This is a genomic window from Roseateles sp. SL47 (genome assembly GCF_026625885.1).
Taxonomy (GTDB): Bacteria; Pseudomonadota; Gammaproteobacteria; order Burkholderiales; family Burkholderiaceae_C; genus Roseateles.
Window position 1 is genome coordinate 3,879,581 of record NZ_CP113068.1, and the last position, 114,707, is coordinate 3,994,287.

A 114,707-nucleotide genomic window follows, 5' to 3' on the forward strand; every position below is an offset into this window, starting at 1 on the left:
TCGTCGCGGGTCATCGGGCCGGTGGTGTCCTGGGAGCCGACGGTGGTCATCTTGGGCTCGCAGTAGGTGCCCGGGCGGATGCCCGTGCCTTCCGGCAGGCCACAGGCACGGCCGACCATCTTCTGCGCCAGCGTGAAGCCCTTGCCGGAATCCACCGGGGGCTTGGGCAGGCGGAACAGGGTGGAGGCGGGCAGGCCCAGGAATTCACGGGCCTTGCCGGTCAGCGAGCGGCCGATGATCAGGTTGATACGGCCGCCGGCGCGGACTTCGTCCAGCAGCACGTCGCTCTTCAGCGCGAACTCGGCCACCGTGGCGCCGTTCTTCTCGATCTTGCCGTCGTAGGGGTAGACGTCGATGACATCGCCCATTTCCAGGTTGCTGACATCCACTTCGATGGGCAGCGAACCGGAGTCTTCCTGCGTGTTGAAGAAGATCGGAGCGATCTTGCTGCCCAGGGTGACGCCACCAAAGCGCTTGTTCGGCACAAACGGGATGTCCTGGCCGGTGGCCCAGATCACCGAGTTGGTGGCCGACTTGCGGGACGAGCCGGTGCCGACAACGTCACCGACGTAGGCCACCAGGTGGCCCTTTTTCTTCAGGTCCTCGATGAACTGCATCGGGCCGCGCTTGCCGTCTTCTTCCGGCTTGAAGGCCGCGTCAGGCCGCGTGTTCTTCAGCATGGCCAGGTAGTGCAGGGGGATGTCCGGGCGGCTCCAGGCGTCCGGCGCGGGCGACAGGTCGTCGGTATTGGTTTCGCCGGGCACCTTGAAGACGGTGACGGTGATCTTCTTCTCGACTTCCGGACGCGAGGTGAACCATTCGGCATCGGCCCAGCTGTGGATCACGGCGGTGGCCTGGGCATTGCCGGCCTTGGCCTTTTCAGCGACGTCATGGAAGGCGTCGAACATCAGCAGGGTCTTCTTGAGGCCAGCGGCCGCGACCGAGGCGACTTCCTTGTCGTCCAGCAGGTCCACCAGCGGCTTGACGTTGTAGCCGCCCACCATGGTGCCCAGCAGCTCGGTGGCCTTGGTCTTGGAGATCAGCCCGACCGTCAGGTCGCCGTGGGCCACGGCCGCCAGGAAGCTGGCCTTGACCTTGGCGGCGTCGTCCACACCCGGGGGCACGCGGTGCGTCAGCAGGTTCAGCAGGAATTCGCCTTCGCCAGCAGGCGGGTTCTTGATCAGCTCGATCAGCTCGGCGACTTGCTTGGCATCCAGCGGCAGCGGCGGGATGCCCAGCGCGGCGCGCTCGGCTTCATGTTGGCGGTAGGCTTGCAGCATTGCGAACTCCAGTCTCTGTAGTCTCTGGCTTGGGTCAGTGAAGCGGGATCTAGTGGGTCAGGGTGCACTGGGCACGATGACTTTGAGTCCCTTGAAATAGTCGCGGAAGAATCCCTGGTCGCGGGTGATGAGACCGTCACACTGCAGCATGGCATGTGCGCCGACCAGGAAGTCGGCGATAGCGCGGGAGGCGCCGATCGCGTCGGGAGTATTTTTGGTGGCGGTTTTGGTGGCGGTGGTGGCGGTGGCTTTCTCGCCACCTTTGCTGGAAGCCTCCAGCAGCCGCTGCTTGAACTTGCGTTGCATTTCGCCGGCCCGGATGGCGGCGCGCTGGTCGATGGGTGAGAAGCCCAGGCCCATCTCTTCCAGCGCATCCATCACCTCCGAGCCATGGCCCAGGCCGGCCGTCACCTCGGACAGCACCACATCACACAGCACCACGGGGCCGCTGGACAGGGCCAGGCGCAGCGCGGCCTCGGCGGCATCGGCCCCGGGGGCGTCGCCCAGGAGGTCGATGAGGACGGAGCTGTCAACGGCGATCATGGGGATCAGGCCTGGGTAGGGTCAGTGGGGGCGCGGCCCCGCAAGTCACGCATGACATCGTCGGTGGTGGTGCCTGACGGGAGTTTGAAGCGTCCACGAGCGCGGGAGATGGCGTCGTCCACATTTTTGCGGAGGATGATGCGGGCGCCGTCCAGTTCCACGGTCAGCGTGGTGCCCTTGGTCAGCCCCAAAGCATCACGGACGGCCTTGGGCAGGGTGATCTGACCGCGTTCGGCGACGGTGGCTTCCATGAGGGGCTCCGGTGAGGGCTGCGCTGAGGTATGGAACGGAAAGTATGCATAGATTCTACATACTTGCGCCGGAAAAGAAAAAGCGCGCCGAAGGGCGCGCTTGTTGCTAAGGGGCGAACCGGCTGGCAGGACAGCGCTGCAGCGGTTGCCCGATCCCGGCCTGAATGGGCTGGGAGGGACTCGATTCAGTGACCGGCGGGCGCAATGCCCAGGCCGCCAGCAGGGACGGCGGAGGCGGCGCGAGCGGCTTCCATGGCGGCGCGCTGCTGGGGGTGCACGCACTCGTCCACCATGCGGCGGCCGGCGTTGACGTCCAGCAGCATCGACTTGTTGGCGATCTGAACCATCAGCGTGCGGCCGGTGACGTCTTCCAGGCGCAGGGCGCCGGTGGAGGACAGGACCGGCTTCATGGTGAAGACCTGCTTCAGGAAGGCCACGTCGATATAGCCGGGGTGCTTGGCATTGGGCGTGATTTCGACGGACTGCTTGAATTCGCAATCGTAGTGGCCCATGTAGGCCTGCTCGGCGGCGGCCAGCTGTTCGGGCGAGGCGTCAGCCAACGGGGCGGGGCCGGCCGGCTTGGCGGGGGCCTTCTTGGCGGTGGACTTGGCCGTCACGGCCTTCGCCGGAGCCGGCTTGGTGTTGTTACCCTGCACCGACGGTTCGGCACAGACAAGACCGGCGGCCAGCAGCAGAGCGGTGGCAACGGTGCTGGACAGAGCGAAGGAGGTTTTCATGGGGGCGTCTTTGAATCTTTGAGTCTTGAAGGGATGGGCGGTGCTGAAGGTCGTCCCAGGAGCTCAGTAACCTCTGGCGCGACGGCAGGTGAATTCTCGCGCGGGGCAAGCCGCGTGCGCGCAGGGTTTGTTTCAAAGGGTAGGGTTTTCAACGCGGGCTCGTGCTGTTGGCGCCCGCCGCCGGGGTGGACAACCAGGCTTGGGTGACTTCAGCCGGCAAGGGCTGGCCTGTGCGGTATGCACGCTGCAGCAGATGCCAGAAGAGCCGGTAGCTGGCCCGGTCGTGAAGCATGTCACGGTGTTGGATGGGGGCCCACTGGGCGGCCTGGGCGGCCAGCAGGATGTCGATGGCCTCGTCGATCTCGGCGACGCTGGGGGCGAAGGCGTCGATGATGGGTTGAATTTGTTGCGGATGGATACTCCACATGCGGGTGTACCCGAACTCTCGGGCGGCCCGTTCCGCGGCGGACTGGATGGCACGTTCGCTTTTGAACTCGGTGACCACGCAGTGGGATGGGGTTTTCCCGTAGGTATGGGCGGCGGCTGCGATGGCGAGCTTGGCGCGTTGTACCAGTGGATGGCTGAACTGGCCGTCCACCGTCAGCGCGGAGCGTGGAATGGCGCCGCGATGCGCTGACACATAGTCCATCAGCCCGAAAGACAGCGACTCGATGCGGGGCAGCGCGGCGATCTCCATCACATCGCGCAGGGCGCCATGGGTTTCGATCAAGGTATGCAGGGGCAGCGGCTTGCGGATGTGGTGCCGCTGCAGGCTGTCATCAATGAAGCGGATGGCGTCTTGCAGATCGTGCAGGCTTTCCGGCTTGGGGATCATCAGATAGGCCAGCTTCTCGCCGCCGCCGGCGATCACGGCCTCCACATCGGCCTCGAATGCCGGATGTTGAAACGGATGCACCCGCACGCCCACCCGTCCATGCACATTCAGCGGCCCGTTGAGCAGGTGCAGCACCAGCAGCATGTGTTCGGCCTCACCGCCCACGGGGGCGCCGTCTTCGCAATCCAGGGTGATGTCGAACACCGGCCCCATCTGTGTCTGCAGTTCCAGGCTCTTCACCATCCGCGCCTCGACGCCGCAATAGTGGTCGACCACGGGCAGAACGCTGGGCGCCTGGCCTTCTTCAAAAAGTGCTTGTGCGGGATGAAGCAAATGGCTGTTCATGACAACTCTCAGACCCGGCGAAACCGAACGGGGACGGGCAGGCAGGCCCATTCCACCCTTGGCTCCAGCCGAAGGAAGAAGCGGGCAGCCAGCATGCCTGCCCGCCTTAACGACGCCGACCTGCGCAGCCGACCAGCGAGTGTCCCCCATCCCGCCGCTCCCAGCCATTCCGCTGCCCCGCGCCAATAAAAAAAGCCAGCTCAAAGCGCTGGCTTTTCTCCTTGTGCCCTTCGCCCTTCAGCAACGCGGCCCGCGAAGCGCGGCCGCCCCTCCAGCGGAACCCGTGGAACTGGCTCTGCCAGGCCACCGGGTTCGCCCCCTTGAGGGGGCCGCCTAAGGCGGTAGGGGGTGGGCGAAACTCCACCGGGCCGCCGAAGGCGGTAGGGGGTGGGTCAGAGCAAATGCTTCACGCCGTTTTGCTCGTCGGTCAGCTCGCCCAGGGTCTTGTTGATGCACTCTTGCGAGAACGCATCGATTTCCAGACCTTGAACAATCTTGTACTCCCCGTTTTCGGTGGTCACCGGGAAGCCGAACATCACTTCCTTGGGAATGCCATACGAGCCATCCGACGGCACACCCATCGTCACCCACTTGCCGTTGGTGCCCAGGGCCCAGTCGCGCATGTGGTCGATGGCGGCGTTGGCAGCCGAAGCGGCCGACGACAGACCGCGCGCGGCGATGATGGCGGCGCCACGCTTGCCCACGGTCGGCAGGAACACGTTGCGGTTCCATTCCTCGTCATTGATCAGCGGCTTCACGGCCTGGCCATCAATGGTGGCGAAACGGTAGTCGGCGTACATCGTCGGCGAGTGGTTGCCCCACACCGCCAGCTTCTCGATGCTGCCCACCGGCTTGCCGGTCTTGGCGGCGATCTGCGAAGCAGCGCGGTTGTGGTCCAGGCGCAGCATGGCGGTGAAGTTCTTGGCCGGCAGGTCCGGTGCCGACTTCATCGCGATGTAGGCATTGGTGTTGGCCGGGTTGCCCACCACCAGCACCTTCACATTGCGCGAGGCCACGGCATTCAGCGCCTTGCCCTGCACCGTGAAGATCTGGGCGTTGGCGGCCAGCAGGTCCGCACGCTCCATGCCCGGGCCACGCGGACGTGCGCCAACCAGCAGCGCGTAGTCGGTGTCCTTGAAGGCGGTCATCGGGTCGCTGTGGGCCTCGATGCCGGCCAGCAGCGGGAAGGCGCAGTCTTCCAGTTCCATGATCACGCCCTTGAGCGCGTTCTGAGCCTTCTCGTCGGCGATTTCCAGCAGTTGCAGGATCACGGGCTGATCCTTGCCCAGCATTTCGCCAGAAGCGATGCGGAACAGCAGGGCATAGCCGATTTGGCCGGCGGCGCCGGTCACGGCGACGCGAACGGGTTTCTTGCTCATCACGAGGTCTCCGAAAGTGAAAAGGCGAAAGCCAATAGAAAAGCGAAAGGGCCTGCCGGGATGCAGATGTGCACAGTTCATGCTCATCCGCGTATTCACGGCGGCCGGCGGAAACGGTTGTCCGGTCGGCGCGGTCGCGAGCCGGCGCCAGCGACGGCAAGTGTAGGCCCATCGGGCGCCGCGCGCTTGGCCGGAAAGGTCTTATTCGCCCAATGACGAACGCGCCCGGTTCAAAAATGGCCGGTCAACATGGCAAGAATCTGACACTCTTGTGTCTTATATAAGACTAACCTGCTGGGTCTCCCGGATTTGAGATGGACGCGGCGCCCCGCTTTGTGCTCGAATGCCGCCCCATGTCGCCCCCCGTCTCGTCGTCCCAACCGGTCACGCCGCTCAATGAGCTGGCCCGTGCCGAAGCGGCGCCGGCCTTCAGCCCCCTCTATCGGCAGATCAAGGGCCTGATCCTGGCCGGTTTGCAGGCCGGGGAGTGGAAGGCCGGGGACAGCATTCCCAGCGAAATGGAGCTGGCGGCGCGCTTCGGCGTGAGCCAGGGGACCGTGCGCAAGGCGGTGGATGAGTTGTCGGCCGAGAATCTGCTGGTGCGCCGCCAGGGCAAGGGCACCTTTGTGGCCACCCATGCCGAGCAGCAGCAGCAATTCCGTTTTCTGCGGCTGACGCCGGAGGCCGGTGCCTCCGCGACGCTGGGGCGCCAGTTGCTGGACTGCCGTCGCCAACGGGCGCCGGCCTGGATTGCACGGCAGATGAATCTGCGGGCCGGTGATCCGGTCATTGAGATTCGCCGTCTGCTGCACAGCGGCGGCCAGCCGGTGGTGCTGGATGACATCTGGCTCCCGGGCGCGATGTTCAAGGGCCTCACCGCCGAGCGCCTGCGGGAGCATCGTGGACCTTTTTACGGTCTGTTGGAAACCGAATTTGGCGTGCACATGATTCGTGCACAGGAAAAGATCCGCGCAGTCGCAGCCGACGTAGAAGTCGCTGAACTGCTGCAGGTGTCGCCCGGCAGCCCGCTGCTGAGCGTGGAGCGGCTCTCCTTTACTTACGGCGACAAGCCGGTGGAGTTGCGCCGCGGTCTCTACAACACAACCCATCACTTTTATCGCAACGACCTTCAATGACGTTGCCGGACCATTGTTGAAACGACATGCGCCCGGTACGCCTGCGAGTGACAAGTCCTTGCTCTAAAATCCATTGGGTTTCACATCGATTACAAGGTCGGACATGACGGACGCCACTTCAGCCACCACCAAGCAACGACCGGTCTATACCAACATCCACATCACACAGATCGTCGGCTACCGGCTTCCTCCGGCCGGCATCGTGTCGATCCTGCACCGCGTGAGCGGGCTGTTGATGTTCTTCCTGCTGCCGTTCGTGATCTGGCTGTTTGACAACAGCCTCACCTCGGAAATCTCCTACGACACCTTCACCAGCGCTTACCTCGCCGGCATCGGATTCGTGCCGGCCTGGTTCGTCAAGCTGGCCACGCTGGGTCTGATCTGGGGTTACCTGCACCATTTCATCGCCGGTGTGCGCCACCTGTGGATGGATGCCACGCACAGCGTGAGCAAGGCCCAGGGCCACAGCAGCGCCATCATCACGCTGGTGCTGAGCCTGACCCTGACCGTGCTGCTCGGTGCCAAGCTGTTCGGCCTGTATTGAGCCGTCCGGTCTTGACCACTGTTTGACCGTGCATTGACCGCTCATTGACTGCTGTTTGACCCGAGGGGCAAATCAAAATGACAACTTATGGATCCAAGCGCATCGTTGTCGGTGCGCATTATGGGCTGCGTGACTGGATGGTCCAGCGCGCCACGGCCCTGCTGATGGCACTGTTCACCATCGTGCTGCTGGTGCAGGTGCTGTGGCCGGGCCGCCCGCTGGGTTATGACCTGTGGGCCGGCATCTTCAGCCAGCAATGGATGAAGTTCCTGACCTTCGCGCTGATCGTCTCCCTGGCCTGGCATGCCTGGGTGGGTGTGCGCGACATCTGGATGGATTATGTAAAACCGGTGGGCCTGCGCGTGGTGCTGCATGTGTTCACGCTGGTGTGGTTGACGGGTTGCGCGGGTTGGGCGATCCAAGTGCTCTGGAGGCTGTAAGAAATGCAAATCGGAACCTCGCTCCCCAAGCGCAAGTTTGACGTCGTCATCGTTGGTGCCGGCGGCTCCGGCATGCGCGCATCCCTGCAGCTGTCGCTGGCCGGCCTGAATGTGGCTGTGCTGTCGAAGGTGTTCCCGACCCGCTCGCACACGGTCGCCGCTCAGGGCGGCATCGGTGCCAGCCTGGGCAACATGTCCGAAGACAACTGGCACTATCACTTCTATGACACGGTGAAGGGCTCGGACTGGCTGGGTGACCAGGACGCCATCGAGTTCATGTGCCGTGAAGCCCCGAAGGTGGTCTACGAGCTGGAACACTTCGGCATGCCCTTCGACCGCAACCCGGACGGCACGATCTATCAGCGCCCGTTCGGCGGCCATACCGCGAACTACGGCGAAAAGCCGGTGCAACGCGCCTGCGCTGCGGCCGACCGTACCGGCCATGCGATGCTGCACACGCTGTATCAGCAGAACGTCAAGGCCCGCACCAACTTCTTCGTGGAGTGGATGGCCCTGGACCTGATCCGCGACGCTGAAGGCGACGTGGTGGGGGTGACCGCGCTGGAAATGGAAACCGGCGAGATCCACATCCTGGAAGCCAAGACCGTGCTGCTGGCCACCGGTGGTGCCGGCCGCATCTTCGCCGCCTCGACCAATGCCTTCATCAACACCGGTGACGGCCTGGGCATGGCGGCCCGTGCGGACATCCCGCTGCAGGACATGGAATTCTGGCAATTCCACCCGACCGGCGTGGCCGGCGCGGGCGTGCTGCTGACCGAAGGCTGCCGTGGCGAAGGCGCGATTTTGCGCAATGCCAATGGCGAGCGCTTCATGGAGCGTTATGCCCCGACGCTGAAGGACCTGGCGCCGCGTGACTTCGTCTCGCGCTGCATGGACCAGGAAATCAAGGAAGGTCGCGGCTGCGGTCCGAACAAGGACTACGTCGTGCTGGACATGACCCACCTGGGCGGCGACACCATCCTGAAGCGCCTGCCGTCGGTGTTCGAGATCGGCCACAACTTCGCCAACGTGGACATCACCAAGGAGCCGATCCCGGTGGTGCCGACCATTCACTACCAGATGGGTGGCATTCCCACCAACATCCATGGTCAGGTGGTGGTGCCCAAGGGCGACGACCACAAGAGCGTGGTCAACGGCCTGTATGCAGTCGGTGAATGCTCCTGCGTGTCGGTGCACGGCGCCAACCGCCTGGGCACGAACTCGCTGCTGGACCTGCTGGTGTTCGGCCGTGCTGCCGGCAACCACATCGTCGATGCGCACAAGAAGGGCGTTTCGCACAAGCCGCTGCCCAAGGACGCCGCCGACAAGACCCTGGCTCGCCTGGAACGTCTGGAGTCCAACACCGGTGGCGAATACGCCCAGGACGTTGCCAACGACCTGCGCGCGGCCATGCAGTCGCATGCCGGCGTGTTCCGCACGCAGGCGCTGCTGGACGAAGGCGTCACCGCCATCGCGGCCATCCGCGAGCGTGTCACGAACATCACCCTGAAGGACAAGTCCAAGGTGTTCAACACCGCCCGCGTGGAAGCGCTGGAAGTGGACAACCTGATCGAAGCCGCTCAAGCCACCATCGTGTCCGCCGCAGCCCGCAAGGAATGCCGCGGTGCCCACACGGTGAATGACTACGAACGCACGGCCGACGACGCGGAATTCCCGCTGGGTCGCAATGACAAGGAATGGATGAAGCACACGCTGTGGCACAGCGCCAGCAACACCCTGACCTACAAGCCGGTCAACCTTCAGCCGCTGACCGTTGAAAGCGTGCCCCCGAAGGTCCGTACCTTCTGAGGACGCAGGAGCCAAACATGATCAAGCGCACCTTCGAGATTTATCGCTACGACCCGGACAAGGACGCCAAGCCCTACATCCAGACCATCGAGCTGGAGCTGGCCGGCAACGAGCGCATGCTGCTGGACGCCCTGCTGAAGCTCAAGGCCGTGGACCCGACCTTGTCGTTCCGCCGTTCCTGCCGTGAAGGCGTGTGCGGTTCGGATGCCATGAACATCAACGGCAAGAACGGTCTGGCCTGCCTGACCAACCTGCGTTCGCTGCCGGATGTCATCAAGCTCAAGCCGCTGCCCGGCCTGCCGGTGGTTCGCGATCTGATCGTGGACATGACGCAGTTCTTCAAGCAGTACCACTCGATCAAGCCGTTCCTGCTGAACGAGTCGCGTCCGCCCGAGAAGGAGCGTTTGCAGTCGCCGGAAGAGCGTGATGAGCTCAACGGCCTGTATGAGTGCATTCTGTGCGCGAGCTGCTCGACCAGCTGCCCCAGCTTCTGGTGGAACCCCGACAAGTTCGTGGGTCCTGCCGGGCTGTTGCAAGCCTACCGCTTCATTGCGGACAGCCGCGACGAAGGCACGGCCGAGCGCCTCGACAACCTCGAGGACCCGTACCGCCTGTTCCGCTGCCACACCATCATGAACTGCGTCGATGTCTGCCCGAAGGGTCTGAACCCCACCAAGGCCATCGGCAAGATCAAGGAACTGATGGTGCGACGCGCCGTTTGAGGTCGCACCCGGAGCCAGCCATGACTGTCGATACCAACACCCTCATCAACGAGAGGGATCTCTCTAAGCTCAAGTGGCGCTGCCGGCGCGGCTTGCTGGAGAATGACCTCTTCATTGAGCGGTTCTTCCGTCGACATGAAAGCCAGCTGACCGAGTTCCATGCGGAAGGCCTCAGGCAACTGATGGACCTTTCCGACAACGACCTGCTGGATCTGATGCTGGCCCGCAAAGAGCCTGCCGACGATCTGGCACGGCCGGATGTGCAGGCGGTGCTGGCCATGCTCCGGACCCCGCAGTAAGAGACAAGAACCCCACAGAAGTCATAAGGAATGCCCATGACCCCCTCAGACGTCAAAGCCACACTGTCGTTCTCGGACGGCAGCCCGCAGATGGACCTGCCGCTGTACAAGGGCACGATCGGCCCGGATGTGATCGACATCCGCAAGCTGTATGCGCAGACGGGCAAGTTCACTTATGACCCCGGCTTCCTGTCGACGGCGTCCTGCAACTCGACCATCACCTACATCGATGGCGACAAGGGTGAGCTGCTGTATCGCGGCTACCCGATCGAGCAGCTGGCCGTGAACTGCGACTATCTGGAAACCTGCTACCTGTTGCTGTACGGGGAACTGCCCACGCCGTCGCAAAAGGAAGAGTTCGTCAATCGCGTGACCCATCACACGATGGTCAACGAGCAGATGCAGTTCTTCCTGCGTGGCTTCCGCCGTGACGCCCACCCGATGGCCGTCATGACGGGCCTGGTGGGCGCGCTGTCGGCGTTCTATCACGACAGCACCGACATCAATAACCCCGAGCACCGTGAAATCGCGGCGATCCGCCTGATCGCCAAGATGCCGACGCTGGTGGCCATGGCCTACAAGTACACCATCGGCCAACCCTACATCTATCCGAAGAACGACCTGTCCTACGCGGGCAACTTCATGCGGATGATGTTTGCCACGCCCTGCGAAGAGTACAAGCCCAATGACGTGCTGGTGCGCGCCATGGACCGCATCTTCACGCTGCATGCCGACCACGAGCAGAACGCTTCGACGTCGACCGTGCGTCTGTGCGGTTCGTCCGGCACCAACCCGTTTGCCGCCATCGCCGCTGGCGTGGCCTGCCTGTGGGGCCCGGCCCACGGCGGTGCGAACGAGGCAGCACTGAACATGCTGCACGACATCCAGAAGCAGGGTGGCGTGGCCAAGATCGGCGAGTTCATCAAGCAGGTGAAGGACAAGAACAGCGGCGTCAAGCTGATGGGCTTCGGTCACCGTGTCTACAAGAACTACGACCCGCGCGCCAAGCTGATGCGCGAAACCTGCCACGAAGTGCTGAGCGAACTGGGTCTGGAAAACGATCCGCTGTTCAAGCTGGCCATGGAACTGGAAAAGATCGCGCTGGAAGACGAGTACTTCGTCGCCCGCAAGCTCTACCCGAACGTGGACTTCTACTCCGGCATCGTCCAGCGCGCCATTGGCATCCCGGTGCCGCTGTTCACCGCGATCTTCGCCCTGGCCCGTACGGTCGGCTGGATTGCCCAGCTGAACGAAATGATCGGCGACCCGGAATACAAGATCGGCCGTCCGCGTCAGCTGTTCGTTGGTGCCACCCCGCGCAACGTCAAGCCGATTGCCCAGCGCTGATCTGCGCCGCCGTTGATGCCGCACCAGCGGCCCGGCCAACAACCCCTGAGCTCCGGCCCAGGGGTTTTTTTTCGCGTTCATGCGCTATGCTTCGCATCCTTGCAAACGTTTGCAGCCATGACGAGCGGCGGTAAGGCGCTCATCGTGTGCAATCCAGGATCCCATCACCCGATTTGAAGAAGGCCAAAAGCAGGAATGAGCACCATCAAGGATGTGGCCGCGCTGGCGGGGGTGTCCTTCACCACGGTGTCCCATGTGCTGAACAACACCCGACCGGTCAGTGCCCAGGCGCGGGCCCGGGTGCTGGCAGCGGTGGACGAGATCGGCTACCTGCCCAGCGCGGTGGCGCGTTCGCTGAGGCGCAGTGAAACCAAGATCGTCGGCGTGCTGGTGCCCAATGTGCGCAACCCGTTTTTTGCCGAGCTGGTGGTGGGGGTGGAGGAATGGTGCCGTCAGGCCGGCTACTCCGTCTTCCTCTGCAATTCGGACAATGATCCCAAGCACCAGCAGTCGTATCTGCGCACCCTGCTGGAAAAGCGCATTGATGGGCTGCTGCTGAGTTCTGCGGGCGATGCCGACGCGCTGGCCACCACCTTCCGCCATGCGAGCGTGCCGGTGGTGACCGTCGACCGTCTGGTGCCCGGTGCCCGTGCCGACCGGGTCAGCGTCAACAATCAGGTGGGCGCCACAGCCGCAGTGCGGCATCTGCTGGACTTGGGCCATCGGCGCATCGGCTGTGTCAGTGGTCCGGCGGAATTCGAGGTCACGCAGGAGCGTGTGGCCGGCTGGCGTGGAGCGTTGCACGCCTATGGCATTGAAGCCGGGCCCGACTGGCTGATTGAAAGCGACTTCAGCACGGCGGGCGGTTATGAGGCGGTCAAGGCGCTGCTGACCCGGCAGCCGGACCTCACGGCGGTCTTCACCAGCAATGACCTGATGGCCATGGGCGCCTTGCGTGCTGCGGCCGAACTCGGACGGGCCGTTCCTCGCCAGCTCAGTGTGGTCGGCTTCGACGGCATCGAGCTTGGCAGCTACATCTATCCCGCGATCACCAGCGTGGGATGCTCGATCCGCGATCTCGGCCGGGAGGCCGGCCGCGCACTGATCGAGCGCATCGAGAATCCGCAGGCGCCGTTCAAGGACCTGCAGCTCACCCCGCAACTGGTGCTGCGCGAGAGCACATCCGCGCCTTTGTCTTCGGAGCAAGCATGAATCTGGAAAAGGCTGCAGCCACCGTGGTGGTGGTTGGCAGCGTGAACATGGACCTGGTGGCCCACGCCAAGCGTCTGCCGGTCCCTGGAGAGACGCTCATCGGCGACGCCTTTGCCGGCACGCCGGGCGGGAAGGGCGGGAATCAGGCGGTGGCAGCCGCGCGTCTGGGGGCCGATGTGGCGCTGGTGGGCCGGATCGGCCTGCGCCAGCATGGGCATGAGCTGCTGGCGGCACTGGAGCAGGAGCATGTGTCCACCGATGCCATCTGTTGCGATGAACAGACCTGGCCCGGAGTGGCGGTGATCATGGTGGCGCAGGACGGTGGTGAAAACGCCATCGTGGTGGTGCCCGGCAGCAATGCTGACCTGACCCCGGAGGATGTCGAGGCCGCCCGCAAGCCCTTGCAGGCGGCCCGTGTAGTGGTGGCGCAGCTGGAAGTTCCGCTGCCGGCCATCCAGCGTGCGTTTGAACTGGCCCGTGAGGCCGGCGTCACGACCGTGCTGAATGCAGCGCCGGCCCAGACCTTGCCGGCCGCGCTGCTCGGGCTGACCGACTGGCTGGTGGTCAACGAGACCGAAGCCGCGCAGTTGTGTGGCCAGGCCCTCCACGCTGCCAGAGTGCCCGATGAGCTGTCCCTGGCCCGCGAATCGGCGCGCCACCTGCGGATGCTGGGCCCTCGGCAGATCCTGGTCACGTTGGGCGGGCAGGGCGCCTGGCTGCTCAGCGACGACCATCCGGACGGCCATCACCTGCACGCCACCCGCGTTGCCGCCATTGACACCGTGGGGGCCGGCGACACGCTGGTGGGTGGCCTTGCCGTCGGCCTGGCTGAAGGCCTGGATGCGCTGCAAGCGGCGTCCCTGGGCCAGGCGGCCGCAGCGCTGGCCGTCAGCCGTTCCGGCGTGCAACAGGCCATGCCCTACCGTTCCGAGCTGCCGGCCCTGGCCAGCAGCATGTCTCCCGCCTGACCTGGAAGCCGTATCCCCATGGACAGTCTCAAGATTCCCGTCATTTATGACACCGATCCCGGCATTGACGACGCCCTGGCGCTCGCCCTGCTGGCCGCCCATCCGCGTTTTGACCTGAAGGCCATCACGGCGGTTCATGGGAACGCGTCGGTGGACATCACCGCCCACAATGCCCGCAGCCTGGCCGCGCTGTTCAAGCTGGACATCCCCGTGGCCACCGGCGCCGCCGGCCCGCTGCTGGACAGCCGCCGTCGCGAAGGCGCATTGCATGTGCACGGTGACGACGCGCTGGGCGGCATCGCCCACCAATTGCCGCAGTCCACCCGCCCGGCGGACCCGCGGCCCGCCCACCAGCTGATCTGCGACCTGGTGAATGAACACCCCGGTGAACTGACGCTGGTGGCGGTGGGGCCTTTCACCAACCTGGCGCTGGCCCTGAAGCAGGACCCCAGCATCGCGACCAAGGTCAAGCAGGTGGTGGTGATGGGCGGCGCCTTTGGCCTGAAGGGCCACAGCGGCAACGTCTCGCCGGTGGCGGAAGCCAACATCATGGCCGACCCCGAAGCGGCCGACCAGGTGCTGACGGCCGCCTGGCCGGTCATCGTGGTGGGGCTGGATGTCACCCAGGAAGTCATCATGCGCGAGGCCGACCTGGCCCGCCTGCGGGGACGCGGTGACGGTGCCGGTGAACTGCTCTGGCAGGCCACCCGGCACTACCAGAAGTTCTACGATGCCCGCGACCACATCGGCGGCATCTATGCTCACGATGCCAGCGCCGCCGCCGTGCTGCTGGTGCCGGAGGCCTTCACCCTGCGCAGCGGCCCGGTGCGGGTGGCGCTGGAAGGCATTGCCACCGGCCAGACCATCCAGGACTGGCGCCAGGAACAATCGCAGCGCACGGCCTGGTCGGGCCATCCGGCGCAACAGGTCTGTGTGGCGGTGGATGCGCCCCGGGTCCTGGCCCTGTTTGACGAGATTTTCTGAGGAGATTCCCCATGACTGCCCAAGCCCCCCAAGCCGTGAAGCTGTTGCTGCCCCGCTGGCTGATCACCATGACGCCGGGCAGCCCGGTGCTGGAACAGCATGCGCTGGCCGTGGAGGGCGACCGCATCGCCGCCGTGCTGCCGCGTGAGGAAGCGCTGCAGCGGTATGCGCAGGCGGAACGGGTGGAACTGCCGCACCATGTGCTGATTCCCGGCCTGATCAATGCACACACCCATTCGGCCATGTCGCTGCTGCGTGGCGTGGCGGATGACCTGGCACTGATGGACTGGCTGAACAACCACATCTGGCCGCTGGAGCGGCAGTGGGTGAGCGAGGACTGGGTCTACCAGGGCTCGCTGCTGTCGGCAGCGGAAGCCATCCGCGGCGGGGTGACCTACCTCAACGACATGTATTTCTTCCCCACCGCCATGGCTCGTGCGGCAGTGGACAGCGGCCTGCGTGCCGGCGTGTCGATCAACGTGATCGACTTCCCGACCGGCTATGCCGCCAATGCGCAGGACTACATTCAGAAGGGCCTGGCGGCCTATGAACAGTTCAAGGGGGAATCGCTGCTGGACTGGACCAGCGCCCCGCATGCACCTTACACCGTCTCCGACGAGACCTTCACCCAACTGCGCGAGCTGGCGGAGAAGTACGACCTGCAGGTGCACTGCCACATCCACGAGACGCAGGATGAGATCGACGGCAGCGTCAAACAATACGGCGTGCGTCCGCTGGAGCGCCTGGACAAGCTGGGCCTGCTGAATGAACGCATGATTGCCGTTCACATGGTCCACCTGTCGCCGCAGGAGATTGAGTTGATTGCCCGCAAGGGCGTGCACCTGGTGCACAACCCCAGCTCCAACCTCAAGCTGGCGTCCGGCATTGCGCCGGTCAAGGCACTGGAGGCGGCGGGTGTCAACACCGTGCTGGGCACGGACGGCGCCGCGTCCAACAACCGGCAGGACATGTTCACCGAAATCCGCGCCGCCGCGCTGCTGGCCAAGGGTTCCACCGGCGACCCGCTGACCGTTTCCGCCCGCACCGCGCTGGAAATGGCCACCGTGCGTGCCGCCAAGGCCATGGGCCGTGCCCATGACCTGGGCACGCTGGAGCCGGGCAAGCAGGCCGACGTGGTGGCCGTGTCGCTGGAGGCACTGGAATGTCAGCCGGTCTATCATGCCGATGCCCAGCTGGCCTATGTGGCGGGGCGTGAACATGTCACGGATGTCTGGGTGGCCGGTCGGCAGTTGTTGAAAAATCGCACAAATACATCGATTGACACCGGGGCTCTTATGGGACGAGTGCAGGACATCGTGGCTAAGATGCGGGCGGGGCGTTAACCCCCTCGTTTGAGGGGAGGGTTGGCGCCAGGCGTCGACCCGGGATCAGCTGTCCACAAGGCGGATGACGGTCGGCATTTGGGGACAGACGCCGGCGAGGTGGCTACACATGCCCGCCCGTCGGCAGGAATCATCAGAATGAAAGACCGTTCATCCGTCGGCCGCCGCCTGCTGGCTGCAGTTCTTCCCACCATGGCCCTGGTGGCCAGCCTGGGCGGCGCTTCGCTGAGCGCCCAGGCCCAGATCATCGTCGGCCAGACCAACGGCGTCACCGGACAGGTGGCCGCCAGCGTCAAGGAACTGAACCTCGGCGCCAAGCTCTATATCGACCATGTGAATGCCACGGGCGGTGTCAATGGTCAGAAGATCGAAGTGATCGTCATGGACGATGCTTTTGATCCCAAGCGCACGGCGGCCAACGCCCAGGCGCTGATCGACAAGAACGCCGTGGCCCTGTTCCTGACGCGCGGCACGCCGCACACGCAGGCGGTCATGCCCTTGCTGGACAAGTACCAGATCCCGCTGGTGGCCCCCTCCACCGGTGCGATGCTGCTGCACAAGCCGGTGAACCCCTACATCTTCAATGTCCGCTCCACCTATCAGCGGGAGTCGGAGCGCGCCATTCAGCTGCTGCTGGAAATGGGCAACCAGCGCATTGCCTTGGTGCAGGTGAATGACACCTTCGGCCAGGATGCTGCGGCCGGCGCGCTCAAGGGCCTGGCCGACCAGAAGGTCAAGCCGGTCGCTCATTTGACCTTCGACCGCGAGAAGCCGGACGTGCCGGGCCTGGTGCGCCAGATCATGGCCGCGGATCCGCAGGTGGTGCTGTTCATCGGGACCCAGCAACTGGTGGCCGACAGCATCAACGGCCTGCGTACCGCCGGTTCGCGCGCGATGGTGTCCACGCTGTCCAACAATGCGTCGGCGGGCTTCCTGCAACTGCTGGACAAGAACGCAGCCGGCGTGATTGTGTCGCAGGTCTTCCCGAACGAGCGGACCATGACCATGCCGATGGTGCGTGAGATCACCGACCTGGTGAAGAAGGCGCCGGAAAGCGGTGGCATCGTCACGCCCGCCATCATGGAAGGCTTTGCCTCGGCGAAGGTGCTGGTGGAAGCGATCAAGCGTGCCGGCAAGGACGTGAACCGTGGCAGCGTGCTGCGCGCGCTCAACGGCATGAACAAGTACGATCTGGGCGGCCTGGAAGTCTCCTTCAGCTCGACCGACCACACCGGCGCCACTTACGCCGACATCGCCATCATCGATCCGCGCGGCCGTTTCCTGCGTTGATCATTGGCGGCTGATCGCTGATCAGCTGTCACGATGCCCAGGGCCATCCCACCGGATGGCCCTTTTTGTTTCCTGCTCCTGGCGACCGTCTAGGGAAGAACCCTCGCCGTCCTCGCTACAATCACAAGTTCTCCGCCGCGACCCCCCGCGACGCCAGACCTCCAGAGACCAGCTTCATGGCCAGCACCTCCTCCTCCAAGCATCTGATTCACTTCGAGGGGGGCAATGCCCTCTCGTCCTTCCGGGCAACGGCGCTGCTGGCGCGCCTGCAGGCTGTGAGCGACCGCATCACCGCCGTCCACGCCCGCCATGTGCACTGGGTGTGGACCCCGAATGCGCTGGACGACGCCAGCCGCAGCAAGCTGGCCGCGCTGCTGAACTACGGCGACGCGTATGAAGGCCCGTCCGACGGCGCTTTGATCGTCACCGCACCCCGTCTGGGCACCTTGAGCCCCTGGGCCTCCAAAGCCACCGACATCGCCCACAACTGCGGGCTGGACATCCAGCGGGTGGAACGTGTCACCGAATACCGCCTGACGCTCAAGCCGGGCCTGCTCAACACCGTGACCGCTGGCCTGACCGGGGGCCCCAAGCCGCTCACCGAGCAGGAGCTGCTGGCCTGTGCCGACCTGCTGCACGACCGAATGACCGAAAGCGTGCTGCTGAACCGGGAAGATGCGGTCCATCTGTTTGACGACAAGCAGGCCCAGCCGCTGGCCCATGTGGATGTGATCGGCCGTGGGCGCGCAGCGCTGGACGAGGCCAACGGTGCCTGGGGTCTGGCGCTGTCCGATGACGAGATCGAATATCTGGTGACGGCCTTCCAGCGCCTGGGCCGCAACCCGAGCGATGTGGAACTGATGATGTTCGCGCAGGCCAATAGCGAGCACTGCCGCCACAAGATCTTCAATGCCCAGTTCACCATTGACGGTGAAGCCCAGCCGCTGTCGCTGTTCGGCATGATCCGCAACACCGAAAAGCTGAATTCCCAACACACCGTCATCGCCTATGCGGACAACGCGGCGGTGATGGAAGGTCACACCATCGAGCGCTGGATGGCCACCGGTGACCGTCGTGCTCCCCAATACGAAGCCCGCACCGAGACTGCCCATGTGCTGATGAAGGTGGAGACCCACAACCACCCGACGGCCATCTCTCCGCATCCCGGCGCCTCGACTGGCGCGGGGGGCGAAATCCGCGATGAAGGCGCCACCGGCCGTGGCGCCAAGCCCAAGGCCGGCCTGGCCGGGTTCTCGGTGTCCAACCTTCAGTTGCCGGGCCTGGTGGAGCCCTGGGAACAGCAGTCCATCGGCAAGCCGGCGCATATCGCCAGCCCGCTGCAGATCATGACCGAAGGCCCGTTGGGGGGAGCGGCCTTCAACAATGAATTCGGCCGGCCCAACCTGGGCGGCTACTTCCGGGTGTATGAGCAGCAGGTGGACGGTGTCCAGCGCGGTTATCACAAGCCCATCATGATCGCGGGGGGGGTGGGTGCCATCCGCTCGGACCTGACCAAGAAGATCGAGTTCCCTGCCGGCACCTTGCTGATCCAGCTGGGCGGTCCCGGCATGCGCATCGGCATGGGCGGTGGTGCCGCCAGTTCCATGGCCGCCGGCACCAACACGGCCGACCTGGACTTCGATTCGGTCCAGCGTGGCAATCCGGAAATCCAGCGCCGTGCGCAAGAGGTGCTCAACCATTGCTGGGGTCTGGCCGAGCGCAACCCCATCCTGGCGGTGCACGACGTGGGCGCGGGGGGCATCTCCAACGCCTTCCCCGAACTGGTGAACGACGCTGGCCGTGGTGCGCGCTTTGATCTGCGCCAGGTGCCGCTGGAAGAGTCCGGCCTGGCACCGAAAGAAATCTGGTGCAATGAAAGCCAGGAGCGTTACGTCCTGGCCATCGCCCCGGAAAGCCTGCCTCTGTTCGAGAGCATGTGCGCCCGTGAGCGCTGCCCGTTTGCGGTGGTGGGCGTGACCACCGAACAGCGGGAACTGGTGCTGGAAGACGGGCAGGGCGGCGAACGCGCCATCGACATGCCGATGGATGTGCTGTTGGGCAAGCCGCCCAAGGTGCACCGGGATGTCCAGCGGGTGGCCCGCTCCGGCGGCACGCTGAATCTCGATGGCGTGGACCTGGCCCAGGCGGTGACCCAGGTGCTGCGTCACCCCACCGTGGCCTCCAAGCGCTTCCTGATCACCATCGGCGACCGCACCGTGGGCGGCCTGAGCCATCGTGACCAGATGGTGGGCCCGTGGCAGGTGCCGGTGGCCGACTGCGCGGTCACGCTGGCTGATTTCAAGGGCTTTGCCGGTGAAGCCATGAGCATGGGCGAGCGCACGCCGCTGGCGGCGGTGGATGCCCCGGCGTCCGGCCGCATGGCGGTGGCCGAGGCCATCACCAACTTGCTGGCGGCGCCGATCGAACTGTCGCGGGTGAAGCTGTCCGCGAACTGGATGGCCGCCTGCGGCGAGGCTGGTGAAGACGCCGCGCTGTACGACACCGTCAAGGCGGTGGGCATGGAGCTGTGCCCTGCGCTGGGTGTGTCGATCCCGGTGGGCAAGGATTCCCTGTCCATGCGCACCCGCTGGAGCGAGAACGGCGAAACCCGTCAGGTCACCGCGCCGGTGTCCCTGATCGTGTCCGCCTTTGCGTCGATCCCGGATGTGCGGACCACGCTGACGCCCCAACTGCAGCAGGGCGACACCACGCTGGTGCTGATCGACCTGGGCCAGGGCCGCAAGCGCATGGGCGGCTCGATCCTGGCGCAGACCTTGAGCCAGTTCGGTCCGGAAGTGCCGGACCTGGACGATCCCGCGCTGCTCAAGCAGACGGTGGTCGCCGTGAATGAACTGCGTGCGCAAGGCAAGCTGCTGGCCTACCACGACCGCAGCGACGGTGGTCTGCTGGCCGCTGCTGCCGAAATGGCCTTTGCTGGCCAGCGCGGTGTGAGCCTGAATGTGGACCTGCTGGTCACCGAAGGCGACGGCATTACCGACAGCCGTGCGGACACGGGGGATTCCAAGAACTGGGCGAGCCAGGTCAGCGGCCGTCGTGAAGAGCTGACGCTGAAGGCCCTGTTCAATGAAGAACTCGGCGTGGTGCTGCAGGTCGCCACCGGCGACCGCGATGCGGTGCTGCAGACCCTGCGTGCCCATGGTTTGTCCAGGCTGTCGCATGTGGTGGGCAAGACCAATGACGCGGCGCAGGTGGAAGTGTGGCGTGACGCCAAGAAGGTGTTCAGCGCGCCGCTGCAGCAACTGCATCAGGAATGGGACCAGGTCTCCTGGCGCATCACGCGCGACCGGGACAACCCGGCCTGCGCCGATCAGGAACATGCACTGGCCGGCGCACCGGTCGGCGGCCTGCATTGGCTGCCCAGCTTTGATGTGAATGCCGACGTGGCGGCGCCGTTCATCCAGACGGGGGTGCGTCCGAAGGTGGCGATCCTGCGTGAGCAAGGTGTCAACTCGCATGTGGAGATGGCCTACGCAATGTCGCAGGCCGGCTTTGACAGCTTTGACGTCCACATGAGCGACCTGCAGGCTGGCGCGGTGGACCTGAGCCAGTTCAAGGGCTTTGTGGCCTGCGGTGGCTTCAGCTATGGGGACACCTTGGGCGCTGGTGAAGGCTGGGCGCGGTCCATTCTGTTCAACCCGCAGCTGAAGGATGCGTTTGAGGCGTTTTTTGCGCGCCTGGACAGTTTTGCGCTGGGCGTGTGCAATGGCTGCCAGATGCTGGCGGCGCTGTCGCCGATGATCCCTGGCGCGCAACACTGGCCGAAGTTCGTGCGTAATCGCAGCGAGCAATTCGAGGCGCGGCTGGCACAGGTGGAAGTCATGGAATCGCCGAGCCTGTTCTTTGCAGGCATGGCGGGGACGCGGCTGCCGATTGCCGTGGCGCACGGCGAGGGGTTTGCGGACTTCTCGCAGCGGGGTGATGCCAGCCAGGTGATCCGCGCGATGCGTTTTGTGGACGGGGAGGGCCAACCGACGGAGCAGTATCCGTTGAACCCGAATGGCAGCCCGGAGGGCCTGACGGCGGTGACCACGGCGGATGGACGGTTTACCGCGCTGATGCCGCATCCGGAGCGGGTGTTCCGCAATGTGCAGATGAGCTGGACCGGCGGTGACAGGTCGACGTTCAGCCCGTGGATGCGGATGTTCCGTAACGCGCGGGTGTGGGTGGGGTGACCGCAAGGATGTGGGCCCCCGGTTCCGCGGGTACGCGGAACCACCCCCCGAGGGGGTGACCCTCGTCCAGGGCGAGGGCCCTGAACTCAGGTCGATGCGGCCGGCTTGGGGGGGATGTGGGCCCCCGGTTCCGCGGGTACGCGGAACCACCCCCCGAGGGGGTGACCTTCGTTCGGGGCGAAGGCCCCGAACTCAGGTCGATGCGGCCGGCTTGGGGCGGCCCGGCGCCAGCGCAAGTCGGTCCAGGCACGGACTGAGATTGGCTTTTGGGGACGGAGGCAGCTTTTTAAGACTCAGGCTCGCCGGGCGTGCTGCGGCGTGTGGGGGTACGGGTCAAGACCAGGGCATTTGCCAGTTGGCGCGGTAGGCGGCGGCTTCGATGAGGCGGGCATTGGGCTCGTCGTTGGTGAGAGCCCATTCGCGTGCTTGTTCCGGCGTGCGGCCGTGACGCTCGTGGCGAGCAATGAGCTGCGCGAGGCGCTGTTCTTGCGCCACCGTGATGTGCCAGCAGTCATCCAGCATCGGCCTGACTTCGTCCCAGGTCTCGGATTCCAGTAGCAGGTAGTTGCCTTCAATGATCAGCAGCGGCAGCCCCGGTGGCACCGCCAGAGCCCCAGCAATGGGCTCTTCAAGCTCGCGGCGGAACTCCGGGGCGTAGACGGTTTCACCCGGCTGCGGGGCACGCAGGCGGCGCAGCAAGGCCACAAAGCCAGGCGCATCAAAGGTGTCCGGCGCCCCCTTGCGATGGGCTCGCCCCAATCGCTCCAGTTCGGCCTGGGCCAGATGGAAGCCGTCCATCGGCACCACCTGCGCCACCGGACCCAGCGCCGCTTGCAGCAAGGCGGCCACCGTCGACTTGCCCGCACCCGGCGAGCCGGTGATTCCCAAGAGCCGTCGTTCACCCCCCTCCAGCAGGGCGCGCGCACGATCCAAAGCTTCCGTTGGCAATTGCATCAATCCACCTCGAGACGACGGGGCAAGTCAGCACCTCGGCGTGAACAGGTCACCGCCGCCGCTCGACTGGCTAAACGCAAAATGTAGGCCATCTGCGCGCGAGTGAGGCCACGTATCGCGTCGGGCGTGAGCAGGCCCTGTTCGTTCAGTGCGGCCAGCAACATCGCCTGGAAGGTGTCGCCAGCCCCCACCGTGTCCACCACCTCCACCCGGATCGGCTCGGCACGGACATGCCCCGCTGCCGACCAGGCCTCCGCACCCACCGCCCCCCGGGTGATCACCACCAGCGACGCTCCAGCCTCCAACCACGCCGCCGCCAGATCCGCCAGCGCTACATCGGGATACAGGAGCGCCAGGTCTTCCTCGCTGGCCTTGAAGAGGTGGGTGAGCGGCGCCATCCAGTCAATGACCTCCCGCCAGCGCGCGAGATCAGGCTCGACATTCGTCCGGACGTTCGGGTCGTACGCAATCACGCTGCGGCCATGCTCCCGCACAACAAGCGCTCGCAGCGTACTGCCCGCCGGCTCGATCACCATGGCGTAGGAGCCAAAGTGGTAGGCCTGTGCGGACGGTATCGCCGTTTCTATGGCCTCCAGCGCCGACAGCGGCAACTGCGATTCCGCCGCCCCGTGCGAGTAAAACGCATAGTCCGGCACGCCGCTCGGCCGCACCCCCACCAGGCTCAAGGTGGTGGGCGCCTCCGTGCGTTGGACCAGGCAGGTGTCCACCCCTTCCTGGTTCATCGCCGACATCAGCCGCTCGCCCAGAAATCCGCGCGAAACCCCTCCAAAAAATCGGACCGGTTGCCCCAGTCGGGCCAGACCGATGGCGACATTCAGCGGCGACCCGCCCATACGAGCATCCAGCGTGTGACCTGTGCCCGTGCGGCCCTGGTCAAACACATCCATCAGCGCTTCTCCGCTGACCACGATCATGGCGACTTCCTTCCTGCGGGGAGTGAATCCTATAAGTGAAGCGGTCCAGCATGCCCGCCACAGCTTTACCAGGCCCTAGTGGTTTTCCATTAATCAATCCGCTTGATTTATTTATCGGTCGTTTCCACAATTGAAACCACACTACAAAACAGGAGACTTTCGATGCTGCGCTTTCGCTCCGCTCCTTTGACCGCGCTGGCCATGGCCGTCGGCATGACGCTGCTGGCCACACCGGCGCTGGCCCAGGACGCACCGATCATCGGACTGATCGTCAAGACCGAAACCAACCCCTATTTCGTGAAGATGAAGGAGGGGGCCGCCGAGGCGGCCAAGGCCAGGGGCGCCAAGCTGCTGACCGCCGGGGGCAAGGCCGATGGTGACAACGCCAGCCAGGTGACCGCCCTGGAGAACATGGTGGCCGCCGGGGCCAAGACCATCCTGCTGGTGCCGAGCGACAGCAAGGCCATCGTGCCGGCCGTGAAGAAGGCGCGCGACAAAGGCGTGCTGGTCATCGCCCTGGACAGCCCCACGGACCCGACCAGCGCGGTGGACGCACTGTTTGCCACCAACAACTTCCAGGCCGGCGTGCTCATCGGTCAATACGCCAAGGCCGCGCTGGCCGGCAAGCCGCCGGTCATCGTGACGCTGGACCTGTTCCCGGGTCACCCCGTCGGCGCTCAGCGCCACAACGGTTTCATGAACGGACTGGGGCTCCCCGCGCCGGACGCCAAGAGCAATGAACTCGGAAAGACCGCCGACATCGCCTGCATGGCCGACAGCTACGGCGACCAGGCCAAGGGCCAGACCGGCATGGAGAACTGCCTGCAACGGGCACCCAACGTCAACCTGGTCTACGCCATCAATGAACCCGCTGCCGCAGGCGCCTACAACGCGCTCAAGAAGGCAGGCAAGGAGAAGGGGGTGATCATTGTCGCGGTGGACGGGGGCTGCCAGGGCGTGAAGGACGTCGGCGCCGGCAAGATCACCGCCACCAGTCAGCAATATCCGCTGATCATGGCCGCCAAGGGCGTGGAAGCCGGGGTTGAGTTCGCCAAGACCGGCAAGAAGCCCAGCGGCTATACCGATACCGGCGTGGCTCTGATCGCCAACACCCCGGTGGCCGGTGTGAGCAGCCTGCCGGTGGCCAAGGGCCAGGAACTCTGCTGGGGCAACAAGTGATGGCCGCGCCGCTGGGGGCAGGGGGGCCTGCAATGACGGCGGCGCCCGGCCGCCACCTGCCGGCAGGCCTGACGCTGGCGGCCTGCGGGCCGTTCATCGCGCTGCTGCTGGCCTGCGCCTTCTTTGCGACGCAAAGCCCGATCTTTCTGACCGGGGGCAACTTTTCGCTGATCCTGCAGCAGGTCGCCGTGGTGGGGGTCATTGCCATCGGCCAGACGCTGGTGATCCTCACCGCCGGTATCGATCTGTCGTGCGGGATGGTGATGGCCCTGGGCGGCATCATCATGAGCAAGCTGGCCGTGAGCAGCGGCCTGCCCCCCTCGGTGGCGCTGCTGGCCGGGGTGGCGGTGACCACGCTGTTCGGGCTGGTGAACGGGCTGCTGGTGACTCGCATCAAGCTGCCGTCATTCATCGTCACGCTGGGGACGATGAACATCGCGTTCGCCATCACGCAGCTCTACTCTGGCTCGCAGACGATCACCGATCTGCCGCCGCTGATGACCGCGCTGGGCAATACCTTTTCTGTGGGCGGTACCGACTTTGCATGGGGCACCTTGCTGATGCTGGGCTTGTACGGCATTGCCTGGTTCGTGCTGCGCGAGACGGCAGCCGGCCGGCATGTCTATGCGGTGGGCAACAACCCCGAAGCTACGCGGCTGGTGGGCATTCCCACCCAGCGGGTGCTGCTGTCGGTCTATGTGACTGCGGGCTTTTGTTATGGGCTGGCCTCGTTGCTGAGCGTGTCCCGCACCGGGGTGGGGGATCCGAATGCGGGGCAGACCGAGAACCTCGACGCCATTACCGCCGTCGTGCTGGGGGGCACCAGCCTGTTTGGCGGACGCGGCGTCATCATCGGTTCGCTCATCGGGGCGCTGGTGGTGGGGGTGTTCCGCAACGGCCTCACGCTGATGGGCGTGTCGTCCATCTACCAAGTGCTGGTCACCGGGGTGCTGGTCATCCTGGCAGTGACGGCCGATCAGCTGTCTCGTCGGGGAGCGCGTTGAGATGAGCACGGGTATCAGCAGTGGACGGGGCAGTGGATGGGACACACGGGGGAGTACGGCCATGAGCGTTGAGACGAGCACGGGTCAGAGCCCTGGCGCCGCGCCCCGTGTGGTGATGCAGGCGCGGGGCCTTGTCAAGCGCTACGGCCAGGTGACGGCGCTGGATGGTGCTGACTTTGAACTGCGGGCCGGCGAGATCCTCGCCGTCATCGGCGACAACGGTGCCGGCAAGTCTTCGCTCATCAAGGCGCTGTCGGGTGCGACGGTGCCGGATGCGGGCGAGATCCTGCTGGATGGTCGGCGCACCGTGTTCAGAAGCCCCATTGATGCACGACGGGCCGGTATCGAGACGGTTTATCAGGACCTGGCTGTGGCGCCGGCCATGACGATTGCGGAAAACCTGTTCCTGGGCCGCGAAATCCGTCGCCCCGGCCTGCCGGGCACCCTGCTGCGCATGCTGGACAAGCGCCGCATGCTGGCCGAGAGCATGGCCCGTCTGGCGGACCTGAAGGTGGGGATTCGATCGATGTCCCAGCCGCTGGAGACCTTGTCCGGTGGTCAGCGGCAATGTGTGGCGGTGGCGCGCGCGGCGGCCTTTGCGCAGCACGTCGTGATCATGGATGAACCCACGGCCGCCCTCGGAGTGAAAGAGGGCAACATGGTGCTGGAGCTGATCCGCCGCGTGCGGGACAAAGGTCTGCCCGTGGTGCTGATCTCCCACAACATGCCCCATGTCTTCGAGGTGGCGGACCGCATCCACGTGGCGCGTCTGGGCAAGCGGGCGGCGGTGTTGAATCCGAAGCAGATCAGCATGAGCGACACGGTTGCGGTGATGACCGGCGCGCTGCGGGCCGATCAACTGCCGCCCGAGGTGCTGGCTCATTGAGCACGGTGCGTGTGTGGGTCTCGGATCCGTCCAGGAGGAGTCTTTCTTGCCCGCTTTGACTGCTGACGACGAAATGCCTGCCGAGTCCTCGCTCCCGCGTGGCGCCGAGTCCCGGCTGTCCACGCGCGGCTCGAACCAGGGAGGGCTTCGCCAATACAACGAGCGGGTGGTGCAGCAGGCGCTGCGGCTGCATGGGCCGCTGCCGGGCGCCGATCTGGCGCGGCTGACCGGGCTCACCGCGCAGACCGTGTCCCTGATCACCAAGCGGCTGCTGGATGAGGGCTATTTGCGCAAAGGCGCGCCAGTGCGTGGCAAGGTGGGGCAGCCGTCCGTGCCGCTGTCGCTGAATCCACAGGGCGCGTATGCGGTCGGATTGAAGGTGGGGCGGCGGCAACTGGATGCGTTGCTGGTGGACTTCACCGGTGAGGTGCAGGGCCGATGGTCTTGGACCTATGCCTTCCCGGACCCGGATGCACTGCTCTCGGAAATCGCCCGGCGTCTGACGGCGGTTCGGCGCAAACTCGGGCCCGAGGGGCGGGATCGGGTCTGTGGTGTCGGTATTGCCGCACCGCTGGCGCTGGGGGGCTGGCAGAGCCTGCTGGGTGTTGCGCCGGAGCAGGCGCAGCGCTGGGCCGGGCTGAAGCTGAGGGACGAAGTGGCCCGGCGGTGCGAATGGCCGGTGCTGGCGATGAAGGACACCTCGGCCGCCTGCGTGGCCGAACTGGTGTCCGGGCGGGGGCGCAGCCTGCACAGTTTTCTCTATCTGTTTGTGGATACCTTCATTGGCGGCGGGCTGGTCATCGACAGCCATCTGCACACCGGGGCGACCGGCAATGCGGGGGCGGTGGGCTCGATGCCGCTCGGACCCGCAGGGAGCGGGGCGGGGCAGTTGCTCAGCGTGGCGTCTCTCAACACCTTGGAGCAGGCCTGGTCCGCAGCAGGACTCGCACCCGCCGCCGAGGGCCAGGCGCTGCAGTCGCCTTGGCGTGAAGTCACGGAGCCTTGGTTGGCGCAGTCCGGGCCGGCATTGGCTCATGCCATCCATGGGGCCGCCTGTCTGCTGGACCTCCACGGCGTGATCATCGACGGTGTGTTGTCACGGGATCTGCTGAAGGCGCTGATCCGCAGCACCGAAGCGGCGATGAAAGGGCCAGCCTGGGAGGGCGTGGTGCCGCCCCGATTGTTCGAAGGGGCCGTGGGGGCGGATGCAGCCGCCATGGGCGGTGCCTTGCTGCCACTGCATGCGAACTTCGCTCCGGACCGGGAGCTGTTCCTCAAGGATATGGCGGTCTGACGCCGTGACTCCCTTGCCGTGCGACCCTTCAGCTGCGCATCCAGTGGGCTGTCCCACCAAAGGGACGCCGTCAGTCCGCCAGTCCGGAGAGCAATTCGTAAGAGCGACGACGGGCTTTGGCATCGTGCACCGCGCAGGCGACGATGAACTCATCGGCACCCGTGCGTTCCTGAACGTCTCGCAGCCCGGCCTTCACCGTGGCGGGTGAGCCGACGATGGATTCGGCCAGCATGCGCTCCACCTGGAACTGCTCCGATGGCGTCCACAGAACTTCCATCTGAGGCACCGGGCGCGGCAGCAAACCTCGCTGGCCTCGCTGCATGCCGAGGAAACGCTGCTGGATGGAGGTGAAAAGATGCCGCGCCTCTGCGTCGGTATCCGCCACGATGATGTTCAGGCCTACCGCCGCATAGGGCTTGGGGTGGCGTTCACTCGGGCGATATTGCGCTCGGTACATCTCCAGCGCCTGCATGAGCATGGCGGGGGCAAAGTGCGAGGCAAAGGCAAACGGCAGCCCCATGTAGGCGGCCAATTGGGCGCTGTAGAGACTGGAGCCCAGCAGCCAGATCGGGACTTCCGTGCCTTGGCCCGGAACCGCACGAACCAGTTGGTTGGGGGCGGCCGGCGCGAGGTACGCCTGGAGTTCCAGCACGTCTTCCGGGAATCGGTCTTCATGCGCGGTGGACAAATGCCGACGCAGGGCGCGCATGGTGGGGCCATCGGTGCCTGGGGCACGGCCCAGGCCGAGATCGATGCGGCCGGGGAAGAGGGTGGCCAAGGTGCCGAACTGCTCGGCAATGGTCAGCGGTGCGTGGTTGGGCAACATGATGCCGCCGGACCCCACGCGGATGCGCTCGGTGGCGGCGGCAATCTGGCCAATCAGCACCGCCGTGGCCGAGGACGCCACGCCGTCCATGTTGTGATGTTCAGCCACCCAGAAGCGCTCGTAACCGAGCCGCTCTGCCCATTGTGCGAGGGCAATGCTGTCGCGCAGGGCCTGGGCGGCCGAGCCACCTTCCACGATGAAAGCAAGGTCAAGAATCGACAGTTTTGTAGACATGTCGAAAGTCTAGGCTCATTGCCTTCCTCGTGTCGGCGGCATGGCTTTCTGGCGGATGCCATGGCAGGCGTTTCAGGTTCAAGGTCTCGCCCGTTCCACCGCGCAACAGCGCGAAGTGGCCAACCCGGAGGAAACGCTGCATCGCTCCGAAGGGTGCGCTGCAGCGTTGCGCCCGGCCAACTGGCCGCGCCGCCTACAAGTTGTTCATGTCCGATTGGGTGGAGTTGAACCAGGACCAATAGTAGGTGGGTGCTGGATACTTGGCCCGCAAGGCCTTGTATTCCGCGCTGGTCCATCGGGAGGTGGTGTACACACCCACCGACCCAACGCCCGCAAAGTCATCGCGATGTTCAGGTTCGCAGAACAGCACGAAGCGGGTCAGCAAGACAGGATTGCCGGGAGACTTTTGGATCGACACGGTCTGGGACATGGCCAGGTCGCTCAGGCCCTCACACAGTTCACCGGGTACCGCACGCGGCAAGCGGAATCTTGTGCCGTCACGCAAGTACAGATCAAACGGCCCGCTCTTGTTTGGCTTGCCCAGGAGCAGGGCCGCGCCCGTCACGTTCAGCAAGCTCGTGTCCAGTTGGGGTGTGGAAATCTTGTTGGCCTGCAGCCCTATCGCCTCCAGTTGGTTGGCTATCATGACGCTCTTTTCGCCCATCACCATGTTGCCGTTGACCGACATGACCACGTCACGGCCCCGGGTGGACAGGGCGGATCCGCTGCCGACCACCGCAGTCTGGCCAGCAATCTGCTCAGCTTGGATCAGCGCAGCATTCACAATGTTGTGGCCCGCCGCGTCCCAGTTGCCGTTTCCGCCGGGTCCACCCCCGGAGTCCGACACGGCGCCCCCGTCTTCTCCCAACAGGTTGACGGCCGCCAGGATACCCGGAACGCCTTCGCGGCCATCCTTGGACCGGATCGGGTTGTCGCTCTTGGCATGGCCGTACACCCCCTGCATGATCCGGCTGTCCGTGGGGCTGCTCTTCAGGGTCGACAGCCGGCCCGCATAGCCCGCTTGTTCCAGGGCCGCGCCGATCTGAGCTGCGGCGCCAATGGGCAGGCTGACTCCGCCGAAGTAGTAGGGCTGGGTATTAAACACCACGGACTCCAGCGTCCAGGTGTTTGAACCGCCAGTGCCGGGCGAAGGGCCGGTGCCACCACCGGGCGTGCCCGGAGCGGGGCCAAACACTCCCTGCCCGTACTGCTGCCTCATGTAGTCGCAGTAATGACTGCCGTGGAAGAAGACGGAGGAATTGCCGCGATTGGCGGCGATGTGGGCCCTGATCTCAGCGGGGTCGAAGATCGGCAGGATTTTCTTTTCATCCTTCGCATCTGCAATGACCCAGTCGCCGCCCTTGAACTCCTTCTTGTCCTTGGATACCTCCCCGTTGTAGCAACTGACGCCGTTGAGGCTCGGCGGCAGGTCCAGTGGCCGTGCCAGAGAAGAGGTGCCAGGACTCGCACCCGTCAGGGCGGCGGCCTTCATCAGGCTGGCCTGTGCCGGGGTGGCGGCACCACCGGTGGAAGGCGTGTCGCTGACGGGCCGGATCCAGATCGCAATGCGAGCAATGGCGGCTTCACCGGTGGCTTTGTCCACCGCAATGCCGGGGGAGAAGGGCAACATCAACTGGTCGTTGGCTCGTACCAGCTCCAACCTGCGCAGTTCGTCAACCGTCGGTTGATAGCCGTTGGCGATCGTGACGTCGCCCAGCACCAATTTGCAGTCGACCGTCCGTTCAGATTGATCGGAGGGCGAGGTGCCGGCCCCATCACCTAGCACCAGCGCCGCATCCGCACAGCTGCGATCCAGCGCAAGGATCTCCTTGCTGTACTTCTTCATGTAGCGGTTGGCGCCGGTGCTGATGGTGGTGAGCTGCTCCCCCACCGCCTTGCCTTGGTTGACCATCTGCGCATAACGTACGGCCAGCAGCAGGCTGGCGGTGATGCCGGCCACCACCACCCCGGAGATGGCAGTCTCCACCAGCGTGAAGCCTCGCATTCGAGATGCGCTGGCCTTGCGGTTGCGCGGGCGGGCCAAGAGCTGGAGGTGCCGTGGAGGGAAGGCCGGCTGTGGGGGAGCGGCTGACAGGCGTGGTGGCATGGCAGTAGCGCGGTGGCGCGTGATGAAAGAATGCCGCCATCTTCCTGTCGGGCTCCACCCAGGGCTATTGCATCAATCTGCAGAGCTCATCTGCCTTCTTGAGTAAGAAGTTGGCCGTCCACCCTGAATGGGTGGTCGATGTCCCGAGCTTGGTTTTCTCATGGCAAACATGGACCGCCCTGACGGATTCACTGGCGCGCCGGCTCCGGGTCGCGGTACTGCTCGGCGATGGCCTTGAACCGGTCTTGCACCGTGGTGAACGCATCCACCACGTCCGGGTCGAAATGGCTGCCACGGCTTTGGGTGATCAGGCGTGCTGCCTCGTCGTGGGACATGGGGGCTTTGTAGACACGGCGCGAGATCAAGGCGTCGTAAACGTCAGCCACCGCCATCAGCCTTGCGGGCAGGGGGATGTCCGCGCCGCGCAACCCTCTGGGGTAGCCCGTGCCGTCCCACTTTTCCTGGTGGCCGTACGCAATGTCCTTGGCCGTGTGGAGGAACTCGACCGGTGTGCCCAACTGTCGCTCGGCCTGTTCGATGGCGTCCCGACCCAGCGTGGTGTGCGTTTTCATGACCTCGAATTCCTCCGGTGCAAACGGCCCCGGTTTGAGCAGGATGTGGTCGGGGATGCCCACCTTCCCAATGTCATGCAGGGGGGCAGATTTGAAGAGCGTGCTGATGTATTTGTCGGTGAGCAGGCCTTCAAAGCGAGGATGTTGACGCAGCGCTTCGGCCAGAGCCTTGACATAGTGCTGGGTGCGGCGTAGATGTTGGCCGGTCTCGTTGTCCCGCGTTTCGGCCAGGGAGGCCATGGCGTGGATGGTCACGTCCTGGATGGCGGCCAGCTCGGCGGTGCGCCGTGCCACCTCCTGCTCCAGATAGCTGGCTTTGTCCCGCAGGAAATCAGCACTGGCCTTGAGTTGCAGATGCGTCCGCACCCGCGCCAGCACCAGCGGCGGGCTGATCGGCTTGGTGATGTAGTCCACCGCGCCCAGCGCGAAACCGCGGGCTTCATCCTGGGTATCCACCCGCGCCGTCAGGAAGATCACCGGGATGTCGCGGGTGCGCGCCGAGGCCTTGAGCGCCTCGCAGGTTTCGTAGCCGTCCAGCCCCGGCATCATCACATCCAGCAGGATGAGGTCGGGGGGGGTGGGGCCTGCCGCCATGCGCAGCGCCTCGTGGCCACCCGAGGCTGTGACCACGTGATAGTGCATGCTCAGCAGCGCACGCATCAAAGCGAGATTGGTCGGGGTGTCATCCACGACCAGCACCGTGGCCCACGTGGCCGACGCAGCATGTGGCAGCACCGGATCCTCAATCGATGTCATGCGGCTCTCCCTGATTGGTGGTGGCGCGGGCATGGAGGCCGGCACCGCCTGATGGTCCGCTTTCCCATTGGAGGCACGCCCCGATGGTAGCTGCGCGGCTGTCATCATGGCGCGCAGAGGCCCCTGATGGGGGAAGGGTTGCCGTCCTACACCCAAGGGCCATTCGTCCGTTCTACGATCCAGATCATGACAGTGCGCACGAGTCCGGCTTCCGACCTGATCGTCGCCCGGCCGGAAGGTTTGTATTGCCCGGCGGGCGATTTTTATATTGACCCCTGGCGTCCGGTCCCTCGGGCCGTGATCACCCATGCCCACAGTGACCATGCCCGCTGGGGCCATGGCCATTACCTCGCGCATGAGCACAGCGCCCCCCTCCTGCGACGGCGCCTCGGTGAGGATATTCATCTGCAAACTGTGCGGTATGGTGAAGCGATTGACCACCATGGGGTGCGGCTGTCTTTGCACCCCGCGGGTCATGTGCTGGGATCGGCGCAACTGCGTGTGGAGGTGAAGGGCGAGGTGTGGGTGGCGTCAGGGGACTACAAGCTGGAGTCGGACGGCACCTGTGCCCCGTTTGAAGCGGTTCGCTGCCATACCTTCATCAGCGAGTCCACGTTTGGTCTTCCCATCTACCGGTGGCCCTCCCAGCCCGAGCTGTTTCAAGAGATCAATGCCTGGTGGCAGGCCAATGCGGAGCAGGGCCGGGCCTCGGTGTTGTATGCCTACGCCTTGGGCAAGGCCCAGCGCCTGCTGCACGGTGTGGATGCGTCGCTGGGGCCGATCATCTGCCACGGCGCTGTGGAGCCGCTGAACGCGGTGTATCGCGACCTGGGCGTGCCCTTGCCGCCCACGCGCAGGGCCACCGACCCCAGCTTGGACACATCCAGCCTCGGCAGGTCGCTGGTGATCGCGCCGCCCTCGGCCGCGCGATCCACCTGGCTGCGGCGCTTCGGCCCTGATCTGGCGGACGCTTTTGCCAGCGGCTGGATGCAGTTGCGCGGCACCCGTCGGCGCCGGGGCGTGGATCGCGGCTTTGTGGTGTCCGACCATGCCGACTGGCCGGGCCTGCAGACGGCCATTCGGGCGACTGGGGCGGAGCGGGTGTTTGTCACCCACGGCAGTGTGCCCGTGATGGTGCGTTGGTTGTGTGAGCAGGGATTGCAGGCCCAGGCCTTTGCCACGGAGTATGGCCAGGAGGACGACCCGGCGTCGCCTGAGGAAGCGGCTCCGGGCGGTGCCTCCGACGCCAGCCCCCTGTCCCCCGCTGCGCGATCATGAAGGCCTTCGCCGCTCTTTACCGTGCGCTGGACGCCTCCACCGCGAGCCTGGCCAAGCAGGCGGCGCTGCAGGCCTATCTGCGCGAGGCTCCGGCCGCTGATGCCGCCTGGGCCGTCTACTTTCTGGCCGGTGGCAAGCCTCGCCAATCGGTGCCCACGCGGCTGCTGCGTGAGCAGGCCCGCCTGGCGGCAGGGCTGCCGGAATGGCTGTTTGACGAATGTTATGAAACGGTGGGCGACCTGGCGGAAACCTTGTCCTTGTTGCTGCCCCCGCCCACCAGCACCATCGAATGGCCGTTGTCCGTGTGGATGGAGCAGCACCTGCTGCCCTTGCGCGGGCAGCCGCCGGAGACGCTGGCCGCGTCGCTGCACCAACACTGGCAATGGCTGGCGGCGGACCAGCGGCTCGCCTACTTCAAGCTCATCACCGGTGCATTCCGTGTGGGCGTGTCCAGGTTGCAGGTCACGCAGGCCCTGGCGGCGGTGAGTGGCGTGGATGCCCGGCAGATCGCTCAGCGGCTCATGGGCTACACCCATATCGGCGCACGCCCGACGGCCGGGGATTTCCAGGCCTTGATCGCCCCAGAGGAGGCGCTCCCGCAAGGGCAGTCGCGCGGCGGTCAGCCCTATCCCTTTTTCCTGGCGCATCCGTTCAATCAGCCGGTGGCGCACTTCGAGGCGCTGCTGGGCCCGGTGCAGGACTGGTTGGTGGAATGGAAGTGGGACGGCATACGCGCCCAACTGGTCAAACGTGCCGAGGGCGTGTGCCTGTGGTCCCGCGGTGAAGAGCTGATCAGCGAACGCTTCCCGGAGTTGTTGGCCATGGGCCAGAGGCTGCCGGACGGCACCGTGCTGGATGGTGAAGTGCTGATCTGGCGGGAGGGTCAGGTCCAGCCCTTTGCGGAGTTGCAGCGCCGCATCGGCCGCAAGCAGCTGGGGCCGAAGCTGTTGCGGGAACTGCCGGCGGTGCTGTGTGCCTACGACCTCCTGGAAGTGCAGGGCGACGATCTGCGCCAGCGCCCACAGCATGAGCGGCGCCAAAGGCTGGAGCAGTTGCTGTCGGCCCATCCACATCCGTCCCTGATCCTGAGCCTGCGGGTCAGCGCGGACAACTGGGCGAGCCTGGCCACGCTCCGTGAAGAAGCGCGCGCACGGGGAGTGGAAGGCATGATGCTCAAGCGGCTGGATGCCCATTACGGCATCGGTCGCACCAAGGATGTGGGGGTGTGGTGGAAGTGGAAGATCGACCCGCTGTCGGTGGATGCGGTGCTGCTGTATGCCCAGCGTGGGCATGGCCGACGCGCCAGCCTGTATACCGACTACACCTTCGCGGTCTGGAATGGCTCCCCGGACGATCCCGCCCGGCAACTGGTGCCTTTTGCCAAAGCCTATTCCGGCCTGACCGACGAGGAGATCCGCGCCCTGGACGCCATCATCCGCAAGACCACGGTCGAAAGCTTCGGCCCGGTGCGCAGCCTGCAGCCCACGCAGGTGTTTGAACTCGGCTTTGAGGGCATTTCTCGCAGCAGTCGGCACAAGAGCGGCATTGCGGTGCGCTTTCCCCGCATGCTGCGCTGGCGCACCGACAAACCGGTGGAAGAGGCCGATTCGCTGACCACGCTGCAGGCCTTGCTGCCCGGAGGCCGCGGAGGATGACACCGCAGCAGTGGCTGGAGCAGCGGGGCTGGGCCGCATTCGACTTCCAGCGCGAGGTGTGGGCGGCCATGGCGGAAGGCCGCAGTGGCCTGTTGCATGCCAGCACCGGCAGCGGCAAGACGCTGGCGGTATGGCTGGGCGCACTGGCGGCGCTTCCGGCCCTGGGTGTGCGGGGCGGGGCGGACGCACCACCGCCGTTGTCGGTGGTGTGGATCACGCCGATGCGGGCCTTGGCGGCTGACACCTGTCGGGCCTTGCAGGAACCCTTGCGCGACCTGCTGCCCGGCTGGACCCTCGGACTGCGCAGCGGCGACACCCCATCCGGCGAGCGCGCATCGCAGGACCGGCGGCTGCCCACGGTGCTGGTCACCACGCCGGAAAGCCTGTCGCTGTTGATGTCCCGGGCGGATGCACCGGACCAGTTGCGTCACGTGCAGTTGGTGGTGGTGGATGAGTGGCATGAGTTGATGGGCAACAAGCGGGGCGTCCAGACCCAGCTGGGGCTGGCACGGCTGCGGCGCCTCCACCCGGGGCTGATGACCTGGGGCTTGTCCGCCACGCTGGGCAATCTGGACGAGGCGCTGCGGACGCTGCTGGGCCCGCGAGCCATGCCGGGCGTGATGGTGCAAGGCGCGAGCGACAAGTCGCTGGTGATCGACACCCTGCTGCCCGCCACCGCCGAGCGGTTCGCCTGGGCGGGCCACATGGGCCTGCGCATGCTGCCGCAGGTGGTGCAGGCCATCGAGGAGAGTGAAAGCTGCCTGGTCTTCACCAACATGCGCTCGCAGGCGGAGCGTTGGTATCGAGCCTTGCTGGAAGCCCGTCCGGATTGGGCGGGGGTGCTGGCATTGCACCATGGGTCGCTGGACAAGGAGGTGCGGGAATGGGTGGAGCTGGGACTCAAGGAAGGTCGCATCAAGGCGGCCGTCTGCACCTCCAGCCTCGACCTGGGCGTGGACTTCCTGCCGGTGGACCGGGTGCTGCAGATCGGATCAGCCAAGGGGGTGGCCCGCCTGGTTCAGCGCGCGGGCCGATCCGGCCACGCCCCGGGCCGCCCGTCCCGCATCACGCTGGTACCGACCCACAGCCTGGAGCTGGTGGAAGCTGCGGCTGCCCGTGCAGCGGTGCAGGCCGGCCAGGTGGAGGCGCGGCACAGCCCGAAGGAACCGCTGGATGTGCTGGTGCAGCATCTGGTCACCGTTGCGCTGGGCGGTGGTTTCCGGCCGGAAGCCCTGCTGGAGGAGGTTCGCGCGACGGTGGCCTATGAGCACCTGGGCGTCGAAGCCTGGCAGTGGTGCCTGGACTTTGTCCGCCAGGGTGGCCCCTCGCTGGCGGCCTATCCTGACTATCACCGCGTGGTGCCGGACGAGCAGGGCCTATGGCGGGTACCCGATGCGCGTCTGGCGCGACGGCACCGCGTCAACATCGGCACCATCGTCAGCGATGCGGCGATGACGGTGCAATACCTGGGCGGCGGCCGGCTGGGCACGGTGGAAGAGGGTTTTGTGGCACGCATCAAACCGGGCGACGCCTTCATGTTTGGCGGTCGCCTGCTGGAGCTGGTGCGGGTGGAGCAGATGACGGCGCTGGTGCGCCGTGCCACCGCCGGACGTGCGGCCTTGCCGCGTTGGAACGGCGGCCGCATGCCGCTGTCCAGCACGCTGGCCGATGCGGTGCTGAGGGAGCTGGATGCCGCCCATCAGGGCCATTACAACAGCGCGGAGCTGGCCTGCGTGCGCCCGCTGATCGAGATCCAGCAACGCTGGTCGGGCGTGCCGACGCCGGAGGTGCTGCTGGCCGAGACCTTCAAGTCCCGCGAGGGCTGGCACCTGTTTCTATATCCCTTCGCCGGCCGCCAGGTCCATCTGGGTCTGGCCGGGCTGTTGGCCTGGCGTGCGGCCCAGCCGGACACCGGCACTTTCTCGATGGCGCTGAATGACTACGGCCTGGAGTTGCTCAGTGCCAAGCCCATGGACTGGGCTGAGCGTCTGCCGGGCTTGCTGGCTCTGCCGCCGATGGACCAGTTGTTGGGTGAGGTGCTGGCCAGCCTCAACGCGACCGAACTGGCGCGTCGGCGCTTTCGTGAGATTGCACGGGTGGCCGGGCTGATATTTCAGAGCCATCCTGGCGAGCGCCGCAGCAACCGCCAGCTCCAGGCTTCGGCCAGCCTGTTCTTCGAAGTCTTTCAGCAATACGACCCCGGCAATCAACTGCTCAAGCAGGCCGAGCGCGAGTTGCTGACACAGGAACTGGATGTGCAACATCTGGCCGAGGCGTTGTTGCGCATGCAGCGGCAGACGTTGCGCATCCATGTGCTGCGCAAACCCACGCCACTGGCCTTCCCGTTGATGGTGGAGCGCTTCCGCGAAAAGCTCACCAATGAATCGCTGGCGGATCGCATTGCGCGGATGGTGTCGGCGCTGGAGCGAAGCGCCGGGGGCGAGACGGTCGGCACGTCGCATGAGCGGGCCGATCAGGTGTTTGCCCGGCCCGATGCACCGGACATGGCGGTCCAGCAGTCCTTGGCATTGGAAACGCGCGGCGACACCTCGGGGGATCGGGCAGCAGCCTCAGGAGGCAGGGCCAGGTCCACCGCGAGGGACCGCGCGCGCGCCAAGGCCAGGAGCCCCAGGCACCGGAGGGTGCGTGTCTGAGCTGCACCAGCGATGATGTCGACATGTCTACGATTCTGAATTCGCGCCTCGCCCCGGGGGCGCGCCGTCTCCACGTGGCGGACGATGCGCTGGACCTGCTGCCGGGCCTGGCGGCCTGGTGGCCTGCGCAGCGCACCTTGTTTGTGGCAGATGTCCACATCGGCAAAGCGGCCAGCTTCCGCGCGCTGGGGCAGCCGGTGCCCTCGGGCACGACGCAGAACAACCTGCATCGCCTGAGCGCGCTGGTCACGGAGTGCGAGGCGCAGCGTCTGGTGGTGTTGGGCGACTTCCTGCATGCGTCGCCTGCGCAGCAGCCGCAGGTGGTGGATCAGGTGAAGGCCTGGCGAGACGGCTTGAGCCAGTTGGACTGTGTGCTGGTGCGGGGCAACCATGACAGCCACGCCGGGGATCCGCCCCCGTCACTGCGCTTCCAGGTGGTCGATGAGCCCAGCCCGATGGGACCGTTTCTGGCCTGTCACCATCCGGGCGCGCGTCCTGGCGGGCTGGTCTTGGCGGGGCATCTGCACCCGGCCATCACCTTGCGCGGGCCGGCCCATGACCGTCACCGCTTGCCCTGTTTTTGCATGACACCGGGCCAATTGATCTTGCCGGCCTTTGGCGCTTTTACCGGTACGACGCTACACGGGCTGCCGCCTGGTGCGACTTGTTACCCGGTGGGTGCTGGGCAGGTGTTGGGGCCGGTGGGGGTCTAGCCCGGATATTTCATGAGCATCAGGTCGGCAGCCTCGTGCCGAGGCGCGTTTTCATAGGTATCTCACCCCCTATGGAAACCGAGGACTGCCGATGCCAAAGTGTACCGATGCGACCGTTGAATTCGGACGGGTTGGAAGGCGTGTAGTCCAGGCCGCCTTCGATGGTGGTGACATCGTCAGTGACGGCGGCGTGCTGTTGCTCAAGCGGGTCGATGAGCGCCTTGGTCTGACCCGCGCGGCTGCCCTGGCGCTGGGCGACGGGCGTCGCCTCGCCAGTGTCCAGCACGACCTGCGCAGCCTGCTGGCGCAGCGCATCTACGGTCTGTGTCTGGGCTGGTCGGACGTGTGCGACCACAACGTGTTGCGCAGCGATCTGGTGATGCAAACGGCCGTGGGTCGTGCCGAGCCGCTGGCCAGCGCGCCCACGCTCAGCCGCCTGGAGACGGCGGCCACGGCCGAACATGCGGCGGTGCTGCACGACGTGCTGATGCAGCAGTTCATCGCCAGCCACGCCAAGGCGCCCAAGGAGCTGGTGCTCGATGTCGATGCCACCCATGTGCCGCTGCACGGCCAGCAAGAGCGCGGCCACTTCCACGCCTACTACGACAACTACTGCTACTTGCCGCTGTACGTCTTCGCCGGGCAGGACCTGCTGGCCTGCGTGCTGCGCCCCAGCGACCGGGACCCGGCCAGCGTTGTCAGTGCGCTGATCAAGCGCTTGCTGGTGCCGCTGCGCCGCGCGTGGCCGAAGACCAAGATCATCGTGCGGGCGGACTCGGGGTTTTGCCGCCCGCGCGTGCTGCAGCGCCTGGAGCGCTGGCGCGTGAGCTACATCATCGGGCTGCAGAAGAACTCGCGTCTGAACGATCAGGTAGCACTGGCAGAACTGGCGCTGGCCGAGCAGTTCTCTGCCAGGCGCAGCAAGCAACGGATGTTCGGCGAGTTCCAGTACGCGGCCCACACCTGGGACAAGGAGCGTCGCGTCATCGCGCGGCTGGAGCATGGCGAGCAAGGTGTCAACCCACGCTTCATCGTCACCGACCTGCCGGGATCGCCCAAGGCTCTGTACGAGCGCCGGTACTGCGCCCGTGGCGAAGCCGAGAACCGCATCAAGGAAGCGCAACTCGATCTGTTTGGCCGGCGTGCGAGTTGCCACCGCTTCCGGGCCAACCAGCTGCGGCTGCTGCTGGCGGCGCTGGCGTACACCTTGATGATCAACCTGCGCCGACTGGCGCTGCAAGGCACCGAGCTGGCCCAGGCCTGCACCGCCACCATCCGCACCAGGCTGCTGAAGATTGGCGCGGCCGTGCTGCGCAACACCCGCCGCGTGCGGGTCCTGCTGGCATCGGCTCACCCGATGAAGCATGTCTTCCTGGCCGCTGCTGGCGCCCTCAGCCCCTAGCAACTCATCCAGTGCCTGGCCCGCGCGTTGACACCAAACCGGCCCGCAACCCAAGCCGGGGAAGGGGTAATCGCGCCTGGGTGTGTGTCATCAACCAAGCTCAACGCAGCAAACGGCCACGACGCGCCTCAAATCGTCGTTCGGACAAGCAAATCAGCGCCGCGAACCCATCCAGTACGCTACTCGTGAAAGATCCGGGCTAGTGGGCTGTCCCACACGTTCTGACCAATGAAACCGATGGATTTCGCGCCCGTGCTGGGTTGTGAATCCTCGCGATGCCTGCGGGCATCGCTGTGGTTTGCGCCTGGCTCTGGTTCCAGGACACGTCTCAGGTCAATCCATCGGTTTCATTTTTGGCAGTGACTTGCGGGGCAGCACCCTAGGCGTCAGGGCAGCAGCCCGCCCATATCGGTGTGGAAGTCCCCCACCTCCGTCCATGCTGTGAGGTCAGCGGGGACGTCGAAGACCTTGGACAGTGCCAGCGCGGCTTCTTCTGCTGTGGCGAAGGAATCGCCCCAAGGGTTGCTGTCGCGTTTGACGCGCCAGCGGCGGGACAAGCGCGGTTTGATCGAAAAGGTTCCGTCCGGCCCCTGGAACACATAACTGACGATGTCGAGGTCCATGCTTTGACTCCGCGTCTGGCGGCCCGGAGCGGATCGTGTCCGCGCGCGCCAGAGCTCCAGCCTATCGCCTTCCTGCGGGGACGTCAGGCCCTCCTGATCGGTGTCACGGCTCACGGGGACTCGACGGCGCGCCGGGGTCATTCGTCATCCTCTTCCTCCCGGGCCCCCCCGCAAGCCACGCCCCTCGAACAAGTGGGGGCGACCTCAGCTTTCCACCTTCGCGCGGGAGCCTTGCTTAGCGGCGGCCGGGCACCTAAGGTTTGCAGGGCTCCCCCCTCCATCGCCGTAACATCATCCGCGCAGGAGCGTCATCCATTGCAGGAGCGTTATCCACGTGGGAGCGTCATCTACGCAGGAGCGTCCTCCAGCGCGGGAGCCTTACTTAGCGGCGGCCGGCCACCGCCGGGCCGCCCCAAGGAGGCCGGCATGCCCCCTTGGGGGGCGGACTGACAAAGCGCGTTCAGCGCGACTCAGGCCGGGGGCCAACATGTCAGCACCGCGGACCGCTATTGCTCCGCAGAATCCAGCGGTCGGACTTGCGCGCGAGCAGGGCCAGGGAAGAGAGCGTGCCGGTCCCGCAGGTGCTGCTGTCCACCTCGGCAAACTGTTCCAGCTCCACGGTATTTCCATCCCGCCACCGCATGAAACGGAAGCTCACGCCGCGCTGTTCCGGGGATGCTTCGAACTTGTAGCGCTCCACCAGCCGGTCGCCGTCCAGCGCCCACACCATCACCCCATTGAATTCCGCGCCCGGTGACGCATGGGTCACCACCAAATACTTCCCATCCGGCGACGGATGCACATTCCCATGCATCTCATACCGCTGCCCGTCCTTGCGGGAGATCCACAGCACTTCGGTCCCGAAGGCCATGGTGGCGCGCACCACGAAAAAGCCCTTGTCCGGCGACAAACCGTCCAGGCGGAAATCGATATAGGGAGTCTGCCCACCGTCATCCGGCTCTGGCCGCCGGCTGTCCAGCATCACCGGTCGGCCCTGGTCCACAAACAGCATCAGCCGTTGCCCGTCGCGACGCGCCACGGTGCCCACCTTGCGCAACACCTCCGCTTCCGCCTGGGCACGGAAGGCTTCATCCGATCCATCATCCGGCGCGGCCTCTGAGGGGGCCGCCGTTGCATTGGCAGCTGGGAGGGACGGCGGGTCAGCCTTCACCGGCTTGGAGCGCGGCGCAATGGCCAGGGGGCGGGTCGATTCCGGGCCCGCAGAGGCCAGCATCGGAATCGCCAGCGCAATGACCAGCAGCAGCGCACCGATCACTTTCAAGGCGATGGGGAACTCACGCGATGGGGCGGGCGTTTCAGGCTCGGGCGCCAGCGGATCGTGCAGCGCGCCGGGAACGGTGGGCGAAGTCATGGGGCGGATCAGCGGTAACAGGTGCGCCGCCCGATGGCGCGGCGGCGCGGCACCCGGCGTGCCGATAGGCTCGCCGCAGGAGCGCGAGTCTAGAAGGCAGGGTTTACCTGTGCCAGGGAAAGTTACCGGTGGTCACAGCCTGGGGCTTTCGCGGCGCGGTGACTGTGACAAATGCCTCGGAGTGGCGGTCGGCCAGAGGCGGCCCCTGGCGTGCGTCAAGCGTAGGTATTGAGATTGCGGCCCAGGTTGCCTTCCGTGGCCAGTGCCGGCGTGGGGGGCAGGGCGTCGAGCAGCGCCGTGGCGCCGGCTTCCTGCGTATCCAGGGCTTTTCTCAGCACCAGCAGGCTCGCCGCATTCTCGGCCGTGCCAGGGGTACCGTTGGAGGCGCTGCTCACAGCGGCAGCGACGCTGGGGGTGTTGCTGATGTTCATCCCTGTCTTATCGACAGCCTGGGCACAGAACTAAGCGTTTTTTCGCGTGTCAACGCGCGCTGTGCTGTCCGTCGGCGCCCGAGCGGCTTCCACGGAGGCGACCAAGGCCTGGCGGGCGGCTGCCAGCACCTCGTCGGCGAGCGGGGAGGCATCCGGGCAAGCGCGTGACAACATCAAGGCCCCGACCGCATGCGACAGCACGTTGAGCACCTGGGCACGCGCCTGGTGAAGGGCCTCAGGGGTCACCGCCGGGTCATCAGCCTTGCCGCGCAGGAGGGCCACCACCAGGCCTTCAATGCCGTTGGCAAAGGCGGCGCGCACCTCTTCCGGCTGCCGTGCCGCATCGCCACCCAGCGCCGCCATGGTGCAACCGGTGCCTCGCCCATCGCGGTGCTCGCGGGAGAGGTAATTCCCGATGAAGGCCACCGGGTCCACATCTCCCCCAGTCAGCGCCAGGGTCTGCGCCATGCCGCAGGCGGCCGATTCGGCGATGAGGTCGGTTTTGGAGCCGAACTGCTTGTAGAAGCCGCCATGCGTGAAGCCGGCAGCGGCCATGAGATCCGCCACGCCGACACCGTCATAGCCGCGCTCACGAAACAACTGGGACGCCGTTTCCACCACTCGGGCTCGATTCGCCTGCGCTTGGGCTTTGCTGACTCTCATCGTGGGTCCGCCTGGGTCTGACTGCTGAATGGAGCAGATTTTATATTGATGTTGAACATCATCCAAATATTGACATTTGGGATTACGAGCATCATCATTAACTCACTCAAGCATTTCGGGGCCGCACTCGCCGGACGCAGCGTTACATCGAACTTCTTCCGCCTTTCCGGGCCCTGAACGCCGCGCAACCCGCAACCGCACACCCCAAATCTCCAACCCACCCACAACCCAGGACCCACTGACATGACTTCCTCATCGACCTCATCTTCCATTCGCCCCTCCGCACTGCCTTCCGTGCTCGTCACCGGTGCGTCCAGCGGCATCGGTGCCGTCTACGCAGACCGTTTCGCCCGCCGGGGCCATGACCTTGTGCTGGTCGCGCGTGACGTCGCCCGCATGGAAACGCTCGCCGCACGCCTGCGGCAAGCGCATCAGGTGCAGGTCGAGGTCCTCCAGGCCGACCTCACCCAGCACAACGACGTTGCCGCCGTGGAAGCCCGTCTGCGGGATGACGCGCGTATCGGTGTCCTGATCAACAACGCCGGCATGGCGCAGACCGGTGGTTTTGTGCAGCAGAGTGCGCAGTCGGTGGAGCAGTTGATTGCGCTGAACGTCACGGCGGTCACCCGGCTGGCGGCGGCGATCGCGCCCCGTCTGGCGGCTGCAGGGGGCGGCTCCATCATCAACATCGGCTCGGTGGTGGGCCTGGCACCGGAACTCGGCATGACCGTCTATGGCGCCACCAAAGCCTTTGTTCTGTTCCTGTCGCAAGGGCTGACGGTGGAGTTGGCGTCCAAGGGCGTGTATGTGCAAGCCGTGCTGCCCGCCGCCACCCGCACCGAGATCTGGGAACGTGTCGGCATCGATGTGAACACGCTGCCGGAAGTGATGGGCGTGGATGAACTGGTGGATGCCGCACTGGTGGGATATGACCGCCGCGAGCTCGTCACCATCCCCCCGCTGTCTGTGGCGGAGCGCTGGCCGGCGCTGGACGGGGCGCGTCAGGGCCTGATCTCCGACCTGCGCCAGGCTCATGCGGCCGAGCGTTATCGTCCCCAGGCTTGAACGATGAGGTCAGCACCGCCCATGAAAGCCCTCACCTTCAAGCGTTACGGGAAGTCGCCCGATGTCGGTCTTTCCACGCTCGACCGGCCGACGATTCAGCCGGACGAGATCCTGGTCCAGATTCACGCCGCTGGCCTGAATCCGGTGGACAACATCGTGGTGGGAGGCAGCTTCAAAGCGGTGCTGCACTTCCAGTTCCCGGCGGTTCTGGGCAGCGACCTCGCGGGTGTAGTTGTGGAAGTGGGCAGCCGGGTGACGCGGTTCCGGCCCGGGGATGCGGTGTTCGCCAGCGTCTTCGACCTGGGACGCGGTTCGCTCGCGGAGTTCGTCGCCGTGCCGGAAAGCGCGGCCGCCTTGAAGCCGTCCAATCTGGATTTTGTGCAGGCGGCCGCAGTGCCCATGGTGGGCCTCACCTCATGGCAGACCTTGAAGGACCGCATGGATCTGCGGCCGGGCCAGAAGGTCTTCATTCCGGCGGGGTCCGGTGGCATAGGGACCTTCGCGATCCAGTTGGCCCGCCTGCTGGGGGCGAAGGTGGGCACCACTGTCAGTACGGGAAACGTTGAGCTGGTGCGCGGCCTGGGGGCCGACGACATCATCGACTACAAGACACAGGACTTCGAGCACACCCTGCGTGGCTACGACGCCGTGTTGGGCACGGTGCGCGGTGACGGCGTGGAGAAGTCGCTGAACATCCTCAAGCCGGGCGGACGCATCGTGTCCTTGGTGGGTCCGGTGGACCCGGCCTTTGCACGGAGCAAGCAGCTCAATCCGCTGCTCACCTGGGTGTTCGGGCTGATGAGCCGCAAAATCCGAAAGTTGTCCAAGAAAAAAGGCGTGGACTACGCCTTTCACTTCGTACGGCCGGATGGCCATCAATTGGCGGAGATTCGGGCGCTGCTCGAGGGGGGGCGCATTCGCCCCGTCATCGACCGGGTGTTCCCGTTCGACCAGGCCAAGGAGGCGCTGGACTACCTGGCACTGGGACGGGCCAAGGGCAAGGTGGTGGTCCAGTTATCCGCTCAGCCGTGAATGGCCGCCGCCACGATCTGGCCGATGGAGATGCACATCGCCGCCACCACCACGGCCAGCGCCATGTTCTTGTGCTCGACGATTTCTTCCCACAGTTTGTAGGGGGTGAGCTTGTCGATGATGACGAAGCTGATCCAGAACACCAGCACGCCAATCATGGCATACAGGATGGAGCCCAGCACGATGCCGGGTTTGAGCCACTCAAAACCTTCCATGGGAATCTCCTTGTGTAAGGGCTACTTGTGCCCGCCGCCACCACTGCTGTAGCCGCCGTACGAACCGCCGCCCGAGCCTGAATAGATCGCACCGCTGCCCGAATTGCGCTTGCATTGCTGATACTCCGCACTGCTGGCGCCGTAGGTGTTCTTGTAGTCCTGGCAATCATCCCGGCTGCAGGCCCGCAGGAAGGCAAACAGCAGTGCCAGCAGCAGCAAGCCGACGGTGACCTTCACCAGCAGCGACGTGGTGTCAGACCCGGACGCCACGTCGCGGCGCAGCGAGCCGAGCTGCTGCTCCGGCAGTGCAAATGCGCGCTGCACCTCGGCTGCATCCACCGCCCGGCCCTGGCTCCAGGTGATTTCCTGACCGGTCTGCTCGGAACTCAGCAACTCCAGCCGCCCACCGTTGCGCCATTCGTAGTCGCCCACCCGCGCGCGTTCGTCCCGGCGCACGCGCCAGTAGAACTCGCCCAGCACGTAGGTCACTTTGGCGGTGTAGGTCCAGCGCCGCTTGAAGGTCTTGTCCTTCCACGTCACTGTGTCCTTGCCGGACTTGGCAGGCGCTCCGGTGATCGGGCGCACCACGCTCCAGCCTTCTTCGGTGTCCACCAGAAAGGCGAAGCCCTCGATCTTGTTGAAGAGCAGGTATTCGCGCCAGAAGGTCTGCTCGTCCTCAGGGCTCTCCGGAATGTCGACCCGTTCCATGTAGCCCACCACCTGCCAGGGCTTGGGTGTGCCGCCACTGAGCGCCAGGTCGCCGCTGGTGCCCAGCGGAATCTGCGGGTCACCGCCGGTGATCTGGTGGTAGGCCGACAGCTCGGCGCCGACCCCCTTGGACACATCCACCACCGATTTGCATTGGTGGCAGACAATGGATTGCGTGGTCTCCAGCTGCGGCTCCAAGGAGGCGCCGCAATTGGGGCAGGGGACGGCTCTGGACTTGACCGAGGCCGTGCTGTCCTGCCGGAGTCCGGTCATGGCCAGATCTGACAGCCGCACCGAGCGGCCTACCGACCAGGTGGGGGCCGCCGGGTCGCTGTAGTCCAGCGTGGCCACTTCGCCCTGGGTGTTGCGCAGGTCCACCACCCAATAGCTGCTGTCCATGCGCGGCGCATGCGGCAGTTCACCCTCGGCGGCGGCAAGGGTGGCGCTGAACCTGGAGGCCACCTGCCAGGCGGCGCCGCCCAGCATCTGCAGGCCGCCCGCGCTGAGGCTGTCCGGATTGGGCGCACGATCGCTCAGCGGCGCCTCGAAGCTCATCACGAACTGACCGTTGTCCTCGGACAGCCATCCGCTGCGCGGCGGTGTATCGGCATTGGCATCGAACAGCACATGCCATTCGTTCCAGCCACCGTCGGCATAGGCCATCTGCAGCCGGCCGACCACTACAAATCCGGCGCCCGCAAAGCGGCCCGCCGCGCCCAGTTGGAGCGGTGAATAGTCCTGGAACAGTTCGGCGCTCTGACCGACGCGGCGCAGCGTCTCACCCTCACGCAGCAGCGTGGAGCGGCAATAGCTGCAGACCGTGCTGGCGGACGCGGGCGAGGCGAACTCGACCGGCCCGCCGCAATTCGGGCAGAACGCCTGCCAGCGGCGTTGGGGGGCTGAAGTAGCCAATCAGGCGCTCGGGATCAGATCAGCTGAGCTTTTTGAGCAGCTCCGCCTTCTTGGCAGCAAATTCCTCGTCGGTCAGGATGCCCTTGGCCTTGAGGTCTCCCAGCTTTTCCAGCAGCAGCAGGACTTCGTCCGCGCTTTGGCTGACCGGTTGCGGCGTGACAGGGCCCGCTGGTGCTGTGCCCGGCTGTTGCGGCTGGGCCTGCGCGGCAGCACCGGCTTGGCCTTGGGCCAGGCCGCTCTGCAACTGCTGCGCCAGCGTCTGGCCGAGCGCCAGGCCCGCGCCCAGGCCCATGGCGTCGCCCGCCACGCCACCACCACCCGAGCCCACGCCTTCGGCGAGCTTGGGGATGGCCTGCGCGGTCTGGTATTGCAGAAACTGGTTCATGTTCTGGCCGATCATGCCCATGCCGATTTTCTGGTCCAGGATCTTCTGCAGCTCTTCCGGCAGGGACACGTTCTGCAGCGTGACCGACTCCAGCTTCAGGCCCAGTGCTTCAAACGCCGGTGCGGTGGCGGCCTGCAGGGCCTTGGCAAATTCCACCTGGTTGGCGGCCAGGTCCAGGAAGGGGATGCCGGACTGGGCCACGGCATCGCTGATGTGCTGCAGCATCAAGCCACGGAGCTGGCCGTCCAGCTCGGTGACGGTGTAACGCTCACGTGTACCGGAGATTTCGGTGTGGAAGCGCTTGGCGTCCGCCACCCGGTAGCTGTAGTTGCCAAAGCCGCGCAGGCGCACCGCACCGAAGTCCTTGTCGCGGATGGTGACGGCTTGGGTGGTGCCCCAACGCTGGTCCACCTGTTGGCGGGTGCTGAAGAAATAGACGTCGCTCTTGAACGGGGATTCAAACAGCTTGTCCCAGTTCTTCAGATAGGTCAGCACCGGCAGGGTCTGGGTGGTGAGCTTGTACATGCCGGGGCCGAACACGTCCGCCACCTTGCCTTCGTTCACAAACACCGCCACCTGGGACTCGCGCACCGTCAGCGAGGCGCCGTACTGGATTTCGAAATCCTGCATCGGGTAGCGCCAGGCGAGGACGCCGTTGTTGTCCTCCGTCCATTGGATGATGTCTATGAACTGTTTCTTGATGAAGTCCATCAGGCCCATGGCGCTGCTCCGAGAAAAAGCGACCCTCTTGATCGCGGGATGGAGTATCTCTCAGCTGCCGGGGGGGCGTCGCTCCCCCGGCAGGGGGACGGGAGGAGGGCGGCTTCGTCCGGGGCGCCCGGCCTTGAAGGTTTTTCCGGTACCCAACCAGCAGCACGTCGCGATCTTGATGGAATCTTGATGCGCCTCTTGTCAGCTTCTACGAGGCTTTGACGGCCGCCTTTCTAGAGTTCAGTCATCCCAAAACGTCCCCGCCTGAAGGGGCTGACTCTCATGGATGCACTGTTTCTTGGACTGAGTGCGCTGCTGTTCCTGGTGGCCGTCGGGCTGGCCGTGGCCAGTCACCGGCTTGCGGAGGGCGGGCAATGAACGTCCTCTACTGGCTCACCGGCCTGATGTCGGCCGCTTTGTTTATTTATCTGCTGGTCGCGCTCTGGCGCGCCGAGCGGTTCTGAAAGCTGGCCATGAACAGCCTGGCAACCCTCAATCTCGTCCTCTTTCTCGGCCTGGTCCTGCTGCTGGCGTGGCCGCTGGCCCGCTGGATCACCCGTCTGGCCAGTGGCCGCCTGCCAGCCTGGATGCTGGCCGTGGAGCGTCCTTTCATGCGTCTGGCCGGCATCCGGCCGGCGCAGGGCATGCACTGGAAGCAATACGCGCTGGCCTTGCTGATCTTCAACTTCATCGGTGTGCTGGTCGTCTACGGACTGCAGCGGTTTCAGGACATCCTGCCGCTGAACCCGCAGGCCATGGGCGCCGTCAGCCCGGATTCGGCCTTCAACACGGCCATCAGCTTCGTGGCCAACACCAACTGGCAGGGGTATGGCGGCGAAGCCACCATGAGCTACCTCACCCAGATGCTGGCGCTGACGGTCCAGAACTTCCTGTCCGCTGCCACCGGCATTGCGGTGGTGTTTGCGCTCATCCGCGGCTTCATGCACAAGCTCAGCGGCCATGTGGGCAATTTCTGGTCGGACATCTGCCGCATCACGCTGTGGCTGCTGCTGCCCTTGTCCTTCGTGCTGGCGCTGGTGTTTGTGCAGCAAGGCGTGATCCAGAACTTTGACGCCTACAAAAATGTCCAGACGCTGGAAGCCACGGACTACCAGACCCCGCGTCTGGGCGCCGACGGCCAACCGGTGAACGACGACAAGGGCCAGCCGGTGATGGACGCCCAGCGCACCACCACCCAGACACTGGCCATGGGCCCGATTGCCTCGCAGGAGTCGATCAAGATGCTGGGGACCAACGGCGGCGGCTTCCTGAACGCCAACTCGGCCCATCCCTACGAGAACCCCACACCGCTGACCAATCTGCTGCAGATCCTGGCCATCTTCCTGATCCCGGCGGCGCTGTGCATCAGCTTCGGCCAGTTGGTGGGAGATTGGCGCCAGGGCGTGGCCGTGCTGTCCGCCATGACCGTGCTGTTTGTGGCCGGTGTGCTGGTGGCCACGCCGGCGGAGCAGGCGGGCAATCCGCTGGTGGCCGCCCAGGGCGTGGACATCCAGGCCAGCGACCTGCAGGCCGGTGGCAACATGGAAGGCAAGGAAACGCGCTTTGGCATCTCCGCCAGTTCGCTGTTTGCCGTTGTCACCACGGCCGCCTCGTGCGGCGCGGTCAACGCCATGCACGATTCGTTCACCCCGATCGGTGGCGCCGTGCCGATGGTGATGATGATGCTGGGCGAGGTGGTCTTCGGGGGGGTGGGCACCGGCCTTTACGGCATGCTGGTGTTTGCCATCCTGGCGGTGTTCATCGCCGGTCTGATGATTGGCCGCACGCCGGAATACCTGGGAAAGAAGATCGAGCCCTATGAGATGAAGATGAGCGCTGTGGCGCTGCTGGTCACACCCATCGTGGTGCTGGCGGGCACGGCCGTGGCGGTGCTCACGCCGCTGGGCACGGGCAGCGTGGCCAACCCGGGTGTGCATGGCTTCAGTGAAATCCTCTATGCCTTCACCTCGGCCGCCAACAACAACGGCAGTGCCTTTGCCGGCCTGTCGGCCAACACCCCGTTCTACAACACCCTGCTGGGCATCGCGATGTGGCTGGGCCGCTTCCTGATGATCGTGCCGGTGCTGGCCATTGCGGGCAGCCTGGCCGCCAAGAAGAAGGTGCCGGTGGGCGAGGGCACCTTGCCCACCCACGGACCGCTGTTTGTGGTGCTGCTGATCGGCACCGTGCTGCTGGTCGGCCTGCTGAACTATGTCCCCGCGCTTGCGCTCGGCCCGGTCGTGGAGCACCTGATGCTCTGGACCCATTGATTCGCCGGAGCCTGTGATGACAACACAACTCAAGACGATGTCCACCTCCATCCCGGCCGCTGCTCGCGGTGACGCAGCCATCGCTGCACCCGACGGTGCCTCGGGCGGGCCGTCTGGCCCCTCCCAGGGCGGTGCTGGCCCGGGGGGGCGTTCGCCACGGCCCCAGCGGGACAACAGCCTCTGGGATCCCGCGCTGGTGAAGCCCGCACTGCGCCAGTCGTTTGCCAAGCTGGCGCCCTCGGTGCAGTTGCGCAACCCGGTGATGTTTGTGGTGTACGCGGGCAGCGTGCTCACCACCGGTCTGTGGCTGGCCAGCTTCAGTCAACCAGCCCTGGCAGGGGCCGAGGGCCCCGGTTTCATGCTGGGCATCGCCCTGTGGCTGTGGTTCACCGTGCTGTTCGCCAACTTCGCCGAAGCGCTGGCCGAAGGACGCTCCAAGGCGCAGGCCGCCTCGTTGCGCGGCCTCAAGGCCAAAACCTGGGCCAAGAAGCTGGAGCAGCCGCGCCATGGCTCTTCCTGGCATCCGGTGAATTCGGACGAGCTGCGCAAGGGCCATGTGGTGCTGGTGGAAGCCGGTGACCTGGTGCCCCTGGACGGCGAGGTGATCGAAGGCGTGGCCTCGGTGGACGAAAGCGCCATCACCGGCGAATCAGCGCCGGTGATCCGTGAATCCGGTGGCGACTTCTCCGCCGTCACCGGCGGCACGCGGGTGCTGTCCGACTGGGTGGTGGTGCGCATTGCCGTGAATCCGGGCGAGGCCTTCCTGGACCGCATGATTGCGATGGTGGAGGGCGCCAAGCGCCAGAAGACTCCCAACGAGATCGCCCTGACCATCCTGCTGGTGGCCCTGACGCTGGTGTTCCTGGTGGTGACGGTGACGCTGTTGCCGTTCTCGCTCTACAGCGTCAGCTCGGCCGGCGCGGGCACGGTGGTGTCCATCACCGCCCTGGTGGCGCTGCTGGTGTGCCTGATCCCGACGACCATCGGCGGCCTGCTGTCCGCCATCGGTGTGGCCGGCATGAGCCGTTTGATGCAGGCCAACGTGGTGGCCACCTCGGGCCGTGCGGTGGAAGCCGCAGGCGACGTGGATGTGCTGATGCTGGACAAGACCGGCACCATCACCCTGGGCAACCGCCAGGCCAGCGCTTTTTTGTCCGCCCCGGGCATGTCCGAGCAGGCGCTGGCCGATGCCGCACAACTGGCTTCTCTGGCCGATGAAACGCCGGAAGGCCGGAGCATCGTGGTGCTGGCCAAGCAGCGGTTCAATCTGCGTGAGCGTGAGCTGTCCAGCCTGCAGGCCCACTTCGTGCCGTTCACCGCCCAGACGCGCATGAGCGGTGTGGATTTCGGCCAAGCCGACGCGCCGCATCGTCTGCTGCGCAAGGGCGCCGTGGACGCCATCCGCCGCTTCGTGGAGGCACAGGGGGGGCAGATGCCGGCACAGGTGTCCGCCGTGGCGGATGAAGTGGCGCGCCGCGGCAGCACGCCGCTGGTGGTGGCCGACCTGGAAGCCGGCCGGGCCCGCGTGCTGGGCGTGGTGGAACTGAAGGACATCGTCAAGGGCGGCATCAAGGAGCGTTTTGCGCAACTTCGCCGCATGGGCATCAAGACGGTGATGATCACCGGGGACAACCGCCTCACGGCCGCCGCCATTGCGGCGGAAGCCGGTGTGGATGATTTCCTGGCGGAAGCCACGCCGGAAGCCAAGCTGCAGCTGATCCGCGACTACCAGGCAGAAGGCCGCCTGGTGGCCATGACCGGCGACGGCACCAACGACGCACCCGCCCTGGCGCAGGCCGACGTGGCCGTGGCCATGGCCAGCGGCACGCAGGCGGCCAAGGAGGCCGGCAACATGGTGGACCTGGATTCCAACCCCACCAAACTGCTGGAAATTGTCGAGACCGGCAAGCAGCTGCTCATGACGCGCGGTTCGCTCACCACCTTCTCGATTGCCAACGACGTGGCGAAGTACTTCGCCATCATTCCGGCGATGTTCCTGGGCGCGTATCCCCAACTGGCGGCGCTGAATGTCATGCAGCTGCACAGCCCGGCCTCGGCGATTTTGTCGGCGGTGATCTTCAACGCGCTGATCATCGTGGCGCTGATCCCGCTGGCGCTCAAGGGCGTGGCCTACCGGCCCATCGGCGCAGCTGCGCTGCTGCGTCGCAACCTCTGGATTTACGGCCTGGGCGGCCTGATCGTGCCGTTTGTCGGCATCAAGATCATCGACCTGCTGCTGGTGGCGTTGCATCTCGTCTGACGCCTGCACCGTCAAGTATCAAGGACTCACACCATGTCATCCAACTCCCTTCAGACCCCGGCCGCCCGCATGGCTGAACGCACCGGTCGCGATGCCGGCACCGGCCAGACCGATGCTCCCCAGGCGATGTCCACGATGCAGATGCTGCGCCCGGCGCTGGTGGCCTTTGTGCTGCTCAGCGCGGTGACCGGCCTGCTGTACCCGGCTGCCGTCACCGGCGTGGCCCAGGCACTCTTCCCGCATCAGGCGCAGGGCAGCCTGGTGGAGCAGGGCGGCAAGACTGTCGGCTCGATGCTGATCGGTCAGAACTTCAGCTCGCCGCGCTACTTCTGGGGACGCCCGTCGGCCACCGGCCCGATGGTGAACAACGCCGCCAACTCCAGTGGTTCCAACCAGGGCCCGACCAATACGGCGCTGGTGGATGCGGTCAAGAGCCGGATTGACGCGCTGCGCGCGGCCGACCCTGGCAACACGGCCCCTGTGCCGGTGGACCTGGTCAGTGCCTCGGCCAGTGGGCTGGATCCGCACATCAGCATGGCGGCGGCCCGCTATCAGGCGGCCCGTGTGGCCCGTGAGCGGCGCTTGCCGCTGGAGACCGTGCAACGGCTGATCCAGGCCAACACGGAAAGCCGGGACCTGGCCGTCCTGGGCGAGCCACGTGTCAATGTGCTGATGCTCAACCTGGCACTGGACAAAGAGCCCGGCCAGAAGGCAGCACCGCCCGCTGCGGCGGCTCCGGCAGACTTGCCGGCTGCGCAGACGGCGCCCACCCCGTCTGCTGCCCCGTCTGCTGCCACCGCGCCTGCTGCCACCGCATCGGCGGCAGTCTCCTGACGCGGACGCCGACGGCCACCGGCATTCACAGCGATCCGACACCCAAACCGGTGGCCGCACGGCCACCGACTTCCCGCGACCAACGCCGTCCGTATCCCCAGCCACTCGCTGCGGGCCGGTCGAGCCGCCGCATTGCCTTGACTGAAGTATGAAAACTCGTTTGCTGACTCTGTTCCTGATGTCGTCCTGCCTGCTGCATGCCGCAGCGCGGGCAGAAGGTGACACTTCGCCCGCCACGCAGCCCAATGCGGACGCAACTGGCGAAACTGCTGCAACTGATGCACCTGCTGCAAGCGCCGCAACTGCCGCACCTTCACCCGCACCGACCGCCGCACCGTTCACCGCCAACATCGGCCTGGTCTCCGACTATCGTTTCCGTGGCATCAGCCAGACCTGGAAGCGCCCCGCCGTGCAGGGTGGCTTTGACTATGCCGACGCCAGCGGCTGGTATCTCGGCGTGTGGGGCTCCAATGTCTCGGGCAACAGCTACAACAATGGCGCCGGCCTGGAAATGGACCTGTATGGCGGCTTCAAAACGGCGGTGGCCGAAGGCCTCACCCTGGACCTGGGCGCACTGGCCTATGTGTACCCCGGCGCCCGGATGAACCGTGCACCGGGAGTGCCTGGGGGCGACCACTACGACAATGTCGACCTGTACGCCGCCCTCACGGCCGGCAATTTCTCCGGCAAGCTGTCGGTGGCGGCCACCGATTATTTCGGGCTGGACGGCACCACGGCGGGGTACGCCTATTTCAGCGCGCTGACGCCCGCAGGCAACTCCAAGGGCAGCGCCTATCTGGACCTCAACTACGGCTTTGATCTGGGCCAGGGCCTGACCGCCTCCGCGCATCTGGGTCACCTGTGGGTGCGCCATTACGGCGATCTGTCCTATACGGACTGGAAACTGTCGCTCAGCAAGCCCATCGAGCGCCTGGGTGGCCTCACCCTCAGCGCTTCGCTGGTGGGCACGGATGCGGACAAGGCCTTCTACCAGGCCGGAGACGCCGGAGGGCTGCGTCCGAAGCGGCTGGGCAACACCGGTGTGGTGCTGGGCATCAGCCGCTCGTTCTGATCCCCTTGCCACCCAGTGACGCCGGCCAGCGCCATCGGTCTCCAACGCCACGACTCAAGGCGACAATGCTTCCATGACTGTCGATGACGACCGCCCCGATCCGGATGCGCTGCTGGCCCAGTTGCGCGAGCAGGCCGAGGCCGAACAGCGCGGCCGCCTGCGTATCTACTTTGGCGCTTCCGCCGGTGTCGGCAAAACCTACGCCATGCTGCAGGCGGCGCGGCAACTGCAGTCGCAGGGCCGATCGCCGCTGGTTGGCGTGGTGGAGACCCATGGCCGATCGGAGACGCTGGCCTTGCTGGAGGGGCTCCCACGACTGCCGCAGTTGCCGCTGCGGCAGGTGGCCTACCGGGGCCGCAGTCTGCCGGAGTTCGATCTCGACGGCGCCCTGGAACGCCTCAAGGGCCAGCCCGACGCGCTGATCCTGGTGGACGAACTCGCCCACAGCAATGTGGCGGGTTCGCGCCACCCCAAGCGCTGGCAGGATGTGGAGGAATTGCTGGCCAACGGCATCAACGTCTACACCACGCTGAACGTCCAGCACCTGGAGAGCCTGAACGACGTGGTGGGCGGCATCACCGGTGTGCGGGTGCAGGAGACGCTGCCGGACACCTTCTTTGATCGGGCCGATGAAGTGGTGCTGGTGGACACCCCGGCCGACGAACTGCTCACACGGCTGAAGGCCGGCAAGGTCTACCAAGGTGCCCAGGCGGAACGGGCCGGCCAGCATTTCTTCCGCAAGGGCAATCTGATGGCCCTGCGGGAGCTGGCGCTGCGCCGCACGGCCGACCGGGTGGAAAACGATGTGCAGGCCTGGCGCAGCAATGAACGCATTGCCCAGGTCTGGAAAACCGAATCCGCCATCCTCTGCGCCATTGGGCCGGGGGATGAGGCGGAAAGCGTGGTGCGCAGCGCTGCCCAGTTGGCGCAGCAACTGGCAGTGAGCTGGCATGCCGTGTATGTGGAAACACCACGCCTGCATCGGCTGGCGGATAGCCATCGCGAGCGGGTCCTGCGCGCGGTGCGGCTGGCGCAGGACCTGGGCGCCACCACCGCCGTGCTGGCCGGGCAGGAGCCGGCCAGCGCGCTGCGGGACTACGCGCGGGAACACAACCTCTCCAAGCTGGTGCTCGGGCGGGGCGAGCTGCGGCCCTGGTGGCGGGGCCGCCGGGACCTGGCCACCTGGTTGCGGACGGCGGCGCCGGAACTGGACCTGCTGCAGGTGGGGGCTTCCCGCACCCAGCGCAGCTCGGACGAAGCCTCCACGCCCCTGCTGACCGACCCGGTGCGGTACCTCCGTGCCACCGTCGCCTGTGCCCTGGTGGCGGTGGTCTGCTGGCCGTTGAGTTGGCTGGTGGCCAGCGACAACATCGTCATGCTGTTCCTGCTGGGCGTGGTGGGCGTGGCGCTGCGGCTGGGTCGCGGGCCTGCCGTGCTGGCCAGCTTCCTCAGCGTGGCCTTTTTCGATTTCTTCTTCATTGCGCCCCGGCTGAGTTTTGCGGTCAGTGACGTGCAATACCTGATCACCTTTGCCGTGATGCTGGTGGTGGGCCTGGTGACCGGACAGCTCACGGCCGGGCTGCGTTATGAAGCACGGGTGTCGGCGGACCGCGAAGCGCGGGCGCGCGGGCTGTTTGAACTGACCCGGGAACTGGCCGGCGCGCTGCAGGTGGAGCAGGTGGTGGCCACGGCCGAGCAGCAACTGGCGCAGCAGTTTGGCGGGCGTGCGCTGATCTACGTGCTGGACGATGACGATCAGTTGCAACCCTCCCCAGGGCAAGCCACGCTGCATCCCGGGGATGCCCCCGACCCGGGCACCGCCCGCTGGGCGCTGGACCATGAACAGCCGGCCGGGCAGGGGACCGACACCCTGCCGGGCAGCGCCTGGTTCTACCTGCCGCTGCGCGCACCGATGCGCAGCCGGGGCGTACTGGCCTTGAAGGCGGGCGAGGCCCGCACGCTGCTGTTGCCGGAGCGCCGGGCGCAACTGGACACGGCCGGTCGCATTACCGGGCAGGCGCTGGAGCGGGTGCACTACGTCGCCGTGGCGCAGCAGGCGCTGTTGCAGATCGAATCGGAGCGTCTGCGCAATTCGTTGCTGTCGGCCTTGTCGCATGACCTGCGCACACCGCTGGCGGCGCTGCAAGGGCTGGCAGAGACGCTGGTGCAATCACTGGCGCCATCACAGACGATATTGGAGCCCCCATCACCCGGGCTCCTCCCGCTGGATGGCGGGCCAGGAGACGCCCACCGCTCCCCCGATCAAAGGCCGTCTCACAACCGCGATGCCCTGGAGGCTGCCCGCGCCATCGAGCAGCAATCGCTGCGCATCAATGCCATGGTGCACAACCTGTTGGACATGGCACGGCTGCAAAGTGGGGGGCTCAAGCTGAACCGGCAATGGCAGCCGATCGACGAGGTGGTGGGCAGCAGCCTGCAATTGATGGGCAGCGCGCTGGCCCGGCACCGAGTGGTGCTGGACATCCCCGCCAGCCTGCCGCTGGTGGAAGTGGATGCCACCTTGCTGGAGCGTGTGCTGGCCAATCTGTTGGAGAACGCGGCCAAGTACACACCGCCCGGCAGCGAGGTCAGGGTGGTGGGGCGCACCCGCCATGACGAGTTGTGGGTGTCGGTGGAGGACAACGGGCCGGGCCTGCCGCCTGGCCGCGAGGAAGCGCTGTTTGAGAAGTTCACCCGCGGCCACAACGAATCCCATCTGCCTGGTGTGGGGCTGGGGCTGGCCATCAGCCGTGCCATCATGCAGGCGCATGGCGGGAGAATCTGGGCCGAACGGGCGGGCCCGGCGGGCGGTGCCCGGTTCAGCTTTGCCGTGCCCTTGGGCACGCCGCCAGCACTGCCCAGTTTTGACGAAGACGAGTCCACCGGCGCCTCGCCCTGAGGGCGGCAGCGTCGCGGGTGCGGACGTGCATGACATGCAGGAGAGAGAACTGTGAGTGAGCCGCAGCCGGTGGCGCTGATCGTCGAGGACGAACCGAACATCCGCCGTTTTGTGCGTCTGGCGCTGGAGGGCGAGGGCTGGACGGTGCACGACACCACCACCGTCAAGCAGGGCCTGATCGATGCCGGTACAAGACGGCCCGATCTGGTGGTGCTGGACCTGGGTCTGCCGGACGGGGACGGGCTGGAGTTCCTTCGGGACCTGCGGGGCTGGTCCTCAGTCCCGGTGATCGTGCTGTCGGCCCGGGGGGCGGAAGAGGACAAGATTGCGGCGCTGGACAGTGGCGCGGACGACTATCTCTCCAAGCCCTTCGGCGTCGGCGAGCTGATGGCTCGGGTGCGTGTGGCACTGCGTCGCAGCCAGTCGCGGGCCAGCGAGCAGCAGGACCCGGTGTTCCGCTTTGGGGACGTGGAGGTGGACCAGGCTGCGCGGCGTGTGAAACGCGCGGGGCAGGATGTCCATCTCACCCCCATTGAATACCGCCTGCTCAGCCACCTCATTGCCAATGCGGGCAAGGTGCTCACCCACCGGCAACTGCTCAAGGCCGTGTGGGGCCCCGCCCATGTGGAGCAGAACCACTATCTGCGGGTGTATATGGGCAACCTCCGGCAGAAGCTCGAAGCGGAGCCGGCCAGCCCGAAGCACCTGCTGACCGAAACGGCGGTGGGATATCGCCTGATGCAGAGCTGACACCCGCTTGAAGCCAGGGCCTTGGGCGACCCGGTCGACAGGAGCCCCTTAAGCCGCACGCGGGCGCGCAAACACCGGGCTGCGGTCCAGGTGGCCGATCCAGTGGTGGTACACGGCACTGGCCGCGCGGCGCAAGCGGGCGAGCCGCTCCGGCAGCTCGGCCAGAATTTCCTGCTCGGTCTGAACCGTCGGGCCGTGGCCTTGTGTCAGCTCGTCGCGGCCCTGGGCGCACCATTCCCGCAGACCCTTGTCGGTAACTTCCAGATGACTCTGCAACCCGAGGTGGGGCCCCAGGGCAAAGCCCTTGTTCAGGCCGTGCAGTCCAAATAGCGTACGCGTGGCGCCGGCAGGCAGCTGGAAGCTGTCGTAATGCCAGTTGAAACTCAGCAAGCGCTCCTGCCCGTCAAACAGATGACGGGCCGCCGGCGTGATCCAGAGGTCTCGCCAGCCGATGTCCGGCCGAGCATTGCGGCTGACCGTCGCGCCCAGGGTCTGCGCCAGTTGTTGCGCGCCGAAGCAATGCCCCAGCACCGGCCGGCCCAGCCGTAGAGCGTCTGCCAGCAGCAGGCGTTCGCGGCGGATCCAGTCCAGCCGGTCATGCACCGAATGGTCGCTGCCCAGGAGCACCAGGCCGCAGAAGTTGCCGGCATAGGCGGGAGGCCGGTCCCCCAGGTCCGGGCGCAGCAGTTCCACGGGCAGGCCGTGGTCACGCAGGCATTGCAGCAGATAGCCAGGGCCCTGGGCGGGTTCGTGCTGGAGGATCAACACGGGTCTCATTCGAGAGGCGTCGCGGGGACGCGTTGTGACGATGCCTGCAGCGTAGGAGCCGCTTCGTCCAGACGGTGGCAAGAGCGGGGGCCGGGGCGTCAAGAAGTCGTCAAGAAGCGGTCGGCATGCCCTCCCCGAAACGCCTGGATGCGAAAATGCCGCCCATGAACCTGCCTCGCGTACGCATCCAGACCGAAGACTTTGACCTCAGTGCCGAGACGCTCGCCCTGCGCGCGGATGACGGCGGGGTGGGGGCGGTGGTGAGTTTTGTTGGCACGGTACGCGACGCCGCCGATGGCAGCCCGGTGACACTGATGGAGCTGGAGCACTATCCAGGCATGACCGAGGCCTCGATCGAAGCCATGGTGGACCAGGCTTTCCAGCGTTTTGATATCCGCGCGGCCCGGGTCATTCATCGGGTCGGCCCGCTGGAGGCTCGCGCCCAGATCGTCCTGGTGCTGGTCAGCTCCCGCCACCGCGGTCAGGCCTTCCAGGCCTGTGAATTCCTGATGGACTATCTGAAGACGCAGGCGCCGTTCTGGAAGAAGGAACATGGGCCGCAGGGTGCCCACTGGGTGGACGCCCGCGTTACCGACGACCAAGCCCTGGCCCGCTGGGGCATTCAGGCCCAAGGCAACGGGCTTTGAGCAACGGGTTCTGATTCAGGCGCCCAGCGCGCCCGACTGCCACATCGACAACAGCACACCCGCGCCCAGCGCGGCGATCCACACGCGCATCGGCGCCGGTTCCGTGCGAGGGCGCTGCTGCTGGTGGCGATGCCCCAGGAAGCAGGCCACCGAAGCGGCGCCCGCCAGCAAAAACACCAAGGCGACACCCAGCCCTTCCACACTGCGGCCATGGTGCAGGGCCAATGCCAGAACCACCTGGCCCAGCATCAAACCCGCCAGACCCGAAACGGCCGTGGACGACAAAACGGCGGAAGCAGAAGAGGGCTTGCTCATGACCGGTCTTTGGGCGAAATAGCAACAAATAGATTCTCGGCCGCCGGCCAACTTTCATGACGTGGAAAACTCAGGGGAGTCCGCAGTAATTGGCAGTGGGCGCTCATTTCGGATCGTGTTGTTCCGATGCAAATTCGATCCCCCACGAATGCGGGGGCAAGCATAGAAACGATCCGCGTGTAGTCCCACGTGCATGTGACAACCGGCCAAACACTGTGGGTGGGCGCACAGACGTGACATTCTCACGGTGGCGAAATGCTCTATGTCCGCGATGTGCGGGCAGTTTACATATCGGAGCAACCACCATGACCCTGCCTTTGCTCTCCCGGAAGTCTCCGGCGTTCCAGCATACCCTGCTGGCCCTCGCCCTGGCTGCCGCTAGCGCCAGTGCTTCCGCACTTCCTTCGTTCACCTGGGACCCGTCCACAGCCGGGCTGAACGGTTCGGCATTTACGGCTGACAACCTGCTGATCTCGAACTACTCGACGATCAACTTCACGGGCGGCAACACGTTCACTGAAGAAGGCTACCTGGCCATCAGCGCTGCTCAACTGGGCGGCACTTCAGTGCTGCCGGCTGGCCTGAACAGCGAGTACGGCCTGTACATCAAGTTCAGCGGCGCGGGCACCATCAGCTCGGGCAACCCGGCGGACGTGATCACGTCGGGCGAACTGACCTCGCTGAACTACACCCTCTATGGTTTCAACGGTACCTCCACCTACAACTATGTCGGCGGCACCTGGACCGAAACCGCCAGCGGTGAAGTGGCGCTGGCCTCCGGCAGCCTGAGCTGGGGCAATGTGGCCACCATTCCTTCGGGCGATGGTTCCACTTTCAACCCGTCGGCCAACGCCGGTCTGAACATCAACTGGCTGGTCGATGGCTTCTCGAGCCCGACCTACCTGTTGGGTCTGACCTCGTTCTCCAACACCACCTCGCAAGTGACGGTCACTGACACCGGCTTTGTGATCAGCCAAGGGGGGGGCTCGATCAACTTCGCGTCGCCCGTGCCGGAACCGGCCAGCTACGCCATGCTGATCAGCGGTCTGGCTGCTGTGGGCTTCGTGGCCCGCCGTCGCAATCGCAACAGCGAAAAGTGATGGCGTGAGGTGACGCCGGGGCTTCGGCTCCGGGCGTGACCCAGGTTTGGGCTCGCTGCCTTCGGGTGGCGGGCCCGGACTGAAACAGTCTCAGGCATCGGCCATTTTCTTGGTGGCACACCACGACCGCAGCTTGTGAGGGCTGCAGTCCACTGGCACAAGCGTGCGCCGCCAGCGTTTGCTGGCTTGCACGCATCCTCACGGGTTTGTTGGAGCGACGGACGTGGTTCCGTCTCAGGCTTGGACAGCAACTGGCGCGAAGGCGGCAGAGGTGGTCGCGTGAGTTTCCGTCACGGCTTGAGGCATCAACCGCTGGAAGTCTGGCTTCAGCAGGGCATAGCATTCGCAGGCCCGTGTTTCCAGCCCCGGCCGGTCCAGTACCGCGATATGACCTCGCGTGTACCGGATCAGGCCGGCGGCCTGGAGTCGTTGCGCCCCTTCCGTCACCCCTTCCCGACGCACCCCCAGCATGTTGGCAATCAGCTCCTGCGTGACAGAGAGCTCGGCATGGCCATGCTGGCGATCCAGGACCTGCAGCAGCCATCGGCACAGCTGCCGTTCCAGCGAGTGGTGGCGATTGCAGACAGCGGTCTGCGCCATCTGCGTCATCAGCGACTGCACATAACGCAGCAGTGAATGCGCGACCAGGCCGCTGCGAAGGAATTCATCCTTCAGCACGTTCAGACGCAGGCGATACGCCAGCCCAGCCCGTAGCACCACGGCACGCGCGGCCGCAGATTCACCGCCCAGCAGCGAAGACACCCCCACCACTCCCTCCGGGCCGATCATGGCGACCTGGGACGAGGCACCGGAGTGCGTCGTGTAGATCAGCGACACGATGGAATTGGCCGGGAAGAACACGTGGTGGGTGGGTGTCCCTGCATCAAACAAGACGCGTCCCTTGAGCAGTTCCACTGCTTCAAGATGGGGCAGCACACGAGCCATTTCCTCCTGGGGCCATTGGGCCAGGAGGTCGTTGCTGCGCGGGACCGTGGCGGTTGTTGTTGCAAAGGACATAACCATGAATTCACTCCAGCGTATTCCAAGGGAAAACAATGGCAATCCACATGCCTGCCCCCCGGAATGAGAGAGTTCATCGATGCCCAACTTCAGAAAAGTTGAACGGGAACCCGGGCCTGATTGCCGAGCCAAGAACTTCTTAGCAACGGACGTGCCCGATCGTCGCCATGGCGACCTGGGTGCACCGTGGCTGTGCAATCCAGCCCTGGAGTGTCACGCAATGCGGACACCTTGCGTGCAACCGATTGCAATTTCATGGCAATGTCCAAATTCCCCCTCTGGGGGGATGGATTGCCGATGGAATCGAGTCACAGCGGCTTTCCATCAGGTTGCGTCGGGTTTGGAATGAACCACTCGCAACTGCGCAAACACGTTGGATGAAAGTGTTCAACTGCGCATTTCCAGCACATATCCCATACCGCGCACGGTGTGAATCAGCGGCAGGTCAAAAGGCACATCGAGTTTGGTCCTCAGGCGCCTCACGGCGACTTCCACCACATTGGTCTCGCTATCGAAATTCATGTCCCAGACCTGCTCGGCGAGTTCAGTGCGGGACAACACCTCGCCCTGACGCCGAAGCAGCAGCGTGAGCAGACTGAATTCCTTGGCGGTGAGGTCCAGTCGCTGCCCCGCGCGCTGGGCTTTGCGCCGCAGCAGGTCCAACTCCAGGTCCCCCAACTTCAGCACGGTCGCCTCTGCACCGTGAGCGCTCTGGCTTCGCCGCATCAGGACGTGCAGCCGCGCCACCAATTCCGAAAACGCAAAGGGCTTGACCAGATAGTCGTCCGCCCCGGTCTGCAGGCCTTTCACCCGGTCCTCCACATCGCCTCGCGCAGTGAGCATCAGCACCGGCAATGGCTGGGTGTGCTTGTGCTGGCGCATGGCCGCAAGGATAGCCATGCCGTCCAGGCCGGGCAGCATCCCGTCCAGCACCATCAGGTCGTATTGGCCTTCGCATGCCTGATGCAGGCCCTGGATACCGTCATTCGCGACATCCACGATAAAGCCTTCCTGCGTCAAACCCTGGCGCAGGAAATCGGCCAATTTGATTTCGTCTTCGACCAGCAAGAGTTTCATGGAAAGAATTCTGCACAAACGACTTCTGACATTGGCTTACCGTTTTGTCATCTCGGGCGGGGGGCTGACCGCGCGCCACCGGCAAGGCCTCCCAGTTGAGTCGCCAACTGCTGGGCTTTGGCCGTCAACAGGTGGGGCATGAGGCGGTGATTGATCTGCGGGAGCAATTGCCGGAGCTGATGGAGTTGGTGCTGGCGGCGGCTGACCGTCGTTATGAGGGCACGGTGCTGCTGGTGGCCAAGCCCTACGACACCGACCCACTGGCCGCACCACTGGCCGCACCACTGGCCGCAGCGATGGACATGGCCCAAAGCGCATTGCGTCCGGCCGGCCAGGTCGACACAGCCCCCAAGGGCAGCGCCCTCCCGGTCGGCAGGAGTTCCATCGCCGCTGCGGATGAAGCCGCTCAGGCCACTCGAGCCATGCCCGCCAGCAGCTTGTCCAGGGTGACCGGATATTCACGCACCCGCACGCCGGTGGCGTTGTAGATGGCGTTCGCCACCGCCGCGCCCACGCCGCAGATGCCCAACTCACCGACGCCCTTCGCCTTCATCGGTGACGAGATCGGATCGGTCTCATCCAGAAAGATCACCTCCTGATGCGGGATGTCGGCATGCACCGGCACCTCATACCCCGCCAAGTCATGGTTGACAAAAAAGCCGCGCTTCTCGTCCACCTGCAACTCTTCCATCAGGGCGGCGCCCACCCCCATGGTCATTGCACCGATCACCTGACTGCGAGCCGCTTTCGGATTCAGGATGCGGCCGGCCGCGCACACTGCCAGCATGCGCCGAACGCGGATTTCTCCGGTGAAGGCATGCACCGCCACCTCCACAAAATGGCCGCCGAAGGTGGACTGCTGGTATTTCTTGTCCAGGTCCCCGTATTCCATCTGGTCCTCGGCGACCAGACCTTCATGCCCGGCGGCCTCGGCCAGTGACACGGACCTGTCGCCGTCCCGCACGGCGCCCTCGGCAAACACGGCCTTCTGCGCATCCATGCCCTGCTTGCGCGCCACCCTCTCGCGCAGTTGCATGCAGGCGGCATACACACCGGCCGAGGAACTGTTGCCTCCCCATTGGCCGCCGGAACCGCAGGACACCGGCAGCTTGGAATCGCCCAGGCGCACCACCACCTTGTCCAAGTCCACGCCCATCATCTCCGCAGCGGTCTGCGCCAGGATGGTGTAGGTGCCGGTGCCGATGTCGGTCATGTCGGTTTCCACCGTCACGACGCCGCGCTGGTCCAGGCGCACCCGGGCGCCGGACTTCATCACCAGGTTGTTGCGGAAGGCAGCGGCGACACCCATGCCCACCCGCCAACGGCCGTCCCGCCGCTGCCCCGGGCGCATGCGCTGCTGCCAGCCAAAGCGCTCGGCACCAGTGCGCAGGCAGTCCACGAGGCGGCGCTGTGAGAAGGGCCGTTCCGGTTTCTCCGGGTCGACTTGCGTGTCGTTGAGGATGCGGAATTCCACCGGATCGATGTTGGCCTGCTCCGCCATTTCGTCGATGGCCACTTCCAGCGCCATCATCCCCGGCGCCTCACCCGGTGCACGCATCGCATTGCCTTCCGGCAGGTCCAGCACCGCCAGTTTCATGGCGGAGAAGCGATGAGCGCCGGCATACAGCAGCCGGGTTTGCGCCACGGCGGTTTCCGGCTGCCCATCGGGCTGATCGCCCGACCAGCTTTCATGGGCGATGGCCGTGATGCGGCCATCCTTGGCGGTCCCGATGCGGATGCGCTGGATGGTGGCGGGGCGATGGGTGGCGTTGTTCATGATCAATGGCCGTTGCAGGGCCACCTTGACCGGGCGGCCCACCGCCTTCGCGCCGAGCGCGGCCATCACCGCATCCGCACGCAGGAAGAGCTTGCCGCCAAAACCGCCGCCGATGAAGGGCGAGATCAGCCGAACCTTGTCCTTGGGCAGATTGAGCGTCCTGGCCAGATCGCTGCGGCCCCAGTCGATCATCTGGTTGGAGGTCCAGACCGTGAGCCTGTCACCTTCCCACAGGGCCAGGGTGGCATGCGGTTCCATCATGGCGTGGGATTGGTCGGGCGTGGTGTAGGTGTGGTCTATGCGCACCTCCGCCCTGGCGAAAGCCGCCTCGAAATCACCCACCCGGGTTTCCGGCGGCGTGCCCCCGGGGCCGTCGTCGGCCTTGGGCGGTTTGGCGCTGTCCATGGCCTTGGCCAGGCTGAAGGTGCCGGCCTCGGCCTGGTATTGCACCTTCACCAGTTCGGCGGCGGCGCGGGCCTGCTCAAAGCTTTCAGCCACCACCACGGCCACGGCCTGGTGGTAGTGGTCCACCCTGGGGCCGGCCAGCAGTTTGGCGGTGTTGAACTTGCCTTTGCCGAGCTTGCCGGCCGTGCTGGCGGTCACAACGGCCAGCACGCCAGGCGCGCTCTCGGCGGCTTTCACGTCCATGCTGCTGATGGTGCCTTTGGCGATGCCGGCTCCCATCACAACGCCATAGGCGGCATTGGGCGCCACATCATGGCGCTCATAGGCATAGGGCGCCGTGCCGGTGGTCTTGCGGGGGCCATCGATGCGGTCGGTGGCCTTGCCGACCACGCGGAGTTGATCAATGGGGTTCTGGGTGGCGGGGCGGTCGAACTTCATGCGCGTGTCCTTGCTTGCCGGGCTTCATCCAGGGCGGCGGCGATGGTTCGCTCCACCAGCGGGATCTTGAAAGCGTTGTCCGAGGTGGGGTGGGCATCGGCCAGCAGATGGCTGGCAATGGCCTGTGACCCTTCTGGCATGGCCGCATCGGCCGCGTCGAGCCGCCAGGGCTTGGGTGCAATGCCGCCCACGGCAACGCGGCCACGGCCATTGGCGGGCACGATGGCCGCGACCGACACCAGCGCAAAGGCGTAGGACGCACGGTCTCGCACCTTGTGATAGATGTGAACCCCTGGCACCGGCTTGGGCAGTGACACGGCGGTGATCAATTCACCGACGGTCAGGGTGGTCTCCACGTGCGGCGTGTCGCCTGGCAGGCGATGGAAGTCGGCGATCGGAATGCGGCGGGTCTGGCCATCCGGACGGACGGTTTCCACCACCGCATCCAGGGCGCGCATGGCCACGGCCATGTCGCCGGGATAGGTGGCGATGCAGGACTTGCTCACACCCACCACGCCCAGCTGGCGGCTGCGCCCCCCCTCCAGTGCGCCACAACCGCTGCCGGGCTGGCGCTTGTTGCAGGGCTGCTGGGTGTCATAGAAATAGGGGCAGCGGGTGCGCTGCAGCAGGTTGCCGGCCGTGGTGGCACGGTTGCGCAACTGGCCGGAGGCGCCGGCCAGCAGGGCACGGGAGAGCACGCCATAGTCGTTGCGTACTCGCGCATCGGCCGCCAGGTCACTGTTGCGCACCAGCGCGCCGATGCGCAGGCCGCCGTCCGCGCTGGCTTCGATGCGGTCCAGCGCCAGCCGGTTCACGTCGATGAGGTGGGGGGGTGTTTCCACCTGCAGCTTCATCAGGTCCAGCAGGTTGGTGCCGCCGGCAATGAAACGCGCGCCGGGTTGGCGTGCGGCGGCGGCGGCGGCCTGGGCCGGAGTGTCTGGCCGCTCCAGGGTGAAGGGCTTCATGCGGGCCTCCCGGCGACCTCGGTGATCGCGTCGATGATGTTGGAATAGGCGCCGCAGCGGCAGATGTTGCCGCTCATGCGCTCGCGCAGTTCCTCGGCCGAGAGCAGTGGGCGCACGGTCAGGTCGGGCGTGACATGGCTGGGCGTGCCGGCCTTCAGTTCGTCCAGCACCGCCGAGGCCGAGCAGATCTGGCCGGGCGTGCAATAGCCGCATTGGTAGGCGTCATGCTTGATGAAGGCTGCCTGCAACGGGTGCAGGTGCTCCGGTGTGCCCAGGCCCTCGATGGTGGTCACCTTGGCGCCGTCATGCAGCACGGCCAGCGTCAGGCAGGCATTGACGCGGCGGCCGTCCAGCAGCACCGTGCAGGCGCCGCATTGGCCGTGGTCACAGCCCTTCTTGGTGCCGGTGAGGTGCAGATGCTCGCGCAAGGCGTCCAGCAGCGAGGTGCGGTTGTCCAGTTCCAGTGTCTGGTTCTGGCCGTTGACCGTCAGGGTCACTTTGGAGGTGGCCATCAGGGTCTCCTGCGAGGCGGGGGACGAATGGGGTGGAAGCTGCGCCTGGGCGTTGGCGTTGGCGTTGGCATCGAGCGTCAGGCTGGTGCCAGCGGCGCAGGCGCTGCTGGCGATGAGCATGTGACGGCGGGTGAATCCGCCGGTGGCTTCGCTGACGCTGTCCGTCAGGGCCACCCAGGCGCCTTCTGCGCCGACGTCAGCGGCCTGGCCGTGGACCGGCAACGGGAATGGCGTGGGAGACGAGGTGGAGGTCGGGGTGGGGGAGGGGGCGCGCGAGGGCGAGAGCGAGAGCGAGAGAGAAGGTTTGGGGGCCGACGGGCACGACGGGGACGCTGCATCCATGCTGGGGTACTCCTGGCTGAGCCGATGTTGGCGCTGCCCGGAGGTGGCAAGGCATGTGCCCGCTCAGCGATGTTGCTGCAGCCACTCCTCCACCCGCAAGGCACGGGTGCCCACCGCGTCCACCGCCTGCTTGAGCAGTTGGTGGGAGACGCCAAAGCGGTCTCCCCAATATCGAAGCTCGTCGCGTTCGCTCAGGCTGACCCGGTGGTGGTCGGAGCCGTGGGTGTTGGTGGTGTCATCGGGCATGGCGCACGCCTCACCTTGGAACGGCATGGCCAGTCATGGCGGGTCATGGGTGGCCAGTGTCACGGCCTTTGGGCGGTGGCACCCCATTGGCATGGTTGTCCAGGCTGGCGCCCGGGTCTTCCTCGCCGGCGACCGATTCCTCGAAGGCATGGTCGGGCACAGCCGTGGGGCTGTGCGCCGGGATGGGAGCGGGCTTGGGGGCCGGGCCGGACGGGGGCGGCGAGGCGGCAATGGGGGAAGGTATGGGGGTCGGAGGGGTGGGTACGGAAGCGGAAGGGATGGTCATGGGCGTGGCCTTGGTCGTCAGTCTTGCGGGGCCGGCAAATGCAGTGCCCATGCTGCACGAGCAGCGCATCCTTGCGTCCCTGCGCCCCCGAACCACCAAGCCACCAAGCCACCGAACCGGCGGATCACCACCGCACCACCGGACCTTCTCAGCCCTCAGCCCTCAGCCCTCAGCCCGCAACTGGCTGTCCAGCTGCTGCAGCACGCGATAGCAGGGCAGCACCTGCGCCACGCTGGCATTGGGTTCACGTCCTTCCCGGATGGCCGCGACAAACTCCCGGTCCTGCAGCTCGATGCCGTTCATCGACACATCCACCGCACTCACGTCGATCTTTTCTTCCTTGCCATTGACCAGGTCGTCATAGCGCGCCACATAGGTGCCGGTGTCTCCGATGTAGCGGAAGAAAGTGCCCAGCGGTCCGTCGTTGTTGAAGGACAGCGACAAGGTGCATAACGCGCCATTGGCCGCCTTGAGCTGGATGCTCATGTCCATGGCAATGCCCAGCGACGGATGGATGGGTCCCTGCAGCGCATGGGCCTGCACGATGGGGCTGCCGCACTGGTAGGCAAACAGGTCCACCGTGTGCGCGGCGTGATGCCACAGCAGATGGTCGGTCCAGCTGCGGGGCTGGCCCAAGGCATTCATGTTGGTGCGCCGGAAGAAATAGGTCTGCACATCCATCTGCTGGATGTTGAACTCGCCGGCCCGGCTCTTGCGGTGGATCCATTGGTGGCTGGGATTGAACCGGCGGGTGTGGCCCACCATTGCCACCAGGCCGGTCTCGCGCTGCAGTTGTGCCACGGCTTCACCATCCGCGAGGCTGTCGCACAGCGGAATCTCCACCTGCACATGCTTGCCCGCCCGCAGACACGCGAGGGCCTGCGCAGCATGCATCTGGGTGGGCGTGCAAAGGATGACCGCATCCACGTCGGGCCGTTTCAGCACCTCGTCCAGCTCGGTCGCGGCATGCTCGATGCCGTACTGATTCGCCACGGCCTGAGTCTTTTCCAGGTCCCGGCTGACCAGCGCCACCACCCGCACACCGGGAATCCGCTTCAGCGCGTCCAGATGCTTCTGGCCAAATGCGCCGGCTCCGGCCAGCGCGATGTTCAAGGGTTTGCTCATGGGGTACTCCGTGTGTCTTCAAGAATCAGGTGGCCCACCGCCGTGTTGGACGCGGGCACGTGATAGAAACGGTGCAGGACGCGCGGTGCGGGCCCACCGGCCACATCCCCCATCGCGCCGCGCGCAATCAGCCACATCACCAGCTCGATGCCTTCGGAGCCGGCTTCGCGCACATAGTCCACATGCGGCATCTCGGACAGCCCGTGCGGGTCGGTGATCAGGCGGTCCATCCACGCGTTGTCCCAACTGCGATTGATCAGGCCGGCGCGCGGCCCCTGCAATTGGTGGCTCATGCCGCCGGTGCCCCAGATCTGCACATTGAGCGGCGCGTCAAAGCTCTCCACCGCGCGCCGGATGGCCTGGCCCAGCTGGAAGCAGCGCCGGCCGGAGGGCACGGGATACTGCACCACATTCACAGCCAGCGGAATGACCGGGCAGGGCCAGCGCCCCTCCACCGGGTCCTGCGGCCCGAACAGGAGCGACAAGGGCACGGTCAGGCCGTGGTCCACCGTCATGCGGTTGATCAGCGTGAGGTCAAAATCCTGCTGGATCACGCTCTGGGCGATATGGGCCGCCAGCTCACCGTGGCCCGGCACCATGGGCACCGGCCGCGGGCCCCAGCCTTCGTCGGCCGGCTCGTAGCTGTCGGCCGTGCCGATGGCGAAGGTGGGAATCACGTCCAGGCTGAAGGCATTCGCATGGTCGTTGTAGACCAGGAAGATCACGTCTGGACGCTGTGTGCGGATCCATTGGCGCGAGAACTCGTAGCCGGCAAACACCGGCTGCCAATAGGCCTCCTGGGTGCGCCCGGTGTCCATGGCCACGCCAATGGCGGGCACATGCGAGGTGTAGACCGATGCAGTGATGCGAGCCATCAGCGAGTGCCTCCGCGGCGGTGGGTCGGGTCAGCGCCTGGATCGGCGGCGGTGTTTGAGCCTGTGCTTGTGTCTCCGCCTGGCGCCGCTTCGTCCAGATCGCGGCCCCCTTCCGGCGACCGGCCACCCGCCAGCATCATGTCGCGATATGCCGCTTCCGTCATGCCGGTCATGCTGGCAGCCATCTGCTGATAGCTGCGGCCATCGGTGGCGCCGATCTTGGCCAGGAAGTAGATGTTGCCGCCCAGCCGAATGCACTCATTCAGATCACGGGCCAGCACGGCGGCCTTCTGGTCGGCGGTCATCGGCCATTCGTCGAGATAGGCCCGTTCGTCGGACTTGAACCGGGCGCGGTTGTCCGCCTTCATCAGCGACATGCAGAACTGATTGAGCCAATAGCCCTTGCGGGACTGCTCTGCATCGAAGATGGTGGTGCCCGGAATGTTGCGGTAGGGTTTGTCGAGCGGCATGGAGCCCTCCTGGATGTGCATCGGCGCACGGCAGCGTTGAGGCGCCGGATCAGCCCACCAACTCGGGCCAATACAGCCGCAGCGGGTTGTCCACCAGCAGGCGCTGCTGCAAGGCCTGGGTGGGCGCGATCTGGGGAATGAAGTCCACCAGCAGGCCGTCGTCGGGCATGTGGTCCTTCAGGTTGGGATGGGGCCAGTCGGTGCCCCACAGCACGCGGTCCGGAAACGCCTCCACCACGCGTCGGGCGAAGGGCACCACGTCCTGGTAGGCCTGCTGCTGGCCGTGGAGGGCCGGTGGGCCGCTGCTGGAGAGCCGCTCCGGGCAGGTGACCTTGCACCACACCTGTGGATGCTCCCGCATGAAGCGCAGGAACAAGCCGAATTCGGGACCGTCCGGGGATTGGGTGACATCGGGCCGGCCCATGTGGTCGACCACCACGGTGGTGGGGAGGGCACTGAAGAAGTCCCACAACTCCGGCAGGTCCGGCGCCTCGAAATAGATCACCACATGCCAGCCCAGGCGATGAATGCGCTGCGCAATCTCCATCAACTCGTCACGCGGGGTGAAGTCCACCAGCCGCTTGACGAAGTTGAAGCGAACGCCGCGCACACCCGCGTCGTGCAGGGCCTGCAGCTGTTCATCACTGATGCTGCGGCGCACGGTGGCCACGCCGCGGGCGCGGCCCTGTGAAGCTTGGCAGGCATCAAGCATGGCGCGGTTGTCGTCGCCATGGCAGGTGGCCTGCACGATGACGTTGCGGTGAAAGCCAAGATGGTCCCGCAGCGCAAAGAGTTGCGCCTTGCTCGCATCGCAGGGGGTGTATTTGCGTTCAGGCGCGTAGGGGAACGCCGCGCCGGGGCCGAAGACATGGCAGTGCGCGTCCACCGCGCCTTCAGGCAGTTGAAAGCGCGGGCGGGCGGGGCCCTGGTACCAGTCCAGCCAGCCAGCGGTCTTGGTGAAGCCGCCGGTGGTGGGCAGGGCGTCAGAGGGGGGCATGTGCGGTCTCCTTCAGGGGCACTTAGGGGGCGATCAAAACGGCGATCAGGGTCGATCAGGCGTGGCCAGGTGCGCCAGCAGCCGGTCGGCTTCGGTGCGCCAGTCGGGGCTGCGGGCAAAACCGCTGGTGGTCTTGTCGCCGAACACACCGTTGTCCGCCAGGTCGGCCATCCAGGCCTGGCGTTCGGCCGTTCCATTGGCGCTCCAGGGCACGAGGCCGGCTTCGGTCACGGTCATCGCCACCTCCCGGACCTCTTCACTGCGTCGGCGGCCATGCTGGATGACCCGCTGGAAGAAATACGCCGCCTGCTGCTCCCACTGGATGCCGGGGAAAGTCTCCTGCAGCGATGCGATCACTGCATCTTCCACCCCATAGTGGCGTGCTGCCGTCAGACTCTCGATGACCATCGCCTCCAGGCCCTTGATCATCACGCTGCGGCACATCTTGGTGGCACTGGCGACTCCCAGGCGCTCGTCATGCACCTTCGCGGCAAAGCCGAGCCGTTCCAGCATCGGCAACAGCGCTTGCGCCTGCGGCCCGCCCAGCAGCAGCGGCACGCGGATGCGGTAGGGCGGCACGCTGGTCATCACCGCACCTTCGACATACCGGCCGCCATGACCTTCCACCACCGCCGCAGCCTGTTGCTTGGCGCCAGGCGACGCGGAATTGAAATCCAGCACGAAGGTGCCGGATGCCAGACCGGCCGCACAAGCCCGAGCGGCATTCACCGTTTCACTGGCCGTAACCGCGCTGATGACCAGATCCCGTCCGGCAGCAGCTTCGGCGGCCGTGGCGCACAAGCGGACGCCGTGGGCGGTGGCATGCTGGCGCAACGGGTCGGCAGCCGTGCCCGGTGGGGTCAGCTTGAGGTCGTAGGCGGTGAGGTCATGGCCGCTGCCGCGCAGGTCCTCGGCCAGGATGCGGCCGACTTCCCCGTAACCGATGAGACCAATGCGCAGCGAGCCTGCGTGGGAAGGAGATGAAGCGGTGTCAGACATGGGCAGGGCAGGTGTGAACGACGAGGGGCGTGTCGCAAAGGCCCCATCGACGGGCGCAGGTCAGTCCAGCGCGATGTTGAAACGCTTGACGATGTCGGCGTATTTCGCCGACTCCGTCACCATGAAGTTGCCGAACTGCTCACGGGTGACCGGGAACAGGTCATAGCCGAAGGTGGCGTAGCGCTCCTTGATGTCCGGCTCGGCCAGGGCCGCTTCGATGTCCCGCTGGATCTTGTCGGCGACTGCCTTGGGCAGGTTCTTCGGGGCGGCAATCGTGGTCCATCCGGTGGCCTCGTAGCCCGCCGGTCCGCCGGATTCCGCCACGGTGGGCAGGTCCGGGAAGGCCGGGTGGCGACGGGGGGCGGTGACGGCAATGAAACGGATGCGGCCGGCGCGCTGCAGCGGACCGGCAGTGGCCATGGAGCCCAGCGCGAAGTTCAGCTCACCGTTGGCCACGGCGGTGTAGAGCATGGAGGTTTCTTTGTAGATCACATGCTGCATCTGCGTGTGGGTCATGGCCTCCAGCTGGGCCGACCCCAGATGCACCGGATTGCCGACCGACCACGACCCATAGTTCAGCGCGGCCGGCCGGGCCCTGGCATCCGCCACGAGGTCGCCGACGGTCTTGTATTTGCTGTTGGTGGGGACGCCCACAAAGAAATAGGTGCGGAACAGCGGCGTGATTGGCTCGAAGTCCTTCACCGGGTCATAGGGAAGCTTCTTGAACAGATGCTGGTAGACGACCAGATGCACGTTGTCCAGCTGGATCAGGTCGTGGCCGTCCTGGGCGCCGCGCTTAAAGGCGTCGATGGCGAGAAAGCCATTGGCCCCCGGCTTGTTCTCCACGATCACCGGTTTGCCCCACTTCTTCTGCAGCTTGTCGGCCACCATGCGCGCGACCGTCTCCGGACCGCCGCCGGCCGGGAAGGGCGTGATGATGCGCACCGGTCGGGTGGGCCAGTCAGTGGCGGTGGAGGCCGGCGTGGTGGCGGGTGCCGCAGGCGGTGGCGAGGAGGGTGATGAGGACTGCGCCACTGCGGGCGCGGCCCCCAGGGTCAGTCCGAATGAGGTCGCAGCGGCCGCAGCCGTCGCGAGCAGGGCAGCCCGGCGCTGCGGGTCTTGGGGAACGTTCATCGTGCTTGTCTCCGTCTGTTCTCGTCACGTTGAATGGGCGCCCGGACTGCTGATGGTGGCCCGTGGGTTCGATCGGCCTGCTGCTGTCGTCAGGCCTGATCGATGTAGCGCAGGCCTGCCTTGGCCAGCGGCTCGCGCATTTTGTACATATCCAGGCCGAGGACGCCTGCAGCCAACTGCTCGCGCTTGGCGCCTTCCAGCGCCTCGCGGGCGATGGCGGCCTCCAGCGTTTTCTCGGCCATGGCGGCTGGCACGTTCACCACACCGTCGTCATCCGCCACGATCACATCACCCGGGGTGACCAGCGCGCCGGCGCAGACCACCGGAATGTTGACCGAGCCGAGCGTGGCCTTGATGGTGCCCTTGGACGAAATGGCCTTGCTCCACACCGGAAAGCCCATCTCATTGAGCGTGCGGACATCCCGCACACCGGCATCGATGATCAGCGCACGGGCGCCGCGGGCCTTGAATGAGGTGGCCAGCAGGTCCCCAAAGTAGCCGTCGGTGCATTCGGCGGTGATGGCGGCCACCACCACATCACCCTCCTGAATCTGTTCGGCTGCCACATGCATCATCCAGTTGTCCCCGGGATGCAGCAGCACGGTCACTGCCGTGCCCGAGACGCTGACGCCGGACTGGATCGGGCGCATGTAGGGCTTGAGCAGGCCCACACGGCCCATGGCTTCGTGCACCGTGGCCGAGCCCAGACGGCCCAGACCGTCGGCAGCGGCGCGGTCGGCGCGGCGGATATTGCGATAAACGACACCCAGTTCGTACATGGCGGTTTCTTTCGTGTGCAGGGTCAAAGGCCTTTGGCCTTGAGGGCGGTGTCCAGCCGGCTGAACACACGGCGGGCGTTGCCTTCGTAGATCTGGAAACGCTCCTCGTCATTGAGGTGGGGCGTGGCCTCGATGTAGCGCTTGGTGTCGTCGTAGAAGTGGCCGGTGGTGGGGTCGATGCCGCGCACCGCACCGATCATCTCGGACGCGAACAGCACATTCTTCACCGGGATTACCCGGGCCAGCAGGTCAATGCCAGGCTGGTGATAGACGCAGGTGTCGAAAAAGATGTTGTTGAGCAGATGCTCGTCCAGCAGCGGCTTCTTGAGTTCCTGCGCCAGGCCGCGGAAGCGGCCCCAGTGGTAGGGCACCGCACCGCCGCCATGCGGAATCAGGAACTTCAGTGTGGGGAAGTCCTTGAACAGATCACCGGTCAGGCATTGCATGAAGGCGGTGGTGTCGGCGTTCAGGTAATGCGCGCCGGTGGTGTGGAAACAGGCATTACAACTGGTGGAGACATGAATCATCGCCGGAATGTCCCACTCCACCATCTTCTCGTAGATGGGATACCAATGGCGATCGGTCAGCGGCGGGCTGGTCCAATGGCCGCCGGACGGGTCGGGATTGAGGTTGATGCCAACAAAGCCATAGTCCTTGACGCAGCGCTCCAGTTCCGGAATGCAGGTGGCCGGGTCCACGCCCGGGCTCTGCGGCAGCATGGCGGCGCCAATGAAATGGTCCGGGAAGAGCTGGCTGACGCGGTAGCACAGCTCATTGCAGAGGGCCGCCCAGGTGGAGGAGGTCTGGAAGTCACCGATGTGGTGGGCCATGAAGCTGGCGCGCGGACTGAAGATGGTGAGGTCGCTGCCGCGTTCCTTCATCTTGGCCAACTGGTTGGTGATGATCGATTCGCGCAGTTCATCGTCGCTGATCGTCAGCTCCGACGGCTTGGGGGCAAGGCTCGGGTCCTTGAGACCGGCGATCTGGCGGTCCCGCCAGGCCCCCAGCGCCGCCGGGGCGGTGGTGTAGTGGCCGTGGACGTCGATGATCAATGGCTTGCGGTTGGACATCTTGGGTGTGGGTCTTGGCGACGTTGGGATGAAGGACGCTGCTGGGCGTGTCGTGTCGTGTCGTGGCGTGGGTGTGGGCGATGGCGTTGGATGTCAGAGCCGGCCTTCGGCCACCGGCGGGGTCATGCCATGCTGGCGCTTCAGGGCGTCATGGCGGGCCAGGGTGAAGAAGTCCAGCGCCAGCTGAGCGGCGGCGACATCGGTGCTGCTGGCGGCCACCGCGCCGACAAATCGGGTGATGATCTCCAGCCCCGTCGGCATGGCCCCCAACAGCGTGATGCCTGGTACCTGCTGCAGTTCGCTGAGCTGCTGGAAGCCGAGGGACACCTCCCCCTGTGCCACCAATCGGCCGACCGGCACGCCGGGCGGCGCCTGTCGGAGCCGGTCCCCCAGCACCTTGCGCAGGTCCCAGCGATCCAGCAGCTTCAGCAGCGCCGTGCCGCTGGGGCCGGTGGAGTAGCCGATGCCGCGGGCCGCCAGCAAGGCCTGGCGCAGCGCTTCGGGCGTGGAGACATCGGGCATGGCATCGCCGGCAGTGGCTGCGATCACCATCGGCGATTCCACCATCACCCGCCGGCTGGCGGCGTGCAGGTGGCCGGCGTCGGCCAGGCGCTGCATGGCGTCTTCCGCCAGCACGACCAGATCCAGCCGCTCCCCCTGGGCCACTCGCTGCGCGGCATCCACGCCGCCCACGGATTCAAAGCGCAGCTTCACACCGGTGTCCGCGCTGAAGGCGGTGGACAGGTCAGCCAGCACCTGGCGGGTGGCCATGGAGGAGATGCCAAGCAGAGGATCGGTCACGGCAACAGAAGGGGAAGCTGATCTGCGGTGGATTCTGGTCCGAGTCGACCCTTCAATCCAGTTCTAGCTCCCACTAGCTGATATTCCGGTTGGGCATGGCGTGCGATGATCCTGCCCATGAATCTCACCCAACTGGAAACTTTTGTCCATGTGGCCGAGCATGGCAGCTTTAGCAAGGCGGCGCTGGTGCTGGGCGTGGCCCAGCCGGCATTGAGCCGCCAGGTGCGGGCCTTGGAGACGGAGCTGCATGAGACCCTGCTGCTGCGCAATGGCCGCGGTGTTCAGCTCACCGAAGCCGGGCGGCGCCTGCTGCAGCATGGGCAGGACATTCTCAACCTGGTCAGCCATGCCAAGGAAGATCTGCGGGCGCAGCGCAGCGAGCCGGTGGGGCAGATCACCATTGCCATGCCCCCGACGCTGGCCCGGCTGCATACCCTGGCGCTGATCCGCGCCTTCCAGGCGGATATGCCGCAGGCCCGGCTGGCCATTACCGAGGGGTTTTCGGTCCATCTGACCGAATGGCTGCTGACCGGCCGCACGGACCTGGCCCTGGTCTACAACCCGGAGCCGGTGCCCGCCTTGGAAATCCTGCCGCTGCGCAAGGAACGGCTGTGCCTGGTCAGCCCCCGAGGCGAGGCACCGGCACGGCCGCCGACGCTCAAGCAACTGGCCCGCTATCCGCTGGTGATGCCCCAGCGGGGCCATGTGTTTCGCTCGCTGATGGAGAAGGCTGCTGCCATGGCGGGGGTGCAGTTGGAGGTGCGCTGGGAGGTGTCCAGCGTGCCGGCCATCCTGGATTGTGTGGCGGCCGGCATTGGGCACGCGGCACTGGGCGAAGATGCCCTGCGCATCGTGGAGCAGCCGGAACGCCTGGTGGTGACGCCCCTGGCCCGTGCGGACATCCAGAGTACGCTGTGCCTGGTCACTCCCACCAGCAAGCGGGCCACACCGCTGATGCAGCGGACGGCGGCTCTGCTGATGCGGCTGGTCGGGGAGGCGCCGGTGTCGGAATAGGGCGGTTGCCATGTGCGGGTCGGGGCCGTTGCGTAAGGCCCGGGCAGCCCAATTGCGTCGCGAGGTAAAGCTTCGGTAGCGCTGTGGCGCACATCCCTACAACCGTCCCCCGAAGGTGGGTAGGTGTCCCAGGCTTTTCGTTGACGCCCCGGATGCGCTTCAGGAAGATTCGCCCACCATGCCAGAGACTTCTCACACCTTCGGACCTTCCGGTCAGCAACGCCCCAGCCTGTGGCGGACGCTGCTCTGGTGGGTGCTGGCGGCGTTGGCCGCCTTTGTCTTGTTGGAGGCCGTGCCCGCACGGGCCGCCTCCACCTCGGCGGCAATGCTCCCATCGATGTCCGGCCCCACCCCCGTTGCATCAGGATCGGCCGTGGGCCCCGCAGCGGTGCCCCGCTTGACGGCGGGTCTCCCGCTTCCGGTGATCACGCCGATTGCAGATTGCTCGGCCTTGACCAGCACCTCGTTGGTGGAATTTGCAGGAGCCGGTCGCCGTGGGACCAAGGCCTTCAAGGCTACCAGTCAAGGGTTGCCGGCCAGCATCCAGTTCCGGGTCGAGCTGCCGCTGGGCCGCTGGACGCAGCCTTACCTGTAGATCGGATCAACGACGGCAGCTTCGGTGCCGATGCCGCCAAGCGCGAGGACTTTGCCCATCGTGCCGTGCATGTCACCGCCGTGGCGGCCCAGCGGCTGATTGAACGCTTCGACGGACGGCCCAAGCGCTTTGCATATTTCAGCGGCTACTGGGAGGGGGGGGCGTGAAGCCCTGGTGGCGGCGCAGCACACTAGGCGGAGATTACGCACACTGAAGTGCCTTGAAATTGTCGACGTAGAAGTCAAGGCTTTCAGTGACGACGTGGTCATAAAAGCCACCCAGCCGACTGTTCAGTTCATCAAGACCGAACTTGACCGCGCTCTGCTCAATGTGCCGGAAGTCCATGAAGCGGGCCCGTGCTTGGTTCTTCATTACGACACAGAAGTGATACCGGCAGTCTCTGGCTGAGAAGTCCTTCAGCAAGCCTTTCAGTAATTCTGTTCCCGCCTCAAACTTGCGCTGCATTTGTGCTTTGTCGATATCCGAGGTGCGCTGGTTTTTGAATTCGACAAAGTAGAGATCCTTGTGTCCCGCTTGGATGGCGTCTGGGGATGCGGGGATCGGGGCAGCGCTTTGGGCTCGTACGTAAGCGTCGAAGTCATAGACCTCTGCTGTAGCTTCATCACTGCAGAGATGCTGTCCGTTTGCGACATCCAAGCTGGTGGCTTTGAATGTCGAACTGTAAGGACCGAGCGCTTGCGCCAGGTGTTGCTTGAGGCTGTATTTATTCATCGCGCAAGTCCTCTGCATCCATTTTTCTGAAGACTTCAAAGGGCTCGGCAAGGATGCTGAAAATGTCACTCAGGCGGTCTTCATCGTCAATGCTTCGCCCTTGCGCCAGGGCGAAGCGTGACTCTGCATCGAGTCCTGCGCGATCCACATCGCGCTTGAGGGCTTCAATCAGGTAGGGGCTGTGCGACGACACCAGAACGTACACGCCGTTTTCTGCCAATGTCACCAACACCTTGGCAAGCCTGAGTTGCCATTTGGGATGCAGGTGATTCTCCGGCTCATCAAAAATGAGAACGGTGTTCTTTGCCACGAATTCGTTGGCCACCAGCATCTTGAGCAGTCCAAACACCTTGATGCCGCTGGCTGTGTTCTTGATGGAGATGGAGGTGCCGCGCCGATGAAACAAGAAGTCGCGCTCTGCTTTGTCGTACGCCACTTCACCGTCCATCAGCCGCTCCAAGTCTTCCAGCAGCTCGCTTGAATTCAGGGCGTTGCCTTCACTGAGCAGATCGGCAGGCAGCGCCGGTGTTCGGAGCTTGTCGAACAGATCTTTGGTGTGCAGTGTCGTGAATGGCTGCCCCAGGCGGCTGGAACGGCGCTGGCCCATGTCCAGCAGGGTTTGGCTTCGTGCCAGCACATCATGGTTGTTCAGGATGAGCGGCGAATCAATGAAGGTGGCATCTTTCAGTGGGACTGGCTCCACCTCGCCCGACAGGCGTACGCCGCTGTCTGTTACCCGAAGATCAAGAAGGGTCAGGCTGTTCTCCACCAGTTGGATTCGCCCTTCTGCCGCCCCTTGCAGCAGCAAGGAGGCGTCAAACTCCGATGCAAAGACCTTGTTGAGTGCGTTTTCAATGGATTGCTTGACGTCTTCAGGCTGATCCAGCGCAGTCTGAATGTCGTCGCGAAGCGCTAGAACGGCCTGCTGATCCTCCGGAGCGAAACTTCCCAGCGCGAAGATGCGTTGGATGTGGTCATCAATGGCGGCCAACTGCTCCTCGGCACTGATCCGGTGCTTTGTCAAAGAGCGTAAACGCCGCAACACATCCATCATTTCGGGGGTGGTGTGTGGCATGGCCTCGCGGAGGCGGAAGTAGATCTCGTCTGTCTTCTCCTCAACCCTGAATTCCCTGGACTCTTGCAAGTCTTCCCGATAGCGGTTGATGGCCTTGACGATGCAAAAAACAATCTTGCCGACGGTGCTCTTTCCGTTGTCGTTTTCACCAGCAATGACGCATAGCTTGCGCAGCGAAAGTTCGGCATGCTGGAGCATGCCGATGTTGTCGAGGATGAGCTTCATGATGTGCGTCCTTCTGGAATCGATGCTTCTTCAGGTGCCTCGCGGCGCAGTGGTCGGCCCGGGACCTTGATTGTCAGAGATTGACCTGGCAGTGCCACGCGATCTGGTAAGAACTCGGAGGCCATCTCAGTGGAGGCGGTGAACTTCTTGGGTTGCGGGGCCGTCATCATGCGGTCCCTCTTGAGCGACGCCCATGTTTCCGGGATACCCCGGTGCCGAGGTGGTGGTCTCAACGCCGTACAAAGCGAGGGGGTCTTTCAGCCAGAGTCGGTAGTGTGTCCCCCGCAGGCTGGGCTGACTGGATGCCAAAGCGCTGCGTCAAGCCCGGGCGCCGAAGCTCCCCGAGGAAGCGCCATCGGAGCCCGATGTGTTTGAGTCGGTCCCGCTGGGATGCGGCAAGTTCAGCCGTCGGATCAGCTTTCATCGCGGCTGCAGCCAAGGTCAAAAGTTGCGGGCATTTTATCCGTACGACCTCATGAGGAAATAAAGATGCGCAGAGGGTGACCCAATGGCAGTTCGATAGGTCACTTGCCCAGGCCGCCCGTACGCGAGGGGGCGCGGGGGCGCGGTCATCACCCTCAAATCCGCTGCGCCCCCGTCAAATGATGGGCTGCCCGATGCAGATGCGCCAGAAAGTGCCGCACGCTTGGTTTCAGCGCCGAATCGGCGCGCGCCAGCGCGCCAATCGTCAGGCGAAGCGGCCCTTCCGCCACCCGCACCACCTCCACGTGTTGCATGGCAAACGGGTGCGCGGCAATCTGCTGCGGCATCAGACCCACGCAGTTGCCGCTGGCGATGATCGACAGCAGGCCCAGCGTTGAATTCACCAGCGCACCCGCCGGCGGCGGCTTGAGCCCGTGGTTTTCAAACAGCGTGCGGGCATAACCCGCATCGGATGTGGCGCCGGTGTACACCCAGGGCACATCATTCAGTTCCACCAGAGTCTTGGCACGCCGTAACGGATTGCCTTTGCCCACCACGATCATCATGTCCACCGGCATCAGCGGCTCCACCGTGAATTCGCCGGAGGGCAGGTGCTCGGGCAGGGGGCCGAGGGCGATGTCCACTTCACCCTTGCGCAAGCGGGTGAGCTGCGCCATGTAGAGCTCTTCGATGATGCGCAGCTGAATCTCCGGGAACTCCGCGCCAAACGTGCGCAGCGCCTCCGGCACCAGCAGCATCACCGCCAGGGGCACCGCACCGATGGCCAGCGTGCCGGTCATGCGGCCGCCCAGTTGCTGGATCTGATCCACCGCATGGGCCAGTTCCCGGTCCGCTGCAATGGCGCGCTCATACAACACCATGCCTTGCGCCGTGGCCAGCACACCGGTGGTGCTGCGCAGCAGCAAGGTGGTGGCCAGTTCGCGCTCCAGTTCGCGAATCATCTTGGTTAATGCCGGCTGCGACACGCCAATTCGACGCGCGGCTCCGCGCAGGCTGCCTTCTTCCACCGAGGCGACCAGCGCCCTGAGATTCGTCAGTTTCATGGTGAACCATGATAACCAAGCGTTATCGCCCCGCAGGGCCTGCCATCTGACGAGAGCGGAGTCCGATTTCTAGACTGCCCCTCCAACCAACCTTCAGCACCATGGCAGTCATCATCGGCGGCATTGCCGCTTCCCATACCCCCACCATCGGCTTTGCCTTCGACCGCGACAAGCGCCATGACCCGACCTGGGCACCGATCTTCGAAGCGTTTGACCCGGTGCGTGAATGGCTGGACCAGCAAAAGCCGGACGTGCTGCTGTTCATCTACAACGACCACGTCACCTCCTTCTTCTTCGACCACTATTCCGCCTTCACCCTGGGCGTGGGCGAGCAATGGGAGGTGGCGGATGAAGGCGCAGGCGCGCGCGACCTGCCCCCCGTGAAGGGCCATCCGGCCTTTGCCGCCCATGTGGGCCAGAGCCTGATGGCCGATGAATTCGACATGTCCTTCTTCCAGCATCGTGCGCTGGATCACGGCTGCTTTTCACCGCTGTCCATGCTGGTGGATCACCAACCGTCCCAAGCGGGAGCGGAGCAGGGCGGCTGGCCGGTGAAGATGGTGCCGCTGCAGATCGGTGTGCTGCAGTTCCCGATTCCCACCGCACGGCGCTGCTACAAGCTGGGGCAGGCCTTGCGGCGCGCCATTGAGAGTTATCCGGAAGATCTGCGTGTGGCGATTGTGGCCACCGGGGGGCTGTCGCATCAGGTGCATGGCGAGCGGGCCGGCTTCAACAACACCGATTGGGATCATCGCTTCCTGGACCTGCTGGAGAAGGACCCTGAGCACCTGGCCGACATGACCCATGCGCAATACGCGCAATTGGGCGGGCTGGAAGGCGCAGAGGTGATCATGTGGCTGGTGATGCGTGGCGCGTTGTCGGCCCGTGTGGATTGCCGCCACCGCAGCTACTACCTGCCGTCCATGACCGGTATCGCCACGGCCATCTTCGAGAACCAGGCGGGGGAACCCTCAGCAGGTGAACGTGCGCGACGGGCCGAGCGCATTGGCACGCAGCTCGCCGGCATTGAGCAGTTGGCTGGCACCTATCCGTTCACGCTGGCCCTCAGCGTCAAGGCCTACCGCATCAATCACTTCCTGCATGACCTGGTGCTCCCTGAACGCCGGGCGGCTTTCCTGCACGATCCGGACGCCGAATTCCAGCGTGCTGGACTCACCCAGGCCGAGCAGGACCTGGTCCGCCGCCGCGACTGGCGCGGCCTCATCCACTACGGTGTCATCTTTTTCATGCTGGAGAAGCTGGGCGCCGTGGTCGGCGTCTCCAACCTGCACATCTACGCCGCCATGCGCGGCGAAACGCTGGAGCAGTTCCAGGCCACCCGCAACACCAAGGCCCTCTATTCGGTGGCCGGCAAGGATGCGGGCAGCCTGGACTGGGCCGCGCCCCAGAAAGAGCCTTCCTGAAGGCCAGGCCGGAGGGCACGACGAGGTCCCCGGCCGACGATTCCATTCCACCCCAAGAGGAGACACATGAAGACCCCCAATCAACAAGGACTGCGGGCCGGCACTGCCCTGGCAGCGGCCTGCGCGAGCCTGTGCATGGCCAGTGGTGGCGCCGAGGCGCAAAGCGTCACCATCTATGGACTGATCGATGCGTCCGTGGAGCACCTCAGCGATGTCGGCGCCAGCCGCAGCGGGCTGACCCGCGTGCCGGGCCTCACCGGTTCATTGCCGTCGCGCCTGGGGCTGCGCGGCAGTGAGGACCTGGGCGGCGGCCTGAAGGCCGTGTTCGTGCTGGAGCAGGGCATCGGCGTGGACAGCGGCACGCTGAACCAGGGCGGCCGAGTCTGGGGCCGGCAGGCCTACGTGGGCCTGAGCGGTGACTTCGGCACGGTGGCCCTGGGCCGCCAGTATTCGATGCTGTATTGGTCCCAACTGGATGCGGACCTGCTGGGCCCGGCCATGTTCGGCTCCGGCTCGCTGGATAGCTACCTGCCCAATTCCCGCGTGGACAACGCCATGGCCTGGCGCGGCACCTTCAGCGGCTGGACGCTGGGCGCCACCTTCAGCCCGGGACGCGACTCGGTGAATGCCGGCCCGACGCCTGCGGGCACCAACTGCCCCGGCGAAAGCGCCACCGATTCCAAAGCCTGCCGCCAGTGGTCTGCCATGGTGAAGTACGACACCGCCAACTGGGGTGCGGTGGCCGCCGTGGATGCGATCCGCGGGGGCACTGGCGCCTTTGCCGGGCTCACCAGCAGTGCACTGACAGACCGCCGCGCCACGGTGGCCGGCTGGGCCAGGTGGGACAACTGGAAAGTGGGCGGCGGGCTGATCAACCGCCGCAACGAGGGCAGCACCACCACACCCAAGAGCAAGCTCTGGTACGTTGGGGCCGGCTATACGGTGAACCCGCAAATCCTGCTGGAGGCGGAACTGTTCAAGCTGGACTACAAGAACAGCGCAAACCAGGCGACGCTGCTCGCGGTGCGGGCCACCTACACGCTCTCCAAGCGCACTGCGCTTTACGCCACCGCTGGCCGCATCGACAACGACGGCACGCTGGCCCTGAGCGTGAGCAATGCGGCTTCTGGCGGCACACCGCCGGCAGGCGGCTCGCAGAACGGCATTGCAACCGGCATCAAGCACAGCTTCTGATGGGCGCTGAGCCCTGATGGACCGCCGGTGGGGCGCCAGGGCCCTGCCGGGCCGGCCGGGATCTCGCTGGATCCCGACGAATCAATGGGGACGTGCCCGCCGGGAGGCGGGGCGCCTGGGGGTGTCCGGCCCCTTGGCCGCAGCGTCTTCCACCCCATAGCCCTTCAGCCACACGGCCACCCCACGGCGCACCGAGACCGTGATCTCGTCGATAGGGGGGGTTTCTCGTATCACTCCGAGCATGCGGCGGTCGCAGATATTGGCTTCGATCAGCGCCTTGAGGTGCCAGGCGGCGACCATGGGATCGTTCTCCGGCAGGATGCCCCGGTGCATGCATTCGGCCAGGAAATCCCCGACGGAGGTCCACCCCCGCTCGATGCCGTTGTGGAAGATCAGTTGCCCCACCACGGTGCGGTCGGCTTCGTGCTCCGCCATCCGATGGATAGCCACCAGTTCCGGGGAGAGGCGCATCTCGAGCAGGGCGATGCCAAACCGGATGAGCACGTCCTCCAGCGGCGCGTCATGGTGGAGTTGATCAAAGACGCCGACCATGTGGCGCGACGCCTTGTACTCCATCACCGCCAGGAACAACTCTTCCTTGGATGGGAAGTAGTTGTACAGCGTGGCCTTGGATCCCCCCACGCGGGAGGAGATCACCGCCATGGAGGCCTTTTCGTAACCGACTTCCAGGAACACCTCGGTGGCGATGTCCAGGATCAAGACTCGACGTTCTTCAGTTTTGGTGCGCATGGGCTGAGTAATCCGGCGTGATGGGAATCACTGATTTCTGAACCGGTGTGTACATTTTTGCTTGACGTGCTCAGAAGGTCAATCCTAAACTGTACCGAACGGTTCAGTTAATGCCTTGCTGGTGCTTCCATGCGATCTGATACGCCTTACTTCCTCTCTGCGCTGGCTTCGGCGCTCCTCCTGGGTGCCTGTGCCCAGATTCCCGACCTTGGCCCGCGTGCCAGCCTGCCTGCGGCCGGCGCCGTGGCTGGGGGCGCGGACCTGAAGGGGGCGGCGGAGGCCGCCTGGCCGTCGGACCCGTGGTGGCGCCGTTACGGCGACCCGCAGCTCAATGCGCTGATGGACGAGGCGCTGCGAGACGCCCCCTCGCTGAAGGTGGCAGAGGCCCGCCTGAAGCAGGCGGCCGCGTTGGTGGAGCAGCAGGGCGCCAGTCTGCGCCCCGAAACGACCGCCACGGCCGGCCTGAATCGCGAGCGCCAGAGCTACAACAACGGCATTCCCGCTGCCTTTGTCCCGCAGGGCTGGAACAACTACGGTCAGGCGGCCGTACAGCTCAGCTATGACGTGGACCTGTGGGGCCGCCAGCGCGATTCACTCGCGGCGGCCACCTCCAGCTGGATGGCCAGCCAGGCCGATGCGGCGCAAGCGCGTCTGAGCCTGGCCTCGCAACTCGCCACGGCGTATGCGGATTTCGCGCGTCAGTTTGCGTTGGAAGACACCGCCAAGGCGGCGGTGGAGACCCGTCAGCAGACCAGCCGCCTGATGCAGGAGCGTGAAGCCCACGGCCTGGAAACCCGCGCGGCCGTCCGCCAGGCCCAGTCGCGGCTGGCGCAGGCGCAGGGCGACCTGCTGTCCATCCAGGAATCGCTGGTGCTGCAACGTCATCTGATGGCTGCCTTGCTGGGCGCCGGCCCGGCGCGTGGCGACGGTTTGTCCCGTCCGGTGATGGACCTCAGCCAGGTGCAGGGCCTGCCGCAGCAGGTGGAACTGGATCTGCTGGGGCGTCGGCCGGACATCGTCGCCGCCCGCCTGCGGGCTGAATCTGCCGGGCGCAAGATCGATGTGGCCCGCACCGCGTTTTATCCCAACATCAATCTGAGCGCGTCCTTCGGCTTCCAGTCGCTGGGGTTGGACATGCTGACCAAGTCCGGCTCGCAGGCGGGCAGCTTCGGCCCGGCCATCAGCCTGCCGCTGTTCGACCAGGGACGCCTGACCGGCCAATACAAGCAGGCCTACGGCACCTACGACGAAGCCGTGGCGCAATACCGCCAGACCTTGAGCCAGGCGCTGCAGGAAGTGGCCGACGTGGCCGCCAGCGAACGCGCACTGGAAGGGAGGCTCGCCCAGGCCCAGGCTGCCAGCGAAGCCGCCCGGGATGCCTGGACCCTGACCCGGCGCCGGTATGAGGGCGGGCTCTCCACGTATCTGGATGTGCTGAGCGCCGAGGACAGTTATCTCAATCAGGTCAAAGCCCTGACGGAACTGCAGGCGCGATTGATGAGCCTGGATGTCTCGCTCATCAAAGCCTTGGGCGGGGGTTATCAGGCTGCGGCGACCCAGGCGGGGTGACGCCGAGGCCGACACAGGCTTGTGCGTTCGACATGCACAGACCTGCAACGCACGCCCCTGCCACGCACGCGCCCCCCAACGCAAGCGCTCCGCATCGGTACGCAGTCCGCAACGCACACATTCAGGACCGCACCCCCCACGACCTCCACGGCCTCCACGATCTCGTGCCCCGCTGGTTTTCCCGTCAAGCTTTCGAACATACGCATCATGTCCCACGCTGACCATCACTTCGACTCCAACAACGCCGCTCACTCCGCTGCCCAGGCCAATGCCGCAGCGGGCGCCGACGACGCGCTGAACGACACGTCCACCCCGTCGTCGGCAGGCGCCGGAACCGGCTCGAACGGGCCGGCTTCGGCCGCGTTCAAGCCTGCTGCCGCACCACAGCCTGCCCGCCGCAAGCCCCGCCTGGCCATGCTGGCCGCCGCAGTGGTGCTGTTGGGCGGTGGCGCATGGGCCTATCACCACTTCATCGGTGAGCGCTATGTCTCCACCGACAACGCCTACACCGCAGCGGAAGTAGCGCAAATCACCCCGGCCATCGATGCCATCACACAGCGGGTGAGGGTGGTGGATACCCAGGAGGTGCGCAAGGGAGATGTGCTGGTGGAGCTGGATGCCACCGACGCCCGCCTCGCGCTGGCCCAGGCTGAAGCGGAGCTGGGCCGTGCCGAGCGCCGGGTGCGCACCTATCAGGCCAATGACCTGGGCTACCGTGCCCAGGTGGCCGCCCGTGAAGCCGAGCAGGAGCAGGCCGATGCCCAACTGAAGGTGGCACAGGCTGACCTGGACCGGGCGAAGCTGGACCTGAGCCGGCGTCAGGCGCTGGCCACCAGCGGTTCAGTGAGCGGCGAGGAACTCTCCAACGCGCAGGCGGCCTTCAACACCGCCTTGGCCCGCCTGTCGGCGGCCAAGGCCACAGCCGAGCAGACGCGCGCCAACCGCGCGGCCACCCAGGGCGCCATGGCGGCCAACCAGGCGCTGATTGAACAGGCCGGCCTGGCCGACAACCCGGAGGTGGCGCTGGCCCGTGCCAAGCGGGATCAGGCACGCGTGGACCTGGAGCGCACCGTGTTGCGCGCGCCGTTTGATGGCGTGGTGGCACGCCGCCAGATCGAAGTCGGGCAGAAGGTAAAGGCAGGCAGCGTGGTGATGACGGTGGTGCCCATCCAGCAAGTGCATGTGGATGCCAATTTCAAGGAAGGCCAGTTGGGCCGTGTGCACAACGGCCAGGCCGTGGAGCTGAAGGCCGACCTGTATGGCTCGTCGGTGGTCTATCACGGCGTGGTGGTCGGCCTGGCCGGCGGCACCGGATCGGCCTTCGCCGCCATTCCCGCACAGAATGCGACGGGCAACTGGATCAAGGTGGTTCAACGCGTGCCGGTGCGTGTGGCCATCGATCCCAAGGAACTGGCCGAGCGTCCGCTGCAGGTCGGGCTGTCGATGGAAGTGACCATCGATACACGCACCCAGGCCAGCTCCGCGCTGGCAGCACTCGCGTTGCCGGAGGCTGGAACGGCGGACCGCGAGGCGCCCGCAGCCCCTGCTGCCGATGCTGGCGCGGCCCCTGGCGCTACGTCCACCACAATGACCAACGCGTCCAGCCCGGTGCCCCTCAAGGCGAATCCTTCGGCCACCCCTTCGGCCACCGCCATCATCACCCGCTGAGGTTGCCATGAGCACGTCAAGCCTGGGCCGAGACGGCCCACAGGCGCCGCTACAAGGCGGCCAACTGCTGGCGGCCGGTCTGGTGCTGGCAGCGGCCAACTTCATCGCGGTGCTGGACACCACCATCGCCAATGTGTCGGTGCCCACCATTGCCGGCAATCTGGGTGCGACCAACAGCCAGGGTACCTACGTCATCACGTCCTATGCCGTGGCCGAGGCCATCACCGTGCCGCTCACCGGCTGGCTGGCGCGGCGTTTCGGGACGGTGCGGGTGTTCATCGCTTCCATGGTGCTGTTTGGCCTGTTCTCCGCGCTCTGTGGCTTTGCTCAGAACCTGGGCATGCTGGTGCTGTTTCGCATCTTCCAGGGCCTGGCGGGCGGGCCGCTGATGCCCTTGTCCCAGACGCTGCTGCTGCGCATCTTTCCCAAGGAAAAGGCGGCGGCGGCCACCGGTCTGTGGGCCATGACCACGCTGGTGGCGCCGATCATGGGGCCCATCCTGGGTGGGGTGATCTGCGACAGCGCGACCTGGCCCTACATCTTCTTCATCAACGTGCCGGTGGCCCTGCTGTGCGCGGTGGCGGGCTGGCGCATGCTCAAGCGGTATGAAAGCCCGCGCGATGCCGCCCGCATCGACGGCGTGGGCCTGGGCCTGCTGGTGATCTGGGTGGGCGCCTTCCAACTGATGCTGGATGAGGGCAAGGACCTGGACTGGTTCTCTTCGCCGGAAATCATCGGCCTGGCCATCGTGGCAGCCATCGGCTTCGTGGCTTTCCTGATCTGGGAGCGGGACACGCCCCATCCGGTGGTGGACCTGCAGGTGTTCCGGCACCGCGGCTTCACCGCCAGCGTGATCACCATCAGCCTGGCCTTCGGCGCCTTTTTTGGTGCCACGGTGCTGACGCCGCTGTGGCTGCAGAACACCATGGGCTACACGGCCACCAAGGCCGGGCTGGTCACGGCGCTCTCCGGTATTCTGGCGGTGTTGTCCGCGCCGCTGGCCGCGCAGTTGAGCACCAAGGTGGACCCCCGGCGGCTGGTCTGCTTCGGGGTGGGGTGGCTTGGCCTGGTGACGCTCTACCGCAGCACGGCCACACCGGACATGGGCTTCTGGGAGATCGGCATTCCGCTGCTGGTGATGGGCGTGGGCATGCCATTTTTCTTCGTGCCGCTGACGGGCCTGGCACTGTCCAGTGTGGAGGAATCCGAAACCGCGTCCGCTGCCGGCCTGATGAGCTTTTGCCGCACGGTCTCCGGCGCCTTTGCCACCAGCCTGGTCAACACGTCCTGGGAAGACCGCAGCACAGAGGCCCATGCGGAGCTCTCCGGGCTGACCGACCGCTTCGGCAGCTTGTCCAACCAGTTGGCGCAATCCGGCTTCACCCCGGACCAGGTGCTGAGCCAGATCAACCAGATGGTGACCTCCCAAAGCGTGACGCTGGCCACCAACCAGGTGTTCTGGATCGCTGGCTGCTGCTTTGCGCTGGCGGCAGCAGCGGTGTGGCTGGCCCCGAAGCCAACCCGGGTGGCGGACACGACCGCAGCTCATTGAAGGCCCGCTCCCACCCCATAATCTGCGGAAGTTGGCTGTAACGTTGGCTCTAACGTTGGCAGTAGTGGGCCGGGATTGGCGGAGCGTGGCCCATCGTGGTCCGTTCTGGTTCATCGCGGCTGATGGGCGCAAAGGACGGAGACCGGATGGAACGCGTGGATTGCATCGTGATCGGTGCGGGTGTGGTGGGGCTGGCGGTGGCGCGTGAGATGGCGCAACGCGGGCTGGAAACCGTGGTGCTGGAGCGGGCGCTGGACATCGGCACCGGCACCAGCTCCCGCAACAGCGAGGTGATCCATGCCGGCATCTACTACCCCACAGGTTCCCTGAAAGCCGAGCTCTGCGTGCGGGGCAAGGCGCTGCTGTACGACTATTGCGCTGCCCGCAACATCCCGCACCAGCGTTGCGGCAAGTTCATCGTGGCCACATCGCCGGATCAGCAGCAGAAGCTGGAGCAGTTGCTGGAGACGGGCCGGCGCAATGGCGTGGACGATCTGGTGATGATGTCCGGTGCGCAGGCGATGGCGGCGGAAGCGTCCCTGCGCTGTGTGGCGGCGCTGGACAGCCGCTCCACCGGCATCATCGACAGCCACGGCCTGATGCTGGCCCTGCGCGGCGACTTCGAAGCGGCGGGCGGCATGGTGGCATTTGATGCGCCGGTGACGGCCGGCGTGTGCGGCTCGGACGGCGTTGCGCTGCAGGTGGCCGGGAGCGAGCCGATGGAAATCCAGGCGCCGCTGGTGATCAATGCGGCGGGCCTTGGCGCGCAGGGGGTGGCGCGTTGCCTGCGTGGCATGCCGGAAACGCTGGTGCCGCCGTTGTTCCTGGCTAAAGGCAATTACTACAGCCTGCAAGGCCGCTCACCGTTCTCACGGCTGATCTACCCGGTGCCGGAGGACGGCGGCCTGGGGGTGCACCTCACGCTGGATCTGGGCGGCCAGGCTCGATTCGGCCCGGACGTGGAATGGGTGGACACCGAGCACTATCAGGTCGATGCCCGCCGGGCGGATGTCTTTTATGGCGCCATCCGCCGGTACTGGCCCGCCTTGGCGGACGGCGCGCTGCAGCCCGCTTATGCTGGCATTCGACCCAAGATCAGCGGGCCGGGTTCCGCCGCCGAGGACTTCATGCTGCAGGGGCCTTCCCAACACGGGCAGGTCGGGCTGATGAACCTGTTCGGGATCGAATCGCCAGGGCTGACCGCGTCCATGGCGATTGGTCAGGCTGTGGCGGACCAGATGCTTTAGAGCGAATGGTGCAGCGGTGCGGCGTCCATCATGCCGCTCTGCGTGGCTTGAGCACTCCGGCCTTGCCGACAAACGGCGTCAGAAAGTTCCGTTTCTCTGCCCCGAAGGCGACGGTGACACGCTCCCTGCTGGCGCTGACCATTGCGCCAACCCCATCAAGGTCCTGTTGGTCATGACCTCGACGGTGGCGCTGGTGGTGCGCGCCGCACCTGGGAACATGCCTTGCCATGCAAGGACGGGGTTCTTCCCAACCGTCACAACAACTCGAACGGAGTCCATCATGATCAGCACCATCCTGCTTGTGATCCTGATCCTGCTACTGATTGGGGCGCTGCCCACCTGGCCGCACAGCCGTGCATGGGGCTATTACCCCAGCGGCGGCCTGGGCCTGGTGGTCGTCATTCTGCTGGTGCTGCTGCTGTTGGGATACATCTGACGGCGCAGTGCTGTCCGGCGGCAGGGTTCGGGGCTGCGGTGAACGGGGCGCAGTGTGGGGGCGCAGTGTGGGGGCGGGCCAGCGCTCCCGGGCTCAATGCATCCCCGTCACCACCGCCGACTTGCTGCGCCGCCGCCGCCAGCGTCGCCGGGACGACGCCGGCAGGTCTCCGCCCGTCAGCGTCAGACCCACCCGTGTCTGTTCAGCCGTGGAGGTGGCAAAGGGTGCCCCAGCGTGCATCCGGGCAATCGCCGCCACGATGGACAGGCCCAGGCCATGGTGATCCGCGCCGCCAGCACGTGAAGGGTCGGCGCGGTAGAAGCGATCAAACAATCGTGGCAGGTGGTCCTTGGTGATGGGCTTACCGACGTTGGTCACCGACAGCCTCAGCATGCCGACACCGATCGTGTCGATACACACCCTCATCGAGCTGCCCGGTGTGGCATAGCGGGTGGCATTGCCCAGCAGGTTCGACAACGCGCGCTTGAGCAAGGCGGCATCCACCTCGCCAGCGGCGTCTCCATCGATGGTCAGTTGCAGACCGGCTTCCGCGACGGCGGCTTCGTGATAGTCCGCCACATCACGTGCCAGGGCGGCGAGGCTGGGTACCCGTTGCCGGCGTGCGGTGGCGCCGCTGTTGGCATGGCTGAGGAACAGCATGTCGTTGACGATCCCGGCCATGCGACGAAGTTCCTCCAGATTGGAGCCCAACCGATCCAGCGTCGCCGCCGGCAGGCCAGGTTCACGCATGGCCAACTCGGTCGCGGTGATGAGCGTCGCCAGGGGCGTGCGTAGTTCATGGGCCACATCCGCATTGAAGCCTTCCAACTGCGTATAGCTGCGGTTGAGACGCTCCAGCAGCGCATTGAATTGCTGCACCAGCGGCCGCAGTTCTTCCGGCTGGTCGCTGCCATCCAGCCGCTCGTGTAGCCGATGGGCCGCCAGTCGGCGTGTCTGCTCCACCAGCGACCGCACCGGCACCAGCGCCAGCCGAACCAGCACCATGCTGCCGACGGACACCAGCAGCGCGCCGATCAGCGAGGCGGCCATCAGCGTCATGCCGAGACGGCGCACAAAGGCATCGTCTGCACGGGTGTCGAGCCGCAGCGTGGCCTCCTGGCCTTGTGGGGTGGTGAAGACCAGCGTTCGACCGGTCTGGGGGCGGGCATCAACGCCGAGGGCGCCCGCATGCACCGCACGGTCGTAGAGGGCGCGGCCTTCGGCGTCGCGCAGCGTGAGGCGAAGGTCTCTGTGAATCTCCAGGAAGTCATCCAGCCGGCGCTGCAGAGGGGCGACGGGGGCGACCCTGTGCTCATCCAGCAGATGCTGCAGCAGCGTCTGGTTCTGCTGCAGGGCTTCGTCCTGGCGGGAACGCAGGTCGGAGGCGGTGAGCAGGTAGACCGCCAGTGACATCAAGGCCAGCCCGGTGAAGGTCTGGGTGGCCAACCACAAGGACAGGCGCGGCCCCACGCCGTCCGGGATGCTGAGCCTGCGCCACCAAGGCATGCCGGACCTGGGGCGGAATGGATGCACCGTGCTCATGGGGTGTACATGACCAAACGGTAATGCTGCGGTTGGCTTGCTGACAGGGCCCGAGGACTAGAGTGAATGCCATGGTGTTGAAAGACACCGCCGCAACGGCCCGCCATTGAATGACGGGCTGCCATGGAAAGACTTTGAATAAGGAGATGACTCATGCGTCGCTTTCGTCGTATCCCAACCTCCCTGCCAACCTCCCTGCCAACCTCCCTGGGGGTGATGGCCCTTGCAGCAGTGATGAGCGCGCCAGCCCTCGCACAGGTGGAAGAGGAAATCGCCTCGGGCCCGAAGTCCCGTGAACAGGTCGTCGCCGAGCTGGAGCAGGCACAGGCAGACGGCTCTCTCGCCAAGATCCATAGCGAAGCCGGCTATGCGCCTGATTTCGATGAAGCGCACGGTCTGCCTGTCCGCTATTCCAACACCCAGGCTGATGTGGATGTGTCGGTCCGTATGGACACGTCCCGCGACTTGACCTTTGCGCCGCCTGCTGCGGGTGGCAAGTCACGTGCCCAGGTCATGGACGAGCTGCAGCAGGCCCGTGAGGACGGCTCTCTGCAAAAGATCTGGAGCGAAGCGGGATATGCGCCGGAGTTCGAGCTGGCGCATGCGCCTCGCTGGTGAGCGGTGAGTTGAGGCTCATGGTGTGAGGCGTGAATCGCCACCGCAGTCGTGCGGAGCGGTTCTTTCTCCGACGACGGGGCCCCTGCGGGGGCCCCATTCTTTTGTGCGTCCCGACCTGGTAACAGGCCGCAGATCGTGCCGCTCCTGCACGAGCTGCTGGCAACGTTTACTGACACGCTATCGGGATTTCCCTGATCGCATCATGTGCAAGTGGGTGCAAAGTGGTATTGCCTTAATCCGGCGAACAAAAGACCAACGAGATACCACTAGCTCATATGGGCGCGCGTCGGGCAGCGACGCCCCACGGGTCGTCTCCTAGCGAGGGCGCTTGGAAGACGGCCGCTGTCGTCGTTTATCAGGAGCACTTGCATGAAGCCTTTCCCGACCTCTCGCATCCCCTTGCATGAATTGCGCAAACTTGCCGTGCTCAGCGCGGCGGCGTTTGCGCTGCATGCGGCTGCCCAGACCTACAGCGCGTGGGCGCCGGACGTCTATTACGCCGCCGGCACGGTGGTGACCTACAACGGCAAGCTGTATCGCGCCTTGGTCAATCAGACCGATTACGCCAGCACGGGCTGGAACCCGACGAATGCGGCCCTCTGGGCTGACCTGGGTACTACCACGGGTCCGTCCCCATCCCCTTCGCCATCTCCTTCCCCGAGCCCTTCGCCGTCACCGTCACCGAGCCCGTCTCCGACGCCCTCGGGCACCTGCGCACCGGTATGGTCCAGCAGCACGGTCTATAACGGGGGTGATCTGGCCAGCGTGGCCACCACCAACTACAAAGCGAACTGGTGGACGCAGAACAACAACCCGACCACCAGCAGCGGTGCCGCCGGTTCCGGCCAGCCGTGGACGATGCTGGGGAGCTGCTCCGCGTCTCCGACGCCGAGTCCATCTCCGAGCCCATCTCCGAGCCCGTCGCCGAGTCCTTCTCCCTCACCGAGTCCTTCCCCCAGCCCGTCACCGGCGCCTTCGCCGTCGCCGGACCTCACTGATCCGGCGGCCAAGTCGGCCACGCAGTCGAGCCGCGTCTACACCGTCTACTACCCGTCGTGGAGCGACAACTGGTTCGACGCCACCGGCATGGACAAGAACCAGGTGTTCAAGGCCAGCAACTTCGCTCGTATTCCCGCCAATTACACCCATGTGGTGGCGGCGTTTGCACAACCGAATTTCAGCTGGGGCGGCATGAGCGCCAACAACTGGTCGGGCACCGGCATCAACTTCAATGGCCGTCCGTCCGACATCAAGGCAGCCATCGATGTCCTGCATGCCCGCAACATCAAGGTGCTGCTGGCCGTGGGTGGCGCCACGTACAACAGCTGGAGCACGCTCTCGGCCGAAGGCCACGCAGGCAGCGGCCCGACCATCACGGCGCTGGCCAACATCATGAAGGACGTTGGGTTCGACGGCCTGGATGTGGACTATGAGATTGAAGGTCTGGATGGGTATGCCGGCGCGGTGAAGGCCATGCGCAAGGCGGTGGACCTGGCCGGTGGCGGCCGCATTCTCAGCGTGGCGGCTTGGTCGACAGGCGCGGACTGCACGGCGGCGACCGCCAACGATGCGCAATGCGCTAGTGTGGGTGTGAGCTATTGGGGTGGCAAGGCGGGGCTGGAACGTCAACTGGTGAACAGCTACCCGGCGTTGGCAACGGCATTCAACCTCGTGAACATCATGAGTTATGACGCCCGTTACGAGCATTACGACGGCGTGACCGCGTGGCAGCAATATCGCAAGCTGTTCCCAAGCAGCACCATTGTGTCGATCGGTTTTGAAACCGCGCCAGAAGGCTGGGCGGGTGGTCAACTGGTGGTGAACAATGCGGATGCGCAGTGCACGGGTTCCGTGATCCTGCAGAACAGCTATGGCGCCAACATCAACCAGCCGTATTCGGTGGAGCGGTATCTGAATGCCGTGACCGGCAGCACGTTGAGCAACCGCAATGCCCGCGACGGCGCCATGCTGTGGCAGGCCTTGAAGACGGCCAGCGGCAGCTGCGGCAGTGCCCCCTTGGCTTCGCCGGGCAGCATTGGCAAGAAAGTCTCCGGGTCGCTGGGCCTGGTGGATGACCCGGCGCTGCAGACGGCTCCTTGGAAGTAAGGCGCTGATGGGTTGAGTCCATCATCCAAGGCCGACCACTGAGTGGTCCCCAACAACCGCCGCGTCGGCTTTGCCGGCCGGCGGTTTTTCTGTTGGAGCTGTTCAATGCTTCAGAGAAGACGTTCTTGTTTGGCTTGACGGCGGTGAGGGTGGAGTACTGGCACAAGGACTCGCTGGGCAGCCTGATGGCCACGACGGACCACCGAGGAGTCGTGACGGCGCGCTACAGCTACGACCCGTTTGGCAAGCGCCGCCAGGCCAATGGGACGTATGACGCCGCTGGGGTGCTGGTGGTGGACTGGGTGGCTGCCGCCAACTACGGCACCGACCGTGGTTTTACAGGGCACGAGCATCTGGACGATGTGGGCCTGATCCACATGAACGGGCGGATCTACGACCCGACGCTGGGGGTGTTCCTGCAGGCAGATCCCATGATCCAGTCGGCGGACGATCTGCAGAACTACAACCGCTACGGGTACTGCTTCAACAACCCGATGACGTGTACGGACCCGACGGGCTATAGCTTCCTGTCCAAATGGGTGGGTTCGACGCTGATCGGCGGGGTGCTGGACTTCTTTGCGCCCGGGCTGGGCACCTTGCTGTCTTCGCTGTATCAGGCGCGGCTGATTGCGCGTACGAAGTTGGGGTACCAACTGGGCAGCATCGCCATCGGCGTGATGTCGGCGGTGTATTGCAAAGGGGCCGTCGCGCAATGCAATGCCCTGGGGCAGGCGGGCTGGGCAGCGTTGGCAGGGCATTCGGCATCGGATGTGATCCGCACCGGGGTGATGGCGTATGGGCACTTCTCAAAACCTCTCTCACACCTGACACCGGAATCGGTCACCATACAGGCCATGATCACACCCCGCATCAAGCCGTCGGCCTTCTGGCGCCGCCAGGCTTCATCTGACCTATTCGTTCAGGACCGACGTCAGGAGAAGATGGGCAGCTTCATCGCCAACCTCGCGGCGATGGACGAACTGGTGGACTTCGCAGCAGTTGCAGCTCAGGTGGAGGCAGCCTGCCCACGGCCCGACCGCAGCAAGGGTGGTCGCCCGCCGTACTCCACCGAGATCATGGTGCGGCTGGTGTTCATCCAGTCGCTGTACAACTTGAGCGACGAGGAGTGCGAGTACCAGGTGCTGGACCGCATGAGCTTCCAGCACTTTTGCCGGCTTGCAGGCGAGCTGCACATCCCGGACGCACGCACGCTGTGGCGCTTCAAGCAGCAACTGGCCCAGGGTGGCCTGGGCGGGAAGGCCATCTTCGAGGCCGTGAGCCAGCAACTGCAGGCTCACGGCTACATCCCGCGAGGCGGGCAGATCGTGGACGCCAGCATCGTGCAGGCGCCGGTCACGCACACCAAGAGCGAGGAGCGCGAAGCGCTCAATGAAGGGCAGGCCCCTGAGGGCTGGTCCTCCAAGAAGCTGCGCCACACCGACCGCGCCGCCCGCTGGACGAAGAAGCACGGCAAGAGCCACTACGGCTACAAGGTGCATGCCAACAGCGACGCGCGCTACAAGCTCATCCGCAAGATCAAGGTCACGCCGGCCAATGTGGACGACGGCCAGACCTTGAAGGACGTGCTGGACCCCAGCAACACCGGCAAACGCGTGCTGGCCGACCGGGGCTATGACAGCCAGGCCAACCGGGACCTGCTGCGAGAGCAGCAACTGCGATACGGCATCGGCAGAAGAGCCCTAAGGTCAACGCAAATCATCAGGGTTGCGCTGATTCTTGGGGTATCCCTGTTGGGAGGTGCAGCAACGGCAACGCAAGGTGGAACCCAGGTCATTGATGTCGTATCGGGCACCAGCCAGAAATTGATTCAGTCAGCGCTTCCCGAATTCGCGCGCCATGGTTTAGACCTGACTGGCTACCGCATCGTTGTCATGACGGTGAGTGGTCATTACGTCGTTCTCTTCGAAGACTTGAATACACCCTCTGGTCAGCGTGGGACTACCTCCACGAAGCGGAGCTTTGAAGTCGAGTTCGACGATGATCGGAGAAGGGTTGTTCGAGCCAACTTCAGTCGCTGACGAGAACGCGACATTTCGGCGTCGAGGTCTTCAGCTTTAGTTCCGCTCGTCGCAGACCCCGGCAGTGGGTGTGGCCAGCCAGACGCCTTGTGAAGGTTGAGCCTCTCCCACTTTTGGGAGTGTCACGCCGCTCACGCGGCCTGCAAGATGAAGTCGCAACCCGATCCTTGTCCGATCAGGGCGATCAATCCCCGCCGCTCCCCCTCTGAAAGCCGACCATGGCCAAACTCAGCGACACCAAGAAGTCCGACCTCAAGACCCGCCGCAAGGCGCCGCTGGCCACCCCCAGCGACCTCTCGTCCGAAGCCGCCACCGACATCAGCGCCGCCCTGAACGGCATCCTGGCCGATGTCTTTGCGCTCTACCTGAAAACCAAGAACTTCCATTGGCACATGAGCGGCCCGCATTTCCGGGACTACCACCTGCTGCTGGACGAGCAAGGTGACCAGCTCTACGCCATGACCGACCCCATCGCCGAGCGCATCCGCAAGGTGGGCGGCACCACGCTGCGTTCCATCGGCCACATCAGCCGCCTGCAGCGCATCAGCGACAACGACGCCGACTATGTCGACCCGCTGGACATGCTCGCCGAGCTGCGCGAGGACAACAAACTGCTGGCCGGACGCCTGCGCGAAGCCCACAACGTCACGGACGAGCACCGTGACATCGCTTCCTCCAGCCTGCTGGAGAACTGGATCGACGAAACCGAACGCCGTACCTGGTTCCTGTTTGAATCCAGCCGCATCAGCCGGGAAGCCTGACCATGGGATACCGCTGCGTTCATGCGGCCGGTATCCGGCAGGTGGTGCCCAGTGCGCTGGGGTGTGAGGAATGCCTGAAGCTGGGCAGCGAGTGGGTGCACCTGCGCATCTGCCGCACCTGCGGCCATGTGGGCTGCTGTGATGAGTCCCCGCATCGCCATGCCCGGGCGCATTTCCACGAGACGCAGCACCCCATCATTGAAGGCTACGACCCGCCGGAAGGCTGGGGGTGGTGTTTTGCGGACAAGGTGATGGTGGACCTGCAAGGAGACACCACCCCGCAAAAGGGCCCGATTCCGCGCTTTGACTGAATGTCGCACTGGCGGGTGGTTGGACCTGCGCACGGGCTCACCAACAGGCGCAGTCGATCCCCCAACAGGCCGGGCCTTTGCAACCCGACCGCAGGCCTCACGCGGCCGGGCCCCGCCGCCCGGTTTCCAGCCTCACTGCTTGGGCTTGCCCGTCGACCCGCGCACCACCAGCTTGGGAGGCTCCGTCACTGACATCGGCAGCGGATGATCGGGCTTGGCATTGATTTCCGACTGCAGCATTTGCACCGCCAGCATGGCCGCTTCCGCCGTTGGCATGGCCACGGTGCTTAATGCCGGGCGCATCTGATGCGCCAATTGAATGTCGGTGACGCCGATCACCGACAGGTCCCGGGGCACTTCCAGCCCCAGTTCGGCTGCCGCCTGCAGCACCCCGAGCGCAGGCAGGTCGTTGGTGGCAAAGACCGCGGTCAACCCCGGCACACCGGCCAGCAGACTGTGCGCCGCATTACGGCCTTCATCGATCGTGTCATGCCCGTAGCGCAGATGGCTGGCAGGCAACTCCACGCCGGCCTTCTGTACCGTGTCGATGAACCCTTGCAGCCGCCACTTGTGATTGCCGCTGGGCTCGCTGCCGCTCACCGCGCCCAGCCGCTTGTGGCCCAGGCGCAGCAGGTGTTCGGCCGCCAGCACACCCGCCTGGTACAGATCCACAGCGATGCAGGGCAGGGGCGGCGGCTCCTGCGGCCGCTCCCACATGCACAGCACCACCGGCACGCCGCGTCGGCGCAGGTCCTGCAAAGCATCCAGCTGGACAAAGTCCGCATTCATCACGATCACGCCCTGCGCCAGCGCACCGCCCACGGCGTCCAGGTAGGCGCGTTCCTGCGCCGGATCGTCATTGGTGTTGCACACCAGCAGGAAGTAGCCGAGCTTGCGGGCCGCCCGCTCCACCTCCAGCGCGAACTCGGGGTAGAACGGGTTGGCAATGCTGCTGACCACCAGCGCCATGGTGTGAGGTTTGCCCTCCACCAGCGCCCGTGCCATGAGGTTGGGCCGGTAGCCCAGGGCCTCCACGGCCGCCAGCACGCGTCGGCGAGTGTCCTCACCGACCTTTCCACGGTTGCGCAGCACATTCGAAACCGTGGCTGCGGTCACCCCGGCGGCCCGCGCCACCTCAACAAGCGTCGTCATGCCGTGATCGTACCCGCTGGCCAGGGCCAGGATTCCGCCTTGGCCCCCGGGCCCGCTTCACACAGGTAGACCAGCGCCGGCAACCCTTCAGGCGAGCGGTAGCCGCGCTCCAGGGCTTCCAGTGCCTTGGGCACCAGTTCCTTCTTCAGCAGCGCAATGCAGCAGCCGCCGAAACCGCCCCCCGTCATGCGGGCGCCGCCTTCGTGGCCCACCACGTCCTGCAGCAATGCTGCCAGTTGGTCCACGGCCGGCACGGTGATTTCAAAGTCGTCCCGCATCGACTCGTGCGAGGCCTTCATCAGCCGGCCCAGGCGCGGCAGGTCACCCGCCTGCAGGGCTTCGGTGGCCTCCAGCACGCGGCTGTTCTCGGTGATGATGTGGCGCGCGCGGCGGAAGACCTTGTCCTCCAGCTTCACGCCGGCCAGCATCTCCAGCGTTGCATCACGCAGGGCCGGCACGCCCAGCGCGCGGGCGGCCTGCTCGCATTGGGCGCGGCGTTCGTTGTAGGCGCTGTCCACCAGGCCGCGCTTGACCCGCGAATGGGCAATCAGCAGCGCGGTGCCTTCCGGCAGCGACACCGGCCGGGTGTCCAGCGAGCGGCAGTCGATCAGCAGGGCATGTTCCGGCTTGCCTTCCGCGCTGGCGAGCTGGTCCATGATGCCGCACTGGCAGCCCACAAAACGGTTCTCGGCCTGCTGCGCGAGGCGCGCCAACTGCTTGCCGGTGAGCGCCGAATCACCAGCAATGCGCTGTGCCGCCCGCAGCAGGCCCAGCGCCAGCGAAGCCGATGAACTCAAGCCCGCGCCCATGGGCACGTCGCCGGAGATGACCAGATTCATGCCCGCCGGGCGGGCCATCAGCGGCACCAGTTGAGCCAGCGTGCCACGCACATGGTCCCGCCAGCCGCCGCCGGGGAAGTGCGGGGGTGTGGCGCTCAGGGGAAAGTGGTCGTCGGCGCCGGATTCATCCAGGGCCAGCGCATCCACCTGCAGATCGTCGCGCGGGCCCGCTGCGATCCAGGTGTCCCGGTCGATGGCCGCCGGCAGCACAAAGCCGTCGTTGTAGTCGGTGTGTTCGCCGATCAGGTTGACCCGCCCGGGAGCCCGTGCCAGCACGGTGGGCGCCACGCCGTGGCGCTCGGTGTAGGCCCGCACGACTGCTTCGGCGGTCGGCGGCAGGCTGGTGGACGATGAAGAGGACAAAGGGGAAGCAAGAGTAGCCATCGGGAATTCAACGCTGGCGGTAGTGAACGGTGGATTGCTCGCGCAGGCGTGCGGCGGCCTGCTCGGGCGTGAGGTCACGCTGCGATTCGGCCAGCAGCTCAAAGCCGACCATGAACTTGCGCACCGTGGCGCTGCGCAGCAGCGGCGGATGGAAATGGGCATGCAACTGCCAATGGGCGCCGTCAGGGGCATCCGGGCCGCTGGGGGCGCCGTGCCAACCCATGGAGTAGGGGAAGCTGCATTGGAAGAGGTTGTCGTAGCGGGTGGTCAGCTCCCGCAGTGCCAGGGCCAGGCTGGTGCGCTGGGCCGGCGTGAGCTGCTGCAGGCGCTGCACCGGGAAGCGCGGCAGCAGCAGGGTCTCAAACGGCCATTCTGCCCAGTAGGGGACGATGGCCAGCCAGTCGTCGTTTTGCACCACCACACGCTCCGCATGCTCGGCTTCGGCTCGGGCCAGTGCCAGCAGCATCGGTTCACCGCGTTGTTGCAGCCAGGCACGCTGCTGCTCGTCTTCGCGGTGGGGCAGCTCGGGCAGGAAGTCGCAGGCCCAGATCTGGCCATGCGGATGAGGGTTGGAGCACCCCATCATCGCGCCCTTGTTCTCAAACACCTGCACCCAGCGCCAACGTTGGCCCAGTTCTTCGCTCTGCTCGCACCACATGTTCACCACACCTTGCAGCGCGGCCGTGTCCAGTTCCGGCAGGCTGCGGCTATGGTCGGGGGAGAAGCAGATCACCCGGCTGGTGCCCCGCGCCGGCATGGCCTGGAACAGGCCGCCTTCAGCATCGGCGCCCAGGCCGTCCGGCGCCGGCACATCGGCCATCAGCGCGGCAAAGTCGTTGTCGAAAACGAAAGTGCCGGTGTAGTCCGGATTTTTCTCGCCATTGATGCGGGTGTTGCCGGCGCACAAATAGCAGGACGGATCATGGGAGGGCCGTACGTCCGTATCCGGGCTTTCGGTCTGGCCCTGCCACGGGCGCTGGCTGCGCTGCGGGGACACCAGCACCCAGCGCCCGGCGAGCGGGTTGTAGCGGCGGTGAGAGTGTTGGTTGCGGTCGAAGGACATCGTGTTGCAAGGATAAGGGGCGGAACCTTACGGCACATGACGTGCCGAGGGAATGAGGGTCAACGCGTCCCGTGCGGAGCGTGGGGCGCCAGCCAGGCTGCCACGCCGCCGGGCGGCAGTGTCGCATTGCCCAGCAGCAGCGCAACACCCGACGGCAGCGGCACCGTGGCGTCGCCGGGGCCGTGGTTGATGGCGAATTGCAGGGCGCCACGGCGCCGCAGCCGCAGGCCCGGCGCTTGTGCGCTGATGGCCATGCTGTGCAGGCCGGCGCGCTGGGCGGCGTCCTGCAGCCAGGTCAGCAGCAGGCGGTCGTCCACCAGCATGGCATGCAGATCGACGCGGCCATGGGTGACGCGGGCCGGCCAGCCGTCTTCGCATCGCTCGCGCACTTGAACCTCCATGCCTTCGGCAGACGTCTCCAGCTCCACCAGGTCCCGCCACTGCGAGGCCTGGCCGCAGGTGTGGCCATCGCCGGTCTGCACCGCATAACGGCGCCCCGGACGCATCGACTCCACCGCGCGCACGCGGACCGGCATCCAGCGCCGCAAGGGGCCGGGGGGCAGGGGCTCGCTGATGGTCAGGCGCTCCGTCTTGCTGCCAGTGCGCGGGCCGGCGACGATCACGCCGCGATGCGCCTCCAGGCGTTCCACCAGCCGTTCTGACACATGCAGGGCTTGGGGTACGACCACCAGGGCGTAGGCGGAGAGGTCCGTCTCCGGGCCGACCACGTCCACGTTCAGGCCCAGTTGGCGCAGCGCCGAGTAGTAGCGGATGGCCACGCCAAAACCGGCCATGTCCTTGCCCTGCGGCTGGATCTGGCCCATCCACAAGGACGGATAGTCCAGCACCAGGGCCACCTGGGCTTGCGCCGTCTCCAGTGCTTCGGGGCCGGCGGCCTGCAGCACCTGGTCGATCTCGCGCCGCACCACGGCGGCTTCCTCACCGCCGACATCCCGCTGCCCATCGGGCCGGTGCAGACCGGAATGCATCTGCTCCTGGCCGTAGGGCAATTGGCGCCAGCGGAAATACGACACCAGTTCCGCCCCGTGGGCGAAGGCTTCCCAGGTCCAGGCGCGCACCATGCCGGGCAAGGGCAGGGCGTTCCAGTCCGCCCAGTTCACTGGGCCGGCCTGCTGTTCCATCACCCACATCCGGCCGTGGCCAATGCCGCGGTAGAGGTCATGATGGAAGGCGCTGATGTCCGGGTGGCCGGTGCGGGCCCATTGCTGGCGCTCAGCCTCGGTGACGAAGGTGGCGGCGGTGTCGATGTGGCCGAGCGGGTAGCTGTCCCAGGCGGCAATGTCCAGGTCACGGCCCATCTCGTGATGGTCGAACTCGCCGAACAGGCCCATGAAGTTGTGCAGCACGGGCCGGCCGGGGGCGTGCTGGCGCAGCAGGTCCACCTGCATGCGGTTGTAGCGCACCACTTCGTCCGACGTGAAGCGCCGGAAGTCCAGTGCATGGGTGGGCAGCGCGCTGGTGGGTTGGCCGACCGGGAAGCCCACATGTTCAAAGCTCAGGAACTGCACGCCCCAGAAGGCTGTGCCCCAGGCCTCGTTGAGGGCCTCGATGGTGCCGTAGCGCTGCGCCAGCCAGCGGCGGAATGCGGCCAGCGCGGCCGGGCTGTAGGAGAGGGTGGTGTCGTGGCAGCCGTATTCGTTGTCGGTCTGCCAGGCGATGACGGCGGGATGCTGGCCGTAGCGCTGCGCCATGGCGGTGACGATGCGCTGGGTGGCGGTCCACATCGACGGGCTGGAGAAGCAGTAATGGCGGCGGGCGCCAAAGGGCTTGACGCGGCCCTGGGCATCCAGCGGCAGCACATCCGGATGGGCCTCCACCAGCCACTGCGGGGGCGCGGCGGTGGGGGTGCCCAGAATGACCTTCAGGCCTTCTGCGGCCAGCGTGTTGATGGCCTCATCCAGCCACTGCCAGTCAAACTGGCCCTCGGCAGGCTCCATGCGGGACCAGGCGAACTCCGCAATACGGACGGTGGAGAGGCCCAGCTCACGCATGGCGCGTGCATCATCGGCCCAGCGCTCGCGCGGCCATTGCTCGGGGTAATAGCACACGCCCAGGCGCAGTGGCGGCGTCGCGGTGGAGGTCGGGCTCACAGGCGGTAGATGAAAGGAAGTTAATCGATTAACTCGATTGGAGCAAGCGCGTTGGGCGATGTCAACGACAACCAGGGTACAGCCGGAGTCTCGCCACGACAGTCCGGGCCGGCAGGACGGCGAGGCCGCATAGAATCGCAATGGCCGCATGCCCAGGAAGGATGGGCCCCGCAGCCGGGTGGCCCGGGCCTTGGGCGCACGACGTTCTTGGGGGTTACCCGCATTGCCCCCCGGTCGCTCATTAGGTCTACTCTTTTGAATTAATCGCTTAACCTGCCGATCCCACCCCTGGGGGCAGCCCAAAAAACGTGAGTGAGACAACTTTCCCGGTGGTCGTGCCTGTGCCGACCACCCTGGCTGCGCCCGAAGTCGGCTTTCTGAACCTCGGTCATTTCCAGCACCCCACCCGTCGCCTGGACGTCAACAGCCGCTATCTGAGCCTGGATGGCCAGCCCTGGATGCCGGTGATGGGCGAGTTTCATTACAGCCGTTTTCCCGAGCAGGAATGGGCCACGGAGCTGGCCAAGATGAAGGCCGGCGGCGTGGATATCGTCGCCAGCTATGTGATCTGGAACCACCATGAGCCCTATGAAGGCCAATGGTTGTGGGACGGGCAGCGCAATCTGTCGCGCTTCATCGATCTGGCCGCAGAAGCCGGATTGCTGGTGTATCTCCGGCCGGGCCCCTGGGTGCATGCCGAAGTGCGGCTGGGCGGTTTTCCGGACTGGCTGCCGGCCACCGGCCCGCTGCGCTGCAACCACCCGGTCTATCTGGGCCATGTGAAGCGTTTCTATGACCAGATCGGCGCGCAGGTGAAGGGCCGCCTCTGGTGCGACGGCGGCCCCATCGTTGGCCTGCAGCTGGAGAACGAATACGGCTCCACCGGTCCGGGCGCGGGCAAGGACCATATTGCAGAACTCAAGCGTCTGGCCATCGACGCTGGCATGACCGTGCCGCTCTACACCGTGACCGGCTGGCCGACGCTGGACATTCCGCCCACCGAAGTGCTGCCGGTGTCTGGTGCCTATGCGGACGGTTTCTGGCAGGGCTCGCGGGAAGCGCTGCCGCCATCCGGGGTGTTCCTGTTCAACACCCGCCGTGTGATCGGCGAGATGGGCAATGTGGACGGCACCCCGGCCGCAGGCCTGATCGACACCGAACACTATCCGTTCTGCCTGGCCGAAGCGGGCGGCGGCATGCATCAGAGCTATCACCGCCGCCCGGTGATCAGCACCGATGACGTCTACGCCACCACCCTGGTGCAGTTGGGGTCCGGCGCCAATCTCTATGGCTACTACATGTACCACGGGGGCACCAACCCGGTCTGCGAGACAGGTCCTTTGAACGAGACCCAGGCGAGCGGCTACCCCAACGACGTGCCGCAGTGGGGGTATGACTTCCACGCGCCGCTGGGCCAGTATGGGCAGGTGCGTCCCTCATGGGGCCGGTTGCGGCTCTTGCATCAGTTCATGCAGGCCTTCGGCGACACCCTCGCGCCGCTGGTCGCCGTGCTGCCGGAAGCCGGACCGTTGGACCCGGCCGACCGTGAGCAGGCCCGCGTGTCGGTGCGTGCCGTGGGTGCGGATGCGGACTCGATGGAAGGGTTTGTGTTCGTGAACCACCATGTGCGCCACCATCCGCTTCCAGCCAAGACCGGTCAGCATTGGTTGCTGCAGCCGCAGCAGGGCGAGGCGCTGCGCCTGCCGTCGACGGGCACCGTGGACCTGCAGCCCGGCATGGCTTTCATCTGGCCGGTGGGCCAGCGCCTGGGCACCTTGCGGATGCGCCAGGCCACCGTGCAGCCGCTGACACGCTGGACCGATGCCGAAGGTGGCGTTACCTGGGTCGGTTTTGCCATTGATGGCATTGAAGCCGAAGTGTTGGTGGACGGGCAGGGCCTGGCCGACCTCAAGGCCGAAGGCGCCACGGTGGAGACGCTGCCAGGTGGTGCGCGCCGTGTGCGACTGGTTCCCAGCGATGCTCCCCAGTTGATCGAGCTGATCACCTCCGACGGTCTGACGCATCGTGTGCTGGTGCTGTCGCAGACGATTGCAGCCCTGTCCCAGCGCATGCGCCTGGGCGGGCGTGAGCGCCTGGTCAGCAGCAGCCATCCCGCTTTCCTCGACGCGGACGGGCAGACGCTGTTCCTGCAGCGCCCGGCGACCGACAGCGGGCGGCTTTGCATCCACCCGGCCGACGGCCTGACCGGCGAACGCCATCTGGCCGGTGTGACCTGGGCATACTGGACCTGGGCCCCCGAACCGGCGCTGCACTGGACGCTGCAGCCGCCACTGCAACAACCGGCCGGCGACGCGCCAGCGATTCAATGGGGGCCGCACATCAGTTGGCGCGACGGCCCGGTGCCGCTGGTGCCCGATGAAGACGCGCACCGCGCCGCCGCCCGCTGGACGCTGACGCTGCCCCCGCAGGCGCTGGAGGCGCTGCGGGCCACGTCGGGCCAGCGCCTGTGGCTGACCCTGGACCTGGTGGGCGACGTGGCCCGGCTGTGGATCGACGGCCAATTGGTGGATGACCGCTTCTGCGACGGCAGCCGCTGGCAGATTGCGCTGGACCGTTGGCTGGATGGCGGTGCCGTGCCGCGCATCGAGCTGAGTCTGTTGCCGATCGCGGCGGACCTGCCGGTGTTCCTGGAGCCGGCCGCTCGGGCGGCTGGCGCGGGCGCCAGCCTGCGTTCTGCGGTGCTGAGCCTGGCCCGTACCGATGCGGTGCGTCCGCTGGTGGGGGGCTGAGCCATGGCATCGGTTCAACTGGATCGCATCGGCAAGACCTATGTCGAGGGCGGTGTGCCCACGGTGCATGAAGTGTCGCTGGACATTGCTGAAGGCGAGTTCTGCGTGTTTGTCGGCCCGTCGGGCTGCGGCAAATCCACGTTGCTGCGCATGATTGCCGGCCTGGACACCATCACCAGCGGCGAGTTGCGCATCGGCGGCCGCCGGGTCAATGAACTGGCCCCGGGTGAGCGCGATGTGGCCATGGTGTTCCAGAGCTATGCGCTTTATCCGCATCTGGATGTGGCGGACAACCTCGGCTTCGGGCTGCGGCTGGCGCGTGTGCCCAAGCCGGAGGCGCGCCAGCGCATCGAGGAAGTGGCGCGCCTGCTGCAGATCGAGCATCTGCTGCAACGCAAGCCCCGGGAGCTGTCCGGGGGCCAGCGGCAGCGGGTGGCCATTGGCCGCGCGTTGGTGCGCCAGCCGGGCGTCTTCTTGTTTGATGAGCCCTTGTCCAACCTGGATGCGGCCTTGCGCCAGCAGACCCGGCTGGAGATTGCCCGGCTGCATCGCAGCCAGGGCCGTGCCTGTTCCATCTACGTGACCCATGACCAGGTGGAGGCCATGACCTTGGCCGACCGCATGGTGCTGCTGCAGCCACCGCCCCCCGGCGCGACCGAACCGCAGGCCAGCGTGGCCCAGTGTGGCGCACCGCTGGCGCTCTATCGCCGGCCCCGCAACCTGTTCGTGGCGGGCTTCCTGGGCTCACCGCGCATGAACTTCCTGCCGGCGACTGTCCGTGCCCGCGGTGCCGATGGCGTGCATGTGGCCCTGCAAGACGGGGCCGTGCTGTCCCTGCCGATGCGTCCGGACGGCCTGGCCGAAGGCGAGGCGGTGACACTGGGCATCCGTGCCGAGCATCTGCGGCCAGCCACCGGCAGCGATCCCCGCTTGACGGAAACGCTCTCCAGCCAGGTGCAATGGATGGAGCACCTGGGTGACCAGAGCCTGGCCTATCTGGCGGGCCCGGGCGGCGCGCTGGTGTTGCGTCTGCCGGAAGGCGCGGCCACGCCGCAGGTGGGGGATGCCCTGCCGGTGGCCGCTTTGCGGGATGAGGTGCATCTGTTTGATCGCCACGGCGACGCGGTGCCGCGTCTGCACGAAGAGGTCGCCACATGCTGATGGCGGAGGATGACCAAGGGCTGGGTGAGCGGTCCGACGCCGCCGCTGCGGAAACCGGCGACCGCCGGCAGTGGTTGCGCGCGGGTCTCGGCCTGGGCCTGCAACTCGGCCTGGGCGGTGGCCTGACGGCGCTGTCCGGCACGGCATCGGCTCGCCTGCTGGCCGGGCAGGAACCGTTGCGTGTCTGGATCAACGGGGACAAGGGGTATGAGGGCATCGTCAAGATCGGCGAGGTCTTCACCCGCGACACCGGCATCCCCATCCGTGTGGAGCATCCCGAAAACGGCGTCTCCAAATTCGAGCAGGCCGCCGCAGCCGGCAAGGGGCCGGACGTCTGGATCTGGCCTCATGACCGCGCAGGCGGCTGGGCGGCGTCGGGCTTGATCCGCCCCGTGGCGCCGTCGCGGCGATTGCGCGAGCAGATCAATCCGCTCGCCTGGTCCCCGTGGCGCATCGGCGGCCGCACCTGGGGTTATCCGATGGCCATCGAAACCGTGGCGCTGATCTGCAACCTCGACCTGGTGCCACGCATTCCGCGCAGCTGGGACGAGGTCTTCGAGCTGGACCGTCGCCTGCGTCCGCAAGGCAAGCGGGCCATCATGTGGCCCTACAACGAGTTCTACTACACCTATCCGCTGATGTCGGCGGGCGGCGGCTTTGCATTTGCGCGCCGTGAGGACGGCAGTTGGGATGCCAGCCGCAACGGCATCGACACCTCGGGCACGCGGCAGGGCATGAACCTGCTCAAGCGCCTGGTGGACGAGGGCGTGGTGCCCCGCACGGCCACCTATGCCGAAAGCGAGGCCGCCATCAACGAGGGCCGCGTGGCGATGACCATCAACGGCCCCTGGGGCTGGAACAACCTGAAGAAGAGCGGCCTGCGGGTCGCCGCGGCACCGCTGCCCGCCTTGCAAGGCCGACCGGGCCGACCCATGGTGGGTGTGCTGGGGGCCATGGTCTGCGCTGCCAGCCGCCAACCGCTGCTGGCCACCGAATTCATCGAGAACTACCTGCTCAGCCTGGACGGCCTGCGGGCCATGCAGGCCCATGTGCCGCTGGGCGTGCCGGCCAACCAGTCGCTGCTGGCCGAACTGCAGGGCGATGCGCTGGCGGCCGGTACTGCCGCTGCCGCGCTGCAGGGGGAACCCATGCCCAACATTCCGGAAATGGCACGATTCTGGACCGCCATGAATGCCGCCGTCCAAAGCATTACCCAAGGCCGTGAAGGCGTGGACGAGGGCCTGACACGCGCCGCCCGGCGGGTGGCGGGGCAGGGGGCTGGGGCGCCGGGCGCCGCTGCCACCGGGGAGGTCCGCTGATGCGCGCGCTGAGCTGGGGCCTGCATGGCCTGAATGTTCTGGCCATCCTCGGCCTTTTGTTCCTCTGCCAGCAACTGCTGCGCGGCCATGAAGCTGCCTGGGCCATGGCCGTGCTGGCCCTGGCCGGCCTGCTGGTGCTGCTGCAGCTGTCCAAGCGTCTGCAGGCGTGGCGCTATGTCACGCCCGGTGTGCTGGCGGTGGCCGTGTTCATCGTGCTGCCCATGGGCTTCACGCTGGCCATTGGCTTCACCAACTACAGCTCTTCGCATTTGCTGTCGTTCACCCGCGCCACCGAGGTGTTGCTGCAGCAGACCGAGAGTGAGGGTCTGGGCATGGACCTGAGCCTGTGGAAGCAGCCGGCGGCGTCTGGCGGCAAGGGCCATGAGCGTTATGCCGCCAGCCTGGTGGACGACGACGGCCAGCGCTGGCGCAGTGAGCCGTTCAGCCTGGCTGACATTCCTCAAGGCCTGGCGTTGGTCGCTGTGCCTCCGGCGGAATCCGCTTCTGCGCCGGTCCCCAGTGCCGAGCGTTTGCACAGCCGCGCCGTGGTTGAACTGCTGCCGCAACTGCGCGAGCTGGTGCTGCGTACACCGGACGACCGCCGCTGGCGCCTGTCCAGCCTGCATCGCATCAACGACCAGAAACCACGCTTTGCCGCCAAGGACACCGACCATCTGGTCGACCTGCGCGACGGCAGCCTGCTCACCGCCGACCATGATGCAGGCGTGTGGCGGGATGCGCACGGCCATGCGCTGGAGCCGGGTTTCCGCACGACCGTCGGCTGGGCCAACTACGGGCGCATCTTCGGGGACCGGCAATTCCTGGAGCCGTTTGGTCGCGTGTTTGCCTGGACGGTGAGTTTCGCCACGCTCAACACGCTGCTGACCTTCGCCCTGGGCCTGTTCTTTGCGGTGGCGCTCAGCTGGCCGGCGCTCAAAGGCCGCTCGGCCTACCGCATTGCGCTGTTCCTGCCTTATGCGGTGCCGGCCTTCATCTCCATCCCGGTGTTCCGGGGGCTCTTCAACGAGAACCTCGGTGAAATCAACCTGGTGCTGGACCTGCTCTTCGGGGTGCGCCCCGGCTGGTTCAGTGATGCCACGCTGGCGCGTGCGATGGTGCTCACGGTCAACACCTGGCTGGGGTACCCCTACATGATGATTCTGGCCATGGGGCTGCTGAAGGCGATTCCGGAAGACCTCTACGAGGCCTCCGCCCTGGCCGGTGCCGGGCCGCTGACCAATCTGTTCCGCATCACGCTGCCGCTGGTGATGCGGCCGATGGCGCCCCTGCTGGTGGCGTCGTTCGCGGCCAACTTCAACAACCTGACCCTGATTGCGCTGCTGACCGAAGGCGCGCCGGACTATCTGGATACGGTGGTGCCGGTGGGTGCAACCGATCTGCTGGCGTCCTACACCTACCGCATCGCCTTTAATGACGGCGGCCAGAACTATGCGCTGGCCTGTGCGATCTCGTCGATCGTCTTTGTCATCGTGGCGCTGCTGGCCTATGTGAACCTGCGCTTCTTCGGTGGCGCCAAGACGGTGCGGCGCTGAGCCGCACGGAAGAGGACCAACATGCCGATGGTGATGACCTCCTCGCAACGCTGGCGTGTGCTGGCCTTGCATGCATTTTTGCTGGTGTTCATTGTGCTGAGCCTGCTGCCGCTGGTGATGATCGTCTCGATCTCGCTACGGCCCGGCAACTTTGCTGGCGGCAGCCTGATCCCGAGCGAGATCAGTTTTGAGCACTGGCGTCTGGCCCTGGGCCTGCCGGTGGTGGATGCGCAGGGCAAGGTCACCGCGCCGCCGTTCCCGGTGCTGCAATGGATCTTCAACTCGCTGAAGGTGGCGCTGGTGAGCGCTGCGGTGTGCCTGGTGCTGTCGGTCACCAGTGCCTATGCCTTCGCCCGCATGCGCTTTGCCGGGCGCGACGGCACGCTCACCGCCATGCTGCTGCTGCAGATGTTCCCGTCGGTCCTGGCGCTGGTGGCCATCTACGCCATCTTCGACCGCCTGGGGGACTGGGTGCCCTGGCTGGGCCTCAACAGCCACTGGAGCCTGGCACTGGCCTACACCGGCGCGGTGGCCCAGCACATCTGGCTGGTGAAGGGCTACTTCGAGAGCATTCCGCCCGATCTGGAAGAGGCCGCTGCGGTGGATGGCGCCAGTCGCTGGCAGTCCTTTGTGCTGGTGCTGCTGCCGCTGGCCAAACCGGTGCTGGCCGTGGTGTTTGTGCTGGCCTTCCTGGGCGCCATGATTGAATACCCCGTGGCCTCGGTGCTGCTGCACGACGAGCAGCAACTGACGCTGGCCGTGGGCTCGCGACTGTTTCTGTTCAACCAGCGTTATCTGTGGGGCGACTTTGCCGCCACGGCCTTGTTGGCGGGCTTGCCGCTGACGCTGATGTTCCTGCTGATGCAGCGCTGGCTGGTGGCCGGACTGACGGCGGGCGGGGTGAAGGAATGAACGCGACCCCCAGCCCGGTGATGCCGGCCCGCCGCTGCGCCGATGCGGCCGACGCCTGGACGCTGACCAGCCGCGACGGCCTCCAGATCCGCATTCTGGGCCTGGGGGCCAGCTGGGTCGGCTGCCGCGTTCCGCTGCGGGACGGCTCCAGCCGGGAGGTGCTGCTGGGGTTTGATGACCTGGATTCCCAGCGTCGTAATCGGGCCTATGTGGGGGCGACGGTCGGCCGTTGGGCCAACCGGATTGCCGGCCAGCGCCTGCGTCAGGACGACCGCAGTTGGACCCTTGCGACCGAACCTGGCGCCAATCACCAGCTGCATGGCGGCCCGGGCGGCTTCCATCAACGTGAATGGACCTTGCTGGAACTGGCGGACGATCGCATCCGCCTGGGCCTGCATTCCGCCGACGGCGACCAGGGCTTTCCCGGCGATCTGGCGGTGGAGGTGCTCTATCGGCTGCTGCCGGGCCATGTCGTGGAGATCGACTATCGCGCCCGGCTGGGCGGCAACCGCGCGTCGCCGGTGGGCCTGACCAACCATGCGTATTTCCAACTGGACGGCCATGACGACCAGGATGTGCGCCGGCAGCGCCTGCAGGTCACCGCCTCGCGCGTGCTGCCGGTGGACACGGACGGGTTGCCCACGGGCGCGCCCGAGCCGGTGGACACAGCGCAGGCCGGGCGCTGGGATTACCGTGGCTCGCGAGTGATCGGCCAGGCGCTGGACAACGCCTTCCTGCTGGAAGAGGGCATTGCCAGCATGGCGCGGGCAGCAGCCACCTTGAAATCCGCCGACGGTCTGCTGGCCATGGATCTGTTCACCACCTTGCCGGCGCTGCAGGTCTACACCGGTGAGTTCCTTGGCAGCGGCACCCAGGGCTGCCACCCGCGCTGGCCGGCTTTCAGCGGCATTGCGCTGGAACCGCAATACCTGCCGGACAGCCCGCACCACCCGGAGTGGCCGCAGCCGGACTGCTGGCTGAAGCCAGGCGCCGTGTGGGCCCATCGCATCCGATACCGCTTCAGACCATGAAGCTCCGGCCCTGAACGTCCAGCGTTGAAGTTCAGGGCCGTCTGCATCCGAATTCCCCCCACCACAACCAAGCAAAGGAGACAAGGGAATGAAGAAGAGACTGTGGACACGACGTGAGGCCCTCAAGACGGGGCTCAAAGGGCTGACTGTGGGTGCCGTTGCCGCTAGCGGGCTGGTGGCCATGCCGGCCTTGGCGGCGACGCTGGTCAAGGGCGCCGATGTCAGCTGGGTCAGCCAGGAGGAATCCTCCGGCTACAGCTTCTACAACAGCGCCGGCACCAAGACCGACCCGTTCAAGCTGTTGAAGGACCTGGGTGTCAACACCATCCGCCTGCGGGTGTGGGTGAACCCCAGCGGCGGCTGGTGTGATGGCGCGGACACGCTCTACAAGGCCAAGCGCGCCGTGGCGCAGGGCCAAAAGATCATGCTGACCTTCCACTACAGCGACAGCTGGGCGGACCCGGGCAAGCAGAACCCGCCATCGGCCTGGGCCAGCCACAGCCTCAGCCAACTGGTCACCGATGTGTATTCACACACCCAGGGCATCCTGAGCTACCTCAAGACCAATGGCGTGACCGTGGACTACGTGCAGGTCGGCAATGAAATCAACAGCGGCATGTTGTGGCCCACCGGCAAGGCCTCGGGCAGTAGCTTCTCCAACCTGGTCCAGCTGATCAACAGCGGCTATGACGCCACCAAAGCGGTGTTTCCCAGCGCGAAGGTGGTGCTGCATTTGTCCAATGGTTATGACAATTCGCTGTTCCGTTGGTTCTTCGACGGCATGAAGTCCAATGGTGCGAAGTACGACGTGATTGGCATGTCGCATTACCCGACCTCGTCCAACTGGAGCACGTTGAATGCACAGTTGTCGACCAACATGTCGGACATGGTCTCGCGTTATGGCAAGCCGGTGATCATTGCGGAAACCGGCATGGACTGGCAGCAGGCGACGGCGTCCAAGGCGATGCTGTCGGATGTGCTGACGCGGGTGTCGGCCCTGGGCAGCAATGGGCTGGGGGTGCTGTATTGGGAACCGCAGGCCTATCCGGGCTGGCAGGGTTACACCTGGGGCGCGCTGGATGGTTCCGGGCGGTTCACGAGTGCTTTGGATCCGTTCTGAACGCTGACGGTGAATGAGAAAAGCCCCCGAGCTGGAAGCAGCCGGGGGCTTTTTGATGGGGCAATGACCGGGCAAATGACCCGGTAAAAGACCGGGCAATCAGAGGCGCATAACGCCTCCCTGCCTCACAGTTCCGCGCGCACGCTGATGGCGAAGCGGCGGCCGTCGGCATAGGTGCCGCGCGGCAGGTTGTAGTCGCTGAAGTAGCTGCGGCGTACCGTGTTGGTCAGGTTGTTGCCTTCCAGCGCGATTTTGATCTTGGCGGTCAGCGAGTAGCTGATGAACGCGTCGACCATGCCATAACCCTTCATCGTCACCGGGGTGAGGGCGGTGACGCCGTCATTGCTCGGATAACTCAGGCGCGAACCGACCGCATATTCACTGCGCCAGTTGTAGGCCAGACGGGCCGAGAAGTCGCCGTAGTCATACATGCCCACCAGGTTGGCGCTGCGCTTGGACAAGCCTTCCAGCGGACCGGTCTTGCCATTGATCGAGCTGGGCGCTTCGCTGT

The 114,707-nt window shown here is 65.7% G+C and carries 100 protein-coding genes and 1 pseudogene (2 of these 101 running past the window's edge); 55 read left to right on the forward strand and 46 right to left on the reverse strand.

Annotated features, from left to right (window positions below):
- From acnB to OU995_RS17155, 6 genes are all read right to left on the reverse strand, one after another.
- Positions 1-1,280, reverse strand: partial view of a bifunctional aconitate hydratase 2/2-methylisocitrate dehydratase gene (acnB, locus tag OU995_RS17130; protein ID WP_267831219.1) — the beginning only. Its footprint begins 1,312 nt before the window's first position; 1,280 of the gene's 2,592 nt are visible here — the first part of the coding sequence; the start codon lies at positions 1,278-1,280; the stop codon falls past the left edge of the window.
- Positions 1,281-1,337: 57 nt separating this feature from the next.
- Positions 1,338-1,823, reverse strand: a complete 486-nt coding sequence (locus OU995_RS17135) for a type II toxin-antitoxin system VapC family toxin (protein WP_267831220.1) — start codon at positions 1,821-1,823, stop codon at positions 1,338-1,340.
- 5 nt (positions 1,824-1,828) lie between these two features.
- The gene (locus OU995_RS17140; protein ID WP_267831221.1) at positions 1,829-2,074 is read right to left on the reverse strand and encodes an AbrB/MazE/SpoVT family DNA-binding domain-containing protein; all 246 of its coding nucleotides are present in this window, start codon (positions 2,072-2,074) and stop codon (positions 1,829-1,831) included.
- A gap of 185 nt (positions 2,075-2,259) precedes the next feature.
- The gene (locus OU995_RS17145; RefSeq protein WP_267831223.1) at positions 2,260-2,811 is read right to left on the reverse strand and encodes a hypothetical protein; all 552 of its coding nucleotides are present in this window, start codon (positions 2,809-2,811) and stop codon (positions 2,260-2,262) included.
- A 148-nt stretch (positions 2,812-2,959) separates the two neighbouring features.
- Positions 2,960-3,991, reverse strand: a complete 1,032-nt coding sequence (locus tag OU995_RS17150) for an HpcH/HpaI aldolase/citrate lyase family protein (RefSeq protein ID WP_267831224.1) — start codon at positions 3,989-3,991, stop codon at positions 2,960-2,962.
- A 392-nt stretch (positions 3,992-4,383) separates the two neighbouring features.
- On the reverse strand, positions 4,384-5,370 hold the full coding sequence (locus OU995_RS17155) for a malate dehydrogenase (RefSeq protein WP_267831225.1): 987 nt from the start codon (positions 5,368-5,370) through the stop codon (positions 4,384-4,386).
- A gap of 353 nt (positions 5,371-5,723) precedes the next feature.
- On the opposite strand from OU995_RS17155, the gene OU995_RS17160 reads away from it, so the two are divergent.
- From OU995_RS17160 to purL, 13 genes are all read left to right on the forward strand, one after another.
- Positions 5,724-6,506, forward strand: coding sequence for a GntR family transcriptional regulator (locus tag OU995_RS17160; RefSeq protein WP_267831226.1), 783 nt, complete (start codon positions 5,724-5,726; stop codon positions 6,504-6,506).
- Positions 6,507-6,609: 103 nt separating this feature from the next.
- Entirely contained in the window at positions 6,610-7,050 is a 441-nt protein-coding gene (gene sdhC / locus OU995_RS17165; protein ID WP_267831227.1) for a succinate dehydrogenase, cytochrome b556 subunit, read from the forward strand.
- Positions 7,051-7,127: 77 nt separating this feature from the next.
- The gene (sdhD, locus tag OU995_RS17170; RefSeq protein ID WP_267831228.1) at positions 7,128-7,490 is read left to right on the forward strand and encodes a succinate dehydrogenase, hydrophobic membrane anchor protein; all 363 of its coding nucleotides are present in this window, start codon (positions 7,128-7,130) and stop codon (positions 7,488-7,490) included.
- A 3-nt stretch (positions 7,491-7,493) separates the two neighbouring features.
- Complete coding sequence (sdhA, locus tag OU995_RS17175; RefSeq protein ID WP_267831229.1) at positions 7,494-9,299, forward strand: succinate dehydrogenase flavoprotein subunit; 1,806 nt, start codon at positions 7,494-7,496, stop codon at positions 9,297-9,299.
- A gap of 17 nt (positions 9,300-9,316) precedes the next feature.
- On the forward strand, positions 9,317-10,021 hold the full coding sequence (locus OU995_RS17180) for a succinate dehydrogenase iron-sulfur subunit (protein WP_324288580.1): 705 nt from the start codon (positions 9,317-9,319) through the stop codon (positions 10,019-10,021).
- A gap of 20 nt (positions 10,022-10,041) precedes the next feature.
- Positions 10,042-10,320, forward strand: a complete 279-nt coding sequence (locus OU995_RS17185) for a succinate dehydrogenase assembly factor 2 (RefSeq protein WP_267831230.1) — start codon at positions 10,042-10,044, stop codon at positions 10,318-10,320.
- A gap of 36 nt (positions 10,321-10,356) precedes the next feature.
- Positions 10,357-11,667 (forward strand): citrate synthase, encoded by a 1,311-nt coding sequence (gene gltA, locus OU995_RS17190; RefSeq protein WP_267831231.1) that lies wholly within the window; start codon positions 10,357-10,359, stop codon positions 11,665-11,667.
- A gap of 195 nt (positions 11,668-11,862) precedes the next feature.
- Positions 11,863-12,879: a LacI family DNA-binding transcriptional regulator gene (locus OU995_RS17195; RefSeq protein ID WP_267831232.1), complete on the forward strand. Its 1,017-nt coding sequence runs from the start codon at positions 11,863-11,865 to the stop codon at positions 12,877-12,879.
- The gene (locus OU995_RS17200; protein WP_267831233.1) at positions 12,876-13,847 is read left to right on the forward strand and encodes a ribokinase; all 972 of its coding nucleotides are present in this window, start codon (positions 12,876-12,878) and stop codon (positions 13,845-13,847) included. The genes OU995_RS17195 and OU995_RS17200 overlap by 4 nt, the downstream gene beginning before the upstream one ends.
- A gap of 18 nt (positions 13,848-13,865) precedes the next feature.
- Complete coding sequence (locus OU995_RS17205; RefSeq protein ID WP_267831234.1) at positions 13,866-14,831, forward strand: nucleoside hydrolase; 966 nt, start codon at positions 13,866-13,868, stop codon at positions 14,829-14,831.
- A gap of 11 nt (positions 14,832-14,842) precedes the next feature.
- The gene (locus OU995_RS17210) at positions 14,843-16,174 is read left to right on the forward strand and encodes a TRZ/ATZ family hydrolase (protein ID WP_267831235.1); all 1,332 of its coding nucleotides are present in this window, start codon (positions 14,843-14,845) and stop codon (positions 16,172-16,174) included.
- 138 nt (positions 16,175-16,312) lie between these two features.
- Positions 16,313-17,464, forward strand: coding sequence for an ABC transporter substrate-binding protein (locus OU995_RS17215; protein ID WP_267831236.1), 1,152 nt, complete (start codon positions 16,313-16,315; stop codon positions 17,462-17,464).
- A gap of 176 nt (positions 17,465-17,640) precedes the next feature.
- Entirely contained in the window at positions 17,641-21,657 is a 4,017-nt protein-coding gene (purL, locus tag OU995_RS17220; RefSeq protein WP_267831237.1) for a phosphoribosylformylglycinamidine synthase, read from the forward strand.
- A 333-nt stretch (positions 21,658-21,990) separates the two neighbouring features.
- Here purL and OU995_RS17225 read toward each other — a convergent pair whose 3' ends face one another.
- Both OU995_RS17225 and OU995_RS17230 read right to left on the reverse strand, forming a co-directional pair.
- Complete coding sequence (locus OU995_RS17225) at positions 21,991-22,611, reverse strand: nucleoside/nucleotide kinase family protein (RefSeq protein ID WP_267831238.1); 621 nt, start codon at positions 22,609-22,611, stop codon at positions 21,991-21,993.
- On the reverse strand, positions 22,611-23,546 hold the full coding sequence (locus OU995_RS17230) for a carbohydrate kinase family protein (RefSeq protein WP_267831239.1): 936 nt from the start codon (positions 23,544-23,546) through the stop codon (positions 22,611-22,613). Before OU995_RS17230 ends, OU995_RS17225 begins: the two co-directional genes overlap by 1 nt.
- A 162-nt stretch (positions 23,547-23,708) precedes the next feature.
- Here OU995_RS17230 and OU995_RS17235 point away from each other — a divergent pair, with 162 nt between their 5' ends.
- The 4 genes from OU995_RS17235 (at position 23,709) to OU995_RS17250 (ending at position 27,909) form a co-directional block, all read left to right on the forward strand.
- Positions 23,709-24,725, forward strand: coding sequence for a sugar ABC transporter substrate-binding protein (locus OU995_RS17235; protein ID WP_420714738.1), 1,017 nt, complete (start codon positions 23,709-23,711; stop codon positions 24,723-24,725).
- A 32-nt stretch (positions 24,726-24,757) separates the two neighbouring features.
- The gene (locus OU995_RS17240; RefSeq protein WP_267831240.1) at positions 24,758-25,729 is read left to right on the forward strand and encodes an ABC transporter permease; all 972 of its coding nucleotides are present in this window, start codon (positions 24,758-24,760) and stop codon (positions 25,727-25,729) included.
- Between the two features lie 61 nt (positions 25,730-25,790).
- On the forward strand, positions 25,791-26,615 hold the full coding sequence (locus tag OU995_RS17245; RefSeq protein WP_267831241.1) for an ATP-binding cassette domain-containing protein: 825 nt from the start codon (positions 25,791-25,793) through the stop codon (positions 26,613-26,615).
- A gap of 46 nt (positions 26,616-26,661) precedes the next feature.
- Positions 26,662-27,909, forward strand: a complete 1,248-nt coding sequence (locus OU995_RS17250; RefSeq protein ID WP_267831243.1) for an ROK family transcriptional regulator — start codon at positions 26,662-26,664, stop codon at positions 27,907-27,909.
- Between the two features lie 70 nt (positions 27,910-27,979).
- Here OU995_RS17250 and OU995_RS17255 read toward each other — a convergent pair whose 3' ends face one another.
- The 3 genes from OU995_RS17255 to OU995_RS17265 all read right to left on the reverse strand — a co-directional run bounded on the left by OU995_RS17255 (position 27,980) and on the right by OU995_RS17265 (position 32,404).
- Positions 27,980-28,969: an LLM class flavin-dependent oxidoreductase gene (locus tag OU995_RS17255; protein WP_267831244.1), complete on the reverse strand. Its 990-nt coding sequence runs from the start codon at positions 28,967-28,969 to the stop codon at positions 27,980-27,982.
- 193 nt (positions 28,970-29,162) lie between these two features.
- Positions 29,163-30,974: a hypothetical protein gene (locus OU995_RS17260; RefSeq protein WP_267831245.1), complete on the reverse strand. Its 1,812-nt coding sequence runs from the start codon at positions 30,972-30,974 to the stop codon at positions 29,163-29,165.
- 290 nt (positions 30,975-31,264) lie between these two features.
- A complete protein-coding gene (locus OU995_RS17265) occupies positions 31,265-32,404 on the reverse strand; it encodes a response regulator (protein WP_267831246.1) in 1,140 nt (379 codons plus the stop codon).
- A 186-nt stretch (positions 32,405-32,590) separates the two neighbouring features.
- On the opposite strand from OU995_RS17265, the gene OU995_RS17270 reads away from it, so the two are divergent.
- From OU995_RS17270 to OU995_RS17290, 5 genes are all read left to right on the forward strand, one after another.
- Positions 32,591-33,682 carry a ligase-associated DNA damage response exonuclease gene (locus OU995_RS17270; RefSeq protein WP_267831247.1) on the forward strand — a complete coding sequence of 364 codons (1,092 nt, stop codon included), beginning with the start codon at positions 32,591-32,593 and terminating at the stop codon, positions 33,680-33,682.
- On the forward strand, positions 33,679-35,337 hold the full coding sequence (locus OU995_RS17275) for an ATP-dependent DNA ligase (RefSeq protein ID WP_267831248.1): 1,659 nt from the start codon (positions 33,679-33,681) through the stop codon (positions 35,335-35,337). The genes OU995_RS17270 and OU995_RS17275 overlap by 4 nt, the downstream gene beginning before the upstream one ends.
- Positions 35,334-37,991 carry a ligase-associated DNA damage response DEXH box helicase gene (locus OU995_RS17280; RefSeq protein WP_267831249.1) on the forward strand — a complete coding sequence of 886 codons (2,658 nt, stop codon included), beginning with the start codon at positions 35,334-35,336 and terminating at the stop codon, positions 37,989-37,991. Before OU995_RS17275 ends, OU995_RS17280 begins: the two co-directional genes overlap by 4 nt.
- 23 nt (positions 37,992-38,014) lie before the next feature.
- Entirely contained in the window at positions 38,015-38,704 is a 690-nt protein-coding gene (gene pdeM, locus OU995_RS17285) for a ligase-associated DNA damage response endonuclease PdeM (RefSeq protein ID WP_267831250.1), read from the forward strand.
- 91 nt (positions 38,705-38,795) lie between these two features.
- Entirely contained in the window at positions 38,796-40,106 is a 1,311-nt protein-coding gene (locus OU995_RS17290; RefSeq protein ID WP_267831251.1) for an IS1380 family transposase, read from the forward strand.
- Positions 40,107-40,492: 386 nt separating this feature from the next.
- Here the strand turns inward: OU995_RS17290 and OU995_RS17295 are convergent, their stop codons facing one another.
- The 4 genes from OU995_RS17295 to OU995_RS17310 form a co-directional block, all read right to left on the reverse strand.
- Positions 40,493-40,729, reverse strand: coding sequence for a hypothetical protein (locus OU995_RS17295; protein WP_267831252.1), 237 nt, complete (start codon positions 40,727-40,729; stop codon positions 40,493-40,495).
- A 490-nt stretch (positions 40,730-41,219) separates the two neighbouring features.
- Positions 41,220-42,101, reverse strand: a complete 882-nt coding sequence (locus OU995_RS17300; RefSeq protein ID WP_267831253.1) for a hypothetical protein — start codon at positions 42,099-42,101, stop codon at positions 41,220-41,222.
- Positions 42,102-42,316: 215 nt separating this feature from the next.
- Positions 42,317-42,532, reverse strand: a complete 216-nt coding sequence (locus tag OU995_RS17305) for a YjfB family protein (RefSeq protein WP_267831254.1) — start codon at positions 42,530-42,532, stop codon at positions 42,317-42,319.
- Positions 42,533-42,562: 30 nt separating this feature from the next.
- Positions 42,563-43,195: a TetR/AcrR family transcriptional regulator gene (locus OU995_RS17310; protein ID WP_267831255.1), complete on the reverse strand. Its 633-nt coding sequence runs from the start codon at positions 43,193-43,195 to the stop codon at positions 42,563-42,565.
- Between the two features lie 243 nt (positions 43,196-43,438).
- On the opposite strand from OU995_RS17310, the gene OU995_RS17315 reads away from it, so the two are divergent.
- The gene (locus OU995_RS17315; protein ID WP_267831256.1) at positions 43,439-44,260 is read left to right on the forward strand and encodes an SDR family NAD(P)-dependent oxidoreductase; all 822 of its coding nucleotides are present in this window, start codon (positions 43,439-43,441) and stop codon (positions 44,258-44,260) included.
- 21 nt (positions 44,261-44,281) lie between these two features.
- Positions 44,282-45,292: an NADP-dependent oxidoreductase gene (locus OU995_RS17320; RefSeq protein WP_267831257.1), complete on the forward strand. Its 1,011-nt coding sequence runs from the start codon at positions 44,282-44,284 to the stop codon at positions 45,290-45,292.
- On the opposite strand, the gene OU995_RS17325 is transcribed toward OU995_RS17320, so the two are convergent.
- The 3 genes from OU995_RS17325 to OU995_RS17335 are packed head-to-tail and all read right to left on the reverse strand — an operon-like array spanning position 45,283 to position 48,232.
- A complete protein-coding gene (locus OU995_RS17325) occupies positions 45,283-45,507 on the reverse strand; it encodes a DUF350 domain-containing protein (protein ID WP_267831258.1) in 225 nt (74 codons plus the stop codon). The genes OU995_RS17320 and OU995_RS17325 overlap by 10 nt on opposite strands.
- Before the next feature lie 21 nt (positions 45,508-45,528).
- Positions 45,529-47,127, reverse strand: coding sequence for a DUF4178 domain-containing protein (locus tag OU995_RS17330; RefSeq protein WP_267831259.1), 1,599 nt, complete (start codon positions 47,125-47,127; stop codon positions 45,529-45,531).
- Between the two features lie 19 nt (positions 47,128-47,146).
- Positions 47,147-48,232: an SPFH domain-containing protein gene (locus tag OU995_RS17335; RefSeq protein ID WP_267831260.1), complete on the reverse strand. Its 1,086-nt coding sequence runs from the start codon at positions 48,230-48,232 to the stop codon at positions 47,147-47,149.
- Positions 48,233-48,597: 365 nt separating this feature from the next.
- Here OU995_RS17335 and kdpF point away from each other — a divergent pair, with 365 nt between their 5' ends.
- The 7 genes and pseudogenes from kdpF (at position 48,598) to kdpE (ending at position 58,308) form a co-directional block, all read left to right on the forward strand.
- Positions 48,598-48,687 carry a K(+)-transporting ATPase subunit F gene (gene kdpF / locus OU995_RS17340; protein ID WP_267831261.1) on the forward strand — a complete coding sequence of 30 codons (90 nt, stop codon included), beginning with the start codon at positions 48,598-48,600 and terminating at the stop codon, positions 48,685-48,687.
- A gap of 9 nt (positions 48,688-48,696) precedes the next feature.
- Positions 48,697-50,493: a potassium-transporting ATPase subunit KdpA gene (kdpA, locus tag OU995_RS17345; RefSeq protein WP_267831262.1), complete on the forward strand. Its 1,797-nt coding sequence runs from the start codon at positions 48,697-48,699 to the stop codon at positions 50,491-50,493.
- A 16-nt stretch (positions 50,494-50,509) separates the two neighbouring features.
- The gene (gene kdpB, locus OU995_RS17350; RefSeq protein WP_267831263.1) at positions 50,510-52,753 is read left to right on the forward strand and encodes a potassium-transporting ATPase subunit KdpB; all 2,244 of its coding nucleotides are present in this window, start codon (positions 50,510-50,512) and stop codon (positions 52,751-52,753) included.
- Between the two features lie 126 nt (positions 52,754-52,879).
- Positions 52,880-53,446, forward strand: a pseudogene (gene kdpC / locus OU995_RS17355) (potassium-transporting ATPase subunit KdpC); the annotation flags it as partial.
- 289 nt (positions 53,447-53,735) lie between these two features.
- On the forward strand, positions 53,736-54,659 hold the full coding sequence (locus OU995_RS17360; RefSeq protein ID WP_267831264.1) for a TorF family putative porin: 924 nt from the start codon (positions 53,736-53,738) through the stop codon (positions 54,657-54,659).
- A 73-nt stretch (positions 54,660-54,732) separates the two neighbouring features.
- On the forward strand, positions 54,733-57,558 hold the full coding sequence (locus tag OU995_RS17365; RefSeq protein WP_267831265.1) for a DUF4118 domain-containing protein: 2,826 nt from the start codon (positions 54,733-54,735) through the stop codon (positions 57,556-57,558).
- 51 nt (positions 57,559-57,609) lie between these two features.
- The gene (gene kdpE, locus OU995_RS17370) at positions 57,610-58,308 is read left to right on the forward strand and encodes a two-component system response regulator KdpE (protein ID WP_267831266.1); all 699 of its coding nucleotides are present in this window, start codon (positions 57,610-57,612) and stop codon (positions 58,306-58,308) included.
- Between the two features lie 48 nt (positions 58,309-58,356).
- Here kdpE and OU995_RS17375 read toward each other — a convergent pair whose 3' ends face one another.
- Positions 58,357-59,085 (reverse strand): type 1 glutamine amidotransferase, encoded by a 729-nt coding sequence (locus OU995_RS17375; protein ID WP_420714739.1) that lies wholly within the window; start codon positions 59,083-59,085, stop codon positions 58,357-58,359.
- Between the two features lie 155 nt (positions 59,086-59,240).
- On the opposite strand from OU995_RS17375, the gene OU995_RS17380 reads away from it, so the two are divergent.
- Positions 59,241-59,723 carry a molybdenum cofactor biosynthesis protein MoaE gene (locus OU995_RS17380; RefSeq protein ID WP_267836288.1) on the forward strand — a complete coding sequence of 161 codons (483 nt, stop codon included), beginning with the start codon at positions 59,241-59,243 and terminating at the stop codon, positions 59,721-59,723.
- Positions 59,724-59,738: 15 nt separating this feature from the next.
- Here the strand turns inward: OU995_RS17380 and OU995_RS17385 are convergent, their stop codons facing one another.
- A complete protein-coding gene (locus OU995_RS17385; RefSeq protein WP_267831268.1) occupies positions 59,739-60,038 on the reverse strand; it encodes a hypothetical protein in 300 nt (99 codons plus the stop codon).
- Positions 60,039-60,343: 305 nt separating this feature from the next.
- Here OU995_RS17385 and pepA point away from each other — a divergent pair, with 305 nt between their 5' ends.
- Positions 60,344-61,138 carry a flocculation-associated PEP-CTERM protein PepA gene (gene pepA, locus OU995_RS17390; RefSeq protein WP_267831269.1) on the forward strand — a complete coding sequence of 265 codons (795 nt, stop codon included), beginning with the start codon at positions 60,344-60,346 and terminating at the stop codon, positions 61,136-61,138.
- Positions 61,139-61,372: 234 nt separating this feature from the next.
- Here the strand turns inward: pepA and OU995_RS17395 are convergent, their stop codons facing one another.
- Both OU995_RS17395 and OU995_RS17400 read right to left on the reverse strand, forming a co-directional pair.
- Positions 61,373-62,155, reverse strand: coding sequence for a Crp/Fnr family transcriptional regulator (locus OU995_RS17395; RefSeq protein ID WP_267836289.1), 783 nt, complete (start codon positions 62,153-62,155; stop codon positions 61,373-61,375).
- Between the two features lie 390 nt (positions 62,156-62,545).
- Positions 62,546-63,235, reverse strand: coding sequence for a heavy metal response regulator transcription factor (locus tag OU995_RS17400; RefSeq protein ID WP_267831270.1), 690 nt, complete (start codon positions 63,233-63,235; stop codon positions 62,546-62,548).
- A gap of 95 nt (positions 63,236-63,330) precedes the next feature.
- Between OU995_RS17400 and OU995_RS17405 the strand changes: the two genes are divergently transcribed.
- Positions 63,331-63,723: a hypothetical protein gene (locus OU995_RS17405; RefSeq protein ID WP_267831271.1), complete on the forward strand. Its 393-nt coding sequence runs from the start codon at positions 63,331-63,333 to the stop codon at positions 63,721-63,723.
- On the opposite strand, the gene paoC is transcribed toward OU995_RS17405, so the two are convergent.
- From paoC to OU995_RS17475, 14 genes are all read right to left on the reverse strand, one after another.
- A complete protein-coding gene (gene paoC / locus OU995_RS17410) occupies positions 63,642-65,855 on the reverse strand; it encodes an aldehyde oxidoreductase molybdenum-binding subunit PaoC (protein WP_267831272.1) in 2,214 nt (737 codons plus the stop codon). The two genes, OU995_RS17405 and paoC, sit on opposite strands and share 82 nt — an antisense overlap.
- Entirely contained in the window at positions 65,852-66,820 is a 969-nt protein-coding gene (locus tag OU995_RS17415) for an FAD binding domain-containing protein (RefSeq protein ID WP_267831273.1), read from the reverse strand. Before OU995_RS17415 ends, paoC begins: the two co-directional genes overlap by 4 nt.
- Positions 66,817-67,452, reverse strand: coding sequence for an aldehyde dehydrogenase iron-sulfur subunit PaoA (gene paoA, locus OU995_RS17420; RefSeq protein WP_267836290.1), 636 nt, complete (start codon positions 67,450-67,452; stop codon positions 66,817-66,819). The genes OU995_RS17415 and paoA overlap by 4 nt, the downstream gene beginning before the upstream one ends.
- 285 nt (positions 67,453-67,737) lie before the next feature.
- Positions 67,738-67,920 carry a DUF3606 domain-containing protein gene (locus OU995_RS17425; protein ID WP_267831274.1) on the reverse strand — a complete coding sequence of 61 codons (183 nt, stop codon included), beginning with the start codon at positions 67,918-67,920 and terminating at the stop codon, positions 67,738-67,740.
- Positions 67,921-67,963: 43 nt separating this feature from the next.
- Positions 67,964-68,206, reverse strand: a complete 243-nt coding sequence (locus OU995_RS17430) for a hypothetical protein (RefSeq protein ID WP_267831275.1) — start codon at positions 68,204-68,206, stop codon at positions 67,964-67,966.
- 162 nt (positions 68,207-68,368) lie between these two features.
- The gene (locus tag OU995_RS17435; protein ID WP_267831276.1) at positions 68,369-69,331 is read right to left on the reverse strand and encodes a Gfo/Idh/MocA family oxidoreductase; all 963 of its coding nucleotides are present in this window, start codon (positions 69,329-69,331) and stop codon (positions 68,369-68,371) included.
- On the reverse strand, positions 69,328-70,206 hold the full coding sequence (locus OU995_RS17440) for a class III extradiol dioxygenase subunit beta (RefSeq protein WP_267831277.1): 879 nt from the start codon (positions 70,204-70,206) through the stop codon (positions 69,328-69,330). The genes OU995_RS17435 and OU995_RS17440 overlap by 4 nt, the downstream gene beginning before the upstream one ends.
- A complete protein-coding gene (gene ligA, locus OU995_RS17445; RefSeq protein ID WP_267831278.1) occupies positions 70,206-70,676 on the reverse strand; it encodes a protocatechuate 4,5-dioxygenase subunit alpha in 471 nt (156 codons plus the stop codon). Before ligA ends, OU995_RS17440 begins: the two co-directional genes overlap by 1 nt.
- 49 nt (positions 70,677-70,725) lie before the next feature.
- The gene (locus OU995_RS17450) at positions 70,726-71,673 is read right to left on the reverse strand and encodes an amidohydrolase family protein (RefSeq protein ID WP_267831279.1); all 948 of its coding nucleotides are present in this window, start codon (positions 71,671-71,673) and stop codon (positions 70,726-70,728) included.
- Positions 71,674-71,718: 45 nt separating this feature from the next.
- Complete coding sequence (locus OU995_RS17455) at positions 71,719-72,672, reverse strand: NAD(P)-dependent oxidoreductase (RefSeq protein ID WP_267831280.1); 954 nt, start codon at positions 72,670-72,672, stop codon at positions 71,719-71,721.
- 60 nt (positions 72,673-72,732) lie between these two features.
- Positions 72,733-73,806 carry a Bug family tripartite tricarboxylate transporter substrate binding protein gene (locus OU995_RS17460; protein WP_267831281.1) on the reverse strand — a complete coding sequence of 358 codons (1,074 nt, stop codon included), beginning with the start codon at positions 73,804-73,806 and terminating at the stop codon, positions 72,733-72,735.
- A gap of 89 nt (positions 73,807-73,895) precedes the next feature.
- Positions 73,896-74,585 carry a 4-carboxy-4-hydroxy-2-oxoadipate aldolase/oxaloacetate decarboxylase gene (gene ligK / locus OU995_RS17465; RefSeq protein WP_267831282.1) on the reverse strand — a complete coding sequence of 230 codons (690 nt, stop codon included), beginning with the start codon at positions 74,583-74,585 and terminating at the stop codon, positions 73,896-73,898.
- Between the two features lie 23 nt (positions 74,586-74,608).
- Positions 74,609-75,637 carry an amidohydrolase family protein gene (locus OU995_RS17470; protein ID WP_267836291.1) on the reverse strand — a complete coding sequence of 343 codons (1,029 nt, stop codon included), beginning with the start codon at positions 75,635-75,637 and terminating at the stop codon, positions 74,609-74,611.
- Between the two features lie 111 nt (positions 75,638-75,748).
- Positions 75,749-76,456 carry a substrate-binding domain-containing protein gene (locus tag OU995_RS17475; RefSeq protein WP_267831283.1) on the reverse strand — a complete coding sequence of 236 codons (708 nt, stop codon included), beginning with the start codon at positions 76,454-76,456 and terminating at the stop codon, positions 75,749-75,751.
- Positions 76,457-76,573: 117 nt separating this feature from the next.
- Between OU995_RS17475 and OU995_RS17480 the strand changes: the two genes are divergently transcribed.
- Positions 76,574-77,470, forward strand: coding sequence for a LysR family transcriptional regulator (locus OU995_RS17480; protein ID WP_267831284.1), 897 nt, complete (start codon positions 76,574-76,576; stop codon positions 77,468-77,470).
- Between the two features lie 178 nt (positions 77,471-77,648).
- Positions 77,649-78,065, forward strand: coding sequence for a hypothetical protein (locus tag OU995_RS17485; RefSeq protein WP_267831285.1), 417 nt, complete (start codon positions 77,649-77,651; stop codon positions 78,063-78,065).
- 201 nt (positions 78,066-78,266) lie between these two features.
- On the opposite strand, the gene OU995_RS17490 is transcribed toward OU995_RS17485, so the two are convergent.
- From OU995_RS17490 to OU995_RS17500, 3 genes are all read right to left on the reverse strand, one after another.
- Entirely contained in the window at positions 78,267-78,797 is a 531-nt protein-coding gene (locus OU995_RS17490; protein ID WP_267831286.1) for a hypothetical protein, read from the reverse strand.
- The gene (locus tag OU995_RS17495; protein WP_267831287.1) at positions 78,790-80,097 is read right to left on the reverse strand and encodes an AAA family ATPase; all 1,308 of its coding nucleotides are present in this window, start codon (positions 80,095-80,097) and stop codon (positions 78,790-78,792) included. Before OU995_RS17495 ends, OU995_RS17490 begins: the two co-directional genes overlap by 8 nt.
- Before the next feature lie 578 nt (positions 80,098-80,675).
- Positions 80,676-81,584: a LysR family transcriptional regulator gene (locus OU995_RS17500; RefSeq protein ID WP_267831288.1), complete on the reverse strand. Its 909-nt coding sequence runs from the start codon at positions 81,582-81,584 to the stop codon at positions 80,676-80,678.
- Positions 81,585-81,685: 101 nt separating this feature from the next.
- Here OU995_RS17500 and OU995_RS17505 point away from each other — a divergent pair, with 101 nt between their 5' ends.
- The gene (locus OU995_RS17505; protein ID WP_267831289.1) at positions 81,686-83,008 is read left to right on the forward strand and encodes a gallate dioxygenase; all 1,323 of its coding nucleotides are present in this window, start codon (positions 81,686-81,688) and stop codon (positions 83,006-83,008) included.
- Between the two features lie 66 nt (positions 83,009-83,074).
- Positions 83,075-84,202 carry a porin gene (locus tag OU995_RS17510; protein ID WP_267831290.1) on the forward strand — a complete coding sequence of 376 codons (1,128 nt, stop codon included), beginning with the start codon at positions 83,075-83,077 and terminating at the stop codon, positions 84,200-84,202.
- A gap of 81 nt (positions 84,203-84,283) precedes the next feature.
- Here OU995_RS17510 and OU995_RS17515 read toward each other — a convergent pair whose 3' ends face one another.
- The gene (locus OU995_RS17515; RefSeq protein WP_267831292.1) at positions 84,284-84,952 is read right to left on the reverse strand and encodes a TetR/AcrR family transcriptional regulator; all 669 of its coding nucleotides are present in this window, start codon (positions 84,950-84,952) and stop codon (positions 84,284-84,286) included.
- A gap of 129 nt (positions 84,953-85,081) precedes the next feature.
- Between OU995_RS17515 and OU995_RS17520 the strand changes: the two genes are divergently transcribed.
- The 5 genes from OU995_RS17520 to OU995_RS17540 all read left to right on the forward strand — a co-directional run bounded on the left by OU995_RS17520 (position 85,082) and on the right by OU995_RS17540 (position 91,424).
- Positions 85,082-86,521: an efflux transporter outer membrane subunit gene (locus tag OU995_RS17520; RefSeq protein ID WP_267831294.1), complete on the forward strand. Its 1,440-nt coding sequence runs from the start codon at positions 85,082-85,084 to the stop codon at positions 86,519-86,521.
- Between the two features lie 207 nt (positions 86,522-86,728).
- Positions 86,729-88,189: an HlyD family efflux transporter periplasmic adaptor subunit gene (locus OU995_RS17525; protein WP_324288583.1), complete on the forward strand. Its 1,461-nt coding sequence runs from the start codon at positions 86,729-86,731 to the stop codon at positions 88,187-88,189.
- Positions 88,190-88,196: 7 nt separating this feature from the next.
- Complete coding sequence (locus OU995_RS17530) at positions 88,197-89,741, forward strand: DHA2 family efflux MFS transporter permease subunit (RefSeq protein WP_267831295.1); 1,545 nt, start codon at positions 88,197-88,199, stop codon at positions 89,739-89,741.
- Between the two features lie 146 nt (positions 89,742-89,887).
- On the forward strand, positions 89,888-90,988 hold the full coding sequence (locus OU995_RS17535; RefSeq protein WP_267831296.1) for an NAD(P)/FAD-dependent oxidoreductase: 1,101 nt from the start codon (positions 89,888-89,890) through the stop codon (positions 90,986-90,988).
- A 280-nt stretch (positions 90,989-91,268) separates the two neighbouring features.
- Complete coding sequence (locus OU995_RS17540) at positions 91,269-91,424, forward strand: DUF3309 family protein (RefSeq protein ID WP_267831297.1); 156 nt, start codon at positions 91,269-91,271, stop codon at positions 91,422-91,424.
- A 93-nt stretch (positions 91,425-91,517) separates the two neighbouring features.
- Here OU995_RS17540 and OU995_RS17545 read toward each other — a convergent pair whose 3' ends face one another.
- On the reverse strand, positions 91,518-92,966 hold the full coding sequence (locus OU995_RS17545; protein WP_324288584.1) for a heavy metal sensor histidine kinase: 1,449 nt from the start codon (positions 92,964-92,966) through the stop codon (positions 91,518-91,520).
- Positions 92,967-93,182: 216 nt separating this feature from the next.
- On the opposite strand from OU995_RS17545, the gene OU995_RS17550 reads away from it, so the two are divergent.
- From OU995_RS17550 to OU995_RS17570, 5 genes are all read left to right on the forward strand, one after another.
- Positions 93,183-93,584: a DUF4148 domain-containing protein gene (locus OU995_RS17550; protein WP_267836293.1), complete on the forward strand. Its 402-nt coding sequence runs from the start codon at positions 93,183-93,185 to the stop codon at positions 93,582-93,584.
- Positions 93,585-93,953: 369 nt separating this feature from the next.
- Positions 93,954-95,690: a carbohydrate-binding protein gene (locus OU995_RS17555; protein ID WP_267831298.1), complete on the forward strand. Its 1,737-nt coding sequence runs from the start codon at positions 93,954-93,956 to the stop codon at positions 95,688-95,690.
- Between the two features lie 125 nt (positions 95,691-95,815).
- On the forward strand, positions 95,816-97,729 hold the full coding sequence (locus OU995_RS17560; RefSeq protein WP_267831299.1) for an IS5 family transposase: 1,914 nt from the start codon (positions 95,816-95,818) through the stop codon (positions 97,727-97,729).
- A 218-nt stretch (positions 97,730-97,947) separates the two neighbouring features.
- Positions 97,948-98,490 carry a Dps family protein gene (locus OU995_RS17565; protein WP_267831300.1) on the forward strand — a complete coding sequence of 181 codons (543 nt, stop codon included), beginning with the start codon at positions 97,948-97,950 and terminating at the stop codon, positions 98,488-98,490.
- Positions 98,491-98,492: 2 nt separating this feature from the next.
- Positions 98,493-98,801, forward strand: a complete 309-nt coding sequence (locus OU995_RS17570) for a UBP-type zinc finger domain-containing protein (protein ID WP_267831301.1) — start codon at positions 98,493-98,495, stop codon at positions 98,799-98,801.
- A gap of 132 nt (positions 98,802-98,933) precedes the next feature.
- Here the strand turns inward: OU995_RS17570 and OU995_RS17575 are convergent, their stop codons facing one another.
- From OU995_RS17575 to OU995_RS17590, 4 genes are read right to left on the reverse strand one after another with little or no spacing between them, the layout of a single operon-like run.
- Entirely contained in the window at positions 98,934-99,953 is a 1,020-nt protein-coding gene (locus tag OU995_RS17575; RefSeq protein WP_267831302.1) for a LacI family DNA-binding transcriptional regulator, read from the reverse strand.
- On the reverse strand, positions 99,950-101,176 hold the full coding sequence (gene galK, locus OU995_RS17580; protein WP_267831303.1) for a galactokinase: 1,227 nt from the start codon (positions 101,174-101,176) through the stop codon (positions 99,950-99,952). The genes OU995_RS17575 and galK overlap by 4 nt, the downstream gene beginning before the upstream one ends.
- Before the next feature lie 7 nt (positions 101,177-101,183).
- Entirely contained in the window at positions 101,184-102,239 is a 1,056-nt protein-coding gene (locus OU995_RS17585) for a UDP-glucose--hexose-1-phosphate uridylyltransferase (RefSeq protein WP_267831304.1), read from the reverse strand.
- 59 nt (positions 102,240-102,298) lie between these two features.
- Positions 102,299-104,320: a beta-galactosidase gene (locus OU995_RS17590; protein WP_267836294.1), complete on the reverse strand. Its 2,022-nt coding sequence runs from the start codon at positions 104,318-104,320 to the stop codon at positions 102,299-102,301.
- 338 nt (positions 104,321-104,658) lie between these two features.
- On the opposite strand from OU995_RS17590, the gene OU995_RS17595 reads away from it, so the two are divergent.
- The 7 genes from OU995_RS17595 to OU995_RS17625 all read left to right on the forward strand — a co-directional run bounded on the left by OU995_RS17595 (position 104,659) and on the right by OU995_RS17625 (position 114,196).
- On the forward strand, positions 104,659-107,100 hold the full coding sequence (locus tag OU995_RS17595; protein ID WP_267831305.1) for a beta-galactosidase: 2,442 nt from the start codon (positions 104,659-104,661) through the stop codon (positions 107,098-107,100).
- A 3-nt stretch (positions 107,101-107,103) separates the two neighbouring features.
- A complete protein-coding gene (locus tag OU995_RS17600) occupies positions 107,104-108,261 on the forward strand; it encodes an ABC transporter ATP-binding protein (protein ID WP_267831306.1) in 1,158 nt (385 codons plus the stop codon).
- Positions 108,255-109,580, forward strand: coding sequence for a maltose/maltodextrin ABC transporter substrate-binding protein MalE (gene malE / locus OU995_RS17605; RefSeq protein ID WP_267831307.1), 1,326 nt, complete (start codon positions 108,255-108,257; stop codon positions 109,578-109,580). Before OU995_RS17600 ends, malE begins: the two co-directional genes overlap by 7 nt.
- On the forward strand, positions 109,580-111,133 hold the full coding sequence (gene malF / locus OU995_RS17610; RefSeq protein WP_267831308.1) for a maltose ABC transporter permease MalF: 1,554 nt from the start codon (positions 109,580-109,582) through the stop codon (positions 111,131-111,133). Before malE ends, malF begins: the two co-directional genes overlap by 1 nt.
- Positions 111,134-111,154: 21 nt before the next feature.
- A complete protein-coding gene (gene malG, locus OU995_RS17615) occupies positions 111,155-112,045 on the forward strand; it encodes a maltose ABC transporter permease MalG (RefSeq protein ID WP_267831309.1) in 891 nt (296 codons plus the stop codon).
- Positions 112,042-113,076 carry a galactose-1-epimerase gene (locus OU995_RS17620; protein WP_267831310.1) on the forward strand — a complete coding sequence of 345 codons (1,035 nt, stop codon included), beginning with the start codon at positions 112,042-112,044 and terminating at the stop codon, positions 113,074-113,076. Before malG ends, OU995_RS17620 begins: the two co-directional genes overlap by 4 nt.
- Before the next feature lie 88 nt (positions 113,077-113,164).
- Positions 113,165-114,196: a glycoside hydrolase family 53 protein gene (locus OU995_RS17625; RefSeq protein WP_267831311.1), complete on the forward strand. Its 1,032-nt coding sequence runs from the start codon at positions 113,165-113,167 to the stop codon at positions 114,194-114,196.
- 125 nt (positions 114,197-114,321) lie between these two features.
- Here OU995_RS17625 and OU995_RS17630 read toward each other — a convergent pair whose 3' ends face one another.
- Positions 114,322-114,707: the 3' portion of a TonB-dependent receptor gene (locus OU995_RS17630; protein ID WP_267831312.1), read on the reverse strand. The gene runs 2,245 nt beyond the window's last position; 386 of the gene's 2,631 nt are visible here — the last part of the coding sequence; the start codon falls outside the window, past its right edge; its stop codon occupies positions 114,322-114,324.

Bases quoted from the DNA above. Each gene is read 5' to 3' on its own strand.
- OU995_RS17135 (WP_267831220.1), bottom strand. From the start codon at position 1,823: ATGATCGCCGTTGACAGCTCCGTCCTCATCGACCTCCTGGGCGACGCC.
- OU995_RS17140 (WP_267831221.1), bottom strand. From the start codon at position 2,074: ATGGAAGCCACCGTCGCCGAACGCGGTCAGATCACCCTGCCCAAGGCC.
- OU995_RS17145 (WP_267831223.1), bottom strand. From the start codon at position 2,811: ATGAAAACCTCCTTCGCTCTGTCCAGCACCGTTGCCACCGCTCTGCTG.
- OU995_RS17150 (WP_267831224.1), bottom strand. From the start codon at position 3,991: ATGAACAGCCATTTGCTTCATCCCGCACAAGCACTTTTTGAAGAAGGC.
- OU995_RS17155 (WP_267831225.1), bottom strand. From the start codon at position 5,370: ATGAGCAAGAAACCCGTTCGCGTCGCCGTGACCGGCGCCGCCGGCCAA.
- OU995_RS17160 (WP_267831226.1), top strand. From the start codon at position 5,724: ATGTCGCCCCCCGTCTCGTCGTCCCAACCGGTCACGCCGCTCAATGAG.
- sdhC (WP_267831227.1), top strand. From the start codon at position 6,610: ATGACGGACGCCACTTCAGCCACCACCAAGCAACGACCGGTCTATACC.
- sdhD (WP_267831228.1), top strand. From the start codon at position 7,128: ATGACAACTTATGGATCCAAGCGCATCGTTGTCGGTGCGCATTATGGG.
- sdhA (WP_267831229.1), top strand. From the start codon at position 7,494: ATGCAAATCGGAACCTCGCTCCCCAAGCGCAAGTTTGACGTCGTCATC.
- OU995_RS17180 (WP_324288580.1), top strand. From the start codon at position 9,317: ATGATCAAGCGCACCTTCGAGATTTATCGCTACGACCCGGACAAGGAC.
- OU995_RS17185 (WP_267831230.1), top strand. From the start codon at position 10,042: ATGACTGTCGATACCAACACCCTCATCAACGAGAGGGATCTCTCTAAG.
- gltA (WP_267831231.1), top strand. From the start codon at position 10,357: ATGACCCCCTCAGACGTCAAAGCCACACTGTCGTTCTCGGACGGCAGC.
- OU995_RS17195 (WP_267831232.1), top strand. From the start codon at position 11,863: ATGAGCACCATCAAGGATGTGGCCGCGCTGGCGGGGGTGTCCTTCACC.
- OU995_RS17200 (WP_267831233.1), top strand. From the start codon at position 12,876: ATGAATCTGGAAAAGGCTGCAGCCACCGTGGTGGTGGTTGGCAGCGTG.
- OU995_RS17205 (WP_267831234.1), top strand. From the start codon at position 13,866: ATGGACAGTCTCAAGATTCCCGTCATTTATGACACCGATCCCGGCATT.
- OU995_RS17210 (WP_267831235.1), top strand. From the start codon at position 14,843: ATGACTGCCCAAGCCCCCCAAGCCGTGAAGCTGTTGCTGCCCCGCTGG.
- OU995_RS17215 (WP_267831236.1), top strand. From the start codon at position 16,313: ATGAAAGACCGTTCATCCGTCGGCCGCCGCCTGCTGGCTGCAGTTCTT.
- purL (WP_267831237.1), top strand. From the start codon at position 17,641: ATGGCCAGCACCTCCTCCTCCAAGCATCTGATTCACTTCGAGGGGGGC.
- OU995_RS17225 (WP_267831238.1), bottom strand. From the start codon at position 22,611: ATGCAATTGCCAACGGAAGCTTTGGATCGTGCGCGCGCCCTGCTGGAG.
- OU995_RS17230 (WP_267831239.1), bottom strand. From the start codon at position 23,546: ATGATCGTGGTCAGCGGAGAAGCGCTGATGGATGTGTTTGACCAGGGC.
- OU995_RS17235 (WP_420714738.1), top strand. From the start codon at position 23,709: ATGCTGCGCTTTCGCTCCGCTCCTTTGACCGCGCTGGCCATGGCCGTC.
- OU995_RS17240 (WP_267831240.1), top strand. From the start codon at position 24,758: ATGACGGCGGCGCCCGGCCGCCACCTGCCGGCAGGCCTGACGCTGGCG.
- OU995_RS17245 (WP_267831241.1), top strand. From the start codon at position 25,791: ATGAGCGTTGAGACGAGCACGGGTCAGAGCCCTGGCGCCGCGCCCCGT.
- OU995_RS17255 (WP_267831244.1), bottom strand. From the start codon at position 28,969: ATGTCTACAAAACTGTCGATTCTTGACCTTGCTTTCATCGTGGAAGGT.
- OU995_RS17260 (WP_267831245.1), bottom strand. From the start codon at position 30,974: ATGCGAGGCTTCACGCTGGTGGAGACTGCCATCTCCGGGGTGGTGGTG.
- OU995_RS17265 (WP_267831246.1), bottom strand. From the start codon at position 32,404: ATGACATCGATTGAGGATCCGGTGCTGCCACATGCTGCGTCGGCCACG.
- OU995_RS17270 (WP_267831247.1), top strand. From the start codon at position 32,591: ATGACAGTGCGCACGAGTCCGGCTTCCGACCTGATCGTCGCCCGGCCG.
- OU995_RS17275 (WP_267831248.1), top strand. From the start codon at position 33,679: ATGAAGGCCTTCGCCGCTCTTTACCGTGCGCTGGACGCCTCCACCGCG.
- OU995_RS17280 (WP_267831249.1), top strand. From the start codon at position 35,334: ATGACACCGCAGCAGTGGCTGGAGCAGCGGGGCTGGGCCGCATTCGAC.
- pdeM (WP_267831250.1), top strand. From the start codon at position 38,015: ATGTCTACGATTCTGAATTCGCGCCTCGCCCCGGGGGCGCGCCGTCTC.
- OU995_RS17290 (WP_267831251.1), top strand. From the start codon at position 38,796: ATGCCAAAGTGTACCGATGCGACCGTTGAATTCGGACGGGTTGGAAGG.
- OU995_RS17295 (WP_267831252.1), bottom strand. From the start codon at position 40,729: ATGGACCTCGACATCGTCAGTTATGTGTTCCAGGGGCCGGACGGAACC.
- OU995_RS17300 (WP_267831253.1), bottom strand. From the start codon at position 42,101: ATGACTTCGCCCACCGTTCCCGGCGCGCTGCACGATCCGCTGGCGCCC.
- OU995_RS17305 (WP_267831254.1), bottom strand. From the start codon at position 42,532: ATGAACATCAGCAACACCCCCAGCGTCGCTGCCGCTGTGAGCAGCGCC.
- OU995_RS17310 (WP_267831255.1), bottom strand. From the start codon at position 43,195: ATGAGAGTCAGCAAAGCCCAAGCGCAGGCGAATCGAGCCCGAGTGGTG.
- OU995_RS17315 (WP_267831256.1), top strand. From the start codon at position 43,439: ATGACTTCCTCATCGACCTCATCTTCCATTCGCCCCTCCGCACTGCCT.
- OU995_RS17320 (WP_267831257.1), top strand. From the start codon at position 44,282: ATGAAAGCCCTCACCTTCAAGCGTTACGGGAAGTCGCCCGATGTCGGT.
- OU995_RS17325 (WP_267831258.1), bottom strand. From the start codon at position 45,507: ATGGAAGGTTTTGAGTGGCTCAAACCCGGCATCGTGCTGGGCTCCATC.
- OU995_RS17335 (WP_267831260.1), bottom strand. From the start codon at position 48,232: ATGGGCCTGATGGACTTCATCAAGAAACAGTTCATAGACATCATCCAA.
- kdpF (WP_267831261.1), top strand. From the start codon at position 48,598: ATGAACGTCCTCTACTGGCTCACCGGCCTGATGTCGGCCGCTTTGTTT.
- kdpA (WP_267831262.1), top strand. From the start codon at position 48,697: ATGAACAGCCTGGCAACCCTCAATCTCGTCCTCTTTCTCGGCCTGGTC.
- kdpB (WP_267831263.1), top strand. From the start codon at position 50,510: ATGACAACACAACTCAAGACGATGTCCACCTCCATCCCGGCCGCTGCT.
- OU995_RS17360 (WP_267831264.1), top strand. From the start codon at position 53,736: ATGAAAACTCGTTTGCTGACTCTGTTCCTGATGTCGTCCTGCCTGCTG.
- OU995_RS17365 (WP_267831265.1), top strand. From the start codon at position 54,733: ATGACTGTCGATGACGACCGCCCCGATCCGGATGCGCTGCTGGCCCAG.
- OU995_RS17375 (WP_420714739.1), bottom strand. From the start codon at position 59,085: ATGAGACCCGTGTTGATCCTCCAGCACGAACCCGCCCAGGGCCCTGGC.
- OU995_RS17380 (WP_267836288.1), top strand. From the start codon at position 59,241: ATGAACCTGCCTCGCGTACGCATCCAGACCGAAGACTTTGACCTCAGT.
- OU995_RS17385 (WP_267831268.1), bottom strand. From the start codon at position 60,038: ATGAGCAAGCCCTCTTCTGCTTCCGCCGTTTTGTCGTCCACGGCCGTT.
- pepA (WP_267831269.1), top strand. From the start codon at position 60,344: ATGACCCTGCCTTTGCTCTCCCGGAAGTCTCCGGCGTTCCAGCATACC.
- OU995_RS17395 (WP_267836289.1), bottom strand. From the start codon at position 62,155: ATGTCCTTTGCAACAACAACCGCCACGGTCCCGCGCAGCAACGACCTC.
- OU995_RS17400 (WP_267831270.1), bottom strand. From the start codon at position 63,235: ATGAAACTCTTGCTGGTCGAAGACGAAATCAAATTGGCCGATTTCCTG.
- paoC (WP_267831272.1), bottom strand. From the start codon at position 65,855: ATGAAGTTCGACCGCCCCGCCACCCAGAACCCCATTGATCAACTCCGC.
- OU995_RS17415 (WP_267831273.1), bottom strand. From the start codon at position 66,820: ATGAAGCCCTTCACCCTGGAGCGGCCAGACACTCCGGCCCAGGCCGCC.
- paoA (WP_267836290.1), bottom strand. From the start codon at position 67,452: ATGCTCATCGCCAGCAGCGCCTGCGCCGCTGGCACCAGCCTGACGCTC.
- OU995_RS17425 (WP_267831274.1), bottom strand. From the start codon at position 67,920: ATGCCCGATGACACCACCAACACCCACGGCTCCGACCACCACCGGGTC.
- OU995_RS17430 (WP_267831275.1), bottom strand. From the start codon at position 68,206: ATGACCATCCCTTCCGCTTCCGTACCCACCCCTCCGACCCCCATACCT.
- OU995_RS17435 (WP_267831276.1), bottom strand. From the start codon at position 69,331: ATGAGCAAACCCTTGAACATCGCGCTGGCCGGAGCCGGCGCATTTGGC.
- OU995_RS17440 (WP_267831277.1), bottom strand. From the start codon at position 70,206: ATGGCTCGCATCACTGCATCGGTCTACACCTCGCATGTGCCCGCCATT.
- ligA (WP_267831278.1), bottom strand. From the start codon at position 70,676: ATGCCGCTCGACAAACCCTACCGCAACATTCCGGGCACCACCATCTTC.
- OU995_RS17450 (WP_267831279.1), bottom strand. From the start codon at position 71,673: ATGCCCCCCTCTGACGCCCTGCCCACCACCGGCGGCTTCACCAAGACC.
- OU995_RS17455 (WP_267831280.1), bottom strand. From the start codon at position 72,672: ATGTCTGACACCGCTTCATCTCCTTCCCACGCAGGCTCGCTGCGCATT.
- OU995_RS17460 (WP_267831281.1), bottom strand. From the start codon at position 73,806: ATGAACGTTCCCCAAGACCCGCAGCGCCGGGCTGCCCTGCTCGCGACG.
- ligK (WP_267831282.1), bottom strand. From the start codon at position 74,585: ATGTACGAACTGGGTGTCGTTTATCGCAATATCCGCCGCGCCGACCGC.
- OU995_RS17480 (WP_267831284.1), top strand. From the start codon at position 76,574: ATGAATCTCACCCAACTGGAAACTTTTGTCCATGTGGCCGAGCATGGC.
- OU995_RS17485 (WP_267831285.1), top strand. From the start codon at position 77,649: ATGCCAGAGACTTCTCACACCTTCGGACCTTCCGGTCAGCAACGCCCC.
- OU995_RS17490 (WP_267831286.1), bottom strand. From the start codon at position 78,797: ATGAATAAATACAGCCTCAAGCAACACCTGGCGCAAGCGCTCGGTCCT.
- OU995_RS17495 (WP_267831287.1), bottom strand. From the start codon at position 80,097: ATGAAGCTCATCCTCGACAACATCGGCATGCTCCAGCATGCCGAACTT.
- OU995_RS17500 (WP_267831288.1), bottom strand. From the start codon at position 81,584: ATGAAACTGACGAATCTCAGGGCGCTGGTCGCCTCGGTGGAAGAAGGC.
- OU995_RS17505 (WP_267831289.1), top strand. From the start codon at position 81,686: ATGGCAGTCATCATCGGCGGCATTGCCGCTTCCCATACCCCCACCATC.
- OU995_RS17510 (WP_267831290.1), top strand. From the start codon at position 83,075: ATGAAGACCCCCAATCAACAAGGACTGCGGGCCGGCACTGCCCTGGCA.
- OU995_RS17515 (WP_267831292.1), bottom strand. From the start codon at position 84,952: ATGCGCACCAAAACTGAAGAACGTCGAGTCTTGATCCTGGACATCGCC.
- OU995_RS17520 (WP_267831294.1), top strand. From the start codon at position 85,082: ATGCGATCTGATACGCCTTACTTCCTCTCTGCGCTGGCTTCGGCGCTC.
- OU995_RS17525 (WP_324288583.1), top strand. From the start codon at position 86,729: ATGTCCCACGCTGACCATCACTTCGACTCCAACAACGCCGCTCACTCC.
- OU995_RS17530 (WP_267831295.1), top strand. From the start codon at position 88,197: ATGAGCACGTCAAGCCTGGGCCGAGACGGCCCACAGGCGCCGCTACAA.
- OU995_RS17535 (WP_267831296.1), top strand. From the start codon at position 89,888: ATGGAACGCGTGGATTGCATCGTGATCGGTGCGGGTGTGGTGGGGCTG.
- OU995_RS17540 (WP_267831297.1), top strand. From the start codon at position 91,269: ATGATCAGCACCATCCTGCTTGTGATCCTGATCCTGCTACTGATTGGG.
- OU995_RS17545 (WP_324288584.1), bottom strand. From the start codon at position 92,966: ATGAGCACGGTGCATCCATTCCGCCCCAGGTCCGGCATGCCTTGGTGG.
- OU995_RS17550 (WP_267836293.1), top strand. From the start codon at position 93,183: ATGGCCCTTGCAGCAGTGATGAGCGCGCCAGCCCTCGCACAGGTGGAA.
- OU995_RS17555 (WP_267831298.1), top strand. From the start codon at position 93,954: ATGAAGCCTTTCCCGACCTCTCGCATCCCCTTGCATGAATTGCGCAAA.
- OU995_RS17565 (WP_267831300.1), top strand. From the start codon at position 97,948: ATGGCCAAACTCAGCGACACCAAGAAGTCCGACCTCAAGACCCGCCGC.
- OU995_RS17570 (WP_267831301.1), top strand. From the start codon at position 98,493: ATGGGATACCGCTGCGTTCATGCGGCCGGTATCCGGCAGGTGGTGCCC.
- OU995_RS17575 (WP_267831302.1), bottom strand. From the start codon at position 99,953: ATGACGACGCTTGTTGAGGTGGCGCGGGCCGCCGGGGTGACCGCAGCC.
- galK (WP_267831303.1), bottom strand. From the start codon at position 101,176: ATGGCTACTCTTGCTTCCCCTTTGTCCTCTTCATCGTCCACCAGCCTG.
- OU995_RS17585 (WP_267831304.1), bottom strand. From the start codon at position 102,239: ATGTCCTTCGACCGCAACCAACACTCTCACCGCCGCTACAACCCGCTC.
- OU995_RS17600 (WP_267831306.1), top strand. From the start codon at position 107,104: ATGGCATCGGTTCAACTGGATCGCATCGGCAAGACCTATGTCGAGGGC.
- malE (WP_267831307.1), top strand. From the start codon at position 108,255: ATGCTGATGGCGGAGGATGACCAAGGGCTGGGTGAGCGGTCCGACGCC.
- malF (WP_267831308.1), top strand. From the start codon at position 109,580: ATGCGCGCGCTGAGCTGGGGCCTGCATGGCCTGAATGTTCTGGCCATC.
- malG (WP_267831309.1), top strand. From the start codon at position 111,155: ATGCCGATGGTGATGACCTCCTCGCAACGCTGGCGTGTGCTGGCCTTG.
- OU995_RS17620 (WP_267831310.1), top strand. From the start codon at position 112,042: ATGAACGCGACCCCCAGCCCGGTGATGCCGGCCCGCCGCTGCGCCGAT.
- OU995_RS17625 (WP_267831311.1), top strand. From the start codon at position 113,165: ATGAAGAAGAGACTGTGGACACGACGTGAGGCCCTCAAGACGGGGCTC.